Genomic DNA, 113,137 nt, shown 5'->3' with positions numbered 1-113,137 from the left:
AGGCAGCTTCAGCGGTGCCATCGAAGACAACCCCGGACTGTTCCAGGCAGCCCATGGCGGCACTTTGTTTCTCGACGAAGTGGCTGATTTGCCACTGGCGATGCAGGTCAAACTGCTGCGGGCGATTCAGGAAAAAGCCGTGCGCAGTGTCGGCGGTCAGCAGGAAACCGTGGTCGACGTGCGCATTCTCTGCGCCACCCATAAAGATCTCGACGCGGAGGTCAGCGCCGAACGTTTCCGCCAGGATTTGTACTACCGGCTCAATGTGATCGAGCTGCGGGTCCCGCCCTTGCGTGAACGCCGGGACGATATCGAGACACTGGCCAGCCATGTACTCAAGCGTTTGGCCGCTGGCACCGGCCAACCCGCCGCCACACTGCACCCGCAAGCCATCGAAGCACTGAAAAACTACCGCTTCCCGGGCAATGTTCGGGAGCTGGAGAACATGCTCGAACGGGCGCATACCTTGTGCGAGAACAAACAGATCGAAGCCAGTGACTTGCGTCTGGCCGAAGGCAACTGCACCGCCGAAACGGGCGTGCCGGACCTGACGCAAATCGACAACCTGGAACACTACCTGGAAAACGTCGAACGCAAACTCATCCTCCAGGCCCTGGAAGAAACCCGCTGGAACCGTACGGCGGCGGCGCAGCGGTTGAATTTGTCGTTTCGGTCGATGCGTTACAGGCTGAAGAAATTGGGGTTGGATTGAAAAGATCGCAGCCTTCGGCAGCTCCTACAGGAGAACGCATTCCTCTGTAGGAGCTGCCGAAGGCTGCGATCTTTTGACTGTCGCCTTAGATTCGCCCAACCGGCGCATACGGCGCTGGATCAATAATCGGCTCTCGCCCCAACATCACATCAGCAAACAACTGACACGACGCCGGTGCCAGCACCAGCCCATTACGGTAATGCCCGCAGTTAAGCCAGAGCCCGGCAAACCCCGGCACCCGGCCAATATAGGGAATGCCTTCCGGTGAACCCGGCCGCAAGCCAGCCCAGTGCCCCACCACCTCGGCCTCCGCCAACGCCGGAATCAACTCCACGGCCGAGGCCTTGAGGCTTTCCAGCGCTGACTCGGTCGGAGTCTTGTCGAACCCTTCGTGTTCCAGCGTGCTGCCGATCAAAATATGCCCGTCACGGCGCGGAATCGCATAACGGCCCTTGGCCAGGACCATGCTCGGCAAAAAGTCTGCGTCGCATTTGTAGAGGATCATCTGGCCTTTGACTGGCTCGACCGGCAACGCCAGACCGAGGCTTTTCAGCAAGTCGCCGCTCCAGGCACCTGCGGTCAGTACCACTTGATCACCAAGAACAGGCCCTGTTGACGTCTGCACCCCAACCACGGTGTCGCCTTCACGGATAAACCCGCTGACTTCACACTGTTCATGGATCGTCACGTTCGGCAGTGCCAACAGTGCCGCCTTCAAAGACTTCACCAGCCGCGGGTTACGCACATTGGCCACGTCAGCCATGTAAATCGCCCGGGAGAAACCGCCACCCAGCACGGGCACGGCGTCATGGGCCGCCGAGATATCCACAGCCCGCAGCGGGCGATTTTCTCGCTCGGCCCAAGCCAGCGCTTCAGCCTCGTCATCCAGGTCCAGCCAATACAGCCCGGTGGTGTGCACTTCGGGGTCAACACCGGTGGCAGCAAACAACCGCTCGCCCAGCTGTGGATAAAAATCCTGAGACCAGTGAGCCAACGCCGTGACTGCCGGGCTGTAGCGCCACGGATAAAGCGGCGAAACGATGCCACCCCCGGCCCAGGAAGACTCCTGACCAACGTTCGAGCGATCCAGCAACACGACGCTCTGCACTTCGGACGCGAGATTGAATGCCGTCAGCAGGCCGATCACCCCGCCGCCGACAATCACCACTTGCTGTTGACTGCTCATGTTCTGATCCAACCGTTCAATAGACAGAGGGCGCAAAAAGCGCCCGAAAAAGTAACTCAGCGGCCCCAGCAATCCTTGGTGACCAGCCCGGCCGTGGCGTTGACCATGCCTCGGACACCGGTGTTGGTGATGGTGAAGTCCCCACACTTGTCAGTAGCCATGGATGTGCCCGCCTTGCGCACTGCCGTCACCACAAAGGTCTGATCAGTGATGGTCGGCGTAATGGTGTAGTAATCGTTGCCAGTGCTAAGGCCCGTGATGCCGGTATAAAGGTTATTTTTCGAATAGAACCGCTCAAGAATCTGCGCCTGCTCGGAAAGCAGCCCGGCAACTTCGGCGCGACGGCCTTTTTTCACGTATTCGGTGAGGCTCGGGTAGCCAATGGTGATGACGATACCGATGATCGCAATCACGATCATGATTTCGATCAGGGTAAAACCTCGGTTGGATCTGCGCATGCCTCAACTCTCACTTACTGTATTTGTCGCCACATGATGCGACGGCTGCCGCCACCGCCGGGTTTCTCCACCAGGGAGGTGATGCCCCCGCTAGAGTCGTTCACAATCTTGCGGGCTGCATTGTTGATGATCGCGTTCAAGGTCGGAATCCCCCCGGTGAAAATCACCCCGCTGGAGATCGAATCCGAACTGTCGACCACTGCGTCGCCATTGGTATCAAGCACCGCGTAATTGAGCATCTTACCGCTGAATGCATCCAGCTCGACCAGTTTGCCGGTACCGAAACTGGCACAGGGGTCGGTGGTATCGACGCTGGCGGTGGTGAACACGACCCGGCCGGCTGTCAGGCTGGCCTGATTGATCACCCGCTCACCGATCAGCACGCTGTTGTACACCAGCGGCAGGTACCAGCCCTTCTCTGCCGGGTACGTCGTTTCATTCTGGCTCGTGGTGATGAATTGCCCGCCAGCGCTGCCGGCGACCAATCCGGTCACTGCCTGGGCCTGCAAACTCGAGACGGTAAGCTGGCCAGACCCGCCATCGGCATCCCACACCGAATAAAATGCCTGAAGATCCTTGTTGGTCTTGTCCGCCGTCTCATTGAATTTCCCGGTGCCGAAAAACACTTGTTTGCCGCCCAGGGAATTGTCCGCCAGCAGCGGTTGCACGGTAATTGGCTGAGTGGCGCCACCCGGGGTCGTGAACAGCGGCTTGCCGGAAAACGCTACGCCCCAAGTGTCAGTCGTGGCGCCGCTCAGGTCGAACTTCCACAGACGCCCTTTCAGGTCGCCACCATAAGCGGCTTGCACCACGTTCTGCGAATTGACCCTGAGCTTGACCGAAGACAAACCATTGGTGGTTTCCGTGCTGTCGACGACGATTTTCTTGATCAGCGAACCGTCGCGCACATCCACCACATACAACGCAGCTACACCCGAATTACTCCCGTAGCCGTTGGAGATGAAGGCCGCCCAACGCCCATCGGCCAAGCGTGCCACTTCGGGGCGGGCGTAGGCATAACCCAGATCATTGAAAACGTTCGCCGTGTTGGCCGTGGTCGGTGCGCTGATCTCCCATAGCGCCTTGAAGACGTTACCCGCCGACGCGTCGAACAATTGCACCGCATAGAACGTCTTGCCGCCCGCCCCTACTCCGCCCAGGGCCAGGGTTTTCCAGGCACTGCTGAGTTGCATGTCGAACACGCCGACCTGGCCGTCCACCAAAAACTTGTGGCTCACGCCGTTGATGTAGGTGGGATCGGCGATGTAGCGCAACGATGGCAGTACGCTGGACGGCATGTAGGCATAACGTCGGGTGCCATTGGCGGCGTTGATGACGCTGAGAAAGCCGTCGTTGGCGTTGACCACCAGGCTGGCGCTCATGTTGGCCGCTTTGGTCGCCAGATAGGTGGTGTAGGTGGAGTCGCCCACGAGGTCCGAAGCGGTCTGATCCGTGGGAGAAGCCAGTGCGAGGGGCGAATTGATGATGTCACCCAGTAAAACCGTGCGCACTTTCAGGCCAGTCTTGTTGGTGCCCTTGCTCCACTCCACCAGATCATTACCGACAATCCCGGTCGGCAGGCTCAGGCCGAGTGACGTTTGCTGGGCCGGGGAAAAATTGCCGTAGGCCAGGGTAATCGCGGCGTTGGTCAGGGTATTCCAGGACTGGTAGGTCGGCGCCGTGGCGCCGGGCACGATGGCCGTATCGGTACTCCATAGCACCGACGCCGTGTTCACCGAGCCGCTGGCCGTGAAGCCGTAGGCCTTGATCGTCCCGCGCCAGTCCTTGGGGTCATAAGTGGTCTGGAAGTAACTTGAGCCGCTGCTCAGGGTGCTGCTGCTGGTGACACCGCTACCGCCCGAACCAGCCTTGGAGGTGATGTTGCTCAGGGCGGAAGACAGTGCAGTGTTCAGGCCGGCGGCGTCGTTTGCCTGGTAATACAGGCCTTGGCCGTAAGCGGCCGCATCCGACAACATCTGGTTGGCCGAGGTGAAGCCCACGGTGTAGGTGTTCATGCTCTGCTTGGGGAAATCCGCTGCGGTCCAGCTTTTACCCGCCAGGTCCGTGCCGGTCGAACGCATGTCGATGTCGAAGGCGAATTTGGCGATGTCGTCCAGATACAGGGTGTCGCCCTCATCGTCGCCATTGATGTTATTACCGTCGTTGTTGATTCCGTCCCAGTTGGGCAAACGGCTGCCACCCAATGGATCGTTGGACGGGAACGTTCGATCGTATGTCGGCAGGCCGTCGGTGATGACCACGCCGTAGTTCTTCTGGCAACGGTACTGGATCGGGCTTGTGTAGGTTGTCGGTGTCGAGTTGTAGTACGGCGCCATGCCGCGAAAGTAACGGGTGATTTCGTAGTAGGTTTCGGCCAGTGGCGTGTTAGCGATGGCGCTGAGCCCGTTGATTGCGCTGATCAGGGCGTTGTAGTTGGTATCGGCCTGGGCTTGGGTGACGCTACCGCTGACGGCTGCCAGATCGCTGATGGAGCGCGCGATAAAACCGCCATTGGCGGAGTTGTTGCTGGTAGGCGGATTGAAGGTCGCCAAGCCAATACGCAGGCCCCGATTACTGGTCACCAGCGCTGTGGAAACGTTACGCGCTACGTTGACTCGATAGTCGTTGGGAATCGCGCCAGTGGTGAAGTCACGAGTGCCGCCGTTAATTGCCAGGCTTACTACGTAGGAAAGGTAGTCATCGGTGTAACGGGTGTTGCCATTGCCGACCGGGTCGGGAAGCTTGAGACACAACGGGGTCAGGCTGTTGTTGTAGAACGCGTAGGCGCCGCCGGAACAACCGGAGGTCGGCAGGCTGGACAGGAAGATCGAATCACCGACGATGTCGGACGAACTCAAACACAAGCTGATAAAGGCGTTGCATTGCCTGGCCGGGGTTCGACTGACCGTCGGATCGAATCCCGCCGCATAAATGATGGTGTTCATGCTCCCCGAATCGTCAATCAGCAGCATCACGTTCGGCGGCACGGCGGCAGCGCTCAACAGCGGTGAGTCCGATGGCGTAAAGGCATAGGCCGGCGCCGCCAGATACAGGCTCAGCAATGCGCCGAAAAGCACCTGCATCCAGGCTCGGCGCCAGCCACCACGAGCATCAATACTTGGCATAGATGCTCTCCACTACACTGCGAACATTGTTGCCCACGATTCCCACCGCCGTGATCCGATACAGCGTCGCCGAGGTATTGCTCGGCACATTCACGGCGGTCAGCGTGGTGCCGATGTTCTGCACCCCATAAAAGCCGCCGCCAGCGGCGATCCAGGTGACCCCTGACGTGGAGTTGAGCCCGGCACCGGTCACCGTTGACGATTCAGTTGGCGGCGCGCATTGAGCCGTCGTACCGCAAACCGCCAGCGTATAGGTCGCCAACTGCACGGCGCTTTCACCAATGCGCAAATTTGCCTCGGCCAGTTGAAAGGACTGATTGCGCAAGGTCACGCTGCCGGCCATTTTTTCCTGGAGGGTCGCGTTCTGCATCGACGAAATACCGATCAGCGTCAGCAGCAACAGAAACACCAGACTGATCAACAAGGCCATGCCCTGTTGGCTTTTTGGCGTGTTTGTCGGGGTTCTCATCCGGCGCACCCCTACTGAAGCCGGTTGCGCAAAGCGGCAACCACGTTGAAGGTTTGATTGCGCACGCGATTGTTCGGGTCGGTCAGTGTCAGGGTCAGGCGCACACTGCGTATCAGCGCGGGGTTGGCCGGATTGGTGCTGTAACTGGAAGCCGCCACATCACTGGTACTCGTGGCGACACCGAAAGACACGTTGAATGCACTGACGTTATTGACCAGCACCGCTTGGGTAGGTGTGCCGCTGCCGACGCCCATCAACAACTGGTTGTTACTAAAGCTGTAGATCAGCCGCCGGATCGGGAACGCCATTTGCCCGGAGGCCGGCGCCCGCAGGCCAGTGTAAGCAGTGGCGCTGTTTCGGCAATCGGAGAGCACGGTCCAGGTGGGCGTACCGCCGCCGCTGCCCACGTCGGCCGTGACCAGGGTGAGCTTGAGATTGGCATTGTCCCAACTGATCGGCGCGATCTGACTGGCGTTGAAGTCGCCGGTAGAACTGGCGTCAGTCACCGTCCCCAGGCAACCAAACATGCCAACCATACGGATTTCCTGAATCATCTTGCTCAACACGAACCGCGCATCCTCCTGCATCCCGGCGGCGGTGTTCTGGCTGACATAAGTGTTCTTGGCCGAGATGAAGATCTGCGCCACGCCCAGCACCACCACCAGGCTCAACACCAGGGCAACCATCAATTCGATCAGGCCGAAACCTCGGCTGGAATGCTTCATGGTGTCGTCACCGGGTCGGCGGTGGCACGACTGGTCAGGACGAAACTGCGGCGCGAGTTGGTGGCGTTGGCGGCTCGTGAGTCATCCCAGGTGATGGTGATGGTGTACACCCGCAGGTTCAACGTCACGCTGCCGGTGGCGCTGGCACCGCCAAAGTTGACGATATTGGTGGTGAAATCGTAGAGGTCCTGATCCCGGGTGACGCTCGGGTTGCCCGAGGTTGGAGGCGTGACGGTGTAGTCGGCGCCGGAGTTGGCGCGGATGCGGTCCATCATGTCGTAGGCGATAAAACTCGCCTGGCTGGTCATTCGCGAACTGTCAGTGTACTTGAGCGCATTCAGCTGAATCGCCGCCGCCCCCAGCAGCCCCACGGTCAGAATCACCAACGCGACCAATACCTCGATCAGCGTCATGCCCTCCTGTGCACGCTTGCTCCATTGCCTCATCCGCAACTTCCACCCAATAGAATCCGTCCGTTCAGACACACATTCAGCGTTCTGCTTTGCGCCCCTAATACATAAGTGATCACCACCGCCGTAGACGGTGCCGACAAACCGCCAAGATTGTTGAAATCGATGGCGGTTACTCCTGAGGTTAGCGTTAGAGTCGCACCGCTGCTCATCGCTGGAACAACCCGCAATACATTGGCCGGGGTGCCCGTACTGTCGTAGACCGTCAGTTCTCCGGTCCAGACGCTGCCACCCGCGGTCGGGCGCAGACGCGTGGTGACGCCGCGGTCGATGGCTTCCAGCCGTGCGTAATTGAGTCCGCGCTGCAAGTCGCCAATCTCGGTATCGGCTCGGGTGCCTTGCACCGAACGGGTAAACATCGGGACAGCCATCGTGATCAAGATCAGAAAAACCGCGAGCGTGATCAGCACCTCGACCAGCGTGAAACCTTTTGTACGATGATCCATCGGTGCCCTCCGTTGCCGTCGGCTATACCTGCTTCTACACGCTAGAACATTCGACCGGCAGATGTACGGTTGTTTTGGCATTACTCGCGCAAGGATTGCGCGAACCGCTGCACTCCACGGAGGGAAAACCATGCATCAGCAAGGCTTCAGCCTGATCGAACTGCTTATGGGACTGGCAATTGCCGGGATTGTTCTGCTGTTGGTCAGTCCGGCGTTTGCCGCGCTCGCCGAATCGAACCATCGGGAGGTGGCGGCGCAGTCGCTGATCAGCGGTATACGTAATGCCAGGACCGCAGCCCTCACGCATAACCAGAGCGCGGTGATCCACGGTATCAATGGCGATTGGAGTCAGGGTTGGCGAATTATTCTGGATATCAGTGGCAAGGGGGCTGAAGACAGTACTAACCCGCTCCTGGTCGAGCGCGCGAGTGACGCTCGGGTGCCGATTGTCGGCAATTGGAGTGTCAGCAGTTTTGTTCGCTTCAGCCCTTTAGGCGAACCGTTGATGCCCGGTCGGGCCTTTCAGGCGGGGACATTGCACCTCTGCGCAGCCCGCGAACCGGTCAGCCACATGCAAGTGGTACTGGCCGCGACGGGGCGCGTGCGCCTGAACAACCAAAAAGTTGAACAGGCGCTGTGTGCGCAAGAGAAAAGGCTTAAAGCAAAGAACGCACGCGCAACTCTTTAGGCATGGAGAAGGTAATGTTCTCCTCGCGACCGGCCAGTTCATCGGCACCGGTAGCGCCCCAGGCCTGTAATTGCTGGATCACGCCACGCACCAGCACTTCAGGTGCGGAGGCGCCAGCGGTGATGCCAATGCGCTCGACACCATCGAACCAGCTCTTTTGCAGGTCTTCGGCGCCGTCGATCAGGTAAGCCGGGGTGGCCATGCGCTCGGCCAGTTCACGCAGGCGATTGGAGTTGGAGCTGTTTGGGCTGCCCACCACCAATACCACGTCGCACTCGTCGGCCAGTTGCTTGACCGCGTCTTGACGGTTTTGCGTGGCGTAGCAAATGTCGTCCTTGCGCGGACCACCAATGGCCGGGAAACGTGCACGCAGGGCATCAATGACGCGGCTGGTGTCGTCCATGGATAAGGTGGTCTGGGTTACGAACGCCAGTTTCTCAGGATTCTGCACATGCAGCGTGGCGACGTCTTTTTCGTCTTCGACCAGGTAAATCGCGCCACCATTGCTGCCATCGTACTGGCCCATGGTGCCTTCGACTTCCGGGTGACCGGCATGGCCGATCAGGATGCATTCACGACCGTCGCGGCTGTAGCGCGCCACTTCGATGTGCACTTTGGTCACCAGCGGGCAGGTGGCATCGAATACTTTCAGGCCACGGCCGGCGGCTTCGGTACGTACGGCCTGGGAAACGCCGTGGGCACTGAAGATCACGATAACGTCGTCCGGCACCTGATCCAGTTCCTCAACGAAGATTGCCCCACGGGAACGCAGGTCTTCGACGACGAATTTGTTGTGGACCACTTCGTGGCGCACATAGATCGGCGGCCCGAAGACTTCCAGGGCGCGGTTGACGATTTCGATCGCCCGGTCCACGCCGGCGCAGAAGCCACGGGGGTTGGCGAGTTTGATTTGCATTCTGTGCCTCGTGTCTTGCGCGCAAGAAATAGCGAAAACAGTGAAAAACTTTAATGTGGGAGCGGGCTTGTTGTGGCGAGGGGGCTCGCCCCCGTTCGATTGCGCAGCAATCGTAAACCATTCACCGCAGACTCATTCAGAATCGCGGAGGCCGGTTTTGGGGGTGCTTCGCGCCCCAACGGGAGCAAGCCCCCTCGCCACACAAGCCCGCTCCCACAAGTTACAGCGATTTGACGTCGATGATTTCTACATCAAAGGTCAATGTCTTGCCAGCCAGCGGATGGTTGAAGTCGATGGTGACCTGGTCATCATCGAACTCTTTCACAATACCGGGCAACTCAGTATTGGCCGCATCGTTGAAGATCACCAGCAAACCCGGCGACAGGTCCATGTCCTTGAACTGCGAACGCGGGATGATCTGCACGTTTTGCGGGTTCGGCTGGCCAAAAGCGTTTTCCGGCGCAATCGTCAGCGTGCGCTTGTCGCCCGCCTTGAAGCCGAACAGTGCCGCTTCGAAACCTGGCAACAGGTTACCGTCACCAACCTTGAAGGTCGCCGGGGCTTTATCGAAGGTGCTGTCGACTGTGTCGCCGTTCTCCAGGCGCAGTGCAAAGTGCAAGGTGACTTCCGTGTTCTGGCGGATGCGTTGCTCAGCCAATACCTGTTCAGTCATGAACGGTTTCTCCGGTTTTCTTACTTTTGAACATATCCAGCGCGAGCATCACGGCCCCGACGCTGATGGCGCTGTCGGCAAAGTTGAACGCCGGGAAATACCAGCGGTTCTGCCAATGCACCAGAATGAAATCGATCACATGGCCCAGGGCAATGCGGTCGTACAGATTGCCTAGCGCACCGCCCAGCACCAACGCCAGAGCAATGGCCAGCCAGGTTTCGTTGCGCCCAAGGCGCTTGAGCCAGACCACCAGCACCGCACTGACCACGACCGCGATCAGGGCAAACAGCCAACGCTGCCAGCCAGAACTGTCGGCCAGGAAGCTGAACGCCGCGCCGGTGTTGTAGGCCAGGGTCCAGCTGAACAAATCGGGGATCACCACGATTTGCTGGTACATCTCGAGCTTGCCTTCGAAGTAGAACTTGCTGGCCTGGTCAATGACCAGGACCAGCACGCTCAACCAAAGCCAGCTCAGCCGTCCGAAACGGCCAGCCGCGTTAGGCATAGTGACGAACCTCGCCCGCGCCGCTGATGTTGTCGACGCAACGACCGCAGATTTCCGGATGCTCCGGGTTCACGCCGACGTCTTCACGGCAGTGCCAGCAACGGGCGCACTTGGCGAAGGCCGACTTGACGATTTTCAGCTTCAAGCCGCTGACCTCGGTGACCACGGCATCGGCCGGCGCTTGCACGAACGGCGCAACGCTGGCGGTCGAGGTGATCAGTACGAAGCGCAATTCGTTGCTCAGCTTGGCCAGGTCGGCGCTCAGCGCCTCTTCGGCGAACAGCGTCACTTCGGCTTGCAGGTTGCCACCGACGGCCTTGGCCGCGCGCTGGATTTCCATTTCCTTGTTGACCGCAACCTTCACCGCCATGATCCGCTCCCAGTAGGCGCGGCCCAGTTCGACATTTTCCGGCAATTCGGTCAGGCCTTCGTACCAGGTGTTGAGCATCACCGATTCGTTGCGCTCGCCCGGCAGGTATTCCCACAGTTCGTCAGCGGTGAACGCCAGGATCGGCGCGATCCAGCGCACCAGCGCTTCACTGATGTGGTACAGCGCGGTTTGCGCCGAACGGCGGGCCTTGCTGTTGGCGCCAGTGGTGTACTGGCGGTCCTTGATGATGTCGAGGTAGAAACCGCCCAGCTCCTGCACGCAGAAGTTGTGGATCTTGGAGTAGACGTTCCAGAAGCGGTATTCGCCGTAGTGCTCTTGCAACTCGCGTTGCAGCAGCAGCGTGCGGTCCACGGCCCAACGGTCCAGCGCCAGCATTTCTTCTGCAGGCAGGATGTCGGTGGCCGGGTTGAAACCGGTCAGGTTGGAGAGCAGGAAACGCGCGGTGTTACGAATACGCCGGTAGGCGTCCGCACTGCGTTGCAGGATCTGCTCGGAAACGGCCATTTCACCCGAGTAATCGGTGGAAGCGACCCACAGACGCATGATGTCGGCGCCCAGGGTGTCATTGACCTTTTGCGGCGCGATCACGTTGCCCAACGACTTGGACATCTTGCGGCCCGACTCATCGACGGTGAAGCCGTGAGTCAGCAATTCGCGGTACGGCGCGTGGTTGTCGATGGCGCAACCGGTCAGCAGCGACGAGTGGAACCAGCCACGGTGTTGATCCGAGCCTTCCAGGTACAGGTCGGCGCGTGGGCCGGTCTCGTGGCCCATCGGGTGCGAACCGCGCAGGACGTGCCAGTGCGTGGTGCCCGAATCGAACCAGACGTCGAGGGTATCACTGATCTTGTCGTACAGCGGCGCTTCGTCACCGAGCAGTTCGGCGGCGTCCATCTTGAACCAGGCTTCGATGCCTTCGACTTCGACGCGCTTGGCAACTTCTTCCATCAGCTCGGCGGTGCGTGGGTGCAGCTCGCCGCTTTCCTTGTTCAGGAAGAACGGGATCGGCACGCCCCAGTTGCGCTGACGGGAGATGCACCAGTCTGGACGGTTGGCGATCATTGAGTGCAGGCGCGCCTGGCCCCAGGCCGGGACGAACTTGGTTTCTTCGATGGCTTTGATCGCCCGCTTGCGCAGGGTTTCGCCGGTGACAGGCTCTTTGTCCATGCCGATGAACCACTGCGCGGTGGCGCGGTAGATCAGCGGAGTCTTGTGACGCCAGCAGTGCATGTAGCTGTGTTCGATGACGGTGGTGTGCAGCAGCGCACCGACTTCGGTCAACTTGTCGACGATGGCCGGGTTGGCTTTCCAGATGAACTGGCCACCAAAGAACTCCAGCGACGGCACGTACACGCCGTTACTTTGAACCGGGTTGAGGATGTCATCGTTGACCATGCCGTAGGCTTTGCAGGTCACGAAGTCGTCCACGCCGTAAGCCGGTGCGGAGTGAACCACGCCGGTGCCAGCGCCCAGTTCCACGTACTCGGCCAGGTAAACCGGCGACAAGCGATCATAGAACGGGTGGCGGAAGTTGATCAGTTCCAGCTCTTTGCCGGTGGTGGTCGCGATGACCGAACCTTCCAGGCTGTAACGGGCCAGGCACGACTCGACCAGCTCTTCAGCCAACACCAGCAGTTTGTCGCCGACGTCGACTAGGGCGTAGTTGAATTCCGGGTGAACGTTCAGCGCCTGGTTGGCCGGGATGGTCCACGGGGTGGTGGTCCAGATCACGATCGAAGCAGGCTTGGCCAGCGACGCCAGACCGAAAGCGGCAGCCAGTTTGGCTTCGTCGGCAATCGGGAAGGCCACGTCGATGGTCGAGGACTTCTTGTTTTCGTACTCGACTTCCGCTTCAGCCAGGGCCGAACCGCAGTCAAAGCACCAGTTCACAGGCTTGAGGCCCTTGAACACGAAACCGCCCTTGACGATTTCGGCCAAGGCGCGGATTTCACCGGCCTCGTTTTTGAAGTCCATGGTCTTGTACGGGTTGGCGAAGTCGCCCAACACGCCCAGACGGATGAATTCGGATTTCTGACCTTCGATCTGCTCAGTGGCATAGGCACGGCACAGTTCGCGGGTCTTGTCCGCGCCCAGGTTCTTGCCGTGGGTCACTTCGACTTTGTGCTCGATCGGCAGGCCATGGCAGTCCCAGCCCGGAACATAAGGCGCGTCGAAACCCGACAGGGTCTTCGAGCGGATGATCATGTCCTTGAGAATCTTGTTCAGTGCGTGACCGATGTGGATCGTGCCGTTGGCGTACGGAGGGCCGTCGTGCAGGACGAACTTCGGACGATCCTTGCCAATCTCGCGCAACTTACCGTACAGGCCAATACTGTCCCAGCGCTGCAGAATCTGCGGTTCGCGCTGTGGCAGGCCGGCCTTCATTGGGAAGGCGGTGTCCGGAAGGTTTAGCGTGGCTTTATAGTCGGTCATTTAAGGCTCTTCATTAGCGATTGGCGCTAGGTGCGACAGGGCACGGGCGGCGGCGACATCCGCATTGATCGCCGTCTTAAGCGCCTCCAGAGAGGCGAAACGCTGCTCTTCACGCAGCTTGTGGTGGAAAACCACCGTCAAACGCCGGTCATACAGATCGCCGGCAAAATCTAAAAGATGTACTTCCAGGTGGGCCTTGCCATCACCTTGGACCGTTGGCCGCACGCCAATATTGGCGACGCCTGGCCAGGTCTTGCCGTCGATGTCGACGTTGACCAGGTAAACCCCGGACAACGGCACACGACGACGTTTGAGCTGGATATTAGCGGTCGGCGTACCGAGCTGGCGCGCCAGCTTCTGGCCATGCAGCACCCGCCCGGTAATCTGGAACGGACGACCGAGCAAGCGTTCGGCCAGGGCAAAATCAGCGGCGGCCAAGGCATTACGCACCTGGGTGCTGCTGACGCGAATACCGTCCAGCTCGACGGTTTGCGCCGCCTCGACGGTAAAGCCCTGCAGAACGCCGGCTTGTTGCAGGAAATCGAAATCCCCGACCCGGTCGCAACCGAAACGGAAGTCGTCACCGACCTCCAGATGCTGCACGCCCAAGCCGCCCACCAGAATCGTATCGACGAATTCGGCGGCGCTGAGCTTGCTCAGACGCTGGTTGAACGCCAGGCACAGGACCCGGTCAACGCCTTCGTCGGCCAGCAGCTGCAGTTTATCCCGCAGCCGGGCCAGACGCGCTGGCGCGGTGTCGGGGGCAAAGAATTCCCGCGGCTGTGGCTCGAAAATCACCACGCAGCTGGGCACGCCCAACTCGAGCGCACGCTCACGCAGCCTGACCAGGATAGCCTGGTGACCACGGTGAACACCGTCAAAGTTGCCAATAGTGGCGACACAGCCCCGATGCTGGGGGCGCAGATTGTGGAGGCCTCGAACCAGCTGCATAACGCGCTTCTTGCTCATAAAGTGGTCGATTATAACCACACCCGGCGGCCGACGACAGGCAACACCGTAACCCAAAGTAATCGAGCCGACAAAACCGCCGGCCCGCCCGTGTTTATCGAGGCAAACGCCTCAGCTCAACGCCTTGCGATTGAAGTCGCGCAAACGGAAGCCCATCAACAGCAACATGCCGAAATAAGCGACCATACCAGCCACCACCAACGCGCCCAGACGCAGGAATCGCTCCAGCATATGCCCTTGATCCCAAGCCGGCATGAAATGCATCCCCGCCAGCAACACCGCCGACATCACCAACACGGCAATCACCAGCTTAAGCCCGAACTTCGCCCAGCCCGGTTGCGGCTGGTACATCTGCTGTTTGCGCAGTTGATAGAACAGCAAGCTGGCGTTGATGCAGGCACCGATACTGATGGCCAGCGCCAGACCGGCGTGGGCCAGCGGGCCGATCAGCACCAGGTTGAACAGCTGCGTGACGATCAGCGTGAAAATCGCGATTTTCACCGGGGTGCGGATGTTTTGTTGCGCATAAAAGCCCGGCGCCAGCACTTTGATCACGATAATCCCGAGTAAACCGACGGAATAGGCAATCAGCGCGCGCTGGGTCATCGACGCATCAAACGCGCTGAACTGGCCGTACTGAAACAGCGAAACTGTCAGCGGCTCAGCCAGAATCCCCAGCGCCAGCGAGCACGGCAACACCAGCACGAAGCACAGGCGCAGGCCCCAATCGAGGATTCGTGAATATTCCTGGCGATCCTTGCTGGCGTAGGTCTTGGCCAGGGTCGGCAGCAAAATCGTGCCCAGTGCCACGCCCAGCACACCCGACGGCAATTCCATCAAGCGGTCGGCGTAATACATCCAGGACACGGAGCCGGCCACCAGAAATGAAGCGAAAATCGTGTTGATGATCAGGGAAATCTGGCTCACCGAAACACCCAGGATCGCTGGCAGCATCTGCTTCATCACCCGCCAGACGCCCGTGTCGCGCAGATTAAGGCGCGGCAACACCAGCATGCCGATCTTTTTCAGGTGCGGAAGTTGATAAAGCAACTGCGCCAGGCCACCGACCAGCACCGCCCAGCCGAGAGCCATGACCGGCGGATTGAAATACGGCGTCAGGAACAGCGAAAAGATAATCATGCTGACGTTGAGCAGTGTCGGCACGAAGGCCGGCACCGAGAAACGGTTGTAGGTATTGAGGATCGCCCCGGCCAATGAAGACAGGGAGATCAGCAATATATAAGGAAATGTCACCCGCAACAGGCTGGACGTCAGCTCGAACTTTTCCGGTGTATCGGTGAAACCCGGTGCCGTGGCCCAAATCACCCAGGGCGCAGCGATCATCCCCAGCGCCGTGACCAATGCCAACACCAATGTCAGCAGGCCCGAGACGTAAGCAATGAACGTTCGCGTCGCCTCCTCGCCCTTCTGACTTTTATATTCGGCAAGAATCGGCACGAAGGCCTGGGAAAACGCCCCCTCGGCGAAGATCCGCCGCAACAGATTGGGCAGTTTGAAGGCGATAAAGAAGGCGTCAGTCGCCATCCCCGCACCAAATGTACGTGCGATAAGCGTGTCACGAACGAACCCCAGAACCCGGGAAAGCATCGTGATAGAGCTGACGGCGGCCAACGATTTGAGCAGATTCATTGAAAGAGTTTGTGCCTGTCGATAAACAGCAGGCGAACAAAGCGCCTACTTATGCGATACTCCGCGCTGCAGCAGCACAGAGCCAAAGCTCGCGAGTTTACAGGTCAAGCGCCGGAAATAAATATCCCGCCTCTTTATACCTACCACTTAGCGGAACGTCTCAACCGCCCTTGACAAGACATCAACTCATCGGCATGATTCGCGGCCTATTTTGTTTGCTATTTCCTAAAAAGTCTTTCGAGGAGCTCGACGGTGGCCAACACACCTTCCGCCAAAAAACGTGCAAAACAGGCTGAGAAGCGTCGCAGCCACAACGCCAGCCTGCGTTCCATGGTTCGTACCTACATCAAGAATGTAGTTAAGGCCATCGACGCAAAAGACGCTGAAAAAGCTCAAGCTGCTTACGTTCTGGCCGTGCCAGTTATCGACCGTATGGCCGATAAAGGCATCATCCACAAGAACAAGGCTGCTCGCCATAAGAGCCGCCTGAACGGTCACGTCAAGGCTCTGAACCTTGCTGTTGCCGCTTAAGCAATAAGCTTGTTGAAAAACCGACCCTAGGGTCGGTTTTTTATTGCCTGCGATTTAGCGAATTCAGCGCAAAAAAAATGTGGGAGCGAGCCTGCTCGCGAAGAGGGCGTGTCAGTCACCATTAATACTGGCTGATACACCGCTTTCGCGAGCAGGCTCGCTCCCACAAATTTGGATCTTTATTAACTTATTGAGCGTGCGGCCACGGCAGAATCGGAATTGCCGTCACCGCATTCTGCGGGCTGCCCTCGATCAGGCGATCGCTGTAGACCAGGTACACCAGCGTGTTGCGCTTCTTGTCGAGAAACCGCACCACCTGCATAGTCTTGAACACCAGCGACGTGCGCTCCTTGAACACCTCGTCACCATCCTTCAGCTCACCCTTGAAGTTGATTGGCCCTACCTGACGACACGCCAGAGATGCCTCAGCACGATCCTCGGCCAGACCCAAGCCGCCCTTCACGCCGCCTGTCTTGGCACGCGACAGGTAGCAGGTCACACCTTCGACCTTCGGATCATCGAAAGCTTCGACCACAATGCGGTCGTTCGGCCCGACGAATTTGAACACCGTCGACACCTGGCCAATTTCTTCTGCCGACGCCAACAACGGCATCGCCAACAACAAGCCCAATAATCCCTTTGCTACGCGCATTCAGTTTTCCTTCAGACCAGGATCAGGTTATCGCGATGAACCAGTTCCGGCTCCGCCATATAACCCAACAGACCGACAATCGCCTCAGACGACTGACCGATGATTTTTTGTGCTTCAAGGGCGCTGTAGTTAGCCAGGCCACGGGCAATTTCTCGACCGTCCGGCGCCACACACACCACCATCTCACCACGACGGAAACTACCCTGAACCAGCTTGACGCCAACCGGCAGCAAACTTTTGTTGCCTTTGGACAACGCCGTCACAGCCCCGGCATCCAATACAAGCGTGCCACGGGTTTGCAGATGCCCGGCCAGCCACTGCTTGCGCGCTGCCAGCAGGCCGCGCTCAGGCGACAGCAAGGTGCCGATGCGCTCGCCCGCCTTGAGGCGATCCAGCACGCGATCAATGCGCCCACCGACGATGATGGTGTGCGCACCCGAACGCGCCGCCAGCCGCGCCGCACGCAATTTGGTCTGCATCCCGCCACGACCCAGCGCACCACCAGTGCCACCAGCTACTGCATCCAGCGCCGGATCATCGGCACGCGCTTCATAAATCAGCTTGGCGTTCGGGTTGTTGCGCGGATCAGCGTCGAACATGCCGTCGCGATCAGTCAGGATCACCAGCAAGTCCGCCTCGACCAGATTGGCCACCAGCGCCGCCAGCGTATCGTTGTCGCCGAAACGGATTTCGTCAGTGACCACAGTGTCGTTCTCGTTGATCACCGGGATCACCTTGAGCTCGACCAGCGCACGCAAGGTGCTGCGGGCGTTCAGGTAGCGCTTGCGGTCAGACAGGTCGTCATGGGTCAGGAGAATCTGCGCGGTATGCCGGCCATGCTCGGCAAAGCTCGACTCCCAAGCCTGCACCAGGCCCATCTGACCGATAGCGGCAGCCGCCTGCAACTCGTGCATCGCACTGGGTCGTACGGTCCAGCCCAGACGGCTCATGCCGGCCGCCACTGCCCCGGAGGACACCAGCACCAACTCAACGCCCGCCTCATGCAAGGCCACCATCTGTTCAACCCAGACACCCATTGCCGCGCGATCCAGGCCCTTGCCGTCCGCCGTCAGCAAAGCGCTGCCGATCTTCACGACCCAACGCTGCGCACCTGTCACCTTGCTCCGCATCATCTTCAACCTTAGCTTGAGGACAGCGCGACCTGGCACTGCCCATAACGTTAATCGTGGCTATTTGTTACCAACAATCGATTTCCAGATACTAAAACGCCGCTCGATTGAGCGGCGCTTAAGTTTATCGCAACGAATCAGTCACGCACGTAAATGATTTCCGGACCGTCTTCGTCATCCACATCTTCTTCGTCCCAATCATCGTCGCCGATGTCATGGACCGACTTCACGCCGCTACGGCGCAGAGCACGCTGGTCATCCAGAGCCTGCAACTGAGCACGGGCTTCGTCTTCGATGCGCTGATCGAGTTCGGCCAGTTCTTCCTTGTAGGCCGGGTCGTTCGCCAGGCGGTCAGCACGATCTTCCATGTAACGCATGATGTCGTGGCAAAGACGCTCGGTACCAAGCTTGGAGATGGCCGAGATCACGTAGACCGGACCGGTCCACTCAAGGCGATCAACGATCTCCTTGACGCGCTCTTCGTGCTCTTCTTCAAGGATCTGGTCGCACTTGTTCAGCACCAACCAACGATCACGCTCAGCCAGGGACGGGCTGAACTTGGTCAACTCGCTGACGATTACTTCAGCGGCATCCGGTGCGCTGGCGTCATCGAGCGGCGCCATGTCCACGAGGTGCAGCAGCAGACGAGTACGCGACAAGTGCTTGAGGAAGCGAATCCCCAGGCCCGCGCCATCGGAAGCGCCTTCGATCAGACCCGGAATGTCCGCAACCACGAAGCTTTTCCAGCGATCGACGGAAACCACACCCAGGTTCGGCACCAGCGTGGTGAACGGATAGTCAGCAACTTTCGGCTTGGCGGCCGAGACCGAACGGATAAAGGTACTTTTACCGGCGTTCGGCAAGCCCAGCAGGCCGACGTCAGCCAATACCTTCATTTCCAGCTTCAGATCACGCGCCTCACCCGGCTTACCCGGAGTGGTCTGGCGTGGAGCACGGTTGGTACTGGATTTGAAACGAGTGTTACCCAGACCGTGCCAGCCGCCATGAGCCACCAGCAGACGCTGGCCGGCTTTGGTCAGGTCGCCGATGACTTCCTGGGTCGCGGAGTCGATAACGGTAGTGCCGACTGGTACGCGCAGCACCAGCTCTTCACCTTTCTTACCGGTGCAGTCGGTGCTGCCGCCGTTGGAACCGCGCTCGGCATCGAAGTGCCGGGTGTAACGGTAGTCCACCAGGGTGTTGAGGTTTTCGTCGGCGACCATGTAGACCGAGCCGCCATCACCGCCATCACCGCCGTTCGGGCCACCATTTTCAATGAATTTTTCGCGACGGAAGCTCATGCAACCGTTGCCGCCGTCACCGGCCTTTACTCGAATCGATACTTCATCAACAAACTTCATAACAAAACGCCTCTCGTCATACGGACGAGCCGAAAAAAACTAGACATAAGACTCTTGCAAAAATGAGCGCAGCGACCTCAAGCAACTACCGCAATCCCGCTGCTATCACCCATCACAAACAGCTTTGCAAGAGACTCACCCCACAAACGAAAAAGCCCCGTCGCGAGACAGGGCTTTTCCAGCAACTACGTAATTATGCCGCGACGACTGCAGTCTTCGGAACAATGCTTACGTAACGGCGATTGAAAGCGCCTTTTACTTCGAACTTGATCACGCCGTCGATTTTAGCGAACAGAGTGTGATCTTTGCCCATGCCAACGCCGTAGCCAGCGTGGAATTGGGTGCCGCGCTGACGCACGATGATGTTGCCCGGAATGATAACCTGGCCGCCATACATCTTCACGCCAAGGCGTTTGGCTTCTGAGTCGCGACCGTTACGGGTACTACCACCAGCTTTTTTGTGTGCCATGAGTCAATTCTCCTAGTGAGGAATTAGGCTGAAATTAAGCCTGAATACCGGTGATTTTGATCTCGGTGTACCACTGGCGGTGGCCCATACGCTTCATGTGGTGCTTACGACGACGGAACTTGATGATGCGGACTTTATCGTGACGACCTTGGGAGATCACTTCAGCCACAACGGTAGCGCCTGCAACAACTGGAGCGCCGATGTTCACGTCATCGCCATTGGCGACCAACAGAACGCGATCAAAAGTCACGGATTCGCCAGTAGCGATTTCCAGTTTTTCGATCTTCAGGTATTCACCTGGGGCGACCTTGTATTGCTTGCCACCAGTAACAATTACTGCGTACGACATGGTATTTCTCCGATAATCCTGCTCACCCAGCTCTTTATAAGAAGAGGTATTGGCTGGCATGGCTGCATAGGGCTGGAAGGCCTGATTGCAATTGCGTAAGGCAGGTGCTGCCCAGGAAGTTCAGGGTGCGCGATTGTACGCAAGCTGACTTGGCGATGCAAGAGGCCGTCCATCGTACCTTGACACCTGCGGACGTGGGTCCTAGCATGCCGCGCAACCCTTCTGGAGCAACTGTCGCTGATGCAACCCCAAGCTTTCTACCGCGCGGTGGCGGACGATTTTAACGCCGTCGACGGCATCATCAAGAAGCAGCTGACTTCCCGAGTGCCGCTGGTATCGAAAATCGGCGACTACATTACCTCGGCCGGCGGTAAACGCCTGCGTCCTCTATTAGTGTTGCTGTGTGGCAAGGCCCTGGGTCGCGAAGGCGATGACTTGCGCTTGCTGGCCGCCACGATCGAGTTCCTGCACACCGCTACCCTGCTGCATGACGACGTGGTCGACATGTCCGGGATGCGCCGTGGCCGCTCGACCGCCAACGCGATGTGGGGCAACGCCCCGAGCGTGCTGGTGGGCGACTTCCTGTATTCGCGCTCCTTCGAAATGATGGTCGAACTGGGCTCCATGCCAGTGATGAAGATCCTTTCGCAAGCCACGCGAATCATTGCCGAAGGCGAAGTGCTGCAGCTGTCGAAGATCCGTGACGCCAGCACCACCGAAGAAACCTACATGGAAGTCATCCGCGGCAAAACCGCGATGCTCTTCGAAGCCTCCACCCACAGCGCAGCCGCCCTGTGCGAAGCCACTTCGGAACAAAGCGAAGCGCTGCGCACCTTCGGCGATCACTTGGGCGTAGCGTTCCAACTGGTCGACGACCTGCTGGACTACAAAGGCGACGCGGAAACCCTGGGCAAGAACGTCGGTGACGATCTGGCCGAAGGCAAGCCGACCCTGCCGCTGATCTACACCATGCGCGAAGGCACCCCGGAACAGGCCGCACTGGTACGCCAGGCGATCCAGAAAGGTGGCATCGAAGACCTGGAAAGCATCCGTGAGGCCGTTGAAGCGTCCGGATCGCTGGAGTACACCGCGCAACTGGCCCGTGATTACGTGGCCCGCGCGATCAAGTGCCTCGACGCCCTGCCGGCCAGCGAATATCGCGATGCGCTGGTTGAGTTGAGTGAATTTGCGGTCGCCCGCACGCACTAAACACCCCCTTGTAGGAGCGAAGCTTGCTCGCGAATGCGGTCTATCAGTCGACATTGATGTTGGCTAACAGATCGCCTTCGCGGGCAAGCCTCGCTCCTACAAAATCACGTACCCCCCTCCTCCGTATAAACCCTATATAATGTGCGACTTTTAGCGATCCTCAAACCAAGGAGCCTTAGTGAGCACGTTGCCACCCTGCCCGAAATGCAATTCCGAATACACCTACGAAGATGGCGCACAGCTGATCTGCCCGGAGTGCGCCCACGAGTGGTCCGCCAGCGGCGAAGCTGAAGCGGCGTCCGATGACACCGTGAAAAAGGATTCGGTGGGCAACGTCCTGCAGGACGGCGATACCATCACCGTGATCAAGGACCTCAAGGTCAAGGGCACGTCGCTGGTGGTCAAGGTCGGCACCAAGGTCAAGAACATCCGCCTGTGCGATGGCGATCACGATATCGACTGCAAGATCGACGGCATCGGCCCGATGAAGCTCAAATCCGAGTTCGTCAGAAAAGTCTGAACCTGCTGTCTTCCATCCCGCGCCCCGCGTGGGATGGTGCTTCACCCTCCCCCGCCTCAACCAGCAATCCCTCGCAGTAGCCAAACGCCAGCCGTTTTGACCTTACGCAACCTTTACCCTGAAAAAAACACAAACCGCCAATAGGTCCTTGCTATTTGATGAATAAGAATTATTCTCATTGAAACCAATCAATGGAGATGAGACCCATGACTTATTTGATCGATGCCTGGCTGGACCGCCCACACCCTTACCTCAGGATCCTGCATCGGGAAACCGGGGAAGTCTGTGCGGTGCTTGAAGAAGAAGCCTTGAACGAGCTCCAGGATCAGGGTGACCTGGACGTCAGTGGCTTGAGTTCCAGCGAGCCGGTGGTGCTCAAGGAACTGGTGCGCAATCTGTTTCTGTTCTGCTATGCCCGGGCGTTGCGCCCGACCAGCGAACTGAACCATAAGATCGAACTATGAGAAGCACTACAAAACCTTGTAGGAGCGAAGCTTGCTCGCGAATGCGACCTATCAGTCAACATCAATGCGACTGACACACCGCCTTCGCGGGCAAGCCTCGCTCCTACAGGTTTACAGCGTCAGGTCTTACAGAACGTCGAGCAGCTCGACGTCGAACACCAGTACGCTGTGCGGCGGAATGCTGCCAACGCCTTGAGCGCCGTAAGCCAGTTCGCTCGGCACGTACAGACGCCATTTGCTGCCGGCATTCATCAGTTGCAGGGCTTCGGTCCAGCCAGCGATCACGCCGCCAACCGGGAATTCTGCAGGCTGGCCGCGCTCGTAGGAGCTGTCGAACACAGTGCCGTCGATCAGAGTGCCGTGGTAGTGAGTACGCACTTGATCTTCACGGGTCGGCTTGGCGCCTTCACCTTGAGTCAGTACTTCGAATTGCAGGCCGGAAGCCAGGGTGGTGATGCCGTCACGCTTGGCGTTTTCAGCCAGGAAGGCCAGGCCTTCGCCAGCAGCGGCTTCAGCTTTGGCAGCCGCTTCGGCTTGCATGATCTCGCGGATCACCTTGAAGCTGGCGGACATTTCTTCCTGACCCACACGGCTTGGCTTGCCGGCGAACGCGTCGGTCAGGCCAGCCAGGATGGCGTCCAGGTTAACGCCCGGTGGCGGGTTGTCGCGCAGTTGGTCGCCCAACTGACGGCCGATACCGTAGCTGACGCGGGTTTCGTCGGTGGACAGATTTACTTCGGACATGACACTGCTCCGCTGTGCGGACGGCTCTGGAACTTGCCGTGCGAACACAGCGCATCCCGGAGCGCCCGGAACCAAAAGGGCGAGCAGACTAGCACAGATGCCGTGGCGTTGATCAGGGGGGCGTCAGTTCTGCCAGGTTGACCGGAAGGCAATCGGCACCTTCAGGGTTTCCTCGACAGTAGCGCCGAGCCCGCACATTTCGTCATGAACCGAAGTGTGCACGAGGTTGAATTGCAGCTTGGGAAACGCATGCAGCACTTCGCGGGCGTGCTCGACCGAACGCAGGTGGAACATCTGGCCGTGGGTATCGCTCAACGGATACGCCGCACCATGCATCCGCGCTTCCAGCAGGTAGATCCCGCCTTCCAGCGAAATCAGGTTCAGCTCATCGACCTTCCCGGCGATGGCATACGCATTCAGCTCTTGCAGGTTCATGAGCGCACCTCTGACAGTAGCGAATCAAGACCCTTACAGGCATATGCCTCGACGCGTCAAAGTACAAGCCATAAACCACACCGCCCGTCTGTTTCACAAACTGTAGGAGCGAGGCTTGCCCGCGAAGGCGGCGTTACAGTCGAAACTAATGTCGTCTGACACGGCCTCTTCGCGGGCAAGTCGAATCGTCGCACCGCTCGCTCCTACAGGAAGCGTGCAATCAGTGCTTGGTCAGCTTATCCAGATAACCCATCGCAAACGCCGAGATCACGAAGGTCATGTGAATGATCACGTACCACTTCAGATGCTCGGGATCGACGTTCTTGGCGTCCATGAAAATGCGCAACAGGTGGATCGACGAAATCGCCACGATCGAGGCTGCCACTTTCATCTTCAGCGAAGACGAATCCATGGTTCCCAGCCAATGGAGCTTCTCTTTGTTCTCATCGATGTCCAGTTCAGACACGAAGTTCTCGTAACCGGAGATCATCACCATCACCAGCAGGCCGCCCACCAGCGCCATGTCGATCAGCGACAGCAGCACCAGAATCAGGTCCGATTCGGCCATCGAGAAGACGTTGGGAATGACATGAAAGACTTCCTGGAAAAACTTCAACGCCAGCGCCAGCAAACCCAGGGACAAACCGAAATAGATCGGCGCCAGCAGCCAGCGGGAGGCGTACATTGCATTTTCGATAAAGCGTTCCATTGAATCTCACACAAGGGCTGGTAAATGGCCGCGAGTATACCAGCCGCTTGTAACACCCAGAAACCGTCCGGAAATCCGCAACCTGCGCGTGTGTGACAAAGTTTTTCTGCTAGTGTCCAAACCATTGACAGGTTAGCGACACCGGACAGGAAGACAGGAAATGGATGTGCGATTACCTTTAACCAGTGCCGGACTTTGCCTCGCGTTGCTGCTCAGCGGTTGCTCCCCCAGCGATGAGAAACGCCAGGTCAGCCTCGAAGAAAAGACCGCGCAGTTCGAGAAGTCCCTGGATGCCATTGCGGACCCGAAGCTCAAAGATGCCGTCGCCGAGTTGGGCGGTTCGCTGCTGTTGCTCGAACGGGCGCAGCTCAAGCTCGACAGCAAACCGCTGCAAACCGAGTACAGCGAAGATGCACTGGCCGTGCTCAAGCACTACCCCACGCCTCAAGCCCTGGTGGACACCTACATCAGCGGTCTGTTTGTGCTGCACAAGGATTCCAGCTCCGATTACCTGACCGATCTGCAACCGATCTTCCCTTTCAACTTCAGCATTCCCGCGGCCTTTCTCTTCCCCCATGGCCTGGAATGGCAATCGGTGACCCTGAGCAACAAGCACGTCATCCCCTTCCAGCCGGAATGGTCGGAAACCGATCCAGGCATTCAGTTGAGCCCTTCAAGCTCGAACCTCAGCAACCCTGATGACCTGACGGTGACCTACCCCTTCATCGAAGGCCTGGACGTGGACAACAAGAACCAGCCACAACCGGTAAGCCTGCAAGGCAAGGTTGAGGTCATCGCGCCGCGCCGGCTCTACAGCTTTGACCTGACGAAAAAGGATATCGGGCAAACGCGCACCAACGACAACCTCAGCGTCACCCTGCTGAGCCTTTCGAACAATTACGCCGAAGTCGAATTCAGCAACAGCTTGCCGCTGGCCCCGGAAGTCGCCGAGACGCCGCTCAACCCGCTGATCGTGCAGGCCAAGGACAGCACCGGGCAGTTTCTCTCGCGCTCGGGCTCGATCAACGAAACTGCCGCGCAAATTGCCTTCTACCAAAAGCAACTGGCGCAGATGCAGCAGCAGAAAGCCTGGAGCGAGGCGTTCGAAAAGCAACTGGATGAAGGCCAACGCGCCTTTGAGAAGCAACAGACCCGGCATTACACCAAGGTGTATTTCAACGGCCCGATCGAGACGCTCGAAGTCAGCGTGCTGGACTTCTCCACCGCCACCGTGACGCGCAAGGACCTGGACCTGCCGGTGCGTCGCTTTGATCACGACACCACCGAGAAAACCATCCAGCCGCTGAGCCTGCCAGTGGTGGTTTACGACGATCAGGCCTCGACCTGGCTCAAAGGCGCGACACTGGGCGAGGAACAGCTGAAAAAGAGCATCAACATCACGCAGTCGGTCGATGACCCCAGTGCGGCCCGCATCGAGTTCGATCATCCCCGCAGCTTCAACGACGAGTTGCTCGGCACATCTTTCAGTCCCGGCGACAGCCCGGTGACGTTCTTTACCGCGGACGATAATGGCAAGCGCGATGAGCCAATCGAACTGCCGCCCGAGGCTTATCAAATCGATCCGTTGCGCGGCGTCATCACTTACGATTTGAATTTGTTTCCGGAAACGCCGGCCTTCGCGGTGGGCTCGATGCCACTGTTCCTGGCCACGATCGAACAGAAAACCCTCGACGCGCACCAACTGCCCAAGGGCCTGGAGCTCAGAGGCAATGCGCTGGTGGTCGATCTGAAGCTGTTCCCCGCGCAGGATTGGCGCTTTTTCGCCAAGGACGACAGCGGCAACTACCTGAAGGAGATTCTTTCGGTCACGCATGACGCAAGCGCAGAAGGTCCCGCGCTAGTGGGCGTGCATTATTTCTACGGCCAGCCGACGCGACTGGAAACCTACCAACGAACCGACCTCGCCACCGTGCAATATGGATTTGAGGTCAAACTCGATAAAACCGAGATGCCCAGCGCTGATCAGTGATCAGGGCGAAACTCGAAGCCACCCAGGCTTCGACTACGTCCACCGTTGATTTCCCGCAGTTGGGCTTGCAAGTGCAGGCTCCAGATTTGCGGATCATCGGCTAACTCGTAGCCATGCAGGGTGAGGCTTTCAACAATCGTGTCGAGGATGGATTCGGCCACGAACGGGCCATGGAACGGGCCTTGAGCTTTGATGGCTGAAGGTTGTTCACCGGCCATTCCGGCGGCGAAGAGTAAGGTCCACATGCCCGTATCTCCCGCCAATGGGCGGATGGCGCACTCGATACGGGTCACAAGACCCAGGCATTGACGGGTGAGGCAGAGGTTGCGCGACATGGCGGCGACCCTCGGTAGATCCGGTATTCAGCCTCCATCGGAAGGCTGTTTCGATCCAGTGATTACTGTCCTTATCCTTGAGCTGAGAATAGAAGAAAAGTTCGCTTCGCAAGCAAAGCGAAACCAGAAGGCGCCGAGCGGTCATTGTGTGAATATTGACGCCAGACTGATGGCACTGATCGTTCCCACGCAGAGCGTGGGAACGATCAAAAAACCCTGTAGGAGCGAGGCTTGCCCGCGAAGGCGGTGTATCAGCCAACATTAATGTCGGCTGATAGATTGCATTCGCGGGCAAGCCTCGCTCCTACAGGGGATCTACGTCGAGATCGTTCAGGCCGGTTTGGCCTCGACCAACGCTTCCAGCGCAATCTCCTTCTCGGCTTCCTTGAGATCTTCTTCGCTGATCATTTCCGCGATCACCCGCAAGCGTTCCACTACCCGCGCGTTGACGCTGCCTTCAGGGAATTCGCCGTTCTCGTCCGGCGCACCCGCCGGCTCGCCCACCAACAGGCTCAGGGCTTCGTCGGCCTGGCGCACGGCATAGACATGGAACTGCCCCGCGCGCACCGCCGATAGCACTTTCTCGTCGAGCATCAGCGTCGCGACGTTGGCGTGGGGAATAATCGCCCCTTGCTCACCGGTCAGCCCGCGGGCTTCACAGAGGCGGAAGAAGCCTTCGATCTTCTCGTTGACCCCACCGACGGCCTGCACTTCACCGAACTGGTTGATCGAACCGGTGATCGCGAAACACTGTTTGAGCGGAGTTTTCGACAGCGCCGAAATCAGCGTGCACGCCTCGCCCAACGATGCACTGTCGCCATCGACGTAACCGTAGGACTGTTCCAGCGCGATGCTCGCGGAAATCGCCAGCGGGAATTCCTGGGCGTAACGGCTGCCCAGATACCCGGTGAGGATCATCACGCCTTTGGAGTGAATCGGCTGGCCAAGGTTGACCTCACGTTCGATGTCGACAATCCCGCTGCCACCCGGATAAACCGTGGCGGAAATCCGCGCCGGTACACCGAACGCCGAGTCGCCGACTTCCAGCACTGTCAGCCCGTTGCACTTGCCGACGGCCGCGCCATCGGTATCGATCAGGATAATCCCGGCCAGCATGTCGTCGAGAATCCGCGCCGAGACGCGCCCGGTACGGGTCGCCTTGGCCTTGAGGGCACGTTCGATATGCCCGGCGTCGGTCATCTCGTCGCCAGCCAGGTGACGAATGAAATCCGCCTCGCTGACCAGTTGGAACAAATCGCCAATACGCGCCGACAAACGTCCCTGGTGTTCCGCCAGACGCGCGCTGTAGGTCGCCAGACGCGCGACCGCATCGGCGGTCAGCGGCGCCATGCCTTCTTCGGAGGTACGGGTTTTGAGCAACTGGGCGAACTGCTCCAGGCTCTCGTCGACCATCGGGATGTCTTCGTCGAAGTCCACCAGGACGCGGAACATCTCCTGGAAGTCAGGATCGAGGTCTTGCAGCGTGTAGTAGAGCTGCCGGGCACCGATGATGATGACTTTGACCTGCAACGGAATGTGTTGCGGGGTCAGAGTCACGGTGGCCAGACGCCCCAATTCACCGAGCGGCGATTCCATTTTCAGTTTGCGCGATTGCAGGGCGCGCTTGAGCGCATCCCACACGAACGGCTCGCTGAGCATTTTTTCCGCTTCAAGAATCAGGAAACCGCCATTGGCGCGATGCAACGCACCCGGACGCAGTTGCCGATAAGTTGTGTAGAGCGCGCCCTGGTCGGTGCTGTATTCGATACGGCCGAACAGGTTTTCGTAGGTCGGGTGCGGCTCAAACACCACCGGTGCGCCACCACTCGCCGAATGACCGACCACCAGGCTTGGCGCGTATTGCTCTTCGAGCATCTTGCGCGCAACCGCGTCGACCTTGCTGTCGTCGACCAATTGCTCGACCACGGTTTTCAGCAGGTACACCTGCATCGCTTGCAGGTAACCGCACACCGCGGCGTTCTCGGCGTATTTCTCCGACAACGGCGACAGCAACGGCTGCAAGGCCAGGGTGATGGTTTCTTCGTTGAGCTGACGCAGCAGATTGCTCGACTCGCGCTTCCATTGCGGCAGGCTGGCGAGTTCTTCGTTCAGACGCTCTTCCAGACCGGAAATGTCTTCGTGAAAACGCTCGCGATCAGCTTCCGGCAGCTGGGCGAATTCCGCTTCGTCCAGTGCCTTGCCTTCGCTCATCGGGGTGAACGCGATGTTGCTGGCGTCGCGATACAGTGCGACTTCCTTCTCCAGGGCCAGGCGTTCGATGATGTCCAGGGCCTTGTCGTAGCGCTGGTTGAAAGCGCGGTCGATGGCGCTTTTCTTTTGCTGGTAGGACGGGTGTTCGAACACTGCCGGAAACGTCGCCAGCAGGTTGTCGATCAAGCCGTTGATATCACCGATGAACGCACCGGCGGTGCCGGATGGCAATTCCAGCGCGCGGGGTTCGCGCGGCTCATCGAAATTATTGACGTAGACCCAGTCCGCCGGGGTCTGCAGGCGCTTGCCTTCGGCTTTCAGGTAGCGTTTGACGAACGAGAAACGGCCAGTGCCGGGCTCGCCCATGACGAAGACGTTGTAACCGGGGCGTGGCATGGCCACACCGAACTGCAAGGCTTCAACCGCACGTTCCTGGCCAAGCACACCGCGGAAGGGCTCCAGATCATTGGTGGTAGAGAAGCTGAACTGTTCAGCGGAAAACGGACGGGTCAGCGCTTCGGGCGCTAGACGCAAGCTGGCAGCAACAGGATCAGGCATCGGGCTTCCTTACATCAGGCGGGGCAGATAGCGGCATTCTGGCGCTGCCCATACCCGACTGGCAAGGCGCGCCTCAAGCCAAAGCATAGACAAACCGCTATCCCCCGGCGGGGCGGGGGTAAATCAATGTTTTACCGGGAATGTTTTGCAAAAAATCACGGAACCCTTGGAACGTGCCTAAACTCCAAACTGCGCGGCTGGAACTAATAACCGGCCCACTGGTGTCGAGATGGCGCCAGAACCCCTTGTCCATTGGTATGCACACAAAGAGAACAAAGCTATGAAACGGATTCTTCTCGGTACTCTCTTCACCGTTGTATCCCTCAATGCTATGGCTCAAGCGCCAGGCGGCCCGGATTGTGGTTGGGGCAACATGCTGTTCGAAGGACAGCGCGGCACCCCGGCTCACTTCCTGGCATCCACCACGAACGGCACCTCGGGTAACGCAACATTTGGTATGACTTCCGGTACCAACGGTTGCTCGACCAACGCGGCGCTGACCTATGGCGGCAAATCCTGGATTGCCATGAATGGCATGATGAACGAGCTGTCCGAAGACATGGCCAAAGGTAACGGCGAAGCGCTGACTACCTATGCCGTGGTACTGGGCGTGGCGCCGGAAGACCGTGCGCACTTCGCCGCCGTGACTCACGAGCACTTCCAGCAAATCTTCAGCAAGGCTGACGTGACTGCTGACGACGTGCATACCAACACCCTGGCCGTCCTGAAGAGCGATCCTCGTCTGGCCAAGTACGCCACTCAAGCTTAAGCTCGACCCAACCGCTCCTTTCGGGGAGCGGCTTTTGTTTTTTGGACCTGCCCCTCTTTGGGTCTTTGTTTCTTCCGACTTAAGTTGCCCACTTATGCTCAAACGCCTTGCCTGGCTGGCGCTCTGTGTCTGTGCCCCGCTGTCCGCCGCGCCACACATCGACGATCAACGTTTGCAGCAACTGGCCAACGACCCTTTCTGGATTTCCCTGGGCCATTACGAAACCGCCAAGCTCGGCGGCTGGCGCAGCTATGTCAGCGACAAGAAATTCTTCCTCGCCCCCGACGGCAATGAACACCCGGAGCATGAACTGGCCGCGACGGTACAGGCGTTGTATGCCCCGGCCAGCGCCGGCGAAAAACACGCGCAATGCGTTTACCCGGCGCGCACGCGCTGGCTCAAGGCCCAACTCAACCTGACCGACTTGCCGAAGCTGGACTGCGCCGAGTTCACGCAATGGTTCAAGGATGTCGCGCCCCACAGCGCAGTGATGATTTTCCCGGCGGCGTATCTCAACAGTCCGTCATCGATGTTCGGCCACACCCTGCTGCGTATCGACCAGGCCAATGTGCAGAGCGACCAGACCGCCCTGCTCAGTTATGCGATCAACTTTGGCGCCTACATCGAAGGGTCGGACAACAGCATCCTCTACGCCTGGAAAGGCTTGATGGGCGGCTATCCGGGTTTGTTTGCGCTGGTGCCGTATCAGGAAAAACTGTCCGAATACCGCAGCCTCGAGAACCGCGATCTGTGGGAATACCGCTTGAACCTGACCCAGCAAGAAACCGAGCGCATGGTTGAGCATGTCTGGGAGCTCAAGCAGATCCAGTTCGACTATTTCTTCTTCGACGAAAACTGCTCGTATCGCCTGCTCGAACTGCTGCAGGTGGCGCGACCGAGCCTGCGCCTGACCGAACAATTCCCGCTGACCGCGATCCCGACCGATACCGTCAAAGCCGTGAAAGAAGCCGGGTTGGTGGAGTCGATCCAATATCGCCCGTCCCGCGAACGTGAGTTGCTGAGCCGCGCCGAACCGTTAACCGGTGAAGAACAGGATTGGGTGCTGAAAGTCAGCGCCGATCAAAAACAACTGCAAGATCCGGCCTTCAAGGCACAAGCCAAGGATCGCCAGGCGCTGATCATCGACGCTGCCTATCGACTTGAACGCTACCGCGCCAACGGCCAGGAACGCGATCCGCAACGGGCCCAGCGCAGTTTCGAACTGTTGCGCGCGATCAACCAGAACCCACCGCCAGAACTGGATATTCCGCGCCCCGGTTTGCCTGAAGACGGTCACGAATCCCGCACCTGGCAGGCCGGTATCGGCACCCGCGGCGACAAGGCTTTCGGCGAGTACGGCTTGCGCATGGCCTATCACGATCTCAACGACAACGCCGAGAGCTTTCCGCTGGGCGCGCAGATCGAAATCCTGCAAATGAAACTGCGCCAGTACGAAGGCAATCACTGGCAATTGCAGCAACTGGACCTGGCGACCATCCGCTCGCTGACGCCACGCAATGAGCTGTTGCAACCGCTGTCGTGGCAAGTCACTGGTGGCCTGGAACGGGTGCCGGGCAAGCATGACGATGAAACCCTGGTCAGCCACGTCAATGGCGGCGCTGGCGGCACCTGGCAACTGGGCGAGGACGTACTCGGGTTCGCGCTGGGCACCGTGCGCATCGAACACAACAATGATTTCGCCGGGTTCGTTGCCCCGGCAGCCGGCTTCAACAGCGGCGTGTTGTGGAAGAACCCGCTGGGCAACTTCAGCTTCGAGACCAAGGGCGATTTCTTCACCAACGGCGAAGTACGCCGTAGCCTGAGCCTGAATCAGCAGTGGGAACTGTCGCGCAACCTGGGCCTGCGCCTGAGCGCCCAGCGCGAATTCAGCCACCTCGCCTCGCCCGAGAATGAAGTGATGCTTGAGGTGAAGTGGTATCACTACTAGATCAAAAGATCGCAGCCTTCGGCAGCTCCTACATTGAAACGCGTTCACCTGGAGCTGCCGAAGGCTGCGATCTTTTGATTCTGAACATACCCATAAGGAGCTCGACCAACATGGCCGTTACCTGCAATACCCTCGAAGACGTTCGCCAGAACATTGATCGGCTGGACGACCAGATTGTCACGCTGCTGGCCGAGCGCGGCGCCTACGTGGCGCAAGCCGCTCGCTTCAAGAAAGACCACGACGCGGTAAAAGCACCCGCCAGAGTCGAACAGGTCATCGCCAAGGTTCGGGCATTGGCCGAAGCCGCAGGTGCGAATCCCGAAGTCACCGAACAGGTTTACCGCGCCATGATCGCCGCGTTCATCGAGCAGGAACTGTCGGAACATGCTCGCCTGGCCGCGACCTCGACAGATTAATCACAGCCCTTTCACAAACGCCTGACGAATCGACTTCTAGACTTGCTATATAGGCCGTCGAACGGCCGGGAGTCTGAGATGTGGCGTTGCGTGGGTGTGGTGGCATTGTTGCTGTTGTGCGCGGGTTGCCAGTCGACCCACGAAGATCTGATCGCCAAGGGTTACCCGCCGGCCTTCGCCGATGGTTTCGATGACGGTTGTGTCAGTGGTCGTCAGGCTGCCGGGGCGATGACCGGTGAATTTCGCAAAAACGTGCCGCGCTATCTCAAGGACAAGCAGTACGCCGAGGGTTGGGGCGATGGCTTCCGCCAGTGCCAGGCGATGCTGGAAAACCGCGATCGTGATGACTACCGCAGCCGTCATTGGGATGATCGCGAACGAGCCTGGCAACAGCAAAAAGACCAGGACGCCGCCCGAGCTTTTCGCTCGCCATAAGTCGCTGGCAGACATTCGTCGAAACTTAATCCCTGCGAGCATGGCCCAAACCCTATAACGGGAGAAAACCATGAGCCGTGCTTTCGTCAATGAAGATAACGCCGCCGCGCAAGCCGACCAGCCAGTGGAACGGCAAGTCAGCGCGCAGCCCAACTACGTCACCCCCGCCGGGCTCGCCCAGCTACAAACGAAACTCGCCGAGGTGCAGAACCTTCTGAATGAGCAAAGCGCGAAAGGTGAACTGGCGGACAAGCAGCGCCAGGCTGATCTGGAGCGGGACTGGCGGTATTTCAATCAACGACTGCAAAGCGCTCAATTGGTCGTCCCAGCCTCCTCGACCAACAAAGTGCAGATTGGGGCTTGGGTGACGTTTGCCGATGAGCAGGGCAATGAGCAGCGTGTGCAGTTAGTGGGCGAGGATCAGGCAGATGCCGCCAGCGGACTGATCAATTGGGGTTCGCCGTTGGGGCGGGCGTTGTTGGGCGCGCAGGTTGGGGATGAAGTGCTGTGGAAGCGGCCGGCGGGGGATTTGCTGATTGAGGTTTTGAGCATAGAGATCGGGTGAGTTTGAGGGCCCCTTCGCGAGCAAGCCCGCTCCCACAATTGATCTTCAGTGGACTGCAGATTTGTAACCAATACAAATCCCCTGTGGGAGCGGGCTTGCTCGCGAAGGCCGCACCGCGGTTTATCTGAATCCCCATAAAAAAACGGAGCCCCTGAAGGCTCCGTTTTTTATGCAACCAACCCGATATCAGGCCAGTTTCTTGTGCCGTACACGGTGCGGCTGGGCAGCCGCTTCGCCGAGACGCTTTTTACGATCAGCTTCGTACTCGGTGTAGTTACCTTCAAAGAAGATCGCTTGCGAGTCGTCTTCGTACGCCAGGATGTGGGTCGCGACGCGGTCAAGGAACCACCGATCGTGAGAGATCACAATGGCGGCGCCCGGGAAGTCCAGCAGGGCTTCTTCCAGGGAACGCAGGGTTTCAACGTCGAGGTCGTTGGACGGTTCGTCGAGCAGCAGGACGTTGCCACCCTCCTTCAGGGTCAGGGCCAGGTGCAAGCGACCGCGCTCACCACCGGACAGGTCCTTGACGAACTTCTGCTGATCGCCGCCCTTGAAGTTGAAGCGACCGACGTAGGTACGCGACGGGATCTCGTAGTTGCCGATGCGGATCTGATCGGAACCGTCGGAGATTTGCTGGAATACAGTCTTGCTGCCGTCCAGGTCTTCGCGGCTCTGATCGACGCACGCCAGTTGCACGGTTTCGCCGACTTCGATGCTGCCCGAGTCCGGTTGTTCCTTGCCCATCAGCATGCGGAACAGCGTGGATTTACCCGCACCGTTACCGCCGATCACGCCAACGATGGCGCCTTTAGGCATGGAGAACGACAGGTTGTCGATCAACACGCGATCGCCGTAGCCCTTGGTGACGTTCTTGAATTCGATGACCTTGTCACCCAGGCGCGGACCGGCCGGGATGTAGATCTCGTTGGTTTCGCTGCGCTTCTGGAATTCCTGCGATTGCATTTCTTCGAAGCGTTGCAGACGAGCCTTGGATTTGGACTGGCGGGCCTTCGCGCCTTTGCGCACCCACTCCAGTTCTTCCTTCATGGCTTTTTCATGGGCCGACTGCTGCTTGGATTCGGCAGCCAGACGATCGGACTTGGCTTCAAGCCAACCCGAATAGTTGCCCTCGTACGGGATACCGGCGCCGCGGTCGAGTTCGAGAATCCAGCCAGCGACGTTGTCCAGGAAGTAACGGTCGTGCGTGATCGCAACCACGGTACCCGGGAAGTCGTGCAGGAAGTGCTCCAGCCAGGCGACGGAATCGGCGTCCAGGTGGTTGGTTGGTTCGTCGAGCAGCAGCATGTCGGGGGCGGACAGCAGCAGGCGGCACAGGGCCACACGACGCTTTTCACCACCGGACAGGAATTCGACCTTGGCGTCCCACGCCGGCAGACGCAGCGCATCGGCGGCGACTTCCAGTTGGCGATCCAGGTTATGACCGTCGCTGGCTTGCAGGATGGCTTCGAGCTTGGCTTGTTCTGCAGCCAGTTTGTCGAAGTCGGCATCTTCCTCAGCGTAAGCCGCGTAGACCTCGTCCAGGCGCGCCTGGGCGTTCTTGATCACGCTGACCGCTTCCTCGACCACTTCACGCACGGTCTTGGTCGGGTCCAGGATCGGTTCCTGCGGCAGGTAGCCGATGTTCAGCTCCGGCATCGGACGGGCTTCGCCCTCGAACTCGGTGTCAACGCCAGCCATGATTTTCAGCAGCGTGGACTTACCCGAACCGTTGAGGCCGAGTACGCCGATCTTGGCGCCGGGGAAGAAGGACAGCGAAATGTTTTTCAGGATTTCCCGCTTCGGCGGAACAACTTTGCCCAGCCGATGCATGGTGAAGACGTATTGAGCCATGGAGAACCTTGGGTCAGTGACAGATGAATGATTGGAGCGCAGGCGATGCCCGGCCAGGCTGTGCGCGTCGTCGCTTGATAAGCATCAATGCGTGCGCGCTGAAAAAACCTGAGTCTAGGAGCTGGAACGCTCCCGCGTAACCGGCAAAGCTACCTGAATGACCGATGGCAGTCCAGCCGGGAGGGACTGGCACTTAGCCACAACTCAAGGCATGCTAGCCGCCCTCCGGGCGTCCGGCTTATAGTGCACGTCGCGCCAGTCCAGCCAAACCGCAGGATTTCAGTTTGTCTAATGTCACGCCGCCTCTTTCCAACCGTGCACCGGCTGCCGCGCTCGGCTCCCCCCTGCGCGGAACATTAAAGGGCGCACTGGCGACACTCGTACTGTTGCTGCTCGCGCTGCTGTTTTGGCAACTGCTGGATCAACTGAGCGAAACCCAGAAAAACCAGCGCCAGTACACCATCGACTACACCGCCGACCTGGCCTCCCAAGTCAGCCTGAACATGGCGCTCAACGCGCAAATCGCCCTTAACCTGCTACCGATCGTCGAGCAACCGCAATCAGCCGACGAACAGCAGGCGCTGCTGCGCAAATTGCAGCAGTCGTTGCCCGACCTGCTCAGCCTGGCGTTATTGAGCCCTTCCGGCAAAATCCTCAGCGACAGCGCCGCCGACAGCCAGGACGCAGACTACCTCAGCGATCTGGTACGCCGCAGCCGTTCGCAAGCCCACTATTTCAGCAACGCCGACGATGGCTCCGTGGTGCACTTACTACTGCATCAAGCCAGCGGTAGCAGTCGTGGTTATTGGGCTTTGCGCCTGACCCCGACGTTTTTCTCCTCACTGACCAAACAGGCTGAAGCCGGCATTCGCCCGTTGTGGCTGGTGGAAAACCGCATCAATCATCAAATCATCAGCCGCGATGAAGCCCTACCCGCCACTCGGCAAGGCACGCTGAGCGATGATGACCTGGCCAACAGCGTGCTGACCGTGCCGCTGAGCAGCAGCGACTGGCAGTTGCGCGGGCTGTTCGACCGCGAGCAGGTACTCGAACAACTGCTGCCGGCGTTTATCGGCAAATGCCTGCTGGGCCTGGCCTTCTCCCTGCTGCCGTTTATTGCGCTGTTGAGCATGCGCCGACGCCAGCGTCAGTTACATGAGGGGCGCCGCCGCTATCAGGACATTTTTGAAGGCACCGGCGTTGCGCTGTGCGTGCTCGACCTGTCCGGGCTGAAAGGCTTTTTCGACAGGGCCCAGCTCAACAGCAGCGAACAGTTGAAGACCTGGCTCGAAGTCCCGGAACAACGCCTGCAACTGCTGCAGGAACTGCGCATCACCGAGGTCAACCAGGTCGCCCTGCAACTGCTCAACGTCAACTCTTGCGAGCAGGCCTGGAAGCTGCTGATCGACGGCAGCCCGCTGGACTGCACCGCCATCGGCAACCAGATGCTGGAAGCCATGCTCAACCAGCAGAAACAACTCGAACTGGAAATCAAACTCCAGGACACCAACGGCCGCGACCAGCACCTGTGGCTGGTGCTGCGCTTGCCCGAAGAGCAACACGACTACAAAGCGGTGATCCTGAGCATCAACGACATCACCAGCCGCAAGCTCATCGAGCTGTCGCTGCTGGAGCGTGAAGGCTTCTGGTCTGACGTGGTGCGCACCGTGCCGGATCACCTGTATGTGCAGGACGTGATCAGCCAGCGGATGATTTTCAGCAACCACCATTTGGGCCAGACCCTGGGCTACAACCGCACCGAACTGCACCAGATGGGCGAGTACTTCTGGGAAATCCTGCTGCACCCCGAAGACGCCGACTATTACCACCGTTCACGCCAGACCCAACGTCAGGCCGGCTACTCGCAATTGCTGCAATGCCAGTTGCGCTTCCGTCATCGCGATGGCAACTGGCGGCGGTTCGACATTCGCGAACAGGCCCTGGCGCGGGACAAACACGACCAGGTCACACGCATCATCGGCGTAGCCAAGGACATCACCGAACAGATCGAAGCCAGCGAATCCCTGCGTGACAGCGAACAGCGCTACCGCATGCTCGCCGAAAGCATCAGCGACGTGATTTTCTCCACCGATAACAAGCTGTCGCTCAATTACGTCAGCCCGTCGGTGCAAGCTGTGTTGGGCTATGACGTCGACTGGATTTTCCAGAACGGCTGGCAATCGACCATCGCCAACCCGCAACAACTGACCGGCATCTACAGCTTGATGGACCGGGTCAGCAAAGCCCTGGATAAACCCGATCAACTGACCTTGTTGCGCAGTCAGGTGAAAACCCAGTTGTTCCTGTTCGACTGCCTGCGGGCCGACGGGCGCAAGATCCCGATCGAGCTGCGGCTGGTGCTGGTCTGGGACGAACACGGCGCCTTCGAAGGCGTGCTCGGGGTCGGTCGCGACATCAGCCAGCAACGCCGCGCCGAGAAAGACCTGCGCATGGCGGCCACGGTATTCGAGCATTCGACCTCGGCGATCCTGATCACCGACCCGGCCGGCTACATCGTCCAGGCCAACGAAGCGTTCAGTCGTGTCAGTGGTTATGCAGTGTCGCAGGTGCTCGACCAGTTGCCGAACATGCTCACCGTCGACGAGCAACAGGAAGCCCATCTGCGTTATGTGCTCAAGCAACTGCATCAGCACAGCACCTGGGAAGGCGAAGTCTGGCTCAAGCGCCGCAATGGCGAGCATTACCCGGCGTGGGTCGGCATCACGGCGGTGCTCGACGACGAAGGCGACCTCGCCAGTTACGTGTGCTTCTTCAGCGACATCAGCGAGCGCAAGGCCAGTGAACAGCGGATTCATCGCCTGGCTTATTACGACGCCCTGACCCATCTGCCTAACCGCACGCTGTTCCAGGATCGTTTGCACACCGCACTGCAATCGGCCGAGCGGCAGAAGTCCTGGGTGGTGCTGATGTTCCTCGACCTGGACCGTTTCAAACCGATCAACGACTCACTGGGCCACGCCGCCGGCGACCGCATGCTCAAGGAAATGGCTACGCGCCTGCTCGGTTGCGTCGACGATGACGACACCGTGGCGCGCATGGGCGGTGATGAATTCACCTTGCTCCTGCAACCACGGATCAACCGTGAAGTGGCGTTGAACCGGGCGATTCACGTGGCCGAACAGATTCTCGCCAGCCTGGTGAAACCGTTTGTGCTGGAAGGTCGCGAGTTCTTTGTCACGGCGAGTATCGGCATCGCCCTGAGCCCGCAGGACGGCAACGAACTCAGCCAGTTGATGAAAAACGCCGACACCGCGATGTACCACGCCAAGGAGCGCGGCAAAAACAACTTCCAGTTCTATCAGGCCGACATGAACGCCAGCGCTCTGGAGCGTCTGGAGCTTGAAAGCGACTTGCGCCACGCCCTGGAGCAAAACGAATTCGTGCTGTATTACCAGCCGCAATTCAGCGGCGACGGCAAGCGCCTGACCGGCGCCGAAGCCCTGCTGCGCTGGCGTCATCCGCGTCGTGGGCTGGTACCGCCGGGGGATTTCATTCCGGTGCTGGAAGAGCTCGGCCTGGTGGTGGATGTCGGCGACTGGGTCATCAGCGAAGCCTGCCGTCAGCTCAAGACCTGGCATCAGGCCAAGGTGCGGGTGCCGAAGGTTTCGGTGAACATCTCGGCGCGGCAATTCTCCGATGGCCAGCTCGGCACGCGCATCGCCACCATCCTCAAGGAAACCGGCCTGCCACCCGCGTGCCTGGAGCTGGAACTGACCGAAAGTATCCTGATGCGCGAAGTCAGTGAGGCGATGCAGATTCTCGCCGGGTTGAAAAACCTGGGGCTGAGCATCGCGGTTGACGACTTTGGCACTGGCTATTCATCGCTCAACTACCTCAAGCAGTTCCCGATCGATGTGCTGAAAATCGACCGCACGTTCGTCGACGGCCTGCCGTCGGGCGAGCAGGATGCGCAGATTGCCCGGGCCATCATCGCGATGGCCCACAGCCTGAACCTGGCGGTAATCGCCGAGGGCGTGGAAACCCATGAACAACTCGACTTCCTGCGTGAGCATGGGTGTGACGAGGTTCAGGGGTATCTGTTCGGCCGGCCGATGCCGGCGAGCCGGTTTGAAGCGCAGTTCAGCAATGATGCGCTGTTCATGTTTGATTGAGATTTGTAGCGCAGCGGGTGGCCCCTTCGCGGGCAAGCCTCGCTCCTACAGGTTTTGCGCCCTTGTAGGAGCGAGGCTTGCCCGCGAATAGGCCCGCCCATGCACCACACATCCGGTCATGAAGCCCACTTGTCTGCGACATGATGTCCTTTCATATGCCATCTAAAACCCATTGGGTTAGAATGCCCCCCTTTTCTGCCCCGATCCTTGAGGACCGCCATGTTCAGCCGTGATTTGACTATTGCCAAGTACGACGCCGATCTCTTTGCCGCCATGGAGCAAGAAGCTCAGCGCCAGGAAGAACACATTGAGCTGATCGCTTCGGAAAACTACACCAGCCCTGCGGTGATGGAAGCTCAAGGCTCGGTACTGACCAACAAGTACGCCGAAGGCTACCCGGGCAAGCGCTACTACGGTGGTTGCGAGTTCGTCGACGTGGTTGAGCAACTGGCCATCGACCGCGCCAAAGAACTGTTCGGCGCCGATTACGCCAACGTTCAGCCGCACGCCGGTTCCCAAGCCAACAGCGCCGTTTACCTGGCCCTGCTGCAAGCTGGCGACACCATTCTGGGCATGAGCCTGGCCCACGGCGGTCACCTGACCCACGGCGCCAGCGTTTCGTCGTCCGGCAAGCTGTACAACGCCGTTCAATACGGTATCGATGCCAACGGCCTGATCGACTACGACGAAGTCGAGCGTCTGGCGGTTGAGCACAAGCCAAAAATGATCGTGGCCGGTTTCTCTGCCTACTCGCAGATCCTCGACTTCCCGCGTTTCCGCGAAATCGCTGACAAGGTTGGCGCCTACCTGTTCGTCGACATGGCCCACGTGGCCGGTCTGGTCGCCGCTGGCGTCTACCCGAACCCGGTGCCTTTCGCTGACGTCGTGACCACCACCACGCACAAGACCCTGCGCGGTCCACGTGGCGGCCTGATCCTGGCTCGCGCCAACGCCGACATCGAGAAGAAACTGAACTCCGCCGTATTCCCGGGCGCCCAGGGTGGCCCACTGGAGCACGTGATCGCCGCCAAAGCGATCTGCTTCAAGGAAGCGCTGCAGCCTGAGTTCAAGACCTACCAGCAACAAGTGGTGAAGAACGCCAAGGCCATGGCCGGTGTATTCATCGAGCGCGGTTTCGACGTGGTTTCCGGCGGTACTGAAAACCACCTGTTCCTGCTGTCGCTGATCAAGCAGGAAATCTCCGGTAAAGACGCCGACGCCGCTCTGGGCAAGGCTTTCATCACCGTGAACAAGAACTCCGTGCCAAACGACCCACGCTCCCCGTTCGTGACCTCCGGTCTGCGTTTCGGTACCCCAGCCGTGACCACTCGTGGCTTCAAGGAAGCCGAGTGCAAAGAGCTGGCCGGCTGGATCTGCGACATCCTGGCTGACCTGAACAACGAAGCGGTGATCGACGCCGTTCGTGAGAAGGTCAAAGCCATCTGCAAGAAGCTGCCGGTATACGGCGCTTAATTGCACCGCTAAATCGCAGCGATAAAAAAACCGGTCAGTGATGGCCGGTTTTTTTTCGCCTGTTAGAAAGATCAAAAGATCGCAGCCTTCGGCAGCTCCAGGAAACGCATTCCAATGTAGGAGCTGCCGAAGGCTGCGATCTTTTGATTTTTAATAAATTGGCGCCACCGGTCAGACCGGTCATGCCAATTTTGATCTTTTCACTTGTCATCGGGAAAAAACCGAGCGTAGACTGCGCCTGCACTGGACATACCGGTAAGACCACAATAATTAAGTCCTGAATCTGATGCGTTCAAGCGCACGGCAGCCAGGACACCGACCAGGATTCCTCCCATGCTCAGATGGTGCTCGCGTTCAATCTTCCTCCAAGTGGTTCTCGGACTGGTGCTCGGCATCGTCTGCGGGCTGACCCTTCCCGAATACTCCGCACAGCTCAAACCCTTGGGCGATGGTTTCATCAAACTGATCAAGATGCTCATTGGCCTCATCGTGTTCTGCGTAGTGGTCAGCGGCATCAGTGGTGCTGGCGACTTGAAGAAGGTCGGGCGCATCGGCCTCAAGTCGGTGATCTACTTCGAAGTGCTGACCACCATCGCCCTGGTGATCGGCCTGGTGTTCGCCTTCAGCACTGGCATCGGCAGCGGCGCGAACATTCATCTGGACCAGTTGGCCAAAGCCGACATGGGTGATCTGGCCCAACGCGGCCAGCAGATGCACACCACCACGCAGTTCCTGATGGACCTGATCCCGACCTCGGTGATCGGTGCTTTCGCGGACAACAACATCCTGCAAGTGCTGCTGTTTTCGGTGTTGTTCGGCAGCGCGTTGAATCTGGTGGGTGAAGCAGCCTCGGGGATTTCCCGGCTGATCAACGAACTCAGCCACGTGATCTTCCGCATCATGGGCATGATCGTGCGCCTGGCGCCGATCGGCGTGTTCGGCGCCATCGCCTTCACAACCAGCAAATATGGCCTGGACTCCCTGCAACACCTGGGCAGCCTGGTCGGCTTGTTCTACCTGACCTGCGCCGCATTCGTGTCGCTGATTCTCGGCCTGGTGATGCGCCTGTCTGGTCTGCGGATGTGGCCGCTGCTCAAATACCTGCGTGAAGAGCTGTTGATTGTCATGGGCACCGCGTCTTCCGACGCCGTGCTGCCACAGATCATGCGCAAGCTTGAGCACCTGGGCATCGGCAGCTCGACAGTCGGATTGGTGATTCCAACCGGCTACTCGTTCAACCTCGACGGTTTCTCGATCTACCTGACTTTGGCCATCGTCTTCATCGCCAATGCCACCGGTACACCGCTGGCCATAACCGACCTGCTGACGATTCTGCTGGTGTCGCTGATCACCTCCAAAGGTGCCCACGGCATCCCCGGTTCGGCGCTGGTGATTCTGGCGGCAACGCTGACCGCGATCCCGGCGATTCCGGTGGTCGGCCTGGTGCTGGTGCTGGCGGTGGACTGGTTCATGGGCATCGGCCGGGCGCTGACCAACCTGATCGGCAACTGTGTCGCTACGGTGGCCATTGCCCGCTGGGAAAAAGACATCGACATCCAGCGCGCAAACAAGGTGCTTTCCGGGCAGCAGGGTTATACCTTCCAGCCGAGAAAACCTGTAGCCGGGGCGCATCAACAAGACTTCTAACTCCACAACACCTGTAGGAGCTGCCGAAGGCTGCGATCTTTTGATCTGGCCTCTCGGCGCTCAACCACCCGTCATCGATGCTCATGGAGCGAACAGTGATTACCACCTCAACGGTCGTCAATTCAGTCGTAGAAAAACTTCGGGCCGCGCTGGCCCGTGGTCAGTGGCGCTCCGGCGACATGCTGCCGGGCCAGCGTGAACTGGCCGAACAACTGGGCATCAGCCGCCCGAGCCTGCGCGAAGCGGTGATCGTGCTGGAAACCCTCGGGCTGGTGCGCTCGATGCCGGGCAAAGGCGTGGTGGTGCTGGAGGCCAACCTCAGCGACAGCCAACACCACGACAGCGCAGTCGCCGGCGCGAGCCTGGAAGACGTGCTGCAACTGCGCTACACCCTGGAGCCGTTCATTGTCGGCCTGGTGGCGCAATCCATCAGCAGCAAGGAAGTCGGGCAACTGCGCCTGACCCTGATGGACATGCGCGAAGCCCTGGAAGCCAACGACGCCGAAGCCGGGGTCAACGCCTACATCGCGTTCCACGAAGAGCTGTTCACCCTGACCTCGAACCCGATCTTCCAGAGCGTGGTGCAACAGACCAGCAACGCCCTCAAGCAAAGCGCCGAAGTACTGCGCAATTCGCCGGAGCATCTGGCTGAACGCCTGGAGGAGAACGAAGCCGTGGTGCGCGCCATCCGCAGCAAGAACAGCGCCCAGGCCAGCGCCGAAATGCGTCGGCACATCCTGCGCGAAGGACAGCGCATGGGCATCGAACTGAACATTCCGGACGACAACCTCGGCAGTTGAAACCATCCGAACTGGAGACAGGCCATGAACAGCTTCGCCTCACCGCAAACACTGACTGCCCTGCCCTTCCCCCGGCGGGCGGATGATCTCTACTCGCGGATCTTCGATGCGATTCTCGAACAGCGCATCGATGCGGCCAGTCGCTTTACCGAAGAAAGCCTGGCGCAGATGTTCAGTGCTCGACGCAGTGACGTTCGCGGCGTACTGACACAACTGTCCCATCAGCAGATCATCGTCCTTCGCACCAATCATCGCCCCCGCGTCGCGTCGCTTGATCACGAGCAAACCCGGCAGATGCTGCATGCCCGGCGGCTAACTGAGATCACGCTGGTGCGACTGGCCTGTCAGCAACCCCGTCCACAGGACCTGAAATCGTTGCGGGCCTTGATCGACAGCGAGCGCCACTGCACCGCACGCGGTCCGGCGATTCGGTTATCCGGGGAGTTTCATTTGCGCTTGGCAGAAATGGCCGGCAATGCACCGTTGGCGCATTTTCTCTGCAGTCTGGTGCCGCTGACGTCGCTGGCGATTGCGCAGTTTGATGCGCAGGCGCAAGACTATTGCGTGTGGCAGGTGCATCTGGGGATTCTGGAGGCTGTGGAGCGCAGGGATGCCGTTGCGGCGGTGACCTTGCTGAGCCGGCATCTGGATTATCTGGAGGGGATGTTGCTGAGCCCTGGACCATCGATCAGCCGAAATTGTGTTGCTGGTTAGATTGCCTTCGCGAGCAAGCCCGCTCCCACATTTGGAATGCATTCCCCTGTGGGAGCGGGCTTGCTCGCGAAGAGGCCATCACAGCCACCACCCCTATATCAGATGGCAGCCACCCGCTCAAACCCCGCACGAATCTTCTCTTCCGGCAGATCATCGGCAATAAACACGATCACGCTTTCCCGCGCCTCGCCCTCTGCCCATTCGGTGTCCCAATCGAAGCCGTACAGCTTCAATACGCCTTGAAACACCATGCGCCGCGGCTCACCAACAATGTTCAGCACACCTTTGTAGCGCAGCAGTTGCTTGCCATGGTCTTCCAGCAGTTCGTTCATAAACTCGCTGAGCTTGTCGAGATCCAGCGGCTTGTCGGTGCGCAGCACCAGACTGGAGATGCGGTCGATGGACGGTGCTTTGCTCACGGGTCGCAAACTCACGCCACCACCAAGGTCCGCGTTGAGGTTGAAACCGCGCACATCGAGCAATTCGGCCAGGTTGATCTTGCCGTGCTCAACAATCCGAATCGGCGCCCGACGGTTGATGCGCGTCAGCCGTTCGCTGAGGGCAGTGAAGGTTGGCTCGTCTACCAGATCCCGTTTGCTCACCAGCAAGCGGTCGGCAAAACCGATCTGCGCCTGGGCGATGGTCTGGATCAGGTGCGTCTCGGCGTGGGCGGCGTCCACCAAAGTGATGATGCCGTCGAGAATGTAACGCTCGCGCAGTTCTTCATCGATGAAGAAGGTTTGCGCCACCGGTGCCGGGTCGGCCAGGCCGGTGCACTCGATCACCAGGCGGTCGAAGGCGATTTCACCGCTGTCCAGGCGTTCGAGCAGCAGGTACAGGGCTTTGGTGAGGTCAGTGTGAATGGTGCAGCAGACGCAGCCGTTGGACAGCGTCATCACTTGCACCGGCTCGTCGCCCAACAGCTGGGTGTCGATACCGGCGTCGCTGAATTCGTTTTCGATCACGGCGATTTTCAGGCCGTGCTCGGCTTTGAGCAGGTGGCGCAACAGCGTGGTTTTACCCGCGCCAAGAAAGCCGCTGAGGATCGTTACCGGGATGGGAGAGGACAACTGGAATCTCCTGTTCACAAAATTGAAAAACAACACAAAACAAAACAAATGTGGGAGCGGGCTTGCTCGCGAATGCGCTGTATCAGTCGATAAAAAAGCTGACTGACACGACGCCTTCGCGAGCAAGCCCGCTCCCACAGGGGACTGCGTCAACCTGAAGTCAGGTTAACAACACTTCGGCCCACCCTTGCCACCGTAACGCGCTTCCTGACGTTCCCGGAAGAACATCTCGTAGCTCATCACCGGTTTGTCCGGGTGTTTGGTTTGCATATGCTCGACGTAGTTGTCGTAGTCGGGCATGCCGACCATCAGGCGCGCGGCCTGACCGAGGTATTTACCGAGGCGACTCAGGTCATTGAACATCTTTGCAATCCTCAGTTACGCGTCCGGTACAGCCTGGAAGGGTGCTTCTTTATCCGTACGTTCTTTGGTGCCCCAGGCCGAGATACCGACCTTGAGCGCATAGAACAGGATGCTGAACACCACAAACAGGAACAGCGCGGTCAGCGTTGCGTTGGTGTAGGCGTTGAAGATCACGTGCTGCATCTGCGTAATGTCCTTGGCCGGGGCGAGAATCTGGCCGTTGGCCAGGGCATCGCTGTATTTTTTCGCCAGCGACAGGAAGCCGATCGCCGGATTCGCGTCGAACAGCTTGATGAAGCCCGCGGTGGTGGTGCAGATCAGCAACCATGCGGCCGGCAACAAGGTGACCCAAATGTAGCGTTGGCGTTTCATTTTAATCAGCACGACCGTGGCAAGCATCAGCGCGATGCCGGCGAGCATCTGGTTGGAGATGCCGAACAGCGGCCACAAGGTGTTGATCCCGCCTAACGGGTCGATCACGCCTTGGTACAGCAACCATCCCCACATCGCCACACAACCGGCGGTGGCGATCAGGTTGGCGGTCCACGACTCGGTGCGTCTCAGAGCCGGCACGAAGGAGCCGAGCAAATCCTGAAGCATGAAGCGTCCGGCACGGGTGCCAGCGTCAACCGCCGTCAGGATAAACAGCGCTTCGAACAGGATCGCGAAGTGATACCAGAACGCCATGGTGTTTTCACCCGGCAGCACGCTGTGCAGGATTTGCGCGATACCGACCGCCAGGGTCGGTGCACCGCCAGCGCGGGCGAGGATGGTGGTTTCACCAATGTCGTGAGCCACCGCTTGCAGCGCTTCCGGGGTAATTGCAAAACCCCAACTGCTGACGGTTTGCGCCACGGCCATCACGTCACCACCGACCACGGCGGCCGGGCTGTTCATGGCGAAGTACACACCCGGTTCGATCACCGAAGCAGCGACCATCGCCATGATGGCGACGAAGGATTCCATCAGCATCGCGCCGTAGCCGATGTAACGGGAATTGACTTCGTTATCCAGCAGCTTCGGCGTGGTGCCGGAAGAGATCAGTGCGTGGAAACCCGACACCGCACCGCACGCGATGGTGATGAACAGGAACGGGAACAGACCGCCCTTCCACACCGGCCCGGTGCCGTCGATGAACTGGGTCAATGCCGGCATTTTCAGCTCGGGCATGGTGACCAGAATCCCGATCGCCAAGGCGATGATGGTGCCGATTTTCAGGAACGTGGACAGATAGTCACGCGGCGCCAGGATCAGCCACACCGGTAACGAGGCGGCCACGAAACCGTAACCGACCAGCATCCACGTAATCTGCACGCCAGTGAAGCTGAACGCTTTGGCCCAGACCGGATCGGCAGCAATCTGCCCGCCCAGCCAGATCGAGCCCAGCAGCAGAAGCACGCCAACCACGGAGATTTCACCAATGCGACCCGGGCGGATGTAGCGCATGTAAATGCCCATGAACATCGCGATCGGGATAGTCGCCATCACCGTGAAAATGCCCCACGGGCTCTCGGCCAGGGCTTTCACCACGATCAGCGCCAGCACCGCGAGGATGATGATCATGATCAGGAAGCAGCCAAACAGCGCGATGGTCCCGGGGATGCGGCCCATCTCTTCCCGGACCATGTCGCCCAGGGAACGGCCGTTACGGCGGGTGGACATGAACAGGACCATAAAGTCCTGCACCGCACCGGCGAGCACCACGCCGGCGATCAGCCACAGCGTGCCGGGCAGGTAACCCATCTGCGCCGCCAGTACCGGACCGACCAATGGCCCCGCGCCAGCAATGGCAGCGAAGTGGTGACCGAAGAGGATATGTTTGTTGGTGGGGACGTAGTCCAGACCATCATTGTTGAGCACGGCGGGGGTGGCCCGGCGCGGATCGAGTTGCATCACATTGTTTGCGATGAACAGACTGTAGTAACGATAGGCAACCAGATAAATGGCCACGGCAGCGACCACAATCCACAAGGCGTTGATCGCCTCGCCTCGACGCAATGCCACTACGCCAAGGGCGCACGCTCCTACGATTGCCAGCAGCAGCCAGGGTAGATGGCGTAGCAGGCTATTATTATTTTTCATTTTTTTATTCCAGCCAGGGTGGACAAGAAAGACAGCCACCTCGAGTTTAGCGCTACTGGCGACAAAGACCATAGTCCGACATTGGTCGAGCGCCATCACTGTGCTGGCAGCTTTTGGCGATGCGGGTCTATAGTCAGCGAACCTTTACGAGGATTGCGCCATGAGCGAGCACCCTGCCGATCGCCGCCGCTTCAAACGTATCGCGTTCGATGCCCGAACCGAGCTGAGCCAGGGGGAATTCACCTGGCCGGTGAAGCTGATTGACCTATCACTCAAGGGGCTGCTGATCGAGAAGCCCGAGCCGTGGCTGGGTAACCGGGACTGGCATTTTCTGGTCGATATTCATCTGAACGAGGATGTCGAGATCAAGATGGATGTGATGTTGACCCACGATGACCATGGCCAGCTCGGGTTCGTCTGCAAACACATCAGCCTGGAATCCATCGAACGCCTGCGGCGGTTGATCGAGTTCAACCTGGGCGATCCAGAGGAACTGGAGCGCGAATTGGGTGCGCTGATCGAAGTCTAGAAGACTGGCGCCATACCAAATGTGGGAGCGAGCTTTTGTGGCGAGGGAGCTTGCTCCCGCTGGACTGCGAAGCAGGCCCAAAATCTTGTGAGCGCTTCGCACTCAAGCGGGAGCAAGCTCCCTCGCCACAGCAAGCCCGCTCCCACAGGGATTGTGACCAGCCGTGAGAATTACTCGAACAACGCGTCGAGCGCCTGTTCCAGGCGGGTCACCGCAATAATCTGCAACCCCGGCGGTGCTTCTTTCGGCGCGTTGCCCTTGGGCACAATGGCGCGCTTGAAGCCGTGCTTGGCGGCTTCTTTCAGGCGTTCCTGACCGCTCGGCACCGGGCGCACTTCACCCGACAAGCCGACTTCGCCAAACACCAGCAGATCATGGGGCAGCGGCCGGTTGCGCAAGCTGGACATCACCGCCGCCATCAACGCCAGGTCGGACGCGGTTTCCAACACCTTGACCCCGCCGACCACGTTGAGGAACACGTCCTGGTCGTGGGTCGGAATCCCGCCGTGACGGTGCAGCACCGCCAGCAACATGGCCAGTCGGTTCTGATCCAGCCCCAGCGTGACCCGACGCGGATTGGCCAGATGGCTGTCATCCACCAGCGCCTGCACTTCAACCAGCATCGGACGGGTGCCTTCCCACGTCGCCATGACCACACTGCCCGGGACTTCTTCCTGGGCACGCGTGAGAAAAATCGCCGAAGGATTGGAGACTTCTTTCAGCCCCTTGTCCGTCATGCCGAACACGCCGAGTTCGTTCACCGCGCCAAAACGGTTTTTCACCGCCCGCAGCAGCCGCAAACGCCCATCGGATTCGCCTTCGAAATACAGCACGGTATCAACCATGTGTTCCAAAACACGTGGCCCCGCCAATGCGCCTTCCTTGGTCACGTGGCCGACCAGGAAAATCGCCGTGCCGCTCTGCTTGGCATAGCGCACCAGCAACGCCGCACTTTCGCGCACCTGAGAAACGCCGCCGGGTGCCGATTGCAGTTGTTCGGTGAAAATCGTCTGGATCGAGTCGATCACCATGACCTTGGGCTTTTCTTGCCGGGCGGTGGCGATGATGGTTTCGATGCAGGTTTCAGTCATCACCCGCAGCTTGTCCTGAGGCAAACCGAGACGACGGGCGCGCATGGCCACTTGTTGTTGGGACTCTTCACCGGTGACGTACAGCGCCGGCATGCTCTTGGCGAGGTTGCACAAGGTTTGCAACAAAATGGTCGATTTGCCGATGCCGGGATCACCGCCGATCAACACTACCGAGCCATCCACAAGACCGCCGCCGAGCACGCGGTCGAGTTCGCTGGAGGCCGTGGAAAAACGCGGAATCTCCTCGACGCTGACTTCCGCCAGGGTGCGGATTTGCGCCTGCTGGCCGGTCCAGCCGGTGCGACCGCTAGGCGCCGCAGCCCCGCCGCTCTCGACCATGGTTTCGGTCAGCGTGTTCCAGGCCCCGCACTCGCCGCACTGGCCAGCCCACTTGGGGAAGGTTGAGCCGCACTCGGTGCAGCCGTACATGCGCTTGGCCTTGGCCATCTGAACTCCCGGCAAAAACCGCGATGATAGCGCAGCCGGACGGGATCAGCGCGGCGGCGCGTTGCGGATTTCACCGCTGGCCAGACGCGCGGCGCTATTGCCCAGCGGATCCTCGGCATTCAGGTCGGCGCCCTTGGCCTTGAGTGCATCCAGCAACTCGACACGGTTGAACAGCCCGGCGTACATCGCCGCCGTTTGCCCGGCGCCATTACGCTGATCGGGACTGCAATTGGCGGCTAGCAGGGTCCGGGCAATCTGCACTTCGCCTTTGAAGATGGCCCCCATCAGCGCCGTGTTGCCACGCTGATCCTGAGCGCAGGCATCGGCGCCGGCGGCGAGCAAACGGTCAACGGCAGCACTCTGGCCGTGATAGGCCGCCAGAATCAGCGCGGTGTAACCCTTGTTGTCACGGGTATCGAGGGAGTAGCCAGCCTCGATAAAGGTCTCGAGCATCGGTACATCGCCACGACGGGCGGCATCGAAGTAATAATCCTGCAATTGGGCTTTCAACTCGACAGGATCTTTCGACACATCTGCCGTCGGTCCGGCTAATACATTGAACGACAGGGCTGCCAGAAGCAGGGAGAGATAGAAACGCATGGACAGGCTCCTCGGTCTGACGGGGCCCCGAATGAGGCCCCGCGTTTCAGGCAAACGGGATCAGTCGGCCAGTTTGGCCGCCAGCGCCTTGACCCGGGCCAGGTCACCGTTGGCGACCTTGGTCACGCCAGTGCCATATTCCGGGTCAGCCTTATAAAGGAACGACAGCATGATGTGCTTGCTCTCGTCGTCGGTGCTGGCGAGCGAGCCACCGAAGCTGTCGATCAAATCCTGGCGTTCCTTCTGGCTGAACGAGCGATACAGATCACCGGCCTGCTTGAAGTTCTGCTCACGCTGGATCTTCGCCTGCTGGGTGCTGCCCGACAGCGCCGACTGGCTGTAGCGTGCGGTTTGCGGCTCTTCACGGGGCAGCAAACGGCTCGGCTGGTAATTTACGCCGCTGCTGCTGGCGCCACTGTTCATCGCGCCATCCTGGTTACCGTTGTTTACCGCAACCTTGGGCGCATTGATCGGCAGTTGCAGAGCATTGGGCCCCAGACGATACATTTGCGTATCGGCATACGAGAACACTCGGCCCTGTAACAAACGATCTTCCGAAGGTTCAATGCCGGGAACAAGATTGGCGGGCGCCATGGCAACTTGCTCGGTCTCCTGGAACACATTGGCTGGATTACGGTTCAAGACCATTTGTCCAACTTTTCGCTCAGGAATACCCGGCCAAATCTTGGTTGCATCCAGTGGATCGAAATCAAACTTGTACAGGTCTTGCGGATTTACAACTTGAACGTATAAGTCCCACTTCGGAAAGTCGCCCTTATTTATATGAGCCACCAGATCATTAGTCATATGACTGTAGTCTTTACCTTGGACTTTTTCGACCGCCCTGGGATCGAGATTATTAATTCCTTGTAAACTTTTCCAATGAAATTTCACATAGTGAACTTCGCCCTTGGCATTAACTAATTTATAGGCGTGAACGCCATTACCGTCCATCTCCCGATAACTGGCAGGTGTTCCGGAATTGGAATACAGCTCGGTCAGGGTGCGCGTGGCTTCCGGTACATGGGAGAAGAAATCGAAACGACGGGAATCGTCGTCAAGGTTGGTGCGCGGGTCTGGTTTGAAGGCATGCACCATGTCCGGGAATTTGATCGCGTCACGGATGAAGAAGGTCGGGAAGTTGTTGCCCACCAGGTCCCAGTTGCCGTCCGCGGTGTAGAACTTGGTGGCGAAACCGCGAGGGTCGCGCAGGGTTTCCGGGGAGTGATTGCCATGCACCACCGCCGAGAAACGCACGAACACCGGTGTGCTCTGGCCGCCGGCGAACACTTTGGCTTTGGTCAGGTCGCTGAGATCGTCGGTCACGGTGAAGGTGCCATGGGCTCCGGTGCCACGGGCATGCACCACGCGTTCAGGAATGCGCTCGCGGTCGAACCGCTGGAGTTTCTGGATCAATTGCACGTCTTGCAACAGCACCGGGCCCGTGGCGCCGGCAGTTTGCGAGTTCTGGTTGTCGCCAACGGCGGCGCCGTTATCGCGGGTCAGCGTGGCGGCATTCACGGAAAAGGACAGCAGGCTGGCGGTCAAAACGCCCAGGGCGCGGCGATGGGGAAAAACCCCGAGGCCAAGGGAAGTTGTCATAGGAGTTTCCTCTGATTTTATAAAGCGCATCCAGGTGCGCTCAACAGAGGCTAGTGACCGTCAGCCCAAAATCTAAATAGAAATGCCAAACCGGGGCGATAGCCAAAAGGTGCTGGAAGGCCCGGTCTAGAGCGGGTAAACCGCGCGCGAATGATGGCCTTTTGTAAACTTTTTGCAGATGAGCAGGTCGATAGCAGGCAATCGATGTAAGCAGTTGTGTCGAGCAGGATGCGTTTTGCTGATTTACACTGCGTTCACCAACCTCATCTGTAACAAGGAAATAACCTATGGGCGTGCTTAACGAGTTCAAGGCCTTCGCGGTCAAAGGCAATGTGGTCGATATGGCCGTCGGTATCATCATCGGCGCCGCGTTCGGCAAGATCGTCTCGTCGTTCGTTGGCGACGTGGTCATGCCGCCAATCGGCCTGCTGATCGGTGGGGTGGATTTCAGTGACCTGGCCATTACGCTCAAGGCCGCCGATGGCAACATCCCGGCGGTGGTGATGGCGTACGGCAAGTTCATCCAGAGCATGATCGACTTCGTGATCGTAGCGTTCGCGATCTTCATGGGCGTCAAGGCGATCAATCGCCTGAAACGTGAAGAGGCCGTAGCACCGACCCTGCCGCCGGTGCCGACCAAGGAAGAAGAACTGCTGAGCGAGATCCGCGATCTGCTCAAGGCTCAGAACACTCAGCCTTGAGGGCGTTATAGCAATGAAAAACGGCGCCTTCGGGGCGCCGTTTTTATTACCAATAGTTTTCTACCGCCACCTGGCCGGGTCGTCGGCTCAGGCTCAGGTTCATATCGCGCAGCTTCAGCAATTTGCGGGTGTCATCGATCATCTGCGGATTCCCACAGATCATCACTCGCGAGTGCTCGGGCGTCAGTTCCAGCCCTGCAGCCCGCTCCAGCTCGCCATTTTCGATCAGGGTGGTGATCCGGCCATTCAAGACGCCGGGAACCTGCTCGCGGGTGACCGTCGGGATAAATTGCAGTTTGTGCGCATGCTCCGCCAGGTAGTCACGCTGTGCCAGGCCCGCAATCAACTCTTGATACGCGAGCTCCCGGCCTTCGCGCGCGCTGTAGACCAGGATGATGCGTTCGAATTTTTCCCACACCTCGAAATCCTGCAGGATCGACAGGAACGGTGCCACCCCGGTGCCTGTGGATAACAACCAGAGATCGCGGCCATCGACGAACCGATCCAGGGTCAGGTAGCCCGTGGCCTGTCGTTCCACCATCAGCGTATCCCCCACTTCCAGGCGACTCAGCTCGCTGGTGAACTCGCCGCCCGGTACGACGATGGAGAAGAACTCGAGAAATTCGTCATAGGGCGAAGAGACCATGGAATACGCGCGCCACACCGTGCTGCCATCAGGCTTGGTCACACCCAGGCGAGCGAACTGCCCGGCACGAAAGCGAAAGCCCGAGTCCCGGGTGGTGCGCAGGGTGAACAGGCTCGGAGTCAGTGGCTGGACGTCGAGCAGGGTCTGGCGTGTGTATTTTTCTGCACTGGCGGTCATGGGGCACTCCATTGAACAGGTGCCCCCAGTGTCCCGCAAAGCCGTGGACTTAAACACCGGCGATTTGTAGTGGCTTTAGCAACTGCGTCTTTTTACTATTTAAATAACAATAAACTCATGATTCTGACTGATCACTAGACACATGAAACTTAACTTTTTATTCATCTAATTTTGTCTTACCCGCGTTACATGTATCAAGAATTTGTTATGCACTTCTCGCACGCCATTCATATCTAAAAAATCGGAGCGTATTTGTAGAAAATATCCTACACTCGGTCAGTGCGGGATCATTGGATCCAAAGGGCCGCCCCAGCGAAACATAAATATGGAGGACTAAAATGGAAATGTGGATGGAGTCACAATTAACGCAACTGTCCTACGCCAAAGAAATTGATATTGCCTACCAGATTTCACTTAATTTCATAAAAAATCTGGGGTATAAATTCTGTGCGTTTTCAATAACATCAAAAACAATTGGCACTCAGGACCACACCTTTAGCCGAAACAACTTTCCCCCTGGCTGGAACACCCAATACCTACAAAACAAATTCAGTGCCATAGATCCAATAGTGGCCCATTGCAACCAATCCATGTTACCGATTCTGTGGACTGAAGAGGTCTTTTCCAAAACACCTTGGCTGTGGCAAGCCTTGCAACAGGAAGGGCTTCAGCATGGTTGGTCGCAATCGATCCATGATGAGGAAAGCGGTCTGTGCAGCATTCTGAGTCTGGCTAGAAGCCATTGCCCGATTAGCGCTTATGAATTGTATGAAAATCTCGGTTTCACGGTTTTCATCAGTCGTCATCTGCACAGTCTGGTCGCCAAGACATTGCCCAAAAGCGTATCGAAACCGAGCGCACCGCATTTATCTCCCAGAGAAATCGAGGTATTGAAGCTGTCAGCCGATGGCAAGACCGCGTACGAAATCGCCAGAATCCTCAGTCTTAGCGAGCGCACTGTGAATTTCCATGTGCACCGGGCAATCGAGAAACTCGGGGTCTGCAACAAGACTGCCGCCGTAACTAAAGCAGTCAGGCATGGCGTCATTTGAAACTGTTCGATTCAAGGAAAACCTGCGGGTAATCCCATAGAAAAAAACGTACCATTTGCGATCCTTCCAGAGTGATGACGTGTGACACTTCACGACGCAGTCCACTCGGTCGTTTCTGCCCGCTACATCGCCCCTTGGCTGCGGGATACCCGTTGATTATCCAGAGCCCCCCGCCCCATGCCCTTGCTCGAAACACCTTTCGCCCAACTCGACCTGATCCGTCAGCCCGAACAGCAGAATGAACCACTGCAAGCGTTCGATGCCGCCGACGAATACCTGCTTAATCATCTGGCCGAGCAACAACCGGCGGCGGATTCTCGGGTGTTGATACTCAACGACAGTTTCGGCGCACTGGCAGCCAGCCTGGCAGGCAAGGTTCAGGTGACCAGCAGTGGCGACTCGTTCCTGGCCTTTCAAGGGCTGGAAAATAATTTGATCCGTAATGGCCAGGCGTTTGATGCGGTGCCGAGAGTGCCGGCCAGTGAAGCGCTCGTCGGGCCGTTCGACCGGGTGTTGATCCGGGTACCGAAAACCCTCGCCTTACTTGAAGAACAACTGATTCGCCTGCAAGGCCAACTGGCCCCGGGTGCCCAGGTGATTGCGGCGGCGATGGTCAAGCACCTGCCTCGTGCTGCCGGCGACTTGCTGGAGCGCTACATCGGTCCGGTACAAGCCTCGTTGGCGGTGAAGAAGGCCCGGTTGCTGATTGCCAACCCTGAACCCAAAGCCCCCATGGCCTCGCCCTACCCGTCCCGCTACCTGCTCGACGAGCCCGCGATCGAACTGCTAAACCACGCCAACGTGTTCTGCCGCGAAGGTCTGGATATCGGCACCCGGGCGTTTCTGCCGCATCTGCCGAAAAACCTCGGCGCGGCGCGGGTTGCTGACCTCGGCTGCGGCAACGGCGTGCTGGCCATCGCCAGCGCCCTGCACAACCCTGAAGCGCATTACACGCTGGTGGACGAGTCGTTCATGGCCGTGCAATCGGCCAGCGAAAACTGGCGCGCGGCGCTGGGTGAACGGGATGTAATCGTGCGGGCCGACGATGGCCTCGCCGGTCAGGAGCCACAATCCCTGGATGTGGTGCTGTGCAACCCGCCATTCCACCAGCAACAGGTAGTCGGCGACTTTCTCGCCTGGCGGATGTTCCAGCAGGCCCGCGAGGCCTTGGTGGTCGGCGGCGCGTTGTACATCGTCGGCAATCGTCACCTGGGTTATCACAGCAAGCTGGCGCGGTTGTTCCGCGGCGTCGAACAAGTGGCGGCTACACCGAAATTCGTGATTCTCAAGGCGCGCAAATAACCCGGGCAAAAAAAACCCTCCGTCAGGAGGGTTGAGGCCGTGCCACAAGGGCATCGGGATGGGAATCTCGGTGTTTCAGTGAGTGGTCAGACCCGCGGCATTCATGAACATGCGCATCAGGCTGGCCACGATAAACAGGGCCACGACACTGCCGGTCCAGATCATCGCCAGCCATCCAAGCCGCTGCCACAGCGGCTTTTTTTCGGCCTGTTCGATGTCGTGCAGGGAAGGTTTGGTGGACATGACTCAATCCTCTCTGAGGTGAATGGCGCCGGTGAGGGCGCCTTCGCGAGCAGGCTCGCTCCCACACATGGGGGGCTAGTGGTAGCCGTCTTCATGGGTAACCTTACCGCGGAACACGTAGTAGCTCCAGAAGGTGTAGCCCAGGATGAACGGGATGATAAACAGCGTGCCCACCAGCATGAAGCCCTGGCTTTGCGGCGGTGCTGCGGCGTCCCAGATCGAGATCGACGGCGGCACGATGTTCGGCCACAGGCTGATGCCCAGGCCGCTGTAGCCGAGGAAGATCAGCACCAGGGTCAGCAGGAACGGCGTGTAGTTTGCGTTGCGGGCCACGGCGCGGATCAGACCGTACATGGTCACCAGCACCAGGATCGGCACTGGCAGGAACCAGAACAGGTTCGGCAAGGTGAACCAGCGCGCCGCGATCTCGGCATGGGCCAGCGGCGTCCAGATACTGACGATACCGATCACTGCCAACACTACAAACGCCAAGGGCCGCGCCAGGTTGTGCATCTGCTCTTGCAGCTTGCCTTCGGTCTTCATGATCAGCCAGGTGCAGCCGAGCAGCGCGTAAGCCACCACCAGCGCCAAGCCGCAGAACAAGGTGAACGGTGTCAGCCAGTCCAGTGAACCACCGGCAAACTGTCGGTTAACCACCGGCAATCCATCGATAAACGCCCCCAGCGCTACACCCTGGAAGAAGGTTGCAGCCACCGAGCCACCGATGAACGCTTTGTCCCACAGATGACGTTTATCGTCCTTGGCCTTGAAGCGAAACTCGAACGCCACACCGCGGAAGATCAGCCCGATCAGCATGAAGATCAGCGGCAGGTACAGCGCCGACAACACCACCGAATAGGCCAGCGGGAAGGCGCCGAACAATGCCGCGCCGCCCAGTACCAGCCAGGTTTCGTTACCGTCCCACACCGGTGCGACGGTGTTCATCATCACGTCGCGGTCGGTCTTGCCCGGGATGAACGGAAAGAGAATCCCGATGCCCAGGTCAAAACCGTCCATAACCACGTACATCATGATGCCGAAGATGATGATCACGGCCCAGATCAGCGGAAGATCAATACCCATGACTCAAATCTCCTTGGTCAGGCTGTGGCGGTGGTCACCGTCGGTCTCATCATCGTCAGCCGCGGACAGCGGACGGGCCGGCGTGCGTTTCTGGCCAGGACCACCGTCGTTGGTTTCCTTGCCTTCGTCGATCTTCGGACCTTTACGCACCAGCCTCATCATGTAGCCCAGGCCAGCACCGAACAGCGCGAAATAGACCACGACGAACATGATCAACGTGATGCTCATCTGCATGAAGCTGTGATTGGAGGACGCATCCGCCGTACGCATCAAGCCATACACCACCCAAGGCTGACGGCCGATTTCAGTGGTGAACCAGCCCGCGAGGATCGCAATCAGACCGGACGGCCCCATCCACAACGCCAGGTACAGGAACGGTCGCGAGGTGTACAACTTGTCGCTTTTGCGCAGCCACAAGCTCCACAAACCGGTGAAGATCATCAAGAAGCCCAGGCCAACCATGACCCGGAACGACCAGAACACGATGGTCGAATTCGGCCGGTCTTCAGGCGGGAAGTCCTTGAGTGCCGGTACTTGTTTGTCCAGCGAGTGCGTGAGGATCAGGCTGCCGAGGTAAGGAATCTCGACCGCGAATTTGGTCTTTTCGGCTTTCATGTCCGGCCAGCCGAACAGGATCAGCGGGGTCGGTTCATCCCCGACGTTTTCCCAGTGACCTTCGATCGCCGCGATTTTCGCCGGCTGATGCTTGAGCGTATTGAGACCGTGGAAGTCACCGATAACTGCCTGGATGGGCGCCACGATCAACGCCATCCACATGGCCATCGAGAGCATGGTGCGGATGGCCGGGTTGTCTTTGCCGCGCAGCAAGTGCCACGCCGCCGAGGAACCGACAAAGAAAGCCGTCGCCACGAACGCCGCCGTCGCCATGTGCATCAGGCGGTAGGGGAACGACGGATTGAAGATCACCGCCAGCCAGTCCGTCGGAATGACCTGACCATTGACGATTTCGAAGCCCTGGGGGGTTTGCATCCAGCTGTTGGAGGCGAGAATCCAGAAGGTCGAGATTAGTGTGCCAATGGCCACCATCACCGTGGCAAAAAAGTGCAACTTGCGCCCGACCTTGTTCCAGCCGAACAGCATGACGCCGAGGAAACCGGCTTCGAGGAAGAATGCGGTGAGCACTTCATAGGTCAGCAGCGGCCCGGTGACGGAACCGGCGAAGTCCGAGAAGCGGCTCCAGTTGGTGCCGAACTGATAGGCCATGACCAGCCCGGAGACCACACCCATGCCGAAGTTCACGGCAAAGATCTTCGACCAGAAGTGGTACAGATCGCGGTAGGTATCGTTGTGGGTTTTGAGCCACAGGCCTTCGAGTACCGCCAGGTAACTCGCCAGGCCAATGGTGATGGCCGGGAACAGGATGTGGAACGAGATGGTGAACGCGAACTGCATCCGGGCGAGATCAAGTGCCTCCAAACCGAACATAAGTCTTCCTCTGTCAGGTAATACCGGCTGTAGGGCTTATGACCCTGCACCCACTCTGCCCCCACGGATATGGAGTGTGGCGAATTCGAATTCGTTCTTTTTTTACAAACATCACAACGTAGGGAGTCTGGCCGTTTGGCCGCCGGATCAATTCCTTGTGGGGTATTGATCTGGATCAAGCAACGTTGAAAGAGTAGTCCCATTTTTGACGATGGACGGTGTGGTCTTTTGCCGCGTGACAGGTTGCCTCATTGGTTTGGCAATCAGCAGCAACACATCTCCTGTGGGAGCGGGCTTGTTGTGGCGAGGGAGCTTGCTTCCGCTGGACTGCGAAGCAGGCCCAAAATCTTGTGAGCGCTTCGCACTCAAGCGGGAGCAAGCTCCCTCGCCACTGCAAGCTCAATAGCCACAGGTGATCGGCGCTGTGTTTTGGAGATCGGTGTCTAGCTACCTAAAATTTTTGTCAGCGCAACTTCTTGTTACAGCTTGGTGATAACCTCGACCCTCCCCTCGCTCAAGACCTGCCTTCAGATGCCCAGCCAAGCGCCCCTGCTGTTACGTCATCACCGTCCTTTCATTGCGTTCTGGCTGGCTCGGGTGTTTACCGCCAGCGGTTTTCAGATGCTCACCGTGGCCATCGGCTGGAATCTGTACCAACTGACCGGCAACGTGCTGGACCTGGGCCTGGTCGGTTTGGTTGAATTCGCCCCGCGTGTGCTGTTCATGCTGCACACCGGGCATGTCGCGGACCGTTATGACCGGCGCAAGGTCGCGGCGATCTGTCAGTCGCTGCAAGCGTTGATCGCCCTGTCATTGGCCATCGGCAGCGCCACCGATCACGTCACCCGGGAAATGATCTTCATCCTCGCCTTTCTGCTCGGCGCCGCACGCTCCTTCGAGATGCCAACCACCCAGGCCCTGTTGCCGAGCATCGTGCCCAGCGCGCTGTTCCCCCGGGCCGTCGCCGCCGCGCAATCGGCCCAACAATCGGCGACCATCGTCGCGCCTGCGCTCGGCGGTTTGCTGTATGCGTTCGGCAGCGTCTGGGTGTATGGCCCGACGGTGGTTTTGTACATCATTGCCTGTTGCTTGATGCTTAACCTGCCCGCACGGCAGACGCCGTTGAACAAAGGCAAGGCGACCATGGATTCGCTGCTGGCCGGCATCCGTTTCATTCGTAGCCGGCCGGATATTCTCGGGGCGATTTCCCTGGATCTGTTCGCCGTGCTGCTGGGAGGCGCGACGGCTCTGCTGCCAGTGTTCGCCAAGGACATATTGCTGACCGGCCCGTGGGGCCTGGGCCTGTTGCGTTCGGCGCCAGCGGTGGGAGCGTTGTTGATGTCGTTGTTCCTGGCGCGATTTGCCGTGGAACGCAAGGTCGGACGGGTGATGTTCACCGCCGTGGGTGTCTTCGGCGTGGCGACCATCGCCTTCGGCCTGTCCACTTCGTTCTGGTTCTCCCTGGCGGTGCTGGTGGTGCTGGGCGCGGCGGACATGATTAGCATGGTGATCCGCGCGTCCTTCGTGCAATTGGAAACCCCGGACGAAATGCGCGGCCGGGTCAGCGCCGTGAACGGACTGTTCATCGGCGCTTCGAACCAGTTGGGCGAATTCGAATCCGGCCTGACCGCCCATTGGTTCGGCACCGTGCCGGCCGTGGTCATGGGCGGCATCGGCACGCTGGTGGTGACCGGGACCTGGATCAAACTGTTTCCGACCCTGGCCAACCGCGACCGCATGCACGTCGCGGTCGAAGAAGCCAAGGTCTAGAGCAGCTTGTCGAGGGTGACGGGGAAGTCCCGCACCCGTTTGCCGGTGGCGTGGTAGATCGCATTGGCCACCGCCGCCGCAACCCCGACGATACCGATTTCGCCGACGCCCTTGGAACCGAGGGCGTTGACGATATCGTCATGTTCTTCGACAAACAGCACGTCAATGTCGCCGATATCAGCGTTTACCGGAATGTGGTACTCGGCCAGGCTGTGGTTCATATGCCGGCCCAACGCATGGTCGGTTTGCGTCTCCTCGTGCAGCGCCATGCCGATGCCCCACACCACGCCGCCGAGGATCTGGCTGCGGGCCATTTTCGGATTGACCACCCGGCCGGCAGCGATCGCGCTAACCACTCGACTGACCTTCACCGTGCCCAAATCCTCATCCACCAACACCTCGACGAACACCGCCGAATGGGTCGCCGTGGCGTAGGCTTCGCGTTTTTTGTCCGGCTCGGCGTCGACTTGCGCTTCAATGACGTCTTCGCCGCTGTCCCGGGCCAGATCGGCCAATTGGATACGCGCGTCACCGAATGACAGCTGTCCCTCTTCGAACACCGCCTGCTCCGAGGTCACGCCACTGAAGGCCGCCGACGTCTGCCGCGCCACGGCGAGCAGTTTTTCCTTCAAGGCTTCACACGCTTGCTGCACCGCCGTGCCGACCGACGACACCGTGAACGATCCGCCCTGCAACGGCGCTGTGGGTAATGAAGAATCGCCGAGGACAAAGGTGACGTTCTTCAGCGAAACGCCTGACGCCTGCGCGGCGATTTGCGTCATCACGGTGTAGGTTCCGGTGCCGATATCCGTGGTCGCGCTGCTGACGGTGAGTTTGCCGTTGTGATCGAGTGAGGCCTTGGCACTGGCCTTCATTTGCATAGCCTCCCAAACGCCACCGGCCATACCCCAACCGACCAACTGCCGGCCCTGGCGCATGCTGCGCGGTTCAGGATTGCGCTGCTCCCAGCCAAAACGTTTCGCGCCCTGGGCGTAACACGCGCGCAGTTCTTTGCTGGAATAGGGTTTGTCTTCGTTCTGATTGCGCTCGGAGTAGTTGAGCAGTCGCAGTTGCACCGGATCGATGGCCAGCGCGCAGGCCAGTTCGTCCATCGCACACTCCAGGCCAATCAACCCCAGCGCCGCACCCGGCGCCCGCATGTCCAACGGGGTGAACACGTCGAGTGGCAGCAATTTGTAGGTCAGTTGCACGTTGTCGCAGTGGTAGAGCATGCCGCTCCACTCCACCACATGCTCGGTGAAATCCTCGAAACGTGAAGTCTGGCCGATGGCGGTATGCGCCACCGCCAGCAAACGACCATTGGCCGCTGCGCCCAATTGCAGGCGTTGCAGGGTGCGAGGTCGATAGCCGAAAGTGAACATCTGCTGCCGCGTCAACGTTACACGTACCGAGCGTTTTAGATGCAGCGCCGCCATCACCGCCAGTGGCAGCTGATATTGCGGACGCAGGCCGGAACCGAAGGCTCCGCCGACATACGCCGCGAAAATCCTGACCTGCGCTTTCTCCAGGCCGAAGACCTTTTGCACATAGGACTGACAGTTCTGCGGGCCTTGGGTCTTGTCGTGGATATGCAGGCTGCCATCGGCCTGGTACAGCACCGTACTGGCGTGGGGTTCCATCGGGTTGTGGTGTTCGATTGGCGTGCTGTAGTTCAGATCCAGACTTATGGCCGCGCCGGCAAACTCGGCCTGAAAATTCCCACGGGGTTTGGGCAGTTTGGCGGGTGCGGGATGGGCTTCGCCTTGCAAGCTCAGGAGATCGGTCTGATGGTCCTCGGCTTCGTACTCAATCTCTAACAACGAGCCGGCATAGCGCGCCAGCTCAAGGTTGTCCGCGATGACGAGTGCCAGCGGCTGTCCGCTATACAACACGCGGTCGTTGTACAACGGGCGAAACGGCGAACCGTCAGCCGAGTCTGCGTCTTCATAGTCTTTGTCATAACTGGCGACCTTCGGGCGATTGGTGTGATCGATCACCGCGACCACACCTGGCAGCGCGAGGGCTTTGCTCGCGTCAATGCTGAGCACACGACCGCAGGCGATACGACTGGACACGACGCTGCCGTGAAGTAGGCCTTCCTCGGGAAACTCCCCGGCATAGCGCGCCTGGCCAGTGACTTTGAGATGACCGTCGACGCGGTCCAGCGGTTGCCCCATCGGTTTAGTGAACGTAGTCATCAGGCTTGCCCTCCCCGCGCGGCATCGCTCAAGGCGCGAACAATTGCCCGGCGGGCCAGTTTGACTTTGAACGCGTTGTGTTCGAGAGGCTGCGCGTTCTGCAACAAGGCGTCGGCGGCAGCGGTGAAGGTTTCGACGCTGGCCGCTTTGCCCACCAACCAACTTTCGACAGCTTCGTCGCGCCACGGCTTGTGCGCCACGCCGCCGAGAGCGAGACGTGCCTGGCGAATCACGGGGCCGGTGAAATCCAGCGCGGCGGCCACCGAAACAAGCGCGAATGCGTAGGACGCCCGGTCGCGAATCTTCAGGTAATGGCTGTGTTCGGCAAATCCGGCAGCGGGCAGTTCGATGGCGGTGATCAGCTCATCGTCGGCCAATTGGTTGTCGCGCTCGGGAGCGTCGCCCGGCAGACGGTGAAAGTCGGCGAACTCGATGGTTCTGGCGCCATTGCGACCTTGCACGTGGACCACCGCTTCCAGCGCAGCCAGTGCTACGCACATATCCGACGGATGCGTGGCGACACATTGCGCACTGGCGCCGAGGATTGCGTGAATCCGATTGAGTCCGTCCCGCGCCGGGCAGCCACTGCCGGGCTCACGCTTGTTGCACGGCACATTGGCGTCGTAGAAGTAATAGCAGCGGGTGCGTTGCAGCAGGTTGCCGCCAGTGCTGGCCATGTTGCGCAATTGCGGCGACGCGCCCGCCAGAATGGCTTGGGACAACAGTGGATAACGCTGCTCGATCACCGGGTGCCAGGCCAGGTCGGCATTGCTGACCAACGCACCGATCATCAGTCCGCCCTTGGCCGTTTCAGTGACCTCACGCAATGGCAAACCGGTGATGTCGATCAGATGCTCGGGACGGGTCAGGTTTTCCTTCATCAGGTCCAGAAGATTCGTACCGCCCGCGATGAAGCGCGACGCGGGACCGGCGAGATGAACGGCGTCCTGCACCGAATCCGGCTTGCTGTAGTGGAAAGGATTCATTGGCCACCTCCTTGGCGACAGGCGGGCAAGGCTTCTTCGATGGCATCGCGGATGTTGCTGTAGGCGCCGCAGCGGCAGAGATTGCCGCTCATCAGTTCCTGGATCTGCGCGGTGGTTTGCGCTCGACCTTCATTGACCAGCCCCACCGCCGAACAAATCTGCCCCGGCGTGCAATAGCCACATTGAAAGGCATCGTGCTTGATAAAGGCTTGCTGCATCGGATGCAGCTCATCGCCGCTGGCGAGGCCTTCGATGGTGGTCAATTCGGCACCGTCGCACATTACCGCCAAGGTCAGGCAGGCATTCACCCGCTTACCGTTGAGCAACACCGTGCAGGCGCCACACTGGCCATGGTCGCAGCCCTTTTTGGTGCCGATCAGGTCCAGTTGCTCGCGCAGTAAATCCAGCAACGTGGTCCAGGGCAGGACCTCAAGCTGACGAGCCTGGCCGTTAAGGGTCAGGCGTAACGGATGACGGGCGAACGACGGCGTCGCCGCCTCGGGAGTGGTCGCGCTCATAAACACCTCACGGTTAGTCATACATTCGCAGCGTTTTCGCAAACCGCCGTCATAAGGGGTACGACTTCGGGGGTTGGATGAGCGTTCAAAGGAATTGATATGTGGCGCAATCCGGCACAAAGCACATATTGGCCGACCAAGTGCGATACATAGATACCGCATCGAGTGTAATGTATCGCCTTACACTTCCCCCATGATCAAATCCTTTCAGCACAAAGGCCTTCGTGGCTTCTATGAAACAGGTTCGACTCGTGGGATTCGCGCAGACCATGCGAAACGTCTGGCTCGGATGCTGCAGTTCATGGACCGCGCAGTAGTGCCTGGAGACCTTGATCTTCCGGGATGGCGGCTACACCCGTTAAAGGGAGAACTGACCGAGTATTGGTCTCTCAGCGTTTCGGGGAACTGGCGAGTTATTTTTCGTTTTATTGGCTCAGATATCGAACTGGTCGACTATCTGGACTATCACTGACAGGAGGCAGGATCATGCCCATGCACAACCCGCCACACCCCGGTGAAACGCTTTTGATGGACGTGCTGCCCGAGCTGGGCATCAGTGTCACAGAACTGGCCCGCCATCTCGGATTTGCTCGGCCACATCTTTCCAGGGTGTTGCATGGCCACGCGCCGATCAGCCCGGACCTGGCGGTACGTCTGGAGCGGGCAGGCATCGGTAAAGCCCGGATGTGGCTAGGGGTTCAAATCGACTACGACCTCTGGCAGGCCGAACATCGTGAGCAACCGGTCATCGAGCCGATTGCCGTCCATGCCTGATCGGTTCTAAGCCAATAACTCCCCCGCCACCGCTGCGCGCGTGGCTTTTCCGCAGAGTTGTTCCACCAGCGCCAGTGCGAATGGCAATGCAGCGCTTGAGCCTTGGGCAGTGATGCAATTGCCATCGACCACCACCGGTTGATCGACGAAGGTGCAGCCTGACAATTGATTGCTGACCGTGGGCAGGCAGGTCATGCGTCGCTGACGCAACACACCAAAGGCTTGCAGCGCCAGCGCCGGTGCTTCTGCGATACCGGCGAACAGGCGCCCGGCGGCGGCCTGGTCCTTGATCAGTTGTTGCAGGGGTTGATGGGCCGCCAGATGTTGCGCGCCAACGGCACCGCCGGGCAGGGCAATCAGGTCGAACGGCTGGGCCAGCAGATCCACCAGCATGGCGTCGGCGGTCAGGCGAGTGCCGCGGGCGCAGGTGAGCATGCGCCGGCCTTCGATGCTGGCCACCACCACTTCTACTTGAGCGCGGCGCAGCACATCGACCAGAGTCACGCATTGCAGGTCATCGATGCCCTCGGCGAGGGTAATCAGAGCTCTAAAGGTCATGGGCACGATCCACGGGATGATCCTTAAAGCTTAGTCAGCTTTAGTGTCCCTTGTTCGCACCTGCCGTTACTTGATGTAAAGCTGCGTCGAAACCGTGTTGCCCGGCGCGTTGATCGAGGTGTTGCTGAAGGTGAATGTCCCTTCCTGCCTGTCGCCCAGGTCATAGACGTAAAGCTTTCCGACAACCCTGGTCTCGGTGCTGGTGCATTGCGTCGGGTTGCCGTTGCCGTAGGCGCAGACGCTGGTCTGCCCGCCGGCGACGCTGAAACCGTCGAGGGACGCGTGTGGTCCACGCCCGTAACCCAGCTCCAGCACATAGACCTTGATATTTGCCCCGCCGTGATCGCAGGTCGTGCGTTCTTGCCCGGCAGAAATATTTTCAATGCCGCAAGTGGCTGACTGGACCTTGAGGACCTGCACGCTGGTCAACGGCGGTGCAGACGCCGCCATAACGGCGGGCACACTGGCCAGACAGGCGAAAAACAGACCCCATGACCGAACGATGTTGCGCTTGATGCCCACGATGATGACTCCCCCAAATCAGGCGCGCAGTATGGCCCAGTTCAGCGAACGGCAAAACATCGCCGACGATCGCAGCCATTACCCCACGCGGCTGGTATGATGCGCGGCTTTTTCCGACCTACAGAAAATTCCGGGTGCCCTGGGCAGTCTGTGCTTTGCTGTTGAGGTCGATACATTCACGGCGCATTGCGCGCCACGGGGAGCGGACATGCTGGAAAGGCTGTTTCAACTCAAGGCACACAACACCAACGTGCGGACCGAGATTCTTGCGGGCGTCACAACCTTCCTGGCCATGGCCTACATTCTGTTCGTCAACCCGAGCATCCTCGGCGAGACTGGCATGGACAAGGGCGCGGTGTTTGTCGCCACGTGCCTGGCCGCGGCCTTCGGCTCGACGGTCATGGGCCTGATCGCCAACTACCCGATCGCCCTCGCGCCGGGCATGGGCCTGAACGCCTTCTTCACCTACACCGTGGTCCTGCACATGGGCCATACCTGGCAAGTGGCGCTGGGTGCAGTGTTCATTTCGGCAGTGTGCTTCTTTCTGTTGTCGATCTTCCGTATCCGCGAATGGATCATCAACAGCATCCCGCTGCCCCTGCGGTCGGCGATTGCCGCCGGTATCGGCCTATTCCTGGCGCTGATTGCCCTGCACAACGCAGGCATCGTGGTCAGCAACCCGGCAACCATGGTTGGCATCGGCGACCTGAAACAACCGGCGCCGATCCTCGCCACCCTGGGCTTTGCCCTGATCGTCGCTCTCGAAGCCCTGAAGGTTCGCGGCGCGGTCCTGATTGGCATCCTGGCGGTGACCATTGTCTCGATCGTGATGGGTTTCACCCCGTTTGGCGGCGTGATGTCGATGCCACCTTCGCTGGCCCCGACCTTCCTGCAACTGGACATCAAGGGCGCACTGGACATCGGTCTGGTCAGCGTGATCTTCGCCTTCCTGTTCGTCGACCTGTTCGACAACTCCGGCACCCTGATTGGCGTCGCCAAGCGCGCCGGCCTGATGGGCAAGGACGGCCACATGCCGAAAATGGGTCGTGCGCTGATCGCTGACAGCACCGCGGCCATGGCCGGTTCGCTGCTGGGTACCTCGACCACCACCAGCTACATCGAATCCGCAGCCGGCGTCAGTGCCGGTGGCCGCACCGGCCTGACCGCCGTGGTGGTAGCGATTCTGTTCCTGCTGGCGCTGTTCTTCTCGCCGCTGGCCGCCAGCGTTCCAGCCTTCGCCACGGCACCGGCGCTGCTGTTCGTCGCTGTACTGATGACATCCGGCCTGGCCGAAATAGACTGGGACGACATCACCGTTGCCGCACCGGTCGTGGTCACCGCCCTGGCCATGCCCTTCACCTATTCCATCGCCAACGGCATCGCCTTCGGTTTCATTTCCTGGACCGTGATCAAGTTGTTGTCCGGTCGCGCCCGTGAGCTCAACCCGGCGCTGGTGATTCTGTCGATTCTGTTTGTGATCAAGTTGGGTTGGTTCAGCGCATGACTTTTGATTCCCAGGCTTACGCCGTACAGCTCGAAGAAAAGGTCACGCGCTTGCGTGACCTGCTGGCCCCGTTCGGCGCACCAGAACCGGCGGTGTTCGACTCGCCGTTGCAAAACTTCCGCCTGCGGGCAGAATTTCGCCTGTGGCGCGAAGGCGGCGACCGTCACTACGCGATGTTTGCCCAAGACGACAAACGCACGCCGATCCTGATCGAAGAATTCCCGATCGCCAGCCTGCGCATCAACGAACTGATGCCGCAGCTCAAAGCCGCGTGGCAAGCCAGCGCCGCATTGAGCCACAAGCTTTTCCAGGTGGAGTTCCTGACCACGTTGGCCGGCGATGCAATGATCACCCTCTGCTATCACCGCCCGCTGGACGAGCACTGGCACACCGCCGCGTCGAAACTGGCGGCGGATTTGAACGTCAGCATCATCGGTCGCTCCAAGGGCAAACGCGAAGTCATCGGCCACGATTACGTGGTCGAGCAATTCGAAGTCGGCGGCCGTACCTTCAGCTACCGCCAACCGGAAGGCGCATTCACCCAGCCCAACGGCACCGTGAACCAGAAGATGCTGAACTGGGCTTACGATGCCTTGGGCGATCGCACCGACGACTTGCTGGAGCTGTATTGCGGCAACGGCAACTTCACCCTGCCCCTCGCCACCCGCGCACGCAAAGCGCTGGCCACCGAGATCAGCAAGAGCTCGGTCAACGCGGCGTTGAGCAACCTCAGCGAAAACGCTGTGGATAACGTCACGTTGGTGCGTTTGTCCGCCGAAGAATTGACCGAAGCCTTGAACGAGGTGCGGCCGTTCCGACGCCTGCATGGCATCGACCTCAAGAGCTACGAATTCGGCAGTGTGTTCGTCGACCCGCCGCGCGCCGGCATGGACCCGGACACCTGCGAACTGACCCGACGCTTCGACAACATTCTGTACATTTCCTGCAACCCGGAAACCTTGGCCGCCAACATCGCCCAACTGCACGACACCCATCGCATTACCCAATGCGCGATGTTCGACCAATTCCCGTGGACCCATCACATGGAATCCGGGGTGTTGTTGACCCGGCGTTGATTGCAGATGCCAGATACAAATCAGCCGTCTTGATGACGGCTTTTTTGTGGGTGCTGCTTATTGGACGACTTCGACCTTGCGCGGGCGACCGCCCTTTTTACCGTTAGCCCGGGCAGCTTCAGCCTTGGCGGCGCTACTTTGGCGACCATTGCGCGAGGAAATGACCGAGGCTGCCATATTCATCAGGGGCTTGCTGGCGGAAATCATCCCGGCGATGGAGACGTGCAGGTCCTTCTCCTCATGACAAAGTGCAGTGCCGGAGAGACCTACTTTCAGATCGGCATAATCCTCGGCTTCGAAACCATCGAATTCCGAGAAGAGCTTCACCGGTAATAACACGCCAGTTCCGTCCTCGAAGCGGATCGTCAGGCACGCCTCCTGAAACGTCACCGCCGTCGCCAGCACACCACTTTTGTGGCGCAGTCGCCCCCGCTCAATGGCTTCGTCCAGTACCGCTTCAGTCACTGGCCGATCCACCTGCAGTTTTGCCGATATGGTTTTCATAATTCGATCTCCACGCCCTCCTGTGCGCCTATCAGCGCCAGCAGGGTCTTGTTTTCCTCAGGCTCGTAACACGACGAGCCAATCATGTAGGTCGTGCTGGCGAGCCGCTTCATCACCACGACTTCGTTGCTCTCCCAGTCCCACAACTGATTGTCGAGGCAGGCAGTGTGCAACGTGTCCCACCAGATGCCCCGCGCCCTGCGCAAGTGGGCCGGTTGCCTGAGGGCATGGCGCAATCCCTCCAGCACCGCCACCGGCGGGCGGCGCGAGTACGGCACCACATCCCAAAGCTCGACAGCGTTGTGCCAGAAGCTGAACTTGAAGCGCGCACTCCATGTACCGCCGTCCACATGGGCGTGCGGCGGGCAATGCTCATCGCGCAACATGATCACCATTGAAAATCCTTTGTAGCTGAGTAATCTCATGCTAACCCATCCGTTAGGTTAATGAATCGTAAGACTCGACATTCCTTGGCATTCCGATAACTGGCGCTGACTTCCCCAAATCAGCCACCTGAACTGAGCCTAGCTTTCGAGACAACGGCTGCCCTGCCCGCTACGCCGGAAAATGGTAAGCAATCCTTTCGTAGTAACAGGCTGTATTAATGCGCGAGCATTTGATAAATACAGAGCTCGAGCCTTCATTTGATCCCCGGCGTAATCAATCATGCAGCGACACTTCGACGATCTTCAGCTCGGCAGCATCGAGCTGTTTTGCCTGGCCGCCGAAGCCGGCAGCTTCACCGCTGCCGCACTGGTCGCCGGGGTGACGCCGGCTGCCGTGAGCCGTTCGGTATCGCGCATGGAGGAACGCCTGGCGGTGCGGTTGTTCGCCCGCACCACCCGTAGTGTCAAGCTGACCGACAGTGGTCGCCGTTATTACGAGGAGTGTCGTCAGGCGTTGGCGCAATTGGTTGAAGCGCAAAGGGAGGTCATGGGCCAGCAACAGGAACCGTCCGGCACCTTGCGTATCAGTATTCCTACGACGTATGCCCATCACCGGATCTTGCCGTTGCTGCCGGCGTTTCGGGCGCGGTTTCCAGCGGTGAAGGTCGAGACGCACATCAGCAATCGCAATATCGATTTCGTTGGCGAAGGCTATGACATGGCGATCCGTGTGCGGGCGATTCCGGACTCGGGTTTGATCGCCCGGCACCTGGAAGACGCGGCGCTGGTGATGATTGCCAGCCCCGGTTACCTGAGGCGCGCCGGGGTGCCGCAAACCCTGGATGATCTCCCGCAGCACGAATGTATTCAGTACGAATTGCCCAGCAGCGGACGGCGGATTGCCTGGCTGTTCAACGACAACGGCGAGCCGCGGGAGATTCTCGCTGAGGGCAATCTCAGTTGTTCCGACGATGTGCTGGGCGGCGTGACCCTGGCGAAACACGGTGCGGGGTTGTTTCAGACTTATCGCTTTATCGTCGAAAACGAGTTGGCCGATAGCTCGCTGGTGGAGGTGCTCAAACCGTATGGTGGACGCTCGCGGCCCTTCACTCTGCTTTATCCGCAGAGTCGGCATGTGCCGTTGCGGCTGAGGGCGTTTATCGATTTTCTGGTCGAGCGTTTGCCTCGTTAAAAGATCGCAGCCTTCGGCAACTCCTGCACTGGTTTGCGTACACCTGTAAGAGCTGCCGAAGGCTGCGATCTTTTTCTTATGTCCGATCACCGCACACAAAAATCCGCCACATCGCCTCTGCAATTGACCAAAGTAACTGGTTAGTACAATTTATCTCCACAGGCTGAAACCTACAGCCAATGCCAAAAATAATAAGTGGAGAAACCCGATGCCCCCTATCGTTCTGGTGCTCAACGGCCCGAACCTGAACCTGCTCGGCACCCGTGAACCGGCGACCTACGGCCACGAAACCCTGGCGGACATTTCCGCGCTGTGTGGTCGCGCCGCCGAGGAGTTCGGCCTGGCGGTGGAGTTTCGCCAGACCAACCATGAAGGCGAATTGCTCGACTGGATTCACGCCGCTCGCGGCCGCTGTGCCGGGATCGTCATCAACCCGGCGGCCTGGACTCACACCTCTGTCGCGATCCGCGATGCGTTGGTCGCCAGCGAATTGCCGGTTATCGAAGTTCACCTGTCCAACGTTCACGCCCGCGAACCCTTTCGCCACCACTCCTTTGTCTCGGCCATCGCCACGGCAGTGATGGCCGGTTTCGGCAGCCACGGCTATCGTCTGGCGCTGGAGCATTTCAGCCAACGTTTGAAGGGGTGAGCACCGTGACACAACACAACGTGGTATTGGCCGGGCTGATCGGCGCTGGCATCCAGGCCTCGCGCACCCCTGCTTTACATGAGCATGAAGGCGATGCCCAAGGTCTGCGCTACCTCTATCGCCTGATTGACCTTGACCAGTTGCAGCTCGACAGCAATGCCCTACCCGACCTGCTGATGGCCGCCGAACGCATGAACTTCACCGGGCTGAACATCACCTTCCCGTGCAAGCAGGCCATCATCCCGCTGCTCGACGAATTGTCCCCGGAGGCTCGGGGCATTGGTGCGGTCAACACGGTGGTGCTGAAGGATGGAAAGCGCATCGGTCACAACACTGACTGCCTGGGCTTTGCCGAAGGTTTTCGCCGGGGCTTGAAGGACGTTGCCCGTGAGCGTGTCGTCCAAATGGGTGCCGGTGGCGCAGGTGCGGCAGTGGCCCACGCGTTGCTCAGCGAAGGCGTCCGGCAACTCAGCATTTTCGATGTGGATGACAGCCGGGCGCAGGCGCTGGCAAACAACCTCAATCAGCATTTCGGTGCTGGCCGAGCCGTGGCCGGGCATGATCTGGCGAGCACCTTGGCGGCGGCTGATGGCTTGGTGAACACCACGCCCATGGGCATGAAAAAGCTGCCGGGTATGCCGGTGCCGGTGGAGTTGCTTAGGACTGAGTTGTGGGTGGCGGAGATTGTTTACTTCCCGCTGGAAACCGAACTGCTACACAACGCCCGGGCCTTGGGTTGCCGGACGCTGGATGGCGGCACCATGGCGGTGTTCCAAGCGGTGAAGGCGTTTGAATTGTTCAGTGGGGTGGTGCCGGATGCGCAGCGGATGCTGGCGCATTTTCAAAGCATGAATGGGTGAAGATCAAAAGATCGCAGCCTTCGGCAGCTCCTACAGGATTTGTGTCGTGCCAATATCGTGCGGCACACATCGAACCTGTAGGAGCGAGGCTTGCCCGCGAAGGCGTCAGGCCTGCAAATATCGCAAAACCGACTCGCAAATCATCGCGCGATGACGCTGCTTGACGGCTTCATCCGGCAAGTCGATCTGAAAGATCTCGCCAAACGTATGACGGTTCGACACGCGATAGAAGCAGAACGAACTGATCAGCAAGTGCACATCCAGCGGCTCCAGACCTGCCCGGAACACACCCTCTTCAGCCCCGCGACGCAGGATCTCATTCAGTGAATCGAGGATGGTGTTGTTCATCGCCTTGATCGCATCGGAACGCTTCACATACTCGGCGTTGTGAATATTCTCGATGCTGACGATGCGCACGAAATCAACATTGCGGTCATGGTGATCAAAGGTGAATTCCACCAGCCGACGAATCGCCTCCACCGGCGCCAGTTCGGCCAGGTGCAGACGATTTTCGGTGCTGCGGATATCGCCGTAGAGTTTCTCCAGCACCTCGACGTAGAGCTGTTCCTTACTGCCGAAGTAGTAATAGATCATGCGTTTGGAGGTGTGGATGCGCTCGGCGATCGCATCAACGCGAGCGCCGGATAGCCCTTGCTGGACGAACTCGACAATCGCCTCTTGAAGGATATTCTCGCGGGTCTTTTCCGGGTTGTTCTTGCGACTCTTGCGAGGCTCCACAAGTGGTTCGTCGGAGGCTACGGGGAGTTCTGAAGTTATTGTCATTGCGGGCTCACGGCCATCACTGCACAGGCTGGCGATTATGGGCCGCGTCGCACAGTGAAGGAAGCCGCGCGGCCGCGGTTTAATGCCGTGTTTACGATTTTCCTACAACTTTGCCTGACGTACGGCACCACTTCGTGATTTTGCCATGGCCGCCAGGCGCACCGCGACGTTGGCCGCGCCGTAACCGGCGTAACCGTTCTTGCGCTGAATAATCTCAAAGAAGAACCGCCCTTCGAACGGTTCGGTGTAAACGTGGAACAGCTCACCACCCTGCGCATCGCGGTCGTAAAGCACGTTGAAGTAGGCCAGTTCGCTGAGGAACTCGTCATCGAAATCAAACCGCGCGGCCAGGTCATCGTAATAATTGAGCGGGATATCCAGCAGCGGCACGCCCGCCTCTTTCGCGCGGCTGACTTCGGCGAAGATGTCGTCGCAATCGAAGGCGATGTGATGCACCCCGGAGCCACGATAACTCGACAGCGCGTGTGAGATCGCGGTGTTGCGGTTCTCGGAAATGTTCAGCGGCAAACGGATCGAACTGTCACGGCTGCGCAACGCCCGGCTCTTTACCAAACCATAGGGATCGGGCAGCACCACTTCGTCGTCCGCCTCGAAATCCAGCAGGCTTTTATAGAACAGTACCCAACTGTCGAGGCTGTCCGCCGGCAGCGCCATGGCCATGTGGTCGATGCGTTTGAGGCCGCCGCTGGCGGTGGCCGCCGGTTGCAGATTGAAATCGGTGCCGTAGACGTCGGCGTTCTGGTCCACCAGGTAAATCAGGCTGCCGTCCGGTGCACGCACCGCCGCCAGCTCCAGCTCGTTGGGGCCAACCAGTCCGCGATAGGGCTGGCCCTTGTAGGCCACGGCGCGCGCAAGAGCGCTGGCGCTGTCGTTGACCCGAACGGCGGTGGCGCACAGCGACGGACCGTGGGCTTCGAAAAAGCTGTGGGCGAAAGAGTACGGTTCGGAGTTGAGGATCAGGTTGATATCGCCCTGGCGCAGCAGGCTGACGCTCTTGGAACGATGTTGCCCGGCCTTGACGAAACCCAGCCGCTCCAGCCAGTGAGAGAGCTTGGCGCCGAGGCTTTCATCCACCGCAAACTCGAGAAACTCAATGCCGTTGTACTCGCTGGCCTTGGGCGTTTCGAACAGGATGTCGACATTGGCCGCAGGCTTGGCTTCCTGCTCCAGACGCTGGCGGGTTTTTTCCTCCAGATACAGCAACGAACGCAAACCGTCGGCAGCATTGGCCCGTGGTGGCGCGGCGCGGAAGCCGTCGTTGAATATTTCCAGCGACAACGGTCCGGTGTAACCGCTCTGAATGATCGGCGCGAGGAACCCCGCCAGATCGAATTCACCCTGACCCGGGAAGCAGCGAAAATGCCGACTCCACTCCAGCACATCCATGGCCAGGATCGGCGCATCGGCCATTTGCACAAAGAAGATCTTGTCGCCGGGAATCTCGGCGATGGCGCTCGGATCCCCCTTAAGCGACAGCGTGTGAAAGCTGTCGAGCAGCACGCCCAGACTCGGATGATCCGCCTGGCGCACGATGTTCCACACCTGTTGATAAGTATTGACGTGACGACCCCAGGCCAGCGCTTCGTAACCGATGCGCAAACCGCGAATGCCGGCTCGTTCGGCCAGCAAGTGCAAATCATCGATCAGGATTCGTTCATCGCCGATCGAGTCGGCTGACGCATTGCTGCACACCAGCACCAGGTCGGTGCCGAGTTCCTGCATCAAGTCGAACTTGCGCTCGGCTCGCTCCAGGTTGCGTGGCAGGCGATCGCGGCGGCAGCCTTCGAAATCGCGAAAGGGTTGAAACAGCGTGATGGCAATCCCTAGATCGGCGCACATCTGTTTAATTTCACGGGGGCTGCCGTCGTAGTAGAGCAGGTCATTTTCGAAAATCTCCACCCCGTCAAACCCGGCGGCGGCAATGGCTTCGAGTTTTTCCGGCAGGGTACCGCTCAAGGAAACGGTGGCAATGGAACGTTGCATATCTCGACTCCCGGTGGTGGAGATCATCTTGTCAGGGGGGCACTGCACGCTCTGTTTCTACGTAGGAGCTGCCGAAGGCTGCGATCTTTTGATGTTGGTTTTTAAGATCAAAAGATCGCAGCCTCGTTTCACTCGACAGCTCCTACGGGATAGCGTTTTTCTTGGTGTAAATTATTGGCTTCAAGCTTCCACACAGCAATTCAAAGTGTACTAGCCAGTTAGTTTTATGTGCGATTATCGAACACAATGGCCCTTGGCGAATTGACGATTTTTCGTCCACTGCTCAACATCTGCTGCACATTGAGTCCGGTCATCAACCACCGCGCTCGGTTACCCAAGACCCAGAACACCACATAAAAATAATCGGTGGCCTACATGATTCCTTCTCGAAGCTCTTCCATGGAGCGTTCCTCCATGACTTCTGCCACCGGTGGCATTGGTGACAAAATCCGCGGCGCCATGGCGGTCGGCAAAACCCGTTGGGGGATGCTGGCGCTGGTGTTTTTCGCCACCACCCTGAACTACATCGACCGCGCCGCACTGGGCGTCATGCAGCCGATCCTGGCGAAGGAAATGAGCTGGACGGCGATGGATTACGCCAACATCAACTTCTGGTTTCAGGTCGGTTATGCCATCGGCTTCGTGCTGCAAGGCCGGTTGATCGACCGGGTTGGCGTCAAACGCGTGTTCTTCTGCGCGGTCCTGCTCTGGAGCCTGGCCACCGGCGCCCATGGCTTGGCCACGTCAGCCGCAGGCTTCATGGTCTGTAGGTTTATTCTCGGTTTGACCGAAGCCGCGAATTACCCGGCGTGTGTGAAAACCACCCGGCTGTGGTTCCCCGCTGGCGAGCGCGCCGTGGCCACCGGCATTTTCAACGCCGGCACCAACGTCGGTGCGATGTTCACGCCGATGCTGTTGCCGCTGATCCTCCACGCTTGGGGCTGGCAGGCGGCTTTCCTGTGCATGTCGGCACTGGGCGGGATCTGGCTGGTGTGCTGGGGCTTGAAGTACTTCAATCCGGAAGATCACCCACGCGTCAAACAATCGGAACTGGACTACATTCAAAAGGAAGTCGAGCCGGAACAATCCCGCGTGTCTTTCTCAACAATCCTGCGCATGCGTGGCACCTGGGCTTTCGCCCTGGCTTATTCGATGACCGCGCCGGTGTTCTGGTTCTACCTTTACTGGCTGCCGCCGTTCCTCAATCAGCAATACAACCTGGGCATCAACGTGACCCAGATGGGCATCCCGCTGATCATCATTTACCTGACTGCCGACTTCGGCAGTGTCGGCGGCGGGATCCTGTCCTCGTTCCTGATCGGTCGCGGGATCAACCCGATCAAGGCGCGGCTGATGTCCATGTTCCTGTTTGCCTGCTGCATCATCGGCGTAATCATGGCGGCTGGATCGAGCAATCTGTGGGTCGCGGTGTTCGCCATCTCCCTGGCCATCGGTGCACACCAGGCCTGGACCGCGAACATCTGGAGCCTGGTGATGGACTACACGCCTAAACACATGATGAGCACAGTGTTTGGCTTCGGTGGGATGTGCGCGGCGATTGGCGGCATGTTCATGACGCAGTTGGTCGGGCACATCCTGACGGTCACCAACAACAACTACACCGTGCTGTTCACCATGATTCCGGCGATGTACTTCATCGCACTGATCTGGATGTACTTCATGGCACCGCGCAAGATTCCTACCGTCACCCAGTAAAAACACTACACCCCTTGTGGGAGCGGGCTTGCTCGCGAAGGCGTCGTGTCAGTCAACATCACCGTTGCCTGACACACCGCTTTCGCGAGCAAGCCCGCTCCCACAGTTTGTTCAGTGTTAATCCTCTACCGGCGGCTCTGTTGCCACGCCGCCGCCAACCCGCTGCAACAAATCACCGCGATCCCGACCACCGTGGTCAGGGTCGGCGTGTGGGAAAACAGCAGCCAGCCGAGCAGACCGGCAAACACAATCTGACAATAACCAAACGGCGCCAGCAGCGCCGGGGCGGCGTAGCGGAACGCCTGAGTCAGGAACAAATGCGCGGTCATCCCGCAGCTCCCCAGCGCCAGCATCAACAACCCATGCCCGAGGCTCGGCACCTGCCAGAAGAACGGCACCAGCGCGCTCATCACCAGGGTGTTGCACAACCCGGCGAAGAAGTTACTGGTGGTCGGGCTGTCGATCTGGCTGAGCTTGCGGGTGAGCAACTGATAGAAGCAGAAAAACATCGCCGAGCAGAACGGCAGCAAAATCGCCGGGGTGAACAGTTCACCGCCGGGGTGGACGATGATCAACACGCCGATAAAGCCGCAAATCACCGCGATCCATTGACCACGGGTGACGTGCTCTTTCAACAAAGGCACTGACAACGCGGTGACCAACACCGGCGCAAGAAAGTTGACCGCCGTGGCTTCGGCCAAGGGGATGTACAACAAACCGGTGGTGAAAAACAGACTGGTGCCCAGCAGGCATAACGCCCGCGCCAACTGCAGCAATGGTCGTTTGGTGCGTAGGACACGTAACCCGGATTGCGGCAGAAAAATCCCGGCCATCAACAAGGTGTGCACCAGATAGCGGGCCCAGACCACCATGATGATCGGGTAAAAACCGGAGAGGTATTTCGACAACGCGTCGTGACTGGAAAACAGGAACGTCGCGGCGACGATCAGCAAAATCCCTTTGAAGGGTTTGTTTACACCGGAGAGTGGGGTGCTGATGGTCATGGCAATCCTTTGGAATCTAATTCCAATAATTTAGAACCTGGTTCCATATTCTCACAGGAGAGAATGTGAATAGTGTTCGAACAGCGCACAACTTCTGTAGGAGCAAAGCTTGCTCGCGATGATCACGCCACGGTTTTTCGCACTAGGACCGCGTTATCGTTCTTCGCGAGCAAGCTTTGCTCCTACAGGAGAGTGACAAATCAGCTGAACAATTCTGATGCGAGGCTCGCCGCCGACAGCTCCTCGGCAAATTTCAACAACAGCGGCGCCAGCTCATGCAACCGCGCACCCGGCATTCGCGCGCTCGGCCCGGCAATGCTGAGCACGCCGATCACCCGCCCATCGCTCGGATGTCGCACCACCGCCGCAATTGCCGAGGTGCCCACCGCCGAACTTTCCTCGACCCAGGCATAACCTTGCTCGCGCGCCAGACGCAGGCGTTCCAGCAATTCAATGTTGGAGCGTGGCGCATTCGGCCCCAGATCCTTCGGCCGCTCCGCCCCTTGGCGCTCTACCAGCGACAACGCCTCGGCATCGCTCATGCAGGCCAGCCATGCATGGCCTGACGCGGTGTAAAACAGTGGCGCATCTCGCCCCATGTCCGGGTCATAACGCAGACCGGAACGGGCGCCCTGGGATTTGGCGATCCAGGTCTGGCGCTCGCCTTCGATTACCCCCAGACGCACCAGTTCGCCGGTTTCCTGCGCGAGGCGATCAAGCACTGGCTGGACGATATCCGCGCCGCTGCTCGACAAATAACGGAACCCCATCGCCACCAGTTTGGTCGACAGGTGATAGCGCAAGGTGTCCTGATTCTGCCGCACATAACCCAGGCGAATCAGCTCGGCGAGCAAGCGATGGGTCGCGCTTTTCGGAATATCGAGTTGCTCCGCCAGTGTTTGCATCGGCAAGCCGCGCGGGTCGCTGGTAAGACTTTCCAGCACGCTGAAAACACGTTCAATCTGACTGCCGGCCATGGGAGGCTCCGAACACAATTTTGCCGATTCTAGAAGACAATGCCCTGAACGCGAAATCTGGAACTGACCGAGCGATAACCGCCCGCTTTAAAGCCTGATCACCTGTTGAAGATCATCAGACTCCTATATTTTTTGGAATTAAATTCTAAAAGCATCATTCATGGAGGGATAACGACCATGCAGCGCATCGTTAACGCACACGGTTTGAACATGCCAAAGGTTGGTCTCGGCACCTGGCCGATGCTCGGCGAGGAATGCACCCGCGCCGTAGAGCAGGCCCTGACGCTGGGTTATCGGCACATCGACACTGCGGCGGCCTACAACAATGAGGACGCGGTCGGGCAAGCGCTGGTCAACAGTCCTACGCCCCGGGAGCAGATTCATGTGACCAGCAAAGTCTGGTGGGATCAGTTGCAACCGGACGCCATGCGCCACTCCATGGACCGCAGCCTCAAGGCTCTGCGCAGCGACTACCTCGACCTGTTCATGATCCATTGGCCGACCACCGATTGGGACTTGCCACGCACAATCGAAACCCTGGTGTCGTTCAAGGAACAAGGTTTGGCCCGTAACATCGGCGTGGCGAATTTTCCGCTGCCGCTGCTGCGCAAAGTCGTCGAAGAGCTGGGCGCGCCGCTGTCAGCCATTCAGGTCGAGTACCACGTGCTGCTCGGACAAAACGCCCTGCTGAACTACGCCCGTCAACACGACCTGGCGCTGACGGCCTACACGCCGCTGGCGCGCAACAAGGTCTCGGACATCCCACAGATCCAGCAGATCGCCGCCAAGCACGGCGTGCTACCGACCCAAGTGGCACTCAAGTGGCTGCTCGATCAACCCAACGTCGCGGCGATTCCCAAGGCCAGCAGCCAGGCCAATCAACTGGCCAATCTACAAGCCCTCGACGTCAATCTGGACGACGAAGACCGTGCGCTGATCGCCGGCTTGTCCAAACGCGAGCGCCAGGTCAACCCGGACTTTGCGCCGGTGTGGGATGCATTCGACCGATAATCCACCGCGACGGGGGTTCGCGCGCCCGACAAATACTCGGCGGCTGACGGAATTCGCCGGGGGATTCACGCTCAATACAACGCTGTGGTTTTCCCGGTAACGTCGAATGCGTGCCGGGAATGCCACTGTGCGCGGCAAAATATGGACGACCGGACTGGCGTCGCGCCTACCCACCAGCAACACTCATCACCACGCATCTTCACCCAGTAAAGAAAGAGGATTCCCACATGCTATGGAAAAAAGGCCGACGCAGCGACAACGTGGTCGATGCCCGGGGTGATGATGTCGGCGGCGGTGGCGGCGGAATGCGCTTTGGTGGCGGCAAGGGCCTGAGCCTGACCGCGATCTTGCTGATTGTCGGGATCGGCTGGATCACCGGCCAGGACCCGATGCAGATCCTTGGACAACTGACCGGGCAAATGACCGAGCAATCGGCCCCGGCCACCACCCAAACCCGCAAAGCACCACCGGCCAATGATCAACAGGCCGAATTCGTGCGCTCGATCCTCGGCGACACCGAGGACACCTGGGGCCAGATTTTCCAACAGGCCGGCAAGCAATATAAGAACCCGACCCTGGTGCTGTTCAGCAACCGGGTGAACTCGGCGTGCGGCCTGGCCACTTCAGCGACCGGGCCGTTTTACTGCCCGGCTGACCAGAAGGTGTACCTGGACATGGCGTTCTTCCAGGAAATGTCGCAACGCTTTTCCGCCGCCGGCGACTTCGCCCAGGCCTACGTGATCGCTCACGAAGTCGGACACCATGTTCAGACTTTGCTCGGTGTTTCAGCGAAGATTCAGACCGCTCGCCAGCAAGGTCGGCAGATGGAAGGCGATGGTGGTTTACTGGTGCGTCAGGAACTCCAGGCCGACTGTCTGGCCGGAGTCTGGGCCAACAATGCGCAGAAGCGCCTGAACTGGCTGGAACCGGGTGACATCGAGGAAGCCCTGAACGCCGCCAATGCGATTGGCGATGACCGTTTGCAGCAGCAAGGTCAGGGCCGCGTCGTACCGGATTCCTTTACCCATGGAACGTCAGCGCAAAGGGTGCGCTGGTTCAAAACCGGTTTCGCCCAGGGCCAGGTCGGCCAGTGCGATACCTTTGCGGCGAAAAACCTGTAAATGCATAAGTGGTTGTTGGTTTTGTTGATCGCCTGCGCGAGTGCCCAGGCTGACGAGCACGGGGTCAAAGAGATCAGCCCCGGGCGCCTGCTGTTGAAAGAAGGTGAGATGGCGGTGGGCATGGGCCCGGCGCCGACAAAAATCGAACGGGTGCTGATCATCATCCATGGTCGCTTGCGCAACGCCGAGACCTACCGTCTCAGTGCCGAGAACGCGGCGCAAGCAGCCGGGCAAAGCGCGAACACGCTGGTGATCGCCCCGCAGTTTCTCAACGAAACCGACATCGTCCGCCATCCAATGCCGGACAGCGTATTGCGCTGGCATGGCAATGACTGGATGGCCGGCGGGTTATCCACAGCCCCGTTCCCGGTGAGTTCCTACGCAGCCCTCGACCAAATCATCGAGCGGATCAGCGACCGTCGACAGTTTCCGGACGTTAAGCAAATCGTCATTGCCGGTCACTCCGGTGGCGGCCAGGTCGTGCAGCGCTATGCATTGCTGGCCCACGATCAACCGGCACTCACGGCTGCCGGGGTGAAAATCCGCTATGTGGTGGCCAACCCGTCCTCCTACGCCTACTTCAATGAACAACGACCGGTGCCGTTCGATCATGCGCGCTGCACCGGTTTCAACCGTTGGAAGTATGGTCTGACCGACATGCCGATCTATGCCGGTGGGCAAACGGCCTCGCAGCTTGAGGGCAGTTACATCAAGCGTGATGTGATTTATCTGTTGGGACAGCAGGACACCGACCCGCAGCATCCGGCGCTCGATAAGGGTTGTGAAGCCGAGGCCCAAGGGGCGTATCGCTTGGCTCGCGGGCATAACTTTTTTGATTATTTGCTGCGGCGTAATCCTCAAGGCGTGAATCAGCGCCTGGTCGAAGTGCCGGGGGTCGGGCATAACGGGGATGGGATGTTTACTTCGCCGGAGGGGCAGAAGGTGTTGTTTGGGCAGTGAGTTTTGTATTGCATGACAAGGCCTCTTCGCGAGCAAGCCCGCTCCCACATTTGGAATGCATTCCCCTGTGGGAGCGGGCTTGCTCGCGAAGGCGGCTAGACAGGCAACAAATCACTCAAGCCGAAAGCATCCGCCGCAATTCGACACAATCCGCCGCATGCCAATCCGCCAACTCCGGCCACGGGTTATCCGGCAAATTCACCAGCACCGTCCGCGCCCCCGCCGCTCGACCGCAATCCAGGTCAAATCGGTAATCCCCAACCATCACCATCTCACTTGCCGGTACGTTCCAGGCTTCGGCCAACTTCAGCAAACCACCAGGGTGCGGTTTGGGCGGTGCTTCGTCACGACCCAGCACGTCCTCAACCGCGAAGCAGTCAGCCAGGCCGATGGCCTCCAGGGTCACATGCGCCAGTTCGCGAGCATTGCGCGTGAGGATGCCAAGGCGATAACCGCGCCCGGCCAGTTCGCGCACCAGCTCCACCGCACCGGGTGCCGGTTTCGAGCCCAATGCCAGGTCCCGTTCATGCTCCAGCAACCACGCGTGTTTGGCGGCCGCTTCTTCGGCCGGCAGTGCGGCGAGGTGAGTCAGGATGTCGTCTTCGGCCGGGATCGCCAGCGCCACGCGGATCGCCGCGAAGTCATGCACGGCCACCGTCAGGGTGCCGTCCATGTCGAACACCCAGTGCCGCACCTCGGCCAGGCTCATGCCCAATCCTTGCGATGACGAATCAGGCCTTCCTGGGTGACCGAAGCCACCAGTTGCCCGGCACGGTTGAACACGCTGCCGCGCGAGAAACCACGGGAGTTGCCGGCCCACGGGCTGTCCATCGCATAGAGTAACCAGTCATCGGCGCGCAGGTCCGAATGGAACCACAACGCGTGATCGAGGCTGGCGACCTGCATGTCTTTCTGCCACACCGATTTGCCATGAGGCAGCAGCGAGGTGGTCAGCAACCCGAAGTCCGAGGCGTAAGCCAGCAGGTATTTGTGCAGCGCCGGCGAGTCGGCCAGTGCACCGTCGGCGCGAAACCACACGTACTTGATCGGGTCGGCCGCTTGCGGGTTGTAAGGATCTTTCTCGGTCACCGGGCGGACTTCGATCGGTTTCGGGCAGAGCAGTTTTTCGCGCATGTGTTCGGGAATCAAATGCGCGCGCTGCTGGGTGAGTTCCAGTTCCGAAGGCAGGTTTTCCGGGCCAACCACTTGCGGCATTTCGGTCTGGTGCTGGAAGCCTTCTTCGTCGTATTGGAACGACGCGCTGCAGGTGAAAATCGGATTGCCTTTCTGGATCGCCGTCACCCTACGGGTGCTGAAACTGCCGCCATCGCGAACCCGATCAACCTGATACACCACCGGCAACTTGGCATCGCCGGGGCGCAGGAAATAACCGTGCATCGAGTGCACATGGCGCGTCTCTTCGACGGTCTGGCTGGCCGCCGACAGGGACTGGCCGAGTACCTGACCGCCGAACAGCTGACGGAAACCCAGGTCCTGGCTGCGACCACGGAACAGGTTTTCTTCAATCGGTTCCAGGGTCAGCAGGTCGACCAGATCTTCCAACACTTGGCTCATTCGGGCTCTCCTCACACAAAGCAATGCCGTGCAGTCTTGGCTGCGACGGTCGATTCAGTTAATGGCCCACGCCAACATGGCGACCATTGTAAACGTCCGTGCCTGCTTATCCATGCAAGGTTTGCAGCCATTGTTCACGGGTGATGCGGTATAGAACATGGTGACGCAGTGGATGGTCGGACGCGAGCCTCGGGTGGTCGAAGTCATCGGCTGAATCATGCTGCATGCCGATGGCCTGCATGACTTTCTCCGACGGCAAATTGCTTTGCGTGGTGAAGGCCACCACCTCTTTCAGCGCCAACCGGTCAAAGCCGCAGCGCAGAGCGGTCCACGCGGCCTCACTGGCGTAACCCAAGCCCCAGTGTTCGCGGGCCAGGCGCCAGCCGATCTCGGTGGCCGGAACGAAAGGCGCATCGAAGCTGACCACCGCCAACCCGGTAAACCCGATGAATTGGCCGGTGTCCTTGCGTTCCAGGGCCCAGAAGCCGAAACCGTGCTCGGCAAAATGCCCGCGAACCCGCCCGATCAGCGAAGCACTTTCCAGTCGGCTCAGCGGTGCCGGGAAATAACGCATCACCTGTGGATCGGCACACATCGCCGCAAACTCCGGCAAATCCTCATCGCGCCACTGCCGCAACAGCAGTCGTGCGCTTTCGAGTTCCAGTATCGGCTCCATCGTGCCCCTCCAATTCCATGCCGCAAGTCTACATCGCTGGTAGGATCCTTCACTCATTCCTACCTACCTTCCCCGATAATTCCGACATGCCCCTGCCGTTGATCTACCACGAAGACTACAGTCCCGAGTTCCCGGCGGATCACCGCTTCCCCATGGACAAGTTTCGCCTTCTGCGCGATCACCTGGTGGACAGCGGCCTGGTCCGGGACGCCGACCTGCTGCGCCCGGAACTGTGTCCGGCAGAGATTCTCGCCCTCGCACATGACCCTGCGTATATCGAACGCTACATGAGCGGCGAGTTGTCCCGCGAAGACCAGCGGCGCCTCGGCCTGCCGTGGAACGAGGCCCTGGCCCGGCGCACGGTACGAGCAGTCGGCGGTTCATTACTGGCGGCCGAGCAGGCGCTGGAACACGGGATGGCCTGTCACTTGGCCGGCGGCACGCACCACGCCCATTACGACTACCCGGCCGGGTTCTGCATCTTCAATGACCTGGCGGTGATCAGCCATTACCTGCTGGAAAGCGGCCGTGTGAATCGGGTGCTGATCTTCGATTGCGACGTGCACCAGGGCGACGGGACTGCACGAATCCTGCACAACACCCCGGACGCCGTGACCGTTTCCCTGCACTGCGAAAAGAATTTTCCCGCACGCAAGGCTGAAAGCGACTGGGACATTCCGTTGCCCAAGGGCATGGGCGATGCGGATTATTTGAAGGTCGTGGACGACGCGCTCAACTATTTGCTGCCGCTCTACCAACCGGACCTGGTGCTGTATGACGCGGGCGTCGATGTGCATAAGGATGACGCGCTGGGTTACCTGAAGCTGACCGACGAAGGCGTCGCCGCTCGCGATGAAAGCGTCATGCGCCACTGCCTGGGCCGAGACATCCCGGTGGTCGGGGTGATCGGCGGCGGCTACAGCAAGGACCGCCAGGCCCTGGCCCGCCGCCACGGCATCCTCCATCACAGCGCACAACGGGTGTGGCAGTCATCAGGTTGTCATTGAGGTGTGGATCTTTACCCACAATGCCTGTGGAACTGCCTGTGGATAACCTGAGTGAAAGGGCCTACAGCCCATGCTTTGTATAGCTCTCAGAACACTGGTTATTTTTTGATCACCACTTCAAGAACACCACAAACCCCATGTGGGAGCGGGCTTGCTCGCGAAAGCGGTGTATCAAGCGATACAGATGTCGACTGACACTCCGCCTTCGCGAGCAAGCCCGCTCCCACAGGGAATGTGTGCTGATAGAATGCGCCGCTTATCCAGCCATACCGCAGCGCATGCCATGACCCAGCTCTCGACTTCCCTCCCCCCTCACGTCGCCATCATCGGCGGCGGCCCTGCCGGCCTGATGGCCGCCGAGGTCCTGAGCCAGGCCGGAATCAAAGTCGATCTGTACGACGGCATGCCATCCGTGGGCCGAAAATTCCTGCTGGCCGGCGTCGGCGGCATGAACATCACCCACTCCGAAGCCTACCCGGCGTTCCTCGCGCGCTACGCCGAACGGGCACCGCAAATCGCACCGTTGCTGCGGGCTTTCGGCGCCGAGGCTTTGTGCCAGTGGATTCATGACTTGGGCATCGAAACCTTTGTCGGCAGCTCCGGCCGGGTTTTTCCTACAGACATGAAAGCCGCCCCCCTACTTCGCGCCTGGCTTAAACGCCTGCGCGATGCGGGTGTAGTTATCCACACCCGCCATCGCTGGCTCGGCTGGAATGAGCACGGTGAGTTGCGTATCGCCAGTCCCGACGGAGAAATCACCGTTAAACCCGACGCCACCCTGCTCGCCCTCGGCGGCGGCAGTTGGTCGCGCCTGGGCTCGGACGGCGCGTGGATGCTGCCACTGGAACAACGCGGCGTAGGACTGGCGCCGCTGCAACCGAGCAATTGCGGCTTCGAGGTGCAGGCCTGGAGCGAATTGATGGTCAGCAAATTCGCCGGCGCGCCGCTGAAAAATATCGCGATTGGCCTGAATGACGACATCCCTCGCCTTGGGGAATGTGTGATCACTGCCACGGGGATTGAAGGCAGCTTGATCTATGCATTGTCGGCGCCGATTCGCGAAGCCATCAATCAGCACGGCTCAGCCACCATTCATATCGACCTGTTGCCGGGCCGACCTGTGGATAAAGTTGAAGTTGCGCTGAGCAAACCGCGCGGCTCGCGCTCGATGTCCAAGCACCTGCACAGTCAGCTTGGAATCGATGGTGTGAAAGCGGCGTTGCTAAGAGAGTTGACGGGGGCCGAGTGCTTTGCCGATCCGGCGTTGCTGGCCAAGGCGATCAAGGCGTTGCCACTGACCCTGGTGAAAACCCGTCCAATGGACGAAGCCATCAGCAGTGCGGGCGGCGTGAAGTTCGAGTCGATGGATGAGCGCTTGATGCTCAAGCAACTGCCTGGCGTGTTCTGCGCGGGGGAAATGCTGGACTGGGAAGCGCCGACGGGGGGCTATCTGCTGACGGGGTGTTTTGCCAGTGGGCGTGCGGCTGGGCTTGGGATTGTGGAGTGGCTACAGCGCAAGAGCTGAAGACCGAGGCGCGCCCTTCGCGAGCAAGCCCGCTCCCACACTGGATCTGCATACGGCACAGATTAAATGTGGGAGCGGGCTTGCTCGCGAAGGCGTCTTAACAGGCGCCGCGACTAATCAAGGCTTTTTTGATCGTTCCCACGCTCTGCGTGGGAACAATCATCACTGGATCAAGGCTTTTTCTTACGCGGCCCAGTGTTAAACACCGGCACTTTGCGCACAGGCTTGATCGAAGGCTCCACCGCCGAAGCATCCCCGCTCTCAACCCACTTACCCAAGTTGCGTTTACCGCCACCGGAGGTCTTTGGCTTCTTCGGTTTCTTCGGCTTCTTCACCACCTGGCCACTGGAATCGGTATCCGGTACCCGATGCTCAGGCTCGAAATCCTGTTCCGTCTGGCGGGTCAATGTCTGACGGGTCAACATCTCGATGGCGGACAGCTGATTCACTTCATCCGCACACACCAGGGAAATTGCCTCACCGGTGGCACCCGCACGACCGGTACGACCGATGCGGTGAATGTAGTCCTCAGCCACGATCGGCAGGTCAAAGTTGACCACCAACGGCAGATCTTCAATGTCCAGACCACGGGCCGCGACGTCAGTGGCGACCAGAATCTGTATTTCACTGGCCTTGAACCGATCCAGCGCGCGCTGACGGATTGCCTGGGGTTTGTCGCCATGGATACCGTCGGCGTTGATGCCCAGGCCCTGGAGTTTTTCCACCAGCGCGTCCACGCCGTTACGGGTCTTGGCGAACACCAGCACCTGTTTCCACTTGCCCTTGCGCAGCAAATGAATGAACAGCTCCGGCTTGCGCTTCTTGTCCACCACCACAACCCATTGCTTGACGGTGTTGGCCGCCACATTGCGCGGGCTGACTTCGATGCTCAGCGGATCGTTGAGCATTTGCCCGGCCAGCAAGCGGATCGCATCGGAGAAGGTCGCCGAGAACAGCAGCGTTTGACGTTGCTTCGGCAGTACGCGGTAAATGTTCCCCAGCTCTTCGGAGAAGCCCAGATCGAGCATACGATCGGCTTCATCAAGGATCAGGGTTTGCAGCTGATTGAACTTGAGCGCTTTCTGGCGATACAGGTCAAGCAAACGACCCGGGGTCGCCACCAACACGTCGACACCTTTGCGCAGCTTCATCATCTGCGGGTTGATGCTGACGCCGCCGTACACCGCGTAAGTGCTCAGCGGCAGGTTCTCGGCGTACTGACGCACGGCTTCGTGAACCTGTTCGGCCAGTTCGCGGGTCGGCACCAGGATCAGCGCGCGCACCGAGTTGGAGGCAACTTTCGGCCCTTCCATGGCCAGCAACTGCAGCAGCGGCAGCGCGAAACCGGCAGTCTTGCCGGTGCCAGTCTGGGCCGCAGCCATCAAGTCGCGACCGGCCAGCACCGCCGGAATGGCTTGCGCCTGGACCGGCGTAGGCGTCTGGTAGCCGAGCGTCTCAAGAGAGCGCAGCAAAGGTTCGATCAGGCCAAGGGAGGCGAAAGTCATGGGATTACCGTAGGAAAAATCAGAGCGGATATGCGATGGCGCGCAGTTTACCCTAATTCACACGGGATTCTGTCGGCGCTGCCACCACAGGTCGTTCAGGCCTCCGACGCCACTGCGGCAAGCCGATCAACACCACGGCGCTGATGATCACCGCCATGGCAACCGCCTCTTCAATACCGATGGTCTCGCCAACAAACACGATCCCCAGCAACACCGCCACCGCCGGGTTGACGTAGGCATAACTGGTGGCCGCCGCCGGACGCACATTTTTCAACAGGTACATGTAGGCGTTGAAGGCGATGATCGAACCGAAGCCGATCAGGTAGGCCAACGCAGCCCAGCCTTCCATCGGCGGCAGACTGTCCAGGTGTTCGCCGCTGACCGTACTGCCAATCAGCAACACCACGCCGCCCACCAACATTTCCACAGCACTGGCCATCGCGCCTTGAGGCAACGGCAAGTGCTTGCTCCACACCGAGCCGAAGGCCCAGGTCGCGGCGGCAAACACCAACAATGCCGCGCCCAACGGGCTCGATTGCAGGTTGGAGCCGAGGTTAAGCATGGCGATGCCGATCAGCCCGAGCACAATCCCGGCCCATTCGAGACGGGTATTACGCGCGCCCCAGAAATATCCGCAGAGCAAGGTAAACAACGGCACCGTCGCCACCGCCAACGCGGCAACTCCGGACGCCACCCCGGTGTGTTCGGCCACGCTCACCGCGCCGTTGCCGAAACTGAGCAGCAAGATGCCGATGATCCCCGCCGCTTTCCACTGCGCCCAGGTCGGTGCCGGCGCCCCACGCCAGCGCAGGAACGCGTACATCAGCGTCCCGGCAATCACAAAACGTATGCCGCCGAGCATCAACGGCGGCCAGTACTGCACGCCGATGCGAATGACCAGATAGGTCGAACCCCAAATCACATACAACGCGAAGAATGCGGCGATCAACGGTAAGGGGAAGCGACGTAAGCCAGGCATTGGGTAGCTCGTAGGCAAGACAAGGAGAGTGGATATTCTAGAAAGGCCAACGGCTAAAAATAAGTTACAAAACCTGTTTATAGCGCCGGTACACTTTTCAAAGCACGGACATAAACGCGATAAACCGTGCTTTCGAAAGTCATGTCATTTTCAGGAATCCCCACGATGGACAAGTACGACCGCATGCTCCTCAGCGCCCTGTTGGAAAACGGTCGAGCGTCCTACGCCGAACTGGCGCGCAAAGTGAATCTCTCCGCCCCGGCCGTGGCCGAGCGCGTGGCCAAGCTTGAGGCATCCGGGGTCATCACCGGTTACCAGGCGACGGTCGACATGTCCAAGATTGGCCTGCCGATCCAGTGCGTGATCGAACTGCGCCTGAACCAGCACGGCAACCAGAAAACCTACGACGATTTGATCAAAATCCCGCAATTGACTGAGTGCCATCGGGTGACCGGTGATCCGTGCGTGATCATGCAAGCGGCGGTGGGGTCGATGCCGGAGCTGGAAGAGTTGATCAATCGCATTGCCAAGTTTGGCTTCAGCAAGACATCGATTGTGCTGTCGAGCGCGATAGAAAAGCGGGTGCCGTTGGGGCAGTTGGAAGGAAACGGCAAATAGCGATCCCGTAGGAGCTGTCGAGTGAAACGAGGCTGCGATCTTTTGATCTTGTTTTTAAAGAGCAAATTCAAAAGATCGCAGCCTCGTTTCACTCGACAGCTCCTACAGGGGCTCAGCGGTGCTGTCAGAATCCGCGAACGCCGCTATATCCGGCGCCTAGCAAACACGGCATATCTTCTGTCCGCCAATGCAGCAGGCCGCAGGAGATCCAATGTGGGAGCGGGCTTGCTCGCGAAGGCGGTCTGTCAGTCACATAGATGTTGGATGTGCCGACGCCTTCGCGAGCAAGCCCGCTCCCACAGGGGATTTGTGTTGTGCCAGGGGATTGTTGGGGTGTCAGTCAGAACCCGCGATGGCGTTTCAGGTGTTCGTTGATCTTCGCCGCCGGCACTTTCTGCAAGCTGACCAGCAGATCATGCGACAACTCACGCAACCCATGCTGCTGGCGCAGTTGCTCTGCCAAGTGCGTCGTCAGGTTGGCGGCCATTTCCGCATCCGCCATGGCCCGGTGAGCCTTGCCGGTGTTGGGCAGACTGGCGAAAGTGGTGAGCGTCCCGAGTTTGTGATTCGGCGCAGCAGGCATCAACCGACGGGCCAATAACAGCGAACACGCAAAGTTCTGTAACCGCGTACGCTTGATCCGGCCCAGTTCAAAATCCCAGAACTTCTGGTCGAACGCGGCGTTGTGAGCCAGCAACGGTGTGATCCCGACGAACTCGTTCACCTCGTTCATCACCTGCTCGGCCGACGGCGCGGTGCGCAGCATGGCGTTGCTGATGCCGGTGAGTTGTTCGATGAAGGCCGGCACGCGCACGCCAGCGTTCATCAGGCTTTGGTAACGCTCGACGATGCGCCCCTGTTCAAGGATCACCACGGCAATTTCCGTGGCCCGGCAGCTGCTGCTCGGGGAGATCCCGGTGGTTTCAAAGTCGATGACTGCTATGCGTTCCAAACCTGTTTCAACTCCGTAAAAATCAATTCTTGAGCAACAACGCGCCTTCAATCGGCACGTAGCGACTGGCGGCGCGGATCAGCGAGTTGGCGGTCAAACCCGGCACGCCGTAAGCCACCGCTTGCACGCCGTGCTTGCTGATGATGCGCTCCAGCAACATATCGAAATCACCGTCGCCGGAGGCCAGCACCACTTCGTCGACATGGTCGGCGGCGTCCATGATGTCGAGGGTGATGCCCACGTCCCAATCGCCTTTGGCCGAGCCATCGCTGCGCTGGATGTACGGCTTGAGCTTCACGATAAAGCCGAGGTTGCGCAGGATCTGCTGGAACTGCTGCTGCTTGCTGTCACCACGATCGATGGCGTAGGCATACGCCTCGACAATTTCGCCCTGTTTGCTGATGTCAGCCCACAGCGCGGCATAGTTGAAGTGGCAACCATAGGCCTGACGCACGGTGTAATAGAGGTTTTGAACGTCGGCGAACACTGCGATTTTCTTCATCGCATTTCCCTCATGGCGCACAGGCGCAGGCTTGAATCCGGCACTAGGCCCGAAAAGTCGCCCAGTATGCCAGCCTGAAGGATTGTTCCGCGAATAATCGGCCCGGGGCGTTTGTACACCCCGGACGAGTGGTGGGTCAGACGAAGGAATCGTCGTCATCGCCGCCGAAGAACGATGAGCTGTCATCGCTGTAGTCAGCGTCAGTGAAATTGCCTTGGTCGTTGGAATCGTTACCGGCCACGTTCTGGTCGTTATTCCAGTCGTTGCCGCTGTGGTCGTTGACCTGGGCCGGCTCTTCCTTGATGACTTCGACGATTTCCTGCGGCTGCTGATGGCCGCGGAACAGGCTGCTGATGCCCTCTGCCAGCATCACGCCACCGGCCACGCCGGCTGCGGTTTTCAGTGCGCCACCGAGGAAGCCGCTACCGACCGGTGCCTGCTGTTGTGGCGCGTAGTTTTGTTGCGGGGCGCCGTAATTCTGTTGCGGCGCACCGAAGTTCTGCTGTGGTGGTTGCGAATTGAACGACGGCCGAGCCGGTTCACGCCAGCCACCGGTTGAGGGTGGCGGGCTTTGCGTCGGCGCAGACTGCGAATCGCGGGAGCCGCCGCCGAAGATACTCGACAGGAAGCCGCCGCTGCTTGGGGCCGGCGCGGAAGCCTTGACCTGTTGCAATTCAGCCTGCAATTGCTGGATTTGCTGGGCTTGCTGCTTGTTCTGTTCGTCGAGGCTTTTGATCGCAGCCTCTTGCACCAGAATCGCCTGGGTCATGAAATAGCCCGCGGCGGGCTGGCGAGTCAGATGCTCCTTGATCCGCGCCTCGGCCTGGGCGTCACGCGGGGCTGAATCCGTTTCGGCCTGTTGCAGCCGGGAAAACAGTCCATCGATCAGGGTTTGTTCTTCGCTGTTCATGGCGACCTCGTAGATTGCCGGGAATATCGTTGCCCTCATCCACGGTGGATAAGGTGCCTATCAGTTATGGGGCTGATACAGGATGTTTCAATGCTCTTTACCGAACGTTTACGTTTGCGCCCCCCAGCGCTTCATCGGTTAAAGTGAGCGACTGCTTTTAACCTGCGATACCGACTGATGAATCCGTTCGATGTGCTGCGTGACTCCTTGTATTTCTTCAAGCGCAATCTGGGCCAGATCGTGCAGCTGTGCCTGCCGTTGGTCATTCTCGAAGCGTTCTTGCAACAACTGGTGGATAACAGCACCGGACCGGACGATTTTCCCGGTTACAGCGTCATCGTCGGATTGCTGGTGTATCCGCTGTACACCGCTGCACTGATTCTGTTTCTCGACGCGCGCAGCCGTGGCGAATCGCCGCGCATCCGCGACCTGCTCGCCACTTCCGCTTCCCTGTGGCCGCGCTTCGCCCTGCTCACGGCCCTCAATACGCTGCTGATTCTGCTGGGCCTGGCGTTATATTTCCTGCCGGGCATCTGGCTGATGGTGACGCTGGCATTCGCCGAGTACCTGCTGGTGCTGCGGGGCCTGTCCCCGCTGGCGGCGATGAAGGAAAGCCTGCGCCTGACCCGCGGCCATTTCCTGCGCATCCTGGTGTGTATTCTGGCGGTGATGGCGCCACTGTGGTTGCTCAAAGGTGCCAGCCTGGAGATCTACCCGGAGCCACAGAACCCGGTGCTCGGCCTGCTGATCGACAGCGCCCACAGCTTCCTCCAACTGTTCACCAGCGTGGTGCTGTTTCGCCTGTTCATGTTGATCAGTGAAGTGACCGACAAAAACGACAGACCTGCCTGACCGCTCTACCCTTGGGCGCGGGTGCCGCTCTCGGGTATGCTCGGGGTCATCTTTGTAACGCTATAAGCCGAGCCAATGACCCGTCTACTGCGCTACACCCTGCTGGGCTTGCTGATTATCCTAGGGCTCGTCGCCGTGCTGATCTACAGCGCGACCTGGCGGCCCGACGCCAAGGAAGTGTTGCCGGTCAGTTGCAACGCCAAGGCTCCGACCCTGGTGCCCGGCCAAGCCTTGAAGGTGATGACCTGGAACGTCCAGTACTTGGCGGGCAAACGCTATGTGTTCTGGAACGACCTGGCCCAGGGTGACGACGAAAGCCCCACGCTCGAAGACATGGCCTTCAGCCTCGATGAAGTGGCGCGGGTGATTCGCGACGAGCAACCGGACATCGTGCTGCTGCAAGAACTCGATGACGGGGCCAAGGCCAGCGATTATCAGGATCAGCTCAAGCTGTTGCAGGAGCGGGTCGCCGACCTTTATCCCTGCAGCGCTCACGCCTTCGACTGGAAAGCCGACTTCGTTCCTGAACCGCATATCTTCGGCAGCGTCGGCCGGCAACTGGCAACCCTGAGCCGTTATCAGGTCGAACATGCCGAGCGCCTGCAATTACCCGTGGCGTCCGCCAATTTCATCAGCCGTCAGTTCAAGCCGAAGAACGCCTTGTTGGTGACCTATCTGCCGTTGAGCGATGGCGGGCAGATCGCGGTGCTCAACACCCATCTGGACCGCGTCCGCCAACCCGACGATACCTTGCAAGCGCAGGTAACCGCAGTGGCCAAGGTCCTCGACAAGTACGAAAGCCGTGGCACACCGTGGTTGATTGGTGGGGATTTCAATCTCTTGCCGCTGGGCCAGTACCGACGCCTGCCCGCCGAGCAACGCACGCCCTACTCCGCCGACAGCGCCCTGCATGTGCTGTGGGATAAATACCCGATGATCCCCACTAACGATGAAGCCAGCGGTGTCAATCGGGCGCAGTGGCTGACCCATTACCCGAACGACCCAGGCTTGAACGGCCCGGACCGGACTGTTGACTACTTGTTCTACAGCCCGCGGATCAAACGCGTCGAGGCTTCGGTAAGGCAGGACGACACGTTGCGAATTTCCGATCATCTGCCGGTGATTGCGCGGTTTTTACTGCCCGCTGCGCCGTGAAACGATCTGGCTGATAACGCCAATGGCAATGGCCACAACGATGAGTGCAGCGGCGACAGCAAACGTCGTCCGCATCCCCATCGCAATAGCCTCAGGCGTGGCTCGCAAAATGTCGGCACTCGCCGATCCTAGCGCGAACACGGCGCCCATCACCGAGGCGCCAGTGATAAGTCCCAGATTGCGCGACAGGCCGAGCAAACCGGAAATGACACCGCGCTGTTCCGGCTGAATGTTGGTCATGACGGCCGTATTGTTGGCCGCTTGAAACAGCGCATACCCGGCGGTGATGACTGCCAGCGGGAGGATGTAACCCAACACGCCGACACTTATTGGCACGACGGGCAGGATCAGAGAACCCGCCGCCATGGCCATGAGGCCGATGATGCTTGATCGATACGACCCCAGTTTGTCGACCATCCGGCCTGCCGGCACACCCGTCAATGCAGCGACCAGCGGACCGGTCGACATCACGAGCCCAACACTCGCGGCGTTCAGCTCCAACGCGCCGCAAAGATAAAACGGCCCCACCACCATTGTCGCCATGACAACGGTGGTCACCAGGGTGCTCGTGGCGAAACCGCCGCTCAGCACAGGATTGCGAAACATCGCCAATTTGACCAAGGGCGACGACGTGGTTTTTTCGACGAACACAAACACATACACGCCAAGCAACGCAACCAACAGCAGCGCCGTATTAAGCAGGCCGAAATGACCGCGCCCGAGGGTCATTGCGAGGGCATAGGCCAGGAGCGTCAGAACCAGCACCAGTGTGCCGAGAGGGTCGAAGCCTCTTCGATCGGCCTTCACCTCCCGACGATCAACCGGCAAAAATCGATACGCGAGCCATATCGCCAGAACACCCAACGGTACATTGATCAGAAAAATGGCCTGCCAACCGACACTGGTGATCAGCACACCGCCGACGCTGGGACCAAGGCAGGTGCCAATCGCCGACATCGTGCCCAGCACACCCATGGCGCTGCCCACCTTTTCCTTGGCAACCGCCTCCCCCACAAACGCCATGGTCAGCGCCATCATGATGGCTGCGCCGGCCCCTTGTAAGGCCCGGGCGGCAATCAGCAACCCGAGAGCAGGCGCAACGGCGCAGAGGATCGAGGCGGCCGAGAACAGAGAAATCCCGATCAACAACAGACGTCGACGGCCGATGAGGTCACCGAGCCGTCCAACGCTGACGATCAGTGCGGTAATGGTCAGCAGGTAGGCAAGGACCACCCACTGGACGTCCTGGAAGGAAGCTGAGAACGACGCGGCCAATGTGGGTAAACCGACATTGGCGATGCTGGTGCCGAGCGAGGACAACAGCATCGACAATGAAAGGCTGGCCAGCGCACCTCGAGCCGAAGGTGCCTTTGCTGCTGCAATTTCCATGATGGACGTAGGGCTGGTCTTCATTGTCTGAGGACTCCGGGAATGGGCTTGTCCACAGGCTAAGCCCCTGCCTACTATGGCGGAAGGCGCACCGTTTGCACTTTATCCGTGCACCCGACGCCACCTATGAGAAGGACGCCCGCATGTCGCTACCCGATCTGAATTTACTGATCACGCTGGATGTATTGCTAGCGGAAGGCAGTGTGGCGCGCGCGGCCCGGCGCTTGCGGCTGAGCCCATCGGCCATGAGTCGGGCACTGGCGCGCTTGCGTGAGACGACCGGTGACCCACTGTTGGTCAGGGCTGGCCGGGGCCTGGTCCCCACGCCCCGTGCACTGGAACTGCGAGAGCGCGTCGGCGTACTGGTGCAGGAGGCGCTGACCATGCTGCGCCCTACCGAACAACTCGAACTCAACCAACTCGTTCGAACCTTCACACTGCGGACCAGTGATGGCTTCGTTGAGAATTTCGGGCCACGGCTTATCGCTCGCCTTCTTGAGGAGGCGCCTCATGCACGGCTGAACTTCGTACAAAAATTGAACAAGGACAGCACCCTGCTGCGCAACGCGATGGTCGATCTGGAAACGGGAGTGATCGGTGAATCGACCAGCCCGGAGATACGCACCCAGATGCTGTTCCGGGACCAATTCACTGGCGTTGTGCGCAGGGGGCACGCGCTGAGCAAAGGCGAGATAACCGCGGCCCGTTATGCGGCAGAAAAGCACATCCTCGTTTCGCGCCGCGGAGACAATAAAGGCGCCATGGATGACGCCCTGGCCCTGCTGGGGCTGGAGCGAGAAATCATCACCGTCGTGGGTGGTTTCTCCGCTGCACTGGCTCTCGCGCGGGCTTCAGACCTGGTCGCGACCGTACCGGAACGGCACGTCGGAAACCTCTGCGACGGCATGCATCGCTTTGCCCTTCCGTTCCCGACGCCTCAGATCACGGTGTCCATGCTCTGGCATCCCCGGATGGATGCGGACCCTGCGCATCGCTGGTTACGGGGATGCATCCGGGAGGTATGCAGTCAGTAGGAATCTGCTTAAGGTTTGCGCGGTTTAATCCGCGCCGTCGCTTCAGCCACCAACGGATCATCCGGCCAGTAGTGCTTGGGATAGCGCCCCTTCAAATCCTTCTTCACCTCGGCGTAGGTGCTGCGCCAGAAGTTCGCCAGGTCCTGAGTCACCTGCACCGGCCGCCGCGCCGGGGACAGCAAATGCAGCTTGACCACTTGCCGGCCGCCGGCAATGCGCGGGGTTTCGGCCAGGCCGAACAGCTCCTGCAAACGCACCGCCAGAATCGGCGGTTGCTCGCTGTAATCCAGCCGGATCGATGACCCGGACGGCACGCTCAAATGGTGCGGCGCCAGTTCGTCCAGCCGTTGCGGCAATGGCCACGGCAACAGGTTATGCACAATGCTCGACAGGTCCAGACTGGCGAAGTGACTGAGCCGCGAGACTTTCCCCAGGTACGGCATCAACCAATGCTCAAGACTTTTGAGTAGCGCGGCGTCGCTGACATCCGGCCATTCACTTTCACCTTTGGCGCCCAGGTCCAACTGGCGCAACAACGCGACTCGCGCTTGCCACTGACGCAGCTCCGGGGTCCACGGCAACAGCTCCAGGCCTTTGCGTCGCACCAGATTCACCAGTGCCTGGCTGCGCGCGGTTTCGTCGAGCCCGGTCAAAGGTTCGCGGCTGAGGATCAACTCACCGACCTTGCGCTGACGCTCGGCCCGCAATACGCCTTCGCGCTCGTCCCAATCCAGTTGATCGACGCAACGCACCTGCTCGGCCAGGACTGAATCGAACAGCGTCGGATCGAAATCCGCCGCCAGGTAAATCCGTTCTTCGCGCTGGCCTTGGCGACTGCCGAGGTCGGCGATCACCAGCCAGGGCTGCTTCATCAAACTGTCGGCCTCGGCGAACAATGCTGCCCGGCCATTGGCCAGACGATATTCCGCGCCACCGGCCCGGCGCTGTTGCGCAACCCGATCCGGATAAGCCAACGCCAGCAGCGCCCCGAGCCAGCGCGGATGCTCGGGATCGCTGACCGGCTCTGAGGCTTTACCGCGCAAGTAACCACGATACTGCCGCGCCAGTTGCCGGGCCCGTTGCACGCCACCCTGGGCACCGCGAGCGGCGCGCTCTTCGCCGGATAGCAGCACCAATCGGCTGTGCAAATCGGCGCCGGCGCCGCGCAAAATGTCGCGCTCGCCCAGCAGCGCCGCGACATCGCACGCCATGTCCGCCAACCCCAATGCCTGGCCGCGCAACAGCAAATGCCCGATACGAGGATGCGCCGGCAGCTCGGCCATGGCCTGGCCGTGACGGGTCAACGCTTCGCCGTCCAGTGCACCGAGGCGTTCGAGCAGATCCTGAGCCTGTGCATAAGCGGCGACGGGCGGCACGTCGAGCCACACCAGTTGGCCCGGTGTTACGCCCCAACGACCGAGTTGCAACGCCAGCCCGGCGAGGTCCGCCGAAAGAATTTCCGCACTGGCATACGCCGCCAGTTGTTCATGCTGATCCTGCGACCACAGGCGATAACACACACCCGGCTCCAAGCGCCCTGCCCGGCCGGCACGTTGTGTGGCGCTGGCGCGGGAGATGCGCTGGGTGTCCAGACGAGTCATGCCGCTGCCCGGGTCGAAACGCGGCACCCGCGCCAACCCGGCGTCGATCACCACGCGCACGCCATCGATGGTCAGGCTGGTCTCGGCGATGTTGGTGGCCAACACCACTTTGCGCTTGCCGGCAGGTGCCGGATCAATCGCGGCGCGTTGCGCGGCCAGGTCGAGTTCGCCGTGCAATGGGCAAAGCAGAACCTGCGTGCTCTCGCCCAGCGCATCGATCAATTGCTGATGCACGCGACGGATTTCCGCCTGCCCCGGCAGGAACACCAACACGCTGCCGGTTTCATCGTTCAAGGCTTCGAGGATGGTTTGCACCACGCGCGGCTCGATAAATTCACCGGGCTGAAACGGTCGGCCCCAGCGCATCGCCACCGGGTACATGCGCCCTTCGCTGCGCAGGATTGGCGCATCATCGAGCAACCCGGCCAGGCGTTCGCCTTCCAGCGTTGCAGACATCAAGAGGATTTTCAGTGGCTGATCTTCGCGGAACAGCTCTCGGCCATTGAGGCTCAGGGCCAGCGCCAGATCCGCGTCGAGGCTGCGCTCGTGGAATTCGTCGAAGATCAGCAAGCCCACGCCATCCAGCGCGGGATCATCCTGCAAGCGCCGGGTCAGGATACCTTCGGTGACCACTTCAATGCGGGTGTTGGGGCCGACTTTGCTGTCGAGGCGAATCCGATAGCCGACGGTTTCCCCAACCTTCTCGCCCAGCTCACTGGCCAAACGCTCCGCCGCCGCACGCGCCGCCAAGCGACGGGGTTCCAGCATCAGAATCGTTTGCCCGGCCAGCCACGGCTCGTGGAGCAAGGCCAACGGCACACGGGTGGTTTTACCGGCACCGGGCGGTGCTTCGAGCACGGCTTCATGGCGTGTCGCCAAGGCTTCACGCAGGGCGGGTAAAACTTCATCGATCGGCAAAGAAATCATGCTGGCTCCCAAACAGAGCCGCGAGTATAACGGCGAACTGTCTGGCGTTAATCACAGTCCTAATTCATATAGACGCCCATTCGTTTTCAAATGACCCAGGAGATTTCATATGCGTATCCCCTTTCGCCTGATTGGCGGTGTTCTGGTCGCTACCCTGCTGACCCAGGTGACCGCCTGCGGTTCGATTTTCTACCCTGACCGTCGCGGTCAGATTGATGGCAAGGTCGACCCGGCCATCGCGGTGCTCGATGCCGTGGGCCTGCTGTTCTACATCGTTCCCGGCCTGATCGCGTTTGCCGTCGACTTCGCCACGGGCGCAATTTATTTCGAGCCGGGCAAGACTGCCCAGGTGGCGCCGGAAAAACTCAAGGAAGCGATCGGCCCGGACGGCCAGGTCGATAACCGCAAGCTGCAGACTATTCTGGAAACCGAACTGGGCCGCAGCTTCCCGCTGGACGACCCACGCCTGATCCAGCACAAGGGCAGCACCCAGCAACTGGCCATGTTCGGCCTGCAACCTGCCGCGTAAATCCGTGCACTTAAAGGAACTGCCGCACCTATGACCACCAGCCTCGAACACGCTCGCCTGCTACGGCTGGCGACCCGCGCCTCCGTGGCGGTGGCCTGCACGTTAATCATCGCCAAAGCCATTGCCTGGTGGTTGAGCGGTTCGGTGAGCATGCTCGCCGGGCTGACCGACTCGGCACTCGACGGCATCACCTCGCTGCTTAACCTGCTGGCGGTGCATTACGCCTTGCGCCCGGCCGATGACGATCATCGTTACGGCCACGGCAAGGCAGAGTCACTGTCGGGCATGGCCCAGGCGCTGTTCATCGGTGGCAGTGCGGTGTTGATTGCCTTTCAGGCGTTCGATCGGTTGAAGCATCCGGAACCGGTGGGTGCGCCGTGGATCAGTATCGGAGTGATCGTTTTCTCACTCGCACTGACCCTCGCGTTACTGACGCTGCAACACCGGGTGATCCGCGAAACGGGCTCCAATGCCGTGCGCGCCGACTCCCTGCATTACCGCTCCGACATGATGCTCAATGGAAGCATCCTGGTGGCGCTGGTGCTGGCCGGGTTCGGCTGGCATTCGCTGGATGCCTGGTTCGGTCTGGGGATTGCGGTGTACATCCTCTGGAGCGCGGTGCAGATCGCCCGGGAGAGTTTTGCGGTGCTGATGGATGAAGAGCTGCCGCCGGATGTCAGCCAGCACATGCTGGAACTCGCCTGCGGTGTGCCTGGAGTATTGGGCGCGCATGATTTGCGCACGCGGATTTCCGGCAACCACTGGTTCGTGCAGTTGCACCTGGAGTTGCCGGGGGAATTGACCCTGTCAGTTGCGCATGGCATCAGCGATCAAGCCGCCGATGCGATTCACGCCGCTTACCCGCGAGCCGAAGTGCTGGTGCACGCCGACCCGCAGGAAGTGGTGCTGGCGGCCAAGGCCTAGAAGGACACCTGATAACCGCGGCTGCTCAAGCAGTTGCCCTGGGCCTGACGGTAGGCTTGCACGACTGAAGGATCAGGCTGGTACGTCGCGGTTTGTGGATTGAAGCCACTCTGCTGCACCGCGTATTGCGAGCACTCGTAACCATCCTGAGCGACTTGCTCCGGCGATTGACCGTTGGCGGGATACGCCGTCACGTCGATGCCGTTGCTGGTCGGTTGCGGTTGCGGAGCGCCGACTGGCGGCTCGACCACGACATAATCCTGAGTGCTTTCTTCGTAGGCGTAGTAAGAGCCTGCCGCAAGGAACAGCAGCGCACCGCCGATCCACACTTCTCGTGCGTAATCGGGCATGTAGTGCACGCGAATCCCGCGCGGCGGCTGCACCACCACATAACGCGGACCTTGCGGGCGATACCAATAGCCGCCGGAGAAGAAGTAATCCTGGCCACGGTATGGCACGCGGAAGTTGCGGTCCGGGAAGCGATCGATCATCTGGCCGGGACGGTACTGCGGGCCAGGGCCCCATCCATTACCGTGCCCATTCGGGCGACCTGCCCAGCGATGGTCATCGGGGCGCTGGCCTTGGTTGCCGTTCTGCCAGTGCTGGTTGTTATCGTTGCGCCGCGGTATGTCCTGATAGTTACCGTACCGAGGTTCCTGGGTCTGGCGCACGGTGTCGGGCCGGCCCTGGATTGGCAGGCTATTGGCCGGTAATTGTGGCGGTGGTGGCGCAGGTCGAACTTGTGTGTTGGCGTCGTGAGGCTGGCGGTTCTGCCATTGGCCGCCGTTCTGGTTCTGGCCGTTGTGCTCGAACTGGTGACTGTTTTCGCCACGAATGATTTCGTTGTTCTGCGGACGCGGTTGATTCTGCTGCGGATTGTTTTGAGGCCGCGGCTGGTTCTGCTGCGGATTATTCTGCGGACGAGGCTGATTCTGATTATTGCCACCATGGCCCTGATTATTCCCCTGATGCTCCGGCCCACGCTGCCCGCCATTAGGGTTGCGACTTTCCTGATCATCGGCGAGCGATTGCGCGCTGACACTTACACACAGCAAACCAACACCGGCCAAACGCCAGATGCGCGACTTCATGCTCTTCCTCACTGCGGGTTAGGGCTTGTACATAAGACTGGGAAAGCACAGGCCGGTTCTGCAACAGGTTATCAGTCACGCAACTTATTTATTGAGAGACATTTATTCAGGGCCGTGAAAAATTCCGGGCAATAAAAAAGGGAGACCCGTCGGCCTCCCTTTGAGAACTTCGTCCGTGCTCGACGCTTATGACGTCGGCTCACCTCACGCCGTCTTCTGGACAGTGTGTAGCTCGGGGGCCGGCACATCCCCGGTGGGGGTGGCGGCCGCGACTGGCCTGATTGGGCGAGTCGCTGTGGACTGTTTGTCCGAGCAGTGATTCTGGTAATAAGAATAGGCCTGGGCCGCCGACAGAGGATTGCGAAGATTGCTCAAATAAACATCACTTGCGCAATTTTTAACCCTGGATAGATAATCCTCCGCAATAGTTACGACAAAGGATTGATTGATGAGCAAACTCGACCGTTACGACCTGAGCATTTTGGCGGAATTGCAGCGTGACGCGCGCATCTCCAACCAGGAGCTGGCCGAACGCATCGGCCTGTCACCTTCACCTTGTTCGCGCCGGGTCAAACAGCTGGAAGACGACGGCTACATCTCGCGCCAGGTGGCCCTATTGGACCGCAAGATGCTCGGCCTGAGCCTCACGGCCTACGTATTGATAGGGATGGACCGCCACACGCCCGAGCGTTTCGAAAATTTCGAAGCGGCGATTCGGACCTTGCCGCAGGTGCTGGAATGTAGCCTGGTGACGGGGATGGATGCGGATTATCAGCTCAAGGTGGTGGTGCCGGACATGGATCACTACCAGAAACTGCTGCTGGGGCATTTGACCCGGATTGAGGGCGTTACCAGTGTGCGGTCGAGTTTTGTGTTGAATCAGGTGTTGAACAGTACTGAGTTGCCGTTGACGCATCTGCGTAGCTGAGGACGACATTTGTAGGAGCTGTCGAGTGAAACGAGGCTGCGATCTTTTGATTTTGATTTTTAAAAATAAGATCAAAAGATCGCAGCCTCGTTTCACTCGACAGCTCCTACCAACTCCTACCAGTTCCTACAGGGCCGGCACAGGCGACGAATGACCGCGACACACTGCCGCAGGTCAATGCCTGACCAACTCACCGTGCCGTATACTCGCCCCGCCCTTTTAGCCCCGCCCGCGCTGGAGATGTTCGATGGATCCTGCAGTATTCGAAGAGTGGATGATGACTGGCCTGGTCAGCATCCTGATCATTTTCATGGGTTTCATCGTCTGGGATCTGGCGAAGAAATCCAAGGCTGGCAAGTTCGGCACCATGATTCTGTTCTTTGTGCTGGGCCTGGGGATCTTCGCGTTCATCATCAAAAGCGTGGTCATCGCGTACATCGAAAACCAGTCATAACCGCGCTGGCACTTCCTTCCACTGGCCCTGATCGAGCCCTTCGATCGTCCAGTCGCCGATTCTGACCCGCACCAGACGCAACGTCGGCAAGCCGACTGCCGCGGTCATGCGCCGCACCTGACGGTTGCGACCTTCACGAATCACCAGCTCCAGCCAAGTGGTGGGCACGCTTTTGCGAAAGCGCACCGGCGGGTTGCGCGGCCACAGCTCCGGCTCTCCAAGCTGTCGTGCTTCGGCGGGCAAGGTCATGCCGTCGTTCAGCTCAACGCCATCGCGCAAGCGCTGCAACTGCTCGGCGCTCGGTTCGCCTTCCACTTGTACCCAATAGGTCTTGGCCAGTTTGTGTTTCGGGTCGGCGATCCGCGCCTGCAACTGACCGTCGTTGGTCAGCAGCAGCAAACCTTCGCTGTCGCGGTCCAGTCGCCCGGCCGGATAGATCCCGGGGATTTCGATGTAATCCTTGAGCGTCGCCCGCCCTTCTCCGTCGCTGAATTGCGTCAGCACATCGAACGGTTTATTGAACAGAATAAGTTTCGGTTCGGCCGGTGGCGCTTTGGCGACACGGCGCGGGGCGGCTTGCGGGCTATTCGCGCCAGGGCGGCGGGAAACGGGACGTGGAGGACGAGACATGGGAAAGGGAACATCTAACGGTCAGGGCTGCTAATGCTAGTGCCCTGACCGCTAAATGACCATCGCAACGATTAGCGGAACGGCGGCTCGTCGAAGCTACGCAGTTTGCGCGAGTGCAACGAGTTGAGTTCGGTGCGCAACAGATCCACCGCTTCGATGCCGATCTTCAAGTGCTGGCTGACCGCACGCTCGTAGAACGCGTTGGCCGAACCCGGCAGCTTGATTTCGCTGTGCAACGGTTTGTCCGAAACACAGAGCAACGTGCCATACGGCACCCGCAGGCGATAACCCTGAGCGGCGATGGTGCCGCTTTCCATGTCCACCGCCACGGCGCGGGACAGGTTGATCAACGGCCGCTCCTGGGCCCAGCGCAATTCCCAGTTACGGTCGTCGTAGGTCAGCACGGTGCCGGTGCGCAGGCGTTTCTTCAGCTCGTCGCCCTTCTCGCCAGTGATGTTGGCCGCTGCTTGTTGCAACGCCATCTGCACTTCGGCCAGGGCCGGGATTGGAATGTTCGGCGGCACGACCCGGTCGAGAATCCCGTCGCGACGCATATAAGCGTGGGCCAGTACGTAGTCGCCGATGGTCTGGGACTGACGCAGGCCGCCGCAGTGGCCGATCATCAGCCAGCAATGCGGACGCAACACGGCCAGGTGGTCGGTGATGTTCTTGGCGTTGGACGGGCCGACGCCGATGTTCACCAGGGTCACGCCGTGGCCATCGCTGGCGATCAGGTGATAAGCCGGCATCTGGTAGCGGTGCCAGACCACGCCAGCGGCAATCGCCGAGGCTTCGCCGTGATCCATGCTCTTTTCGATGATCACGTTGCCCGGCAAGATCATGCGCACAAAACGCGGATCACTGCGTAACTGTTCCAGACCATGGACGATGAACTGGTCGACGTAGCGGTGGTAGTTGGTCAGCAGAATCCACGGCTGCACATGCCGCCAGTCGCTGCCGGTGTAATGCACCAAACGGCGCAGGGAGAAATCCACCCGTGCCGCATCGAACAGGGCCAGGGGCAGCGGATCGGTGTTTTCCCAATCGTACAAGCCATCGGCGATACCGTCGGTGGCGGCGGACAGGTCGGTACTCGGGAACACCCGCGCCAGCGTCGCTGCGGTGACGCCGGAGCCGGCCAGTTCATCGCCTTGCTCGACCACGTACGGATACGGAATGTTCTGCTGGCTCACGCCGACTTCCACCGTAACGGTGAAGTCGTGCATCAACGGCACCAGTTGTTCCAGCAGGTATTTACGAAACGCCGCCGGATGGGTGACGGTAACGCTGTAGGTTCCAGGTAACTGGACCTTGGCGTACGCGCGGGTTGTCTGTGGGACTTCGCCCTGACAAAGGTAGGTCAGGCGCAATTCGGGATAACGAAACATCGCACGCTGCTCGGCGTCCGGTTCGACTCGATCCTTGAGGTAACGCTTGAGCGCCTGATTCAGCGCAGAGGTAGCCTGCTCATGCAGGGCGGCGAGCCGGTCTACGGCTTGTTCGGCGGTTTGAACAACAATAAACGCTTCGGTCACGATCAGCTTCCTGTGTTCTGACTTGCAGACCTTCATCTTGCCTGCATCGTCGTCGGACGGGAACAGTGGTGTGCTGATACAAATGCCCTGATCACCACAGATCCCTTGTGGGAGCGGGCTTGCTCGCGAAGGCGGTGGGTCTGCCACATTGATTTCGACTGACACACCCAATTCGCGAGCAAGCCCGCTCCCGCAGGGGTTCGGTGGCGATTACAGGTGCGGAGTTGACCGGGCAACGATCGCTTCAACATCCAACCCTCGCGGCAACGCGCCATACACCCGACCGGCGGAACCGAGACGACTGGCGATAAACCCATCACTCACCGCCGCATTCCCCGCCTCCAGCAACAACTTGGCCTGAAGCCCCAACGCAATATCTTCGGTCAACTGCCGCGCGCGGTATTGAATGTCGCTGGTGTCCTTGAACGCTGCCTGCAATTGCGTGATGTGCGCCGCCAGACGCTTATCGCCATGCCCATCGCCCAACTCGCTGAACAGCACATCCAGCACGCCCGGCTCTTTCGACAACGCCCGCAGCACATCGAGGCATTGCACGTTGCCGGAACCTTCCCACGTCGAATTCACCGGCGCCTCACGGTACAGGCGCGGCAGGATGCTTTCTTCGACATAACCGGCGCCGCCCATGCATTCGGCGGCTTCGTTGATCATCCCGGGGGCACGCTTACAGATCCAGTATTTGCCCACCGCCGTCACCAGCCGGGCGAATTTGGCTTCGTGGCTGTCATCCAGATGATCCAGCGCCTTGCCCATGCGCAGACTAAGTGCGAGGGCGGCTTCGCTTTCCAGGGCCAGGTCGGCCAGGACGTTCTGCATCAACGGTTGTTCGCTCAGCAGCTTGCCGCCGACCATGCGATGGGCGCAGTGATGGCTGGCCTGGGTCAGGGCCTGGCGCATCAGCGCGCTGGAGCCGACCATGCAATCGAAGCGAGTCATGGCGACCATCTCGATGATGGTCGGCACACCCCGGCCTTCTTCGCCGATCATCCACGCCAGCGCGCCACGGAACTCGACTTCGCTGGAGGCGTTGGAGCAATTGCCGAGTTTGTTTTTCAGGCGCTGGATGTAGAACTGATTGCGCGTGTCGTCCGGGCGATGGCGCGGCAGCAGAAAACAGGTCAGGCCTTTGTCGGTCTGGGCCAGGGTCAGGAACGCATCGCACATCGGCGCCGAACAGAACCACTTGTGCCCCACCAGTTCATACGCCTGGCCCGGACCGCTGGCGCCAACCGGATACGCCTTGGTGGTGTTGGCCCGCACGTCGGTGCCGCCCTGTTTCTCGGTCATGGCCATGCCGATGGTGACGCCGGCCTTGTGGGCCATGCCGACGTTACGCGGGTCGTATTCGGTGGCGAGGATTTTCGGCAGCCATTGCTCGGCCAGATTCGGTTGCAGGCGCATCGCTGGAACACTGGCGAAAGTCATGGTCAGCGGGCAACCGCTGCCGGCCTCGGCCTGGCTGTGCAGGTAAGACATGGAGGCGCGGGCGACATGCGCGCCAGATTGTGGATGCGCCCATGGCAACGAGGTCAAACCATGCTCGACCGCCGTACGCATCAGTTCGTGATAGGCGGGGTGAAATTCCACCAGATCGATGCGATGGCCATAACGGTCATGGCTGACGAATACCGGTTTGTTTTGATTGGCCAGGAACCCGGCCTCCATCAGCGGCCCGCCGGCCAGAGCGCCGTAGGCGTCAATCCGCGACTCGGCCCAACCGGCACCAAAACGTCGCGACCACTCCTGCAACGGCAGGTCGATACGGTAGAGATTGGTGCCGTCCAGCGACGGTGGCTGGTTGGTGACTTCGTGGGTTTCGGCGAACTGATGCAGGTTCATGACGGGGCTCCTTTGGACAGCCAGGCATTCAGTTAAGCACCGCCCCCTGGCTGAACAAAGTGTCATACCCGCCTAAATGTCGGCGCTTTCACCTTGTTTCGGACAAAGCACCCGACGATAAAGCGCCGCCTGCAAATCCTCGAATTTAACCGGTTTGCTCAGGTAGTCGATCAGTGCGCCCGTCGGGCAGTGTTCCCGATCAATACTCTGCGCAACCATGAACACCGGTACCTCGGCACACCCCGGCAAGCCGCGGATCTGGCAGCAGAGGGACGCGCCGTCCTGAGATGGCAGCTGACAATCGAGCACCACCGCATCGAAGGTTTCACGTTGCAAATGATCGAGTGCGGCCGCGCTGCTGTCGGCGGATCGCACCCGGAAACCGAGCTTGAGCAACATCCCACGCATGACCAGTTGATTGATGCTGTTGTCATCGACCAGCAGCACCGTGCAGTCCTGCGGCAGACGCAAACGCGGGGTATCCCGAGACATCAAGGGCGCAGGCGCGCGCTCCACCACGGGCAAATCAACCTCGACATCCAGCTGAAAGCGACTGCCACGCCCCGGTTCGGAGCGGTGGGTCAGGCGCCCGCCGAGCAATTCGACCAATTGCCGACAAATCGCCAGGCCAACGCCCAGACCGCCGTATTCGCGGGTCATCGAGCCGTCGAGCTGGAAGAAACGCTGATACATCGTCGCCTCCCCCAGATCGGTAAAACCAATACCGGTGTCGATCACCGCAAACGACAGGGCCAGGCGCCCCTCCTCTGTCGTCTTGCCCGTCACCCGTAGCGCGACGCCGCCGACCCGGGTGAACTTGATGGCGTTATCCAGCAGACATTCCAGGCATTGCGCCAGTTTGCTGCTGTCGCCGAGCAGGCGATCGGCCAGCCCCGGCGTCACCTCGACCTTGAGGTCCAGCGACTTGCTCGACGCATTGCCCTCGAACTGCACCCGCAAGGCATCGACCACGCCGCGCAAGCTGAAGGTGTCCGGATAAGCTTTGAGTTTGCCGGCCTGCAATTCGGTCAGGGTGAGGATGCCGTTGACCATGCGCATCATGTCCCGCGCCGAACCGGCGGCGGTTTGCTGATATTGCTCCAGCTCCGGGTCCATTTCGACGGTCTGCATCAATTCCAGCGAACCGATCACCCCGTTCATCGGCGTGCGCAGTTCGTGGGTCAGGGTCGCGAGGAATTCATCCTTGAGCTTGTTACTGCGAGCCAGTTGCTGGTTCAGCACTTCAAGCTTCTGCCCGGCGTCGAACAGGGTTTGCGCTTGTTGCTCACGCATGGCGTTGATGCGATCAGCCAGTGCCAGGGACAGCAGCGCCACTTCGATCGCCGAGCCGATCTGGCTGGCGTACATGGTCAGGAACACGTTCGGCAGGTAACCCAGCACCATCAGCGTATTGACGACGCCGCCGAGCAAAAACGCCGACCAGGCGATGATGAAATAACGCGCCACCCGCAAGCCGCGTGCCCAGGCGAAGATACCGGCGGCAAAAATCACCACGGTAAAGATCAACGCCAGGGTCGTTGCCAGGCGTAAGGCGAGTGCGTAACTGGTCATCAAGGACAGCCCGACCACCACCGCGCCAAAGGCGATCAACGCCAATAACAATCGATCGAGCCAGCGACTGTGTTGCGCGGTTTGCAGGAAGCTGCGAGCGAACTGGCTGCCGAACAATCCGGCGCAACCGATGAAGAATGGCGTCGCCGCGTTGGCCCACCAAGGGTTGTTCGGCCAGAAATACTCTACCGCCGCGCCATTCACCGACAGCTGATACAAGCCGAACGAGGCGATATAGAAGATGTAATAGAGGTAACTGGTGTCGCGCACACTGAGGTAGATGAACAGGTTGTAGACCACCATCCCCAGTAACACGCCATAGATCAGCCCCAGCACATAGAGGCGAACTGGCTGCTCTTCGAGGTAAGCGGTGCTTGACCACAACGTCACCGGCGCCTGGATCGAGCCTTCGCTTTGCAGGCGCAGGTACGCGGTTTGCGCCTGATCGGGCTTGAAGTTCAGGTTGAAAAGGTAGTTGTTCTGGCGGATCTCGCGGCTGGCAAACGGCAGTGCGTCACCGGTGCGGCGGATCAGTTGATAGTCACCCTCGGCATCGGGCAAATACAGATCAAGGTGATCGAGAGGCGGATAGGCCAGTTCCAGCAACCAGGTGCGTTGCGCCTGCGGATTGGTCGGGCGGTAGTGCAGGTCGATTTTCAGCCAGAACACCGAACGCGAGTAACCGGCGTTAAGGGTGGCTTTATCGTGGGGTTTGAAGTTTCCGGCGGCAGCTTGCGCACGGACATCGGCGATGGTCGCCTGACCACCCGCGTCTTCGTACACCTGCATGGTTCGACCCAGGGGAAGGCTCTGGGTGAATTCGTCAAATTCAACGGCGCTCGCCAGGAGGGGCAAGCACAACAGCAACATCAGCAAATAGCGCATTTAAGCCCCAGCGTGGCCTGTCCGGTTGTGTCAGGAAGCCCCCCCATTCCCTTTGAGTAGACGTAAAACCGGTATTACCTGTTATTGGTTTGGATCCACTCTAGCATAGCCGTTGATGGCCATTGAGCACCATTGAAATTTTTACTACAGAGGCTCTAGAACGGGCGTTCCAGCGCTATGCATTGAGATAGAGCTGTTGGCTTGGTCAGAATGTGACAAAAAGATCGCAGCCTTTGGCAGCTCCTGCAGTTTCCGGTCCGCTCGTGGTCTGTGCAGGAGCTGGCGAAGCCTGCGATCTTTTGATCTTCCAATAAACGCCACCGATGTGCGCAAGCACCGAAAAAACATGTTTGGTGGTAAGCTCGCGCACCATGAATATCTACAGCTCTCGCCCCGTTGTCCTCTGTCTCTCCGGCCACGACCCAAGTGGTGGCGCCGGCTTGCAGGCAGATATCGAAGCCCTGCTCGCCCAGGGTTGTCATGCGGCCCCGGCCGTCACTGCCCTGACCGTGCAAGACACGGTCAACGTCACTGACTTCCGCGTCCTCGACCGTGAGTGGGTGTTGGCCCAGGCCAATGCCGTGCTCAACGACTCCGAAGTCGCGGCCGTCAAACTGGGCATGCTCGGTTCCCTGGAAATGGTCGACACCGTTGTCGAACTGCTCTCGGCGCACCCGCATTTGCCAGTGGTCTGCGACCCGGTGCTGCGCGCCGGTGGTGGCGGACGCCTGGGCAAGGACGAAGTCGGCTACGCCATGCGCGAACGCCTGCTGCCGCTGTCGATCATTGCCACCCCCAACCTTCCCGAAGCCCGCATCCTTGCCGAACTGCCCGAAGGCACCGCGGACGAGTGCGCTGAAAAACTCCTGCCCTTCGTCAAACACCTGCTGATCACCGGCGGCCATGGCGACGAACACGAAATCCACAATCGCCTGTACAGCCGCGACGGTCGCCGCGAAACCTTCACCTGCCAGCGTTTGCCCGGCAGTTATCACGGTTCCGGTTGCACCCTGGCCAGCGCCCTGGCCGGTCGTCTGGCCCAAGGTGAAAACCTCGCCAGCGCCGTGCAGACCGCGCTTAACTACACGTGGCGCACCCTGCGTGATGCCGAGCAGTTGGGCAAAGGCCAGTTCGTGCCGCGCCGCCTGCCGCTGGATTTCTGTTCGTAACTTTTGATGCGTGTAGCGCAGAGGCTTGCCCGATGAAACTACGTGGCCTGTACGCCATTACCGACAGCCAGTTACTGGCCGGTAAATTTCTTTCGTACGTGGAGGCGGCGCTGGAAGGCGGCGTCACTCTGCTGCAATACCGCGACAAAAGCAGCGACGAAGCCCGGCGCCTGCGTGAGGCTGAAGCCCTGCGGGATTTGTGTGATCGTTACAAGACTCAGCTGATCATCAATGACGACGCCGAACTGGCCGCACGCCTGAACGTCGGCGTGCACCTGGGTCAGACCGACGGCCCGCTGACCCCGGCCCGCGCGCTGCTCGGCCGCCAAGCGATCATCGGCTCGACCTGCCACGCGCAACTCGAACTCGCCGAACAAGCCGCCAAGGAAGGCGCCAGTTACGTCGCCTTCGGCCGCTTCTTCAACTCCAACACCAAACCCGGCGCCCCGACGTGCAGCCTCGACCTGCTCGACCAGGCCCGCAGCAAACTGCACCTGCCGATCTGCGCGATTGGCGGCATCACGTTGGAAAACGCCGCGCCGCTGGTGGCCCATGGGGTCGATCTGCTGGCCGTTGTCCATGGCCTGTTTGGCGCCGAGAGCACGGCTGAAGTGACCCGCCGCGCCCGCGCCTTCAACGAACTGCTTTCTATTTAAGTAGCTTAAAATCCGATTTGAGAGCCCGATCATGTCTCGTTCCGAAACCCTGTTTGCCGATGCCCAAAAACACATTCCCGGTGGCGTGAACTCGCCGGTTCGCGCGTTCAAGAGCGTTGGCGGCACGCCGTTGTTCTTCAAACACGCGGAAGGCGCCTACGTCACTGACGAAGACGACAAGCGTTATGTCGATTACGTTGGCTCCTGGGGCCCGATGATCCTCGGCCACAGCCATCCGGATGTGCTGGACGCCGTGCGTAAACAGCTGGAACACGGTTTGTCCTACGGCGCCCCGACTGCCATGGAAACCGAGATGGCCGATCTGGTCTGCTCGATTGTGCCGTCGATGGAAATGGTGCGCATGGTCAGCTCCGGCACCGAAGCGACCATGAGTGCGATTCGCCTGGCCCGTGGTTTCACCGGCCGCGATGCGATCATCAAGTTCGAAGGCTGCTACCACGGTCACTCCGACAGCCTGCTGGTCAAGGCCGGCTCCGGCCTGCTGACCCAAGGCGTGCCGAGTTCGGCGGGTGTCCCTGCTGATTTCGCCAAACACACCCTGACCCTGCCGTTCAACGACATCGACGCCGTGGAAACCATGCTCGCTGAAGTTGGCCAGGACGTGGCGTGCATCATCGTCGAGCCAGTGGCTGGCAACATGAACTGCGTACCGCCGGCGCCGGGTTTCCTCGAAGGCCTGCGCACGCTTTGCGACAAGCACGGCGTGGTACTGATCTTTGACGAAGTGATGACTGGTTTTCGCGTGGCACTCGGTGGCGCCCAGGCGCATTTCGGCGTGACGCCGGACCTGAGCACCTTCGGCAAAATCATCGGCGGCGGTATGCCGGTGGGTTGCTTCGGCGGCAAGCGCGAGATCATGTCGCACATCGCACCATTGGGTCCGGTTTACCAGGCTGGCACCTTGTCCGGTAACCCGCTGGCCATGGCCGCCGGCCTGACCACCTTGCGCCTGATCAGCCGTCCGGGTTTCCACGCCGAGCTGAGCGACTACACCAGCCGCCTGCTCGACGGCCTGCAACAGCGCGCCGATGCCGCAGGCATTCCATTCGTGACCACTCAGGCGGGTGGCATGTTCGGCCTGTACTTCAGTGGTGCCGACGACATCGTGACCTTCGATGACGTGATGTCCAGCGACGCCAATCTGTTCAAGCGCTTCTTCCACCTGATGCTTGAAGGTGGCGTTTACCTGGCGCCGAGTGCCTTCGAAGCCGGTTTCACCTCGATCGCCCACGGCGAAACCGAGCTGAAACTGACGCTGGATGCTGCTGAACGTGCTTTTGCTGCACTGAAATAATGCTGTGCCGCTGACGTTGGCGATTGCCAGCGTCAGCTTTCACCTACATTCCTGCCGCTTTTCCTACCCTTGTGCCAACAATCTCTCGCAAAGTGGGCGATATATTCCCCGCGCAGCAGAAAAACGAGTAAAGACTTTGTAAGGTTGGCCCTGCTTATTTCATAATGCGCGCTTATTGGATCCCTCGATGGGTCCGCGCGCCCTTCAGAGGTAAGTCGATTCCCATGAACCGCACCGGCCGCACCCTTGCATTGGGCTGCCTGTTGCTCCTTCAGCCCCTGCTCGCGCTCGCACAAGCAGGCGGCAACTCGTTGTTGATCCCAGCGATGGGTCGCTGCACCCTCAATACTCAGCCGCAAGACCTGACGCAAGCGCTTGCCGCCTGCCAGAAAGCGTCGGATGAAGGGGATGCGCAAGCGCAATACGAGTTGGGTGAGTTCTACTACGACGGCAAAAGTACGCCGCGCGATCTCAATAAAGCCTTGGCCTTCTTCGAAAAAGCCTCCCTGCAAGGCCACGCCCAGGCGCAATTCAAACTCGGCACCATGTTCTTCCACGGCGAAGGCGTGCCGGCCAATAACGTTCAGGCGTATATCGTGCTGAAGATGGCCGCAGTCAACGGCGCAGAAGATGCGCTGGACACC

107 protein-coding genes (2 of these 107 running past the window's edge) are annotated in these 113,137 nt (G+C 59.6%); 47 read left to right on the top strand and 60 right to left on the bottom strand.

What is annotated here, in order from left to right:
- Positions 1–712 carry the 3' portion of a sigma-54-dependent transcriptional regulator gene (locus ACWIKB_RS19445; protein ID WP_475268893.1) on the top strand. The gene continues 629 nt to the left of window position 1, outside the view, so 712 of the gene's 1,341 nt are visible here — the last part of the coding sequence; its start codon lies off the left edge, out of view; the stop codon is at positions 710–712.
- Positions 713–797: 85 nt separating this feature from the next.
- On the opposite strand, the gene thiO is transcribed toward ACWIKB_RS19445, so the two are convergent.
- The 7 genes from thiO to ACWIKB_RS19410 are packed head-to-tail and all read right to left on the bottom strand — an operon-like array spanning position 798 to position 7,591.
- Positions 798–1,898, bottom strand: a complete 1,101-nt coding sequence (thiO, locus tag ACWIKB_RS19440; protein ID WP_475268892.1) for a glycine oxidase ThiO — start codon at positions 1,896–1,898, stop codon at positions 798–800.
- 56 nt (positions 1,899–1,954) lie between these two features.
- On the bottom strand, positions 1,955–2,356 hold the full coding sequence (locus ACWIKB_RS19435; protein ID WP_475268891.1) for a type IV pilin protein: 402 nt from the start codon (positions 2,354–2,356) through the stop codon (positions 1,955–1,957).
- Between the two features lie 14 nt (positions 2,357–2,370).
- The gene (locus tag ACWIKB_RS19430; RefSeq protein WP_475268890.1) at positions 2,371–5,481 is read right to left on the bottom strand and encodes a pilus assembly protein; all 3,111 of its coding nucleotides are present in this window, start codon (positions 5,479–5,481) and stop codon (positions 2,371–2,373) included.
- Complete coding sequence (locus ACWIKB_RS19425; protein ID WP_475268889.1) at positions 5,468–5,950, bottom strand: pilus assembly PilX family protein; 483 nt, start codon at positions 5,948–5,950, stop codon at positions 5,468–5,470. Before ACWIKB_RS19425 ends, ACWIKB_RS19430 begins: the two co-directional genes overlap by 14 nt.
- A gap of 11 nt (positions 5,951–5,961) precedes the next feature.
- Complete coding sequence (locus ACWIKB_RS19420; RefSeq protein ID WP_475268888.1) at positions 5,962–6,675, bottom strand: PilW family protein; 714 nt, start codon at positions 6,673–6,675, stop codon at positions 5,962–5,964.
- Entirely contained in the window at positions 6,672–7,121 is a 450-nt protein-coding gene (gene pilV / locus ACWIKB_RS19415; RefSeq protein WP_475268887.1) for a type IV pilus modification protein PilV, read from the bottom strand. Before pilV ends, ACWIKB_RS19420 begins: the two co-directional genes overlap by 4 nt.
- Complete coding sequence (locus tag ACWIKB_RS19410; RefSeq protein ID WP_475268886.1) at positions 7,118–7,591, bottom strand: GspH/FimT family pseudopilin; 474 nt, start codon at positions 7,589–7,591, stop codon at positions 7,118–7,120. Before ACWIKB_RS19410 ends, pilV begins: the two co-directional genes overlap by 4 nt.
- Positions 7,592–7,721: 130 nt before the next feature.
- Between ACWIKB_RS19410 and ACWIKB_RS19405 the strand changes: the two genes are divergently transcribed.
- On the top strand, positions 7,722–8,279 hold the full coding sequence (locus ACWIKB_RS19405) for a GspH/FimT family pseudopilin (RefSeq protein WP_475268885.1): 558 nt from the start codon (positions 7,722–7,724) through the stop codon (positions 8,277–8,279).
- Here ACWIKB_RS19405 and ispH read toward each other — a convergent pair.
- The 6 genes from ispH to murJ all read right to left on the bottom strand — a co-directional run bounded on the left by ispH (position 8,248) and on the right by murJ (position 15,816).
- A complete protein-coding gene (gene ispH / locus ACWIKB_RS19400) occupies positions 8,248–9,195 on the bottom strand; it encodes a 4-hydroxy-3-methylbut-2-enyl diphosphate reductase (protein ID WP_475268884.1) in 948 nt (315 codons plus the stop codon). The genes ACWIKB_RS19405 and ispH overlap by 32 nt on opposite strands.
- A gap of 220 nt (positions 9,196–9,415) precedes the next feature.
- Positions 9,416–9,853, bottom strand: coding sequence for an FKBP-type peptidyl-prolyl cis-trans isomerase (gene fkpB, locus ACWIKB_RS19395; RefSeq protein ID WP_178117499.1), 438 nt, complete (start codon positions 9,851–9,853; stop codon positions 9,416–9,418).
- Positions 9,854–9,860: 7 nt separating this feature from the next.
- A complete protein-coding gene (gene lspA, locus ACWIKB_RS19390) occupies positions 9,861–10,373 on the bottom strand; it encodes a signal peptidase II (RefSeq protein WP_149661026.1) in 513 nt (170 codons plus the stop codon).
- Positions 10,366–13,197, bottom strand: a complete 2,832-nt coding sequence (gene ileS / locus ACWIKB_RS19385) for an isoleucine--tRNA ligase (RefSeq protein WP_475268883.1) — start codon at positions 13,195–13,197, stop codon at positions 10,366–10,368. The genes lspA and ileS overlap by 8 nt, the downstream gene beginning before the upstream one ends.
- Complete coding sequence (gene ribF / locus ACWIKB_RS19380) at positions 13,198–14,148, bottom strand: bifunctional riboflavin kinase/FAD synthetase (protein WP_475268882.1); 951 nt, start codon at positions 14,146–14,148, stop codon at positions 13,198–13,200.
- 129 nt (positions 14,149–14,277) lie between these two features.
- Positions 14,278–15,816 carry a murein biosynthesis integral membrane protein MurJ gene (murJ, locus tag ACWIKB_RS19375; RefSeq protein WP_475268881.1) on the bottom strand — a complete coding sequence of 513 codons (1,539 nt, stop codon included), beginning with the start codon at positions 15,814–15,816 and terminating at the stop codon, positions 14,278–14,280.
- A 252-nt stretch (positions 15,817–16,068) separates the two neighbouring features.
- Here murJ and rpsT point away from each other — a divergent pair, with 252 nt between their 5' ends.
- Positions 16,069–16,347 carry a 30S ribosomal protein S20 gene (gene rpsT, locus ACWIKB_RS19370; RefSeq protein ID WP_008154937.1) on the top strand — a complete coding sequence of 93 codons (279 nt, stop codon included), beginning with the start codon at positions 16,069–16,071 and terminating at the stop codon, positions 16,345–16,347.
- A 187-nt stretch (positions 16,348–16,534) separates the two neighbouring features.
- Here the strand turns inward: rpsT and ACWIKB_RS19365 are convergent, their stop codons facing one another.
- The 5 genes from ACWIKB_RS19365 to rplU form a co-directional block, all read right to left on the bottom strand.
- Complete coding sequence (locus ACWIKB_RS19365) at positions 16,535–16,999, bottom strand: CreA family protein (RefSeq protein WP_054616667.1); 465 nt, start codon at positions 16,997–16,999, stop codon at positions 16,535–16,537.
- Between the two features lie 11 nt (positions 17,000–17,010).
- Positions 17,011–18,129, bottom strand: coding sequence for a glutamate 5-kinase (gene proB, locus ACWIKB_RS19360; RefSeq protein ID WP_475268944.1), 1,119 nt, complete (start codon positions 18,127–18,129; stop codon positions 17,011–17,013).
- Positions 18,130–18,266: 137 nt separating this feature from the next.
- On the bottom strand, positions 18,267–19,490 hold the full coding sequence (gene cgtA / locus ACWIKB_RS19355) for an Obg family GTPase CgtA (RefSeq protein ID WP_475268880.1): 1,224 nt from the start codon (positions 19,488–19,490) through the stop codon (positions 18,267–18,269).
- Positions 19,491–19,683: 193 nt separating this feature from the next.
- Positions 19,684–19,959: a 50S ribosomal protein L27 gene (gene rpmA, locus ACWIKB_RS19350; protein ID WP_046048788.1), complete on the bottom strand. Its 276-nt coding sequence runs from the start codon at positions 19,957–19,959 to the stop codon at positions 19,684–19,686.
- Between the two features lie 34 nt (positions 19,960–19,993).
- The gene (rplU, locus tag ACWIKB_RS19345; RefSeq protein WP_003176051.1) at positions 19,994–20,308 is read right to left on the bottom strand and encodes a 50S ribosomal protein L21; all 315 of its coding nucleotides are present in this window, start codon (positions 20,306–20,308) and stop codon (positions 19,994–19,996) included.
- A gap of 240 nt (positions 20,309–20,548) precedes the next feature.
- Here rplU and ACWIKB_RS19340 point away from each other — a divergent pair, with 240 nt between their 5' ends.
- The 3 genes from ACWIKB_RS19340 (at position 20,549) to ACWIKB_RS19330 (ending at position 22,501) form a co-directional block, all read left to right on the top strand.
- Positions 20,549–21,517: a polyprenyl synthetase family protein gene (locus ACWIKB_RS19340; protein WP_475268879.1), complete on the top strand. Its 969-nt coding sequence runs from the start codon at positions 20,549–20,551 to the stop codon at positions 21,515–21,517.
- A gap of 178 nt (positions 21,518–21,695) precedes the next feature.
- Positions 21,696–22,037: a zinc ribbon domain-containing protein YjdM gene (locus ACWIKB_RS19335; protein ID WP_010467527.1), complete on the top strand. Its 342-nt coding sequence runs from the start codon at positions 21,696–21,698 to the stop codon at positions 22,035–22,037.
- A 206-nt stretch (positions 22,038–22,243) separates the two neighbouring features.
- On the top strand, positions 22,244–22,501 hold the full coding sequence (locus ACWIKB_RS19330) for a PA4570 family protein (RefSeq protein WP_475268878.1): 258 nt from the start codon (positions 22,244–22,246) through the stop codon (positions 22,499–22,501).
- A 126-nt stretch (positions 22,502–22,627) separates the two neighbouring features.
- Here ACWIKB_RS19330 and ACWIKB_RS19325 read toward each other — a convergent pair whose 3' ends face one another.
- The 3 genes from ACWIKB_RS19325 to ACWIKB_RS19315 all read right to left on the bottom strand — a co-directional run bounded on the left by ACWIKB_RS19325 (position 22,628) and on the right by ACWIKB_RS19315 (position 24,389).
- The gene (locus ACWIKB_RS19325; RefSeq protein WP_054051384.1) at positions 22,628–23,245 is read right to left on the bottom strand and encodes an FKBP-type peptidyl-prolyl cis-trans isomerase; all 618 of its coding nucleotides are present in this window, start codon (positions 23,243–23,245) and stop codon (positions 22,628–22,630) included.
- A 123-nt stretch (positions 23,246–23,368) separates the two neighbouring features.
- Entirely contained in the window at positions 23,369–23,680 is a 312-nt protein-coding gene (locus tag ACWIKB_RS19320) for a DUF6482 family protein (RefSeq protein WP_475268877.1), read from the bottom strand.
- 220 nt (positions 23,681–23,900) lie between these two features.
- The gene (locus tag ACWIKB_RS19315; protein WP_054051388.1) at positions 23,901–24,389 is read right to left on the bottom strand and encodes a TIGR00645 family protein; all 489 of its coding nucleotides are present in this window, start codon (positions 24,387–24,389) and stop codon (positions 23,901–23,903) included.
- A gap of 160 nt (positions 24,390–24,549) precedes the next feature.
- On the opposite strand from ACWIKB_RS19315, the gene ACWIKB_RS19310 reads away from it, so the two are divergent.
- Entirely contained in the window at positions 24,550–26,379 is a 1,830-nt protein-coding gene (locus tag ACWIKB_RS19310) for a hypothetical protein (protein WP_475268876.1), read from the top strand.
- Here ACWIKB_RS19310 and ACWIKB_RS19305 read toward each other — a convergent pair.
- Together ACWIKB_RS19305 and ACWIKB_RS19300 are read right to left on the bottom strand one after the other, a co-directional pair.
- Positions 26,373–26,714: a PA4575 family protein gene (locus ACWIKB_RS19305; protein ID WP_054051392.1), complete on the bottom strand. Its 342-nt coding sequence runs from the start codon at positions 26,712–26,714 to the stop codon at positions 26,373–26,375. The two genes, ACWIKB_RS19310 and ACWIKB_RS19305, sit on opposite strands and share 7 nt — an antisense overlap.
- Before the next feature lie 330 nt (positions 26,715–27,044).
- Positions 27,045–29,483 (bottom strand): Lon protease family protein, encoded by a 2,439-nt coding sequence (locus ACWIKB_RS19300; protein ID WP_475268875.1) that lies wholly within the window; start codon positions 29,481–29,483, stop codon positions 27,045–27,047.
- Between the two features lie 280 nt (positions 29,484–29,763).
- Between ACWIKB_RS19300 and ACWIKB_RS19295 the strand changes: the two genes are divergently transcribed.
- From ACWIKB_RS19295 to ACWIKB_RS19275, 5 genes are all read left to right on the top strand, one after another.
- Positions 29,764–30,252: a DUF3015 domain-containing protein gene (locus ACWIKB_RS19295; protein ID WP_054051400.1), complete on the top strand. Its 489-nt coding sequence runs from the start codon at positions 29,764–29,766 to the stop codon at positions 30,250–30,252.
- A gap of 94 nt (positions 30,253–30,346) precedes the next feature.
- Positions 30,347–32,200: an Lnb N-terminal periplasmic domain-containing protein gene (locus tag ACWIKB_RS19290; protein ID WP_475268874.1), complete on the top strand. Its 1,854-nt coding sequence runs from the start codon at positions 30,347–30,349 to the stop codon at positions 32,198–32,200.
- A 110-nt stretch (positions 32,201–32,310) separates the two neighbouring features.
- Complete coding sequence (locus ACWIKB_RS19285) at positions 32,311–32,616, top strand: chorismate mutase (protein WP_475268873.1); 306 nt, start codon at positions 32,311–32,313, stop codon at positions 32,614–32,616.
- A gap of 78 nt (positions 32,617–32,694) precedes the next feature.
- Entirely contained in the window at positions 32,695–33,051 is a 357-nt protein-coding gene (locus ACWIKB_RS19280) for a hypothetical protein (RefSeq protein ID WP_475268872.1), read from the top strand.
- Positions 33,052–33,121: 70 nt separating this feature from the next.
- Entirely contained in the window at positions 33,122–33,616 is a 495-nt protein-coding gene (locus ACWIKB_RS19275; protein ID WP_475268871.1) for a GreA/GreB family elongation factor, read from the top strand.
- 186 nt (positions 33,617–33,802) lie between these two features.
- Here the strand turns inward: ACWIKB_RS19275 and ettA are convergent, their stop codons facing one another.
- Complete coding sequence (gene ettA, locus ACWIKB_RS19270; protein ID WP_054616675.1) at positions 33,803–35,467, bottom strand: energy-dependent translational throttle protein EttA; 1,665 nt, start codon at positions 35,465–35,467, stop codon at positions 33,803–33,805.
- 284 nt (positions 35,468–35,751) lie between these two features.
- Here ettA and ACWIKB_RS19265 point away from each other — a divergent pair, with 284 nt between their 5' ends.
- The 5 genes from ACWIKB_RS19265 (at position 35,752) to ACWIKB_RS19245 (ending at position 44,234) form a co-directional block, all read left to right on the top strand.
- Positions 35,752–39,600, top strand: coding sequence for a sensor domain-containing protein (locus ACWIKB_RS19265; RefSeq protein WP_475268870.1), 3,849 nt, complete (start codon positions 35,752–35,754; stop codon positions 39,598–39,600).
- 219 nt (positions 39,601–39,819) lie between these two features.
- Entirely contained in the window at positions 39,820–41,073 is a 1,254-nt protein-coding gene (gene glyA / locus ACWIKB_RS19260) for a serine hydroxymethyltransferase (protein WP_054051411.1), read from the top strand.
- Positions 41,074–41,406: 333 nt separating this feature from the next.
- Entirely contained in the window at positions 41,407–42,720 is a 1,314-nt protein-coding gene (locus ACWIKB_RS19255) for a C4-dicarboxylate transporter DctA (protein WP_475268869.1), read from the top strand.
- Positions 42,721–42,815: 95 nt separating this feature from the next.
- The gene (locus tag ACWIKB_RS19250; RefSeq protein WP_054616677.1) at positions 42,816–43,520 is read left to right on the top strand and encodes a FadR/GntR family transcriptional regulator; all 705 of its coding nucleotides are present in this window, start codon (positions 42,816–42,818) and stop codon (positions 43,518–43,520) included.
- A gap of 24 nt (positions 43,521–43,544) precedes the next feature.
- Positions 43,545–44,234: a GntR family transcriptional regulator gene (locus tag ACWIKB_RS19245; RefSeq protein WP_475268868.1), complete on the top strand. Its 690-nt coding sequence runs from the start codon at positions 43,545–43,547 to the stop codon at positions 44,232–44,234.
- 98 nt (positions 44,235–44,332) lie between these two features.
- On the opposite strand, the gene yjiA is transcribed toward ACWIKB_RS19245, so the two are convergent.
- The 3 genes from yjiA to ACWIKB_RS19230 all read right to left on the bottom strand — a co-directional run bounded on the left by yjiA (position 44,333) and on the right by ACWIKB_RS19230 (position 47,749).
- Positions 44,333–45,304, bottom strand: a complete 972-nt coding sequence (yjiA, locus tag ACWIKB_RS19240; protein ID WP_475268867.1) for a GTPase — start codon at positions 45,302–45,304, stop codon at positions 44,333–44,335.
- Positions 45,305–45,469: 165 nt separating this feature from the next.
- Positions 45,470–45,667: a YbdD/YjiX family protein gene (locus ACWIKB_RS19235; RefSeq protein ID WP_007895266.1), complete on the bottom strand. Its 198-nt coding sequence runs from the start codon at positions 45,665–45,667 to the stop codon at positions 45,470–45,472.
- 15 nt (positions 45,668–45,682) lie between these two features.
- Positions 45,683–47,749, bottom strand: coding sequence for a carbon starvation CstA family protein (locus ACWIKB_RS19230; protein ID WP_475268865.1), 2,067 nt, complete (start codon positions 47,747–47,749; stop codon positions 45,683–45,685).
- A gap of 160 nt (positions 47,750–47,909) precedes the next feature.
- Here ACWIKB_RS19230 and ACWIKB_RS19225 point away from each other — a divergent pair, with 160 nt between their 5' ends.
- Complete coding sequence (locus ACWIKB_RS19225) at positions 47,910–48,278, top strand: PilZ domain-containing protein (RefSeq protein ID WP_475268864.1); 369 nt, start codon at positions 47,910–47,912, stop codon at positions 48,276–48,278.
- 170 nt (positions 48,279–48,448) lie between these two features.
- Here ACWIKB_RS19225 and radA read toward each other — a convergent pair whose 3' ends face one another.
- Genes radA through katB form a run of 3 tightly spaced genes read right to left on the bottom strand, consistent with a single transcriptional unit; the run spans position 48,449 to position 52,018 of the window.
- The gene (gene radA / locus ACWIKB_RS19220; protein ID WP_054051427.1) at positions 48,449–49,816 is read right to left on the bottom strand and encodes a DNA repair protein RadA; all 1,368 of its coding nucleotides are present in this window, start codon (positions 49,814–49,816) and stop codon (positions 48,449–48,451) included.
- A gap of 45 nt (positions 49,817–49,861) precedes the next feature.
- On the bottom strand, positions 49,862–50,416 hold the full coding sequence (locus ACWIKB_RS19215; protein WP_475268862.1) for an ankyrin repeat domain-containing protein: 555 nt from the start codon (positions 50,414–50,416) through the stop codon (positions 49,862–49,864).
- Between the two features lie 60 nt (positions 50,417–50,476).
- Positions 50,477–52,018, bottom strand: a complete 1,542-nt coding sequence (gene katB / locus ACWIKB_RS19210) for a catalase KatB (protein ID WP_475268861.1) — start codon at positions 52,016–52,018, stop codon at positions 50,477–50,479.
- A gap of 287 nt (positions 52,019–52,305) precedes the next feature.
- Between katB and mscL the strand changes: the two genes are divergently transcribed.
- Positions 52,306–52,719, top strand: coding sequence for a large-conductance mechanosensitive channel protein MscL (gene mscL / locus ACWIKB_RS19205; protein WP_475268860.1), 414 nt, complete (start codon positions 52,306–52,308; stop codon positions 52,717–52,719).
- Between the two features lie 46 nt (positions 52,720–52,765).
- Here the strand turns inward: mscL and ACWIKB_RS19200 are convergent, their stop codons facing one another.
- Positions 52,766–53,542 (bottom strand): ferredoxin--NADP reductase, encoded by a 777-nt coding sequence (locus ACWIKB_RS19200; protein WP_475268858.1) that lies wholly within the window; start codon positions 53,540–53,542, stop codon positions 52,766–52,768.
- Between the two features lie 338 nt (positions 53,543–53,880).
- Between ACWIKB_RS19200 and ACWIKB_RS19195 the strand changes: the two genes are divergently transcribed.
- A complete protein-coding gene (locus ACWIKB_RS19195; protein WP_475268857.1) occupies positions 53,881–54,594 on the top strand; it encodes an autoinducer binding domain-containing protein in 714 nt (237 codons plus the stop codon).
- A 177-nt stretch (positions 54,595–54,771) separates the two neighbouring features.
- Entirely contained in the window at positions 54,772–55,896 is a 1,125-nt protein-coding gene (locus tag ACWIKB_RS19190; RefSeq protein WP_475268855.1) for a methyltransferase, read from the top strand.
- A gap of 75 nt (positions 55,897–55,971) precedes the next feature.
- On the opposite strand, the gene ACWIKB_RS19185 is transcribed toward ACWIKB_RS19190, so the two are convergent.
- The 3 genes from ACWIKB_RS19185 to ACWIKB_RS19175 form a co-directional block, all read right to left on the bottom strand.
- Positions 55,972–56,139 carry a DUF2474 domain-containing protein gene (locus ACWIKB_RS19185; RefSeq protein WP_082356715.1) on the bottom strand — a complete coding sequence of 56 codons (168 nt, stop codon included), beginning with the start codon at positions 56,137–56,139 and terminating at the stop codon, positions 55,972–55,974.
- A gap of 75 nt (positions 56,140–56,214) precedes the next feature.
- Entirely contained in the window at positions 56,215–57,222 is a 1,008-nt protein-coding gene (cydB, locus tag ACWIKB_RS19180; RefSeq protein WP_475268853.1) for a cytochrome d ubiquinol oxidase subunit II, read from the bottom strand.
- 3 nt (positions 57,223–57,225) lie between these two features.
- On the bottom strand, positions 57,226–58,668 hold the full coding sequence (locus tag ACWIKB_RS19175) for a cytochrome ubiquinol oxidase subunit I (RefSeq protein ID WP_475268851.1): 1,443 nt from the start codon (positions 58,666–58,668) through the stop codon (positions 57,226–57,228).
- A 531-nt stretch (positions 58,669–59,199) separates the two neighbouring features.
- Between ACWIKB_RS19175 and ACWIKB_RS19170 the strand changes: the two genes are divergently transcribed.
- Positions 59,200–60,438, top strand: coding sequence for an MFS transporter (locus ACWIKB_RS19170; protein ID WP_475268849.1), 1,239 nt, complete (start codon positions 59,200–59,202; stop codon positions 60,436–60,438).
- Here the strand turns inward: ACWIKB_RS19170 and ACWIKB_RS19165 are convergent.
- From ACWIKB_RS19165 to ACWIKB_RS19155, 3 genes are read right to left on the bottom strand one after another with little or no spacing between them, the layout of a single operon-like run.
- Positions 60,435–62,636 carry a xanthine dehydrogenase family protein molybdopterin-binding subunit gene (locus tag ACWIKB_RS19165; protein ID WP_475268848.1) on the bottom strand — a complete coding sequence of 734 codons (2,202 nt, stop codon included), beginning with the start codon at positions 62,634–62,636 and terminating at the stop codon, positions 60,435–60,437. The genes ACWIKB_RS19170 and ACWIKB_RS19165 overlap by 4 nt on opposite strands.
- Positions 62,636–63,622, bottom strand: coding sequence for an FAD binding domain-containing protein (locus ACWIKB_RS19160; RefSeq protein ID WP_475268846.1), 987 nt, complete (start codon positions 63,620–63,622; stop codon positions 62,636–62,638). Before ACWIKB_RS19160 ends, ACWIKB_RS19165 begins: the two co-directional genes overlap by 1 nt.
- On the bottom strand, positions 63,619–64,140 hold the full coding sequence (locus tag ACWIKB_RS19155; protein ID WP_475268844.1) for a (2Fe-2S)-binding protein: 522 nt from the start codon (positions 64,138–64,140) through the stop codon (positions 63,619–63,621). The genes ACWIKB_RS19160 and ACWIKB_RS19155 overlap by 4 nt, the downstream gene beginning before the upstream one ends.
- Before the next feature lie 193 nt (positions 64,141–64,333).
- On the opposite strand from ACWIKB_RS19155, the gene ACWIKB_RS19150 reads away from it, so the two are divergent.
- Entirely contained in the window at positions 64,334–64,612 is a 279-nt protein-coding gene (locus tag ACWIKB_RS19150) for a type II toxin-antitoxin system RelE/ParE family toxin (RefSeq protein ID WP_475268843.1), read from the top strand.
- Positions 64,613–64,626: 14 nt separating this feature from the next.
- Positions 64,627–64,914, top strand: coding sequence for a HigA family addiction module antitoxin (locus ACWIKB_RS19145; protein ID WP_054051454.1), 288 nt, complete (start codon positions 64,627–64,629; stop codon positions 64,912–64,914).
- Between the two features lie 6 nt (positions 64,915–64,920).
- Here ACWIKB_RS19145 and ACWIKB_RS19140 read toward each other — a convergent pair whose 3' ends face one another.
- Both ACWIKB_RS19140 and ACWIKB_RS19135 read right to left on the bottom strand, forming a co-directional pair.
- On the bottom strand, positions 64,921–65,472 hold the full coding sequence (locus tag ACWIKB_RS19140) for a DJ-1 family glyoxalase III (protein ID WP_475268841.1): 552 nt from the start codon (positions 65,470–65,472) through the stop codon (positions 64,921–64,923).
- Between the two features lie 66 nt (positions 65,473–65,538).
- Positions 65,539–65,988: a DUF4879 domain-containing protein gene (locus ACWIKB_RS19135; RefSeq protein WP_475268943.1), complete on the bottom strand. Its 450-nt coding sequence runs from the start codon at positions 65,986–65,988 to the stop codon at positions 65,539–65,541.
- 214 nt (positions 65,989–66,202) lie between these two features.
- Between ACWIKB_RS19135 and ACWIKB_RS19130 the strand changes: the two genes are divergently transcribed.
- Together ACWIKB_RS19130 and trmA are read left to right on the top strand one after the other, a co-directional pair.
- A complete protein-coding gene (locus ACWIKB_RS19130; RefSeq protein WP_475268840.1) occupies positions 66,203–67,498 on the top strand; it encodes an NCS2 family permease in 1,296 nt (431 codons plus the stop codon).
- On the top strand, positions 67,495–68,574 hold the full coding sequence (gene trmA / locus ACWIKB_RS19125) for a tRNA (uridine(54)-C5)-methyltransferase TrmA (RefSeq protein ID WP_475268838.1): 1,080 nt from the start codon (positions 67,495–67,497) through the stop codon (positions 68,572–68,574). The genes ACWIKB_RS19130 and trmA overlap by 4 nt, the downstream gene beginning before the upstream one ends.
- A gap of 57 nt (positions 68,575–68,631) precedes the next feature.
- On the opposite strand, the gene ACWIKB_RS19120 is transcribed toward trmA, so the two are convergent.
- Positions 68,632–69,078, bottom strand: a complete 447-nt coding sequence (locus tag ACWIKB_RS19120) for a DUF2442 domain-containing protein (protein ID WP_475268836.1) — start codon at positions 69,076–69,078, stop codon at positions 68,632–68,634.
- A complete protein-coding gene (locus tag ACWIKB_RS19115; RefSeq protein ID WP_475268834.1) occupies positions 69,075–69,503 on the bottom strand; it encodes a DUF4160 domain-containing protein in 429 nt (142 codons plus the stop codon). The genes ACWIKB_RS19120 and ACWIKB_RS19115 overlap by 4 nt, the downstream gene beginning before the upstream one ends.
- A 241-nt stretch (positions 69,504–69,744) precedes the next feature.
- Here ACWIKB_RS19115 and ACWIKB_RS19110 point away from each other — a divergent pair, with 241 nt between their 5' ends.
- The 3 genes from ACWIKB_RS19110 (at position 69,745) to ACWIKB_RS19100 (ending at position 72,165) form a co-directional block, all read left to right on the top strand.
- Positions 69,745–70,656, top strand: a complete 912-nt coding sequence (locus ACWIKB_RS19110; RefSeq protein WP_475268832.1) for a LysR family transcriptional regulator — start codon at positions 69,745–69,747, stop codon at positions 70,654–70,656.
- Between the two features lie 208 nt (positions 70,657–70,864).
- Positions 70,865–71,305: a type II 3-dehydroquinate dehydratase gene (gene aroQ, locus ACWIKB_RS19105; protein ID WP_008084592.1), complete on the top strand. Its 441-nt coding sequence runs from the start codon at positions 70,865–70,867 to the stop codon at positions 71,303–71,305.
- A 5-nt stretch (positions 71,306–71,310) separates the two neighbouring features.
- A complete protein-coding gene (locus tag ACWIKB_RS19100; RefSeq protein ID WP_475268830.1) occupies positions 71,311–72,165 on the top strand; it encodes a shikimate dehydrogenase in 855 nt (284 codons plus the stop codon).
- A gap of 105 nt (positions 72,166–72,270) precedes the next feature.
- On the opposite strand, the gene ACWIKB_RS19095 is transcribed toward ACWIKB_RS19100, so the two are convergent.
- Entirely contained in the window at positions 72,271–72,948 is a 678-nt protein-coding gene (locus tag ACWIKB_RS19095; protein ID WP_475268828.1) for a TetR/AcrR family transcriptional regulator, read from the bottom strand.
- A gap of 102 nt (positions 72,949–73,050) precedes the next feature.
- Positions 73,051–74,952, bottom strand: a complete 1,902-nt coding sequence (gene quiC, locus ACWIKB_RS19090) for a 3-dehydroshikimate dehydratase QuiC (RefSeq protein WP_475268827.1) — start codon at positions 74,950–74,952, stop codon at positions 73,051–73,053.
- Positions 74,953–75,351: 399 nt separating this feature from the next.
- Between quiC and ACWIKB_RS19085 the strand changes: the two genes are divergently transcribed.
- Positions 75,352–76,668: an MFS transporter gene (locus ACWIKB_RS19085; RefSeq protein ID WP_475268826.1), complete on the top strand. Its 1,317-nt coding sequence runs from the start codon at positions 75,352–75,354 to the stop codon at positions 76,666–76,668.
- Positions 76,669–76,793: 125 nt separating this feature from the next.
- Here the strand turns inward: ACWIKB_RS19085 and ACWIKB_RS19080 are convergent, their stop codons facing one another.
- Together ACWIKB_RS19080 and ACWIKB_RS19075 are read right to left on the bottom strand one after the other, a co-directional pair.
- On the bottom strand, positions 76,794–77,672 hold the full coding sequence (locus tag ACWIKB_RS19080; protein ID WP_403026104.1) for a DMT family transporter: 879 nt from the start codon (positions 77,670–77,672) through the stop codon (positions 76,794–76,796).
- A gap of 200 nt (positions 77,673–77,872) precedes the next feature.
- Entirely contained in the window at positions 77,873–78,649 is a 777-nt protein-coding gene (locus tag ACWIKB_RS19075) for an IclR family transcriptional regulator (RefSeq protein WP_475268824.1), read from the bottom strand.
- A 177-nt stretch (positions 78,650–78,826) separates the two neighbouring features.
- Between ACWIKB_RS19075 and ACWIKB_RS19070 the strand changes: the two genes are divergently transcribed.
- From ACWIKB_RS19070 to ACWIKB_RS19060, 3 genes are all read left to right on the top strand, one after another.
- Positions 78,827–79,660, top strand: a complete 834-nt coding sequence (locus ACWIKB_RS19070; protein WP_475268822.1) for an aldo/keto reductase — start codon at positions 78,827–78,829, stop codon at positions 79,658–79,660.
- A gap of 227 nt (positions 79,661–79,887) precedes the next feature.
- A complete protein-coding gene (gene ypfJ / locus ACWIKB_RS19065; protein ID WP_475268820.1) occupies positions 79,888–80,781 on the top strand; it encodes a KPN_02809 family neutral zinc metallopeptidase in 894 nt (297 codons plus the stop codon).
- Complete coding sequence (locus tag ACWIKB_RS19060; protein WP_475268818.1) at positions 80,782–81,741, top strand: alpha/beta hydrolase; 960 nt, start codon at positions 80,782–80,784, stop codon at positions 81,739–81,741. It begins immediately after the preceding gene.
- A 115-nt stretch (positions 81,742–81,856) separates the two neighbouring features.
- Here ACWIKB_RS19060 and ACWIKB_RS19055 read toward each other — a convergent pair whose 3' ends face one another.
- From ACWIKB_RS19055 to ACWIKB_RS19045, 3 genes are all read right to left on the bottom strand, one after another.
- Positions 81,857–82,450, bottom strand: a complete 594-nt coding sequence (locus ACWIKB_RS19055) for an HAD family hydrolase (RefSeq protein ID WP_475268816.1) — start codon at positions 82,448–82,450, stop codon at positions 81,857–81,859.
- A complete protein-coding gene (tesB, locus tag ACWIKB_RS19050; protein WP_201194509.1) occupies positions 82,447–83,316 on the bottom strand; it encodes an acyl-CoA thioesterase II in 870 nt (289 codons plus the stop codon). Before tesB ends, ACWIKB_RS19055 begins: the two co-directional genes overlap by 4 nt.
- Positions 83,317–83,422: 106 nt before the next feature.
- A complete protein-coding gene (locus ACWIKB_RS19045) occupies positions 83,423–83,992 on the bottom strand; it encodes a GNAT family N-acetyltransferase (protein ID WP_475268813.1) in 570 nt (189 codons plus the stop codon).
- Between the two features lie 86 nt (positions 83,993–84,078).
- Here ACWIKB_RS19045 and ACWIKB_RS19040 point away from each other — a divergent pair, with 86 nt between their 5' ends.
- Together ACWIKB_RS19040 and ACWIKB_RS19035 are read left to right on the top strand one after the other, a co-directional pair.
- A complete protein-coding gene (locus ACWIKB_RS19040) occupies positions 84,079–84,999 on the top strand; it encodes a histone deacetylase family protein (protein ID WP_475268811.1) in 921 nt (306 codons plus the stop codon).
- Positions 85,000–85,282: 283 nt separating this feature from the next.
- A complete protein-coding gene (locus tag ACWIKB_RS19035) occupies positions 85,283–86,524 on the top strand; it encodes a TIGR03862 family flavoprotein (RefSeq protein ID WP_475268942.1) in 1,242 nt (413 codons plus the stop codon).
- A gap of 170 nt (positions 86,525–86,694) precedes the next feature.
- On the opposite strand, the gene ACWIKB_RS19030 is transcribed toward ACWIKB_RS19035, so the two are convergent.
- Together ACWIKB_RS19030 and yedA are read right to left on the bottom strand one after the other, a co-directional pair.
- Positions 86,695–88,029, bottom strand: coding sequence for a DEAD/DEAH box helicase (locus ACWIKB_RS19030; RefSeq protein ID WP_475268808.1), 1,335 nt, complete (start codon positions 88,027–88,029; stop codon positions 86,695–86,697).
- 52 nt (positions 88,030–88,081) lie between these two features.
- Positions 88,082–89,008: a drug/metabolite exporter YedA gene (gene yedA, locus ACWIKB_RS19025; protein ID WP_475268806.1), complete on the bottom strand. Its 927-nt coding sequence runs from the start codon at positions 89,006–89,008 to the stop codon at positions 88,082–88,084.
- Positions 89,009–89,173: 165 nt separating this feature from the next.
- Here yedA and ACWIKB_RS19020 point away from each other — a divergent pair, with 165 nt between their 5' ends.
- Positions 89,174–89,626, top strand: a complete 453-nt coding sequence (locus ACWIKB_RS19020; protein WP_475268804.1) for an Lrp/AsnC family transcriptional regulator — start codon at positions 89,174–89,176, stop codon at positions 89,624–89,626.
- Between the two features lie 340 nt (positions 89,627–89,966).
- Here ACWIKB_RS19020 and ACWIKB_RS19015 read toward each other — a convergent pair whose 3' ends face one another.
- The 3 genes from ACWIKB_RS19015 to ACWIKB_RS19005 all read right to left on the bottom strand — a co-directional run bounded on the left by ACWIKB_RS19015 (position 89,967) and on the right by ACWIKB_RS19005 (position 91,990).
- A complete protein-coding gene (locus tag ACWIKB_RS19015) occupies positions 89,967–90,578 on the bottom strand; it encodes a 3'-5' exonuclease (RefSeq protein WP_054052626.1) in 612 nt (203 codons plus the stop codon).
- A gap of 22 nt (positions 90,579–90,600) precedes the next feature.
- Positions 90,601–91,080 (bottom strand): LabA-like NYN domain-containing protein, encoded by a 480-nt coding sequence (locus ACWIKB_RS19010; RefSeq protein WP_054052625.1) that lies wholly within the window; start codon positions 91,078–91,080, stop codon positions 90,601–90,603.
- Positions 91,081–91,216: 136 nt separating this feature from the next.
- Positions 91,217–91,990 (bottom strand): DUF2076 domain-containing protein, encoded by a 774-nt coding sequence (locus ACWIKB_RS19005; RefSeq protein WP_475268801.1) that lies wholly within the window; start codon positions 91,988–91,990, stop codon positions 91,217–91,219.
- Positions 91,991–92,167: 177 nt separating this feature from the next.
- Here ACWIKB_RS19005 and ACWIKB_RS19000 point away from each other — a divergent pair, with 177 nt between their 5' ends.
- A complete protein-coding gene (locus ACWIKB_RS19000; RefSeq protein ID WP_475268799.1) occupies positions 92,168–92,842 on the top strand; it encodes a YciC family protein in 675 nt (224 codons plus the stop codon).
- Positions 92,843–92,917: 75 nt separating this feature from the next.
- The gene (locus ACWIKB_RS18995) at positions 92,918–93,997 is read left to right on the top strand and encodes an endonuclease/exonuclease/phosphatase family protein (RefSeq protein ID WP_475268797.1); all 1,080 of its coding nucleotides are present in this window, start codon (positions 92,918–92,920) and stop codon (positions 93,995–93,997) included.
- On the opposite strand, the gene ACWIKB_RS18990 is transcribed toward ACWIKB_RS18995, so the two are convergent.
- Positions 93,977–95,410, bottom strand: coding sequence for an MFS transporter (locus ACWIKB_RS18990; RefSeq protein ID WP_475268795.1), 1,434 nt, complete (start codon positions 95,408–95,410; stop codon positions 93,977–93,979). The genes ACWIKB_RS18995 and ACWIKB_RS18990 overlap by 21 nt on opposite strands.
- A 119-nt stretch (positions 95,411–95,529) precedes the next feature.
- Between ACWIKB_RS18990 and ACWIKB_RS18985 the strand changes: the two genes are divergently transcribed.
- Positions 95,530–96,420 (top strand): LysR family transcriptional regulator, encoded by an 891-nt coding sequence (locus ACWIKB_RS18985; protein WP_475268941.1) that lies wholly within the window; start codon positions 95,530–95,532, stop codon positions 96,418–96,420.
- 8 nt (positions 96,421–96,428) lie between these two features.
- Here ACWIKB_RS18985 and hrpB read toward each other — a convergent pair whose 3' ends face one another.
- The gene (gene hrpB / locus ACWIKB_RS18980; RefSeq protein WP_475268793.1) at positions 96,429–98,948 is read right to left on the bottom strand and encodes an ATP-dependent helicase HrpB; all 2,520 of its coding nucleotides are present in this window, start codon (positions 98,946–98,948) and stop codon (positions 96,429–96,431) included.
- A gap of 109 nt (positions 98,949–99,057) precedes the next feature.
- Here hrpB and ACWIKB_RS18975 point away from each other — a divergent pair, with 109 nt between their 5' ends.
- Together ACWIKB_RS18975 and ACWIKB_RS18970 are read left to right on the top strand one after the other, a co-directional pair.
- Positions 99,058–99,477, top strand: a complete 420-nt coding sequence (locus tag ACWIKB_RS18975; RefSeq protein ID WP_475268791.1) for a polyribonucleotide nucleotidyltransferase — start codon at positions 99,058–99,060, stop codon at positions 99,475–99,477.
- A 30-nt stretch (positions 99,478–99,507) separates the two neighbouring features.
- Positions 99,508–100,401: a cation diffusion facilitator family transporter gene (locus tag ACWIKB_RS18970; protein WP_475268789.1), complete on the top strand. Its 894-nt coding sequence runs from the start codon at positions 99,508–99,510 to the stop codon at positions 100,399–100,401.
- Here ACWIKB_RS18970 and ACWIKB_RS18965 read toward each other — a convergent pair.
- Positions 100,398–101,492, bottom strand: coding sequence for a DUF6515 family protein (locus tag ACWIKB_RS18965; RefSeq protein ID WP_475268787.1), 1,095 nt, complete (start codon positions 101,490–101,492; stop codon positions 100,398–100,400). The genes ACWIKB_RS18970 and ACWIKB_RS18965 overlap by 4 nt on opposite strands.
- 448 nt (positions 101,493–101,940) lie before the next feature.
- Here ACWIKB_RS18965 and ACWIKB_RS18960 point away from each other — a divergent pair, with 448 nt between their 5' ends.
- Entirely contained in the window at positions 101,941–102,420 is a 480-nt protein-coding gene (locus tag ACWIKB_RS18960; RefSeq protein ID WP_007937367.1) for an Lrp/AsnC family transcriptional regulator, read from the top strand.
- 247 nt (positions 102,421–102,667) lie between these two features.
- A complete protein-coding gene (locus tag ACWIKB_RS18955; RefSeq protein WP_123404607.1) occupies positions 102,668–102,874 on the top strand; it encodes a DUF2788 domain-containing protein in 207 nt (68 codons plus the stop codon).
- On the opposite strand, the gene ACWIKB_RS18950 is transcribed toward ACWIKB_RS18955, so the two are convergent.
- The 4 genes from ACWIKB_RS18950 to ACWIKB_RS18935 all read right to left on the bottom strand — a co-directional run bounded on the left by ACWIKB_RS18950 (position 102,869) and on the right by ACWIKB_RS18935 (position 109,353).
- Entirely contained in the window at positions 102,869–103,504 is a 636-nt protein-coding gene (locus ACWIKB_RS18950; RefSeq protein ID WP_475268785.1) for a pseudouridine synthase, read from the bottom strand. The two genes, ACWIKB_RS18955 and ACWIKB_RS18950, sit on opposite strands and share 6 nt — an antisense overlap.
- Before the next feature lie 71 nt (positions 103,505–103,575).
- Complete coding sequence (amn, locus tag ACWIKB_RS18945; RefSeq protein WP_475268784.1) at positions 103,576–105,075, bottom strand: AMP nucleosidase; 1,500 nt, start codon at positions 105,073–105,075, stop codon at positions 103,576–103,578.
- Between the two features lie 174 nt (positions 105,076–105,249).
- Positions 105,250–106,896, bottom strand: coding sequence for an acyl-CoA dehydrogenase family protein (locus tag ACWIKB_RS18940; RefSeq protein ID WP_475268783.1), 1,647 nt, complete (start codon positions 106,894–106,896; stop codon positions 105,250–105,252).
- 72 nt (positions 106,897–106,968) lie between these two features.
- Positions 106,969–109,353: a 7TM diverse intracellular signaling domain-containing protein gene (locus ACWIKB_RS18935; protein ID WP_475268782.1), complete on the bottom strand. Its 2,385-nt coding sequence runs from the start codon at positions 109,351–109,353 to the stop codon at positions 106,969–106,971.
- A gap of 371 nt (positions 109,354–109,724) precedes the next feature.
- Between ACWIKB_RS18935 and ACWIKB_RS18930 the strand changes: the two genes are divergently transcribed.
- The 4 genes from ACWIKB_RS18930 to ACWIKB_RS18915 all read left to right on the top strand — a co-directional run.
- Entirely contained in the window at positions 109,725–110,522 is a 798-nt protein-coding gene (locus tag ACWIKB_RS18930) for a hydroxymethylpyrimidine/phosphomethylpyrimidine kinase (protein ID WP_027924276.1), read from the top strand.
- 32 nt (positions 110,523–110,554) lie between these two features.
- Positions 110,555–111,178 (top strand): thiamine phosphate synthase, encoded by a 624-nt coding sequence (gene thiE, locus ACWIKB_RS18925; protein WP_475268781.1) that lies wholly within the window; start codon positions 110,555–110,557, stop codon positions 111,176–111,178.
- A gap of 31 nt (positions 111,179–111,209) precedes the next feature.
- The gene (gene hemL / locus ACWIKB_RS18920) at positions 111,210–112,493 is read left to right on the top strand and encodes a glutamate-1-semialdehyde 2,1-aminomutase (RefSeq protein ID WP_403026059.1); all 1,284 of its coding nucleotides are present in this window, start codon (positions 111,210–111,212) and stop codon (positions 112,491–112,493) included.
- Positions 112,494–112,717: 224 nt separating this feature from the next.
- Positions 112,718–113,137, top strand: the 5' portion of a protein-coding gene (locus tag ACWIKB_RS18915; protein WP_475268780.1) for a tetratricopeptide repeat protein. It continues 135 nt past the right edge of the window; the window shows 420 of its 555 coding nt (coding positions 1–420); the start codon lies at positions 112,718–112,720; the stop codon falls past the right edge of the window.

This window comes from Pseudomonas sp. 5Vm1k, from assembly GCF_056161485.1.
The sequence above is the reverse complement of the archived record's forward strand: the minus strand, read 5'-3'. Positions and strand labels throughout refer to the sequence as shown.

What these genes read in the sequence shown, in the direction of transcription:
- ACWIKB_RS19280 (WP_475268872.1), top strand. Translation starts at nt 32,695, where the DNA reads ATGTGGCGTTGCGTGGGTGTGGTGGCATTGTTGCTGTTGTGCGCGGGT.
- ACWIKB_RS19310 (WP_475268876.1), top strand. Translation starts at nt 24,550, where the DNA reads ATGGATGTGCGATTACCTTTAACCAGTGCCGGACTTTGCCTCGCGTTG.
- ACWIKB_RS19020 (WP_475268804.1), top strand. Translation starts at nt 89,174, where the DNA reads ATGGACAAGTACGACCGCATGCTCCTCAGCGCCCTGTTGGAAAACGGT.
- rpmA (WP_046048788.1), bottom strand. Translation starts at nt 19,959, where the DNA reads ATGGCACACAAAAAAGCTGGTGGTAGTACCCGTAACGGTCGCGACTCA.
- ACWIKB_RS19165 (WP_475268848.1), bottom strand. Translation starts at nt 62,636, where the DNA reads ATGACTACGTTCACTAAACCGATGGGGCAACCGCTGGACCGCGTCGAC.
- ACWIKB_RS19035 (WP_475268942.1), top strand. Translation starts at nt 85,283, where the DNA reads ATGACCCAGCTCTCGACTTCCCTCCCCCCTCACGTCGCCATCATCGGC.
- ACWIKB_RS18960 (WP_007937367.1), top strand. Translation starts at nt 101,941, where the DNA reads ATGAGCAAACTCGACCGTTACGACCTGAGCATTTTGGCGGAATTGCAG.
- ACWIKB_RS19420 (WP_475268888.1), bottom strand. Translation starts at nt 6,675, where the DNA reads ATGAAGCATTCCAGCCGAGGTTTCGGCCTGATCGAATTGATGGTTGCC.
- thiE (WP_475268781.1), top strand. Translation starts at nt 110,555, where the DNA reads ATGAAACTACGTGGCCTGTACGCCATTACCGACAGCCAGTTACTGGCC.
- radA (WP_054051427.1), bottom strand. Translation starts at nt 49,816, where the DNA reads ATGGCCAAGGCCAAGCGCATGTACGGCTGCACCGAGTGCGGCTCAACC.
- ACWIKB_RS19290 (WP_475268874.1), top strand. Translation starts at nt 30,347, where the DNA reads ATGCTCAAACGCCTTGCCTGGCTGGCGCTCTGTGTCTGTGCCCCGCTG.
- ACWIKB_RS19080 (WP_403026104.1), bottom strand. Translation starts at nt 77,672, where the DNA reads ATGACCATCAGCACCCCACTCTCCGGTGTAAACAAACCCTTCAAAGGG.
- amn (WP_475268784.1), bottom strand. Translation starts at nt 105,075, where the DNA reads ATGAAGGTCTGCAAGTCAGAACACAGGAAGCTGATCGTGACCGAAGCG.
- yedA (WP_475268806.1), bottom strand. Translation starts at nt 89,008, where the DNA reads ATGCCTGGCTTACGTCGCTTCCCCTTACCGTTGATCGCCGCATTCTTC.
- ACWIKB_RS19175 (WP_475268851.1), bottom strand. Translation starts at nt 58,668, where the DNA reads ATGTTCGGTTTGGAGGCACTTGATCTCGCCCGGATGCAGTTCGCGTTC.
- ACWIKB_RS19255 (WP_475268869.1), top strand. Translation starts at nt 41,407, where the DNA reads ATGCTCAGATGGTGCTCGCGTTCAATCTTCCTCCAAGTGGTTCTCGGA.
- ACWIKB_RS19085 (WP_475268826.1), top strand. Translation starts at nt 75,352, where the DNA reads ATGGAGCGTTCCTCCATGACTTCTGCCACCGGTGGCATTGGTGACAAA.
- ettA (WP_054616675.1), bottom strand. Translation starts at nt 35,467, where the DNA reads ATGGCTCAATACGTCTTCACCATGCATCGGCTGGGCAAAGTTGTTCCG.
- cydB (WP_475268853.1), bottom strand. Translation starts at nt 57,222, where the DNA reads ATGGGTATTGATCTTCCGCTGATCTGGGCCGTGATCATCATCTTCGGC.
- mscL (WP_475268860.1), top strand. Translation starts at nt 52,306, where the DNA reads ATGGGCGTGCTTAACGAGTTCAAGGCCTTCGCGGTCAAAGGCAATGTG.
- ACWIKB_RS19155 (WP_475268844.1), bottom strand. Translation starts at nt 64,140, where the DNA reads ATGAGCGCGACCACTCCCGAGGCGGCGACGCCGTCGTTCGCCCGTCAT.
- ACWIKB_RS19185 (WP_082356715.1), bottom strand. Translation starts at nt 56,139, where the DNA reads ATGTCCACCAAACCTTCCCTGCACGACATCGAACAGGCCGAAAAAAAG.
- ACWIKB_RS19110 (WP_475268832.1), top strand. Translation starts at nt 69,745, where the DNA reads ATGCAGCGACACTTCGACGATCTTCAGCTCGGCAGCATCGAGCTGTTT.
- ACWIKB_RS19160 (WP_475268846.1), bottom strand. Translation starts at nt 63,622, where the DNA reads ATGAATCCTTTCCACTACAGCAAGCCGGATTCGGTGCAGGACGCCGTT.
- ACWIKB_RS18955 (WP_123404607.1), top strand. Translation starts at nt 102,668, where the DNA reads ATGGATCCTGCAGTATTCGAAGAGTGGATGATGACTGGCCTGGTCAGC.
- ACWIKB_RS19000 (WP_475268799.1), top strand. Translation starts at nt 92,168, where the DNA reads ATGAATCCGTTCGATGTGCTGCGTGACTCCTTGTATTTCTTCAAGCGC.
- ACWIKB_RS19320 (WP_475268877.1), bottom strand. Translation starts at nt 23,680, where the DNA reads ATGAACCTGCAAGAGCTGAATGCGTATGCCATCGCCGGGAAGGTCGAT.
- ACWIKB_RS19295 (WP_054051400.1), top strand. Translation starts at nt 29,764, where the DNA reads ATGAAACGGATTCTTCTCGGTACTCTCTTCACCGTTGTATCCCTCAAT.
- ACWIKB_RS19200 (WP_475268858.1), bottom strand. Translation starts at nt 53,542, where the DNA reads ATGACCGCCAGTGCAGAAAAATACACACGCCAGACCCTGCTCGACGTC.
- tesB (WP_201194509.1), bottom strand. Translation starts at nt 83,316, where the DNA reads ATGAGCCAAGTGTTGGAAGATCTGGTCGACCTGCTGACCCTGGAACCG.
- trmA (WP_475268838.1), top strand. Translation starts at nt 67,495, where the DNA reads ATGACTTTTGATTCCCAGGCTTACGCCGTACAGCTCGAAGAAAAGGTC.
- ACWIKB_RS19095 (WP_475268828.1), bottom strand. Translation starts at nt 72,948, where the DNA reads ATGACAATAACTTCAGAACTCCCCGTAGCCTCCGACGAACCACTTGTG.
- ACWIKB_RS19010 (WP_054052625.1), bottom strand. Translation starts at nt 91,080, where the DNA reads ATGAAGAAAATCGCAGTGTTCGCCGACGTTCAAAACCTCTATTACACC.
- ACWIKB_RS18950 (WP_475268785.1), bottom strand. Translation starts at nt 103,504, where the DNA reads ATGTCTCGTCCTCCACGTCCCGTTTCCCGCCGCCCTGGCGCGAATAGC.
- ACWIKB_RS18975 (WP_475268791.1), top strand. Translation starts at nt 99,058, where the DNA reads ATGCGTATCCCCTTTCGCCTGATTGGCGGTGTTCTGGTCGCTACCCTG.
- hrpB (WP_475268793.1), bottom strand. Translation starts at nt 98,948, where the DNA reads ATGATTTCTTTGCCGATCGATGAAGTTTTACCCGCCCTGCGTGAAGCC.
- ACWIKB_RS19040 (WP_475268811.1), top strand. Translation starts at nt 84,079, where the DNA reads ATGCCCCTGCCGTTGATCTACCACGAAGACTACAGTCCCGAGTTCCCG.
- ACWIKB_RS19070 (WP_475268822.1), top strand. Translation starts at nt 78,827, where the DNA reads ATGCAGCGCATCGTTAACGCACACGGTTTGAACATGCCAAAGGTTGGT.
- hemL (WP_403026059.1), top strand. Translation starts at nt 111,210, where the DNA reads ATGTCTCGTTCCGAAACCCTGTTTGCCGATGCCCAAAAACACATTCCC.
- ACWIKB_RS19245 (WP_475268868.1), top strand. Translation starts at nt 43,545, where the DNA reads ATGAACAGCTTCGCCTCACCGCAAACACTGACTGCCCTGCCCTTCCCC.
- thiO (WP_475268892.1), bottom strand. Translation starts at nt 1,898, where the DNA reads ATGAGCAGTCAACAGCAAGTGGTGATTGTCGGCGGCGGGGTGATCGGC.
- glyA (WP_054051411.1), top strand. Translation starts at nt 39,820, where the DNA reads ATGTTCAGCCGTGATTTGACTATTGCCAAGTACGACGCCGATCTCTTT.
- ileS (WP_475268883.1), bottom strand. Translation starts at nt 13,197, where the DNA reads ATGACCGACTATAAAGCCACGCTAAACCTTCCGGACACCGCCTTCCCA.
- ACWIKB_RS19285 (WP_475268873.1), top strand. Translation starts at nt 32,311, where the DNA reads ATGGCCGTTACCTGCAATACCCTCGAAGACGTTCGCCAGAACATTGAT.
- ACWIKB_RS19120 (WP_475268836.1), bottom strand. Translation starts at nt 69,078, where the DNA reads ATGAAAACCATATCGGCAAAACTGCAGGTGGATCGGCCAGTGACTGAA.
- ACWIKB_RS19365 (WP_054616667.1), bottom strand. Translation starts at nt 16,999, where the DNA reads ATGCGCGTAGCAAAGGGATTATTGGGCTTGTTGTTGGCGATGCCGTTG.
- ispH (WP_475268884.1), bottom strand. Translation starts at nt 9,195, where the DNA reads ATGCAAATCAAACTCGCCAACCCCCGTGGCTTCTGCGCCGGCGTGGAC.
- pilV (WP_475268887.1), bottom strand. Translation starts at nt 7,121, where the DNA reads ATGAGGCAATGGAGCAAGCGTGCACAGGAGGGCATGACGCTGATCGAG.
- ACWIKB_RS19115 (WP_475268834.1), bottom strand. Translation starts at nt 69,503, where the DNA reads ATGAGATTACTCAGCTACAAAGGATTTTCAATGGTGATCATGTTGCGC.
- ACWIKB_RS19430 (WP_475268890.1), bottom strand. Translation starts at nt 5,481, where the DNA reads ATGCCAAGTATTGATGCTCGTGGTGGCTGGCGCCGAGCCTGGATGCAG.
- ypfJ (WP_475268820.1), top strand. Translation starts at nt 79,888, where the DNA reads ATGCTATGGAAAAAAGGCCGACGCAGCGACAACGTGGTCGATGCCCGG.
- ACWIKB_RS19055 (WP_475268816.1), bottom strand. Translation starts at nt 82,450, where the DNA reads ATGAGCCTGGCCGAGGTGCGGCACTGGGTGTTCGACATGGACGGCACC.
- ACWIKB_RS19195 (WP_475268857.1), top strand. Translation starts at nt 53,881, where the DNA reads ATGGAAATGTGGATGGAGTCACAATTAACGCAACTGTCCTACGCCAAA.
- ACWIKB_RS19305 (WP_054051392.1), bottom strand. Translation starts at nt 26,714, where the DNA reads ATGTCGCGCAACCTCTGCCTCACCCGTCAATGCCTGGGTCTTGTGACC.
- ACWIKB_RS19330 (WP_475268878.1), top strand. Translation starts at nt 22,244, where the DNA reads ATGACTTATTTGATCGATGCCTGGCTGGACCGCCCACACCCTTACCTC.
- ribF (WP_475268882.1), bottom strand. Translation starts at nt 14,148, where the DNA reads ATGCAGCTGGTTCGAGGCCTCCACAATCTGCGCCCCCAGCATCGGGGC.
- ACWIKB_RS18990 (WP_475268795.1), bottom strand. Translation starts at nt 95,410, where the DNA reads ATGAAGACCAGCCCTACGTCCATCATGGAAATTGCAGCAGCAAAGGCA.
- ACWIKB_RS19030 (WP_475268808.1), bottom strand. Translation starts at nt 88,029, where the DNA reads ATGACTTTCGCCTCCCTTGGCCTGATCGAACCTTTGCTGCGCTCTCTT.
- ACWIKB_RS19410 (WP_475268886.1), bottom strand. Translation starts at nt 7,591, where the DNA reads ATGGATCATCGTACAAAAGGTTTCACGCTGGTCGAGGTGCTGATCACG.
- ACWIKB_RS19340 (WP_475268879.1), top strand. Translation starts at nt 20,549, where the DNA reads ATGCAACCCCAAGCTTTCTACCGCGCGGTGGCGGACGATTTTAACGCC.
- ACWIKB_RS19225 (WP_475268864.1), top strand. Translation starts at nt 47,910, where the DNA reads ATGAGCGAGCACCCTGCCGATCGCCGCCGCTTCAAACGTATCGCGTTC.
- ACWIKB_RS19130 (WP_475268840.1), top strand. Translation starts at nt 66,203, where the DNA reads ATGCTGGAAAGGCTGTTTCAACTCAAGGCACACAACACCAACGTGCGG.
- ACWIKB_RS19045 (WP_475268813.1), bottom strand. Translation starts at nt 83,992, where the DNA reads ATGGAGCCGATACTGGAACTCGAAAGCGCACGACTGCTGTTGCGGCAG.
- rplU (WP_003176051.1), bottom strand. Translation starts at nt 20,308, where the DNA reads ATGTCGTACGCAGTAATTGTTACTGGTGGCAAGCAATACAAGGTCGCC.
- ACWIKB_RS18985 (WP_475268941.1), top strand. Translation starts at nt 95,530, where the DNA reads ATGTCGCTACCCGATCTGAATTTACTGATCACGCTGGATGTATTGCTA.
- murJ (WP_475268881.1), bottom strand. Translation starts at nt 15,816, where the DNA reads ATGAATCTGCTCAAATCGTTGGCCGCCGTCAGCTCTATCACGATGCTT.
- ACWIKB_RS18970 (WP_475268789.1), top strand. Translation starts at nt 99,508, where the DNA reads ATGACCACCAGCCTCGAACACGCTCGCCTGCTACGGCTGGCGACCCGC.
- lspA (WP_149661026.1), bottom strand. Translation starts at nt 10,373, where the DNA reads ATGCCTAACGCGGCTGGCCGTTTCGGACGGCTGAGCTGGCTTTGGTTG.
- ACWIKB_RS19235 (WP_007895266.1), bottom strand. Translation starts at nt 45,667, where the DNA reads ATGTTCAATGACCTGAGTCGCCTCGGTAAATACCTCGGTCAGGCCGCG.
- ACWIKB_RS19275 (WP_475268871.1), top strand. Translation starts at nt 33,122, where the DNA reads ATGAGCCGTGCTTTCGTCAATGAAGATAACGCCGCCGCGCAAGCCGAC.
- ACWIKB_RS18995 (WP_475268797.1), top strand. Translation starts at nt 92,918, where the DNA reads ATGACCCGTCTACTGCGCTACACCCTGCTGGGCTTGCTGATTATCCTA.
- ACWIKB_RS19170 (WP_475268849.1), top strand. Translation starts at nt 59,200, where the DNA reads ATGCCCAGCCAAGCGCCCCTGCTGTTACGTCATCACCGTCCTTTCATT.
- ACWIKB_RS19140 (WP_475268841.1), bottom strand. Translation starts at nt 65,472, where the DNA reads ATGACCTTTAGAGCTCTGATTACCCTCGCCGAGGGCATCGATGACCTG.
- ACWIKB_RS19190 (WP_475268855.1), top strand. Translation starts at nt 54,772, where the DNA reads ATGCCCTTGCTCGAAACACCTTTCGCCCAACTCGACCTGATCCGTCAG.
- katB (WP_475268861.1), bottom strand. Translation starts at nt 52,018, where the DNA reads ATGACAACTTCCCTTGGCCTCGGGGTTTTTCCCCATCGCCGCGCCCTG.
- aroQ (WP_008084592.1), top strand. Translation starts at nt 70,865, where the DNA reads ATGCCCCCTATCGTTCTGGTGCTCAACGGCCCGAACCTGAACCTGCTC.
- ACWIKB_RS19060 (WP_475268818.1), top strand. Translation starts at nt 80,782, where the DNA reads ATGCATAAGTGGTTGTTGGTTTTGTTGATCGCCTGCGCGAGTGCCCAG.
- cgtA (WP_475268880.1), bottom strand. Translation starts at nt 19,490, where the DNA reads ATGAAGTTTGTTGATGAAGTATCGATTCGAGTAAAGGCCGGTGACGGC.
- proB (WP_475268944.1), bottom strand. Translation starts at nt 18,129, where the DNA reads ATGCGGAGCAAGGTGACAGGTGCGCAGCGTTGGGTCGTGAAGATCGGC.
- ACWIKB_RS18965 (WP_475268787.1), bottom strand. Translation starts at nt 101,492, where the DNA reads ATGAAGTCGCGCATCTGGCGTTTGGCCGGTGTTGGTTTGCTGTGTGTA.
- ACWIKB_RS19075 (WP_475268824.1), bottom strand. Translation starts at nt 78,649, where the DNA reads ATGGCCGGCAGTCAGATTGAACGTGTTTTCAGCGTGCTGGAAAGTCTT.
- ACWIKB_RS18940 (WP_475268783.1), bottom strand. Translation starts at nt 106,896, where the DNA reads ATGAACCTGCATCAGTTCGCCGAAACCCACGAAGTCACCAACCAGCCA.
- ACWIKB_RS19145 (WP_054051454.1), top strand. Translation starts at nt 64,627, where the DNA reads ATGCCCATGCACAACCCGCCACACCCCGGTGAAACGCTTTTGATGGAC.
- ACWIKB_RS19150 (WP_475268843.1), top strand. Translation starts at nt 64,334, where the DNA reads ATGATCAAATCCTTTCAGCACAAAGGCCTTCGTGGCTTCTATGAAACA.
- ACWIKB_RS19230 (WP_475268865.1), bottom strand. Translation starts at nt 47,749, where the DNA reads ATGAAAAATAATAATAGCCTGCTACGCCATCTACCCTGGCTGCTGCTG.
- ACWIKB_RS19315 (WP_054051388.1), bottom strand. Translation starts at nt 24,389, where the DNA reads ATGGAACGCTTTATCGAAAATGCAATGTACGCCTCCCGCTGGCTGCTG.
- quiC (WP_475268827.1), bottom strand. Translation starts at nt 74,952, where the DNA reads ATGCAACGTTCCATTGCCACCGTTTCCTTGAGCGGTACCCTGCCGGAA.
- ACWIKB_RS19005 (WP_475268801.1), bottom strand. Translation starts at nt 91,990, where the DNA reads ATGAACAGCGAAGAACAAACCCTGATCGATGGACTGTTTTCCCGGCTG.
- ACWIKB_RS19435 (WP_475268891.1), bottom strand. Translation starts at nt 2,356, where the DNA reads ATGCGCAGATCCAACCGAGGTTTTACCCTGATCGAAATCATGATCGTG.
- ACWIKB_RS18930 (WP_027924276.1), top strand. Translation starts at nt 109,725, where the DNA reads ATGAATATCTACAGCTCTCGCCCCGTTGTCCTCTGTCTCTCCGGCCAC.
- ACWIKB_RS19425 (WP_475268889.1), bottom strand. Translation starts at nt 5,950, where the DNA reads ATGAGAACCCCGACAAACACGCCAAAAAGCCAACAGGGCATGGCCTTG.
- ACWIKB_RS19300 (WP_475268875.1), bottom strand. Translation starts at nt 29,483, where the DNA reads ATGCCTGATCCTGTTGCTGCCAGCTTGCGTCTAGCGCCCGAAGCGCTG.
- ACWIKB_RS19405 (WP_475268885.1), top strand. Translation starts at nt 7,722, where the DNA reads ATGCATCAGCAAGGCTTCAGCCTGATCGAACTGCTTATGGGACTGGCA.
- ACWIKB_RS19215 (WP_475268862.1), bottom strand. Translation starts at nt 50,416, where the DNA reads ATGCGTTTCTATCTCTCCCTGCTTCTGGCAGCCCTGTCGTTCAATGTA.
- ACWIKB_RS18935 (WP_475268782.1), bottom strand. Translation starts at nt 109,353, where the DNA reads ATGCGCTATTTGCTGATGTTGCTGTTGTGCTTGCCCCTCCTGGCGAGC.
- ACWIKB_RS19325 (WP_054051384.1), bottom strand. Translation starts at nt 23,245, where the DNA reads ATGTCCGAAGTAAATCTGTCCACCGACGAAACCCGCGTCAGCTACGGT.